Source organism: Chryseobacterium piscicola (assembly GCF_900156685.1).
Classification (GTDB): domain Bacteria; phylum Bacteroidota; class Bacteroidia; order Flavobacteriales; family Weeksellaceae; genus Chryseobacterium; species Chryseobacterium piscicola.
Genome location: NZ_FTOJ01000006.1, coordinates 57,672 through 173,014 on the forward strand (window position 1 = coordinate 57,672; position 115,343 = coordinate 173,014).

A 115,343-nucleotide genomic window follows, 5' to 3' on the forward strand; every position below is an offset into this window, starting at 1 on the left:
CTGCAACAGTTCCTCCGGTACCGACTGCTGTGCAAAGATAATCAAAATCTTTTGTATCATTATTGAGCATCATTTTAATGCCTTGAACAGCGTTTTCATTGGTACCACCTTCTGGAATTATAAGAGCTTCTGGAAATTCTTGTTGCAAAAATTCGGTCAGTTTTTCTTTATGCCGGTATTCTTCACGGGAAACGAATTTTAGATTCATTCCGTTTTCTTTGGCAAAAACTAAAGTAGGATTATCTCGCCATTTCTTTTCTATTTCTTCGCCTCTGATAATTCCTAATGTTTTAATATTAAATTGATTACCGATGGCTGAAACCGCCGAAATATGATTAGAAAAAGCTCCCCCAAATGTTATTATTAAAGGGTTTTCTAATTGTAAATTTAAATAATTATTGATGTTAAAAAAAAGTTTCCAATACTTATTTCCTGAAATTTCGGGATGAATAAGATCTTCTCTTTTCATAAATAGTTTTACATCTTTATCTATAGGAATTTCTACAATAGGAATTTTAATTTCTGGAACTTTCATTATTGCAAATTTCTAGAATTTATTTCAAATGATAATTTATTTAATTTAATTTGAAATGATATAAAAAATCGTGATCGAATAAAACCATCCCTAGGATATTCTTCAAAATTATGATAAACACTTCTCTCCAAAAAAAACAATAACACATTAAAAATGAGACATTACGAAATAAAATTTCACTTTATATACTTCCAAAAACCCCAGAATTTTCTTTTTTTAAGGTAATTCATATCTCTTTCCATTGCATAAGCTTCTCTTTCAAAAGATATTCTACGATAAGCTTTGTGACTATTTTTCAGTTTAAAAAACCAATAGTAAAATTCTATTAAATACGCGATGTAAAAAAAAACAATAAGCAACTCTAGCTGCTGACAAAGATGTATTTTTTCATGGTTAATCAATATTTTATTTTTCTTATCTTCGGGATTCCTAATAAAAATGAAAGGAAAAAGAGTTATGCCACTAATTTTCAACATTTTTAAAGGCTTTTGGCACACAATTATCATAATCACAAATATATAAGTTTTTTGAATTTTAGCATTTAACTTTATGACTCTATTTGACATCAAAGAAAACGAAGACTTTTATTACAACGAGCAAGGATATAAAGTTTTTACAGAAAAATTCCATCTGAAACGAGGCTACTGCTGCAAAAGTGGATGCCGACACTGTCCTTACGGATATGATAAAAAGACGGACACATTTATTAAAACAACAATTAAAAAAAAATAAAATAGTATGAAAAAATATATTCTTATTTTACTAGCAACGAGTTTAGGGCTTTCATCATGCAGTCCCTTTCAAGTGAGATCAGATTATGCACAGTCTGCTAGTTTTAGCACATACAAGACCTATAAACTGAGAATTGATGATTTAAAAATAAACGACATTGATAAGGACAGAGTTTTAAACGAGTTATCAAAACAACTCCAGTCTAAAGGTTTGCAATCTGGAGAAAATCCTGATGTAATCATCAATGTAAAAGCAAACCATAAAAAAGTGACCGACATCAACAACACCAATCCTTATGGAGGAATGTGGGGCTGGGGAGGCGGTTTCGGTTGGGGAATCGGGATGAACAGAACCTGGACGAGCAACTACAACGAAGGAGCAATCATTGTAGACATGGTAGATGCAAAAACGCAAAAATTGGTTTGGCAAGGTATAGGAAGTGGTATTTCTGTTGACAGACCAAAGGCAAAGCAAAAGCAAATCCCTCAGATTATGTCAGAAATAATGGCAAATTATCCTCCAGGAATGAAGAAATAATAAAAAAGGCGGTTTTTAGAAAAACCGCCTTTTTTATTGATTAGAAATAATTATTACTTAGCATGACTGGTTAAATCATCTAGATTTTGAGTTGCTGCCATAGAAATTACAAGATCATTCAACATGGAGCTCGCTGCTGTAGGCGAATTGGGTAACAACACCAAATTACTTCTATTATTAGCACCTATTGACTGGAGCGTGTCATAATGCTGTGTCACAACAATTAAAGCTGATGCTTCTTGAGGTTTAATATTTACAGAATTCAGCATGTGAACTGATTCCTGAAGACCCTTGGCAATTTCTCTTCGTTGATCTGCAATACCTTGACCTTGAAGTTTTTTAGATTCTGCTTCAGCTTTTGCTACTGCTACAATTCTTATTCTTTGTGCTTCAGATTCGTATTCAGCAGCCGTTTTTTCACGTTCTGCTGCATTGATTCTGTTCATGGCATGTTTCACTTGTTCATCAGGATCAATATCGGTAACTAAAGCTTTTATAATATCATATCCATAACTTTGCATTGCTTCTTGCAGCTCACTTTTAACAGCAACTGCAATATCATCTTTTCTTACAAAAACATCGTCTAGTTTCGTTTTGGGAACTTCCGCACGAACGACATCAAACACGTAAGATGTAATTTGATTTTCAGGATTTTCTAACCGATAATAAGCATCTTTCACATTTTCTCTTATTACCTGATACTGCACAGAAACTTTCATTTTAATAAAAACATTATCCAAAGTTTTGGTATCAATGATAACATCCAATTGCTGAATTCTAAGATTCAGACGTTTCGAAATTTGATCCAGAAAGGGAATTTTAAGATGCAAACCTGCGTGGCTTACTTTCAAAAACTTACCTAATCTTTCTACTACAGCAGCAGACTCCTGCTTTACAGTAAAAAAAGAGGCAAACAAAGTTATCAGCCCAAAAAAGACCAAAATACCTAAATAAATCATAAAATATTTTTTAATAGTTAGTTCATAAATTTACGAAAAATTTATATTTTTTACTAATTTTCTGTAGCTTTCTTTATATTTTCAGCCATTTTCATAAACAGAAACCCAAAAACTAGACATTCAGAAACTTTACAATTTCATTTTCTTATGAAAATTGAATCTTTGGCTTCCAAAAGCAAAAAAGATTATAAAACTCCGATTTATTTAACAAAAACTAAGAGCCTATTTAAATTTTATTTTTAAATATTTTTAAACAGATTCTAAATACTTCGGTATATTAAATTTGGAGCTTCATTTTCCTCAATTTTCTGTAAAAAATTCACCTACACAGTCTGATGAATTGGAAACCAATGTTCACAAATCACTTTTGATTGCCAAAAAAATTTATGTAGACCAAAACGAAAGAAAAGCCATTCTTACCGACAAAACTCAAAAAGAAATCAACAAAATCATCACCGGAATTATGAGACAAAATAGAATCGATTTTTCAGAAAGATGGAAGATTAATTTTCAATAAATTATTGTTTAAAATTTAAAAACCAAAGTAATTTATTTAATTTTCTACATGGTCATTCCTATATCTATTCCTTTAATTTTGCGGTAAAGATCAGTTGCATAATTATCTGTCATCCCAGAAACAAAATCAATCACGCCTAAAACTTTTTGATAATCTGAACCCTCATCGTAAACGAACTGATTCGGCAGAAGTTTGAGAGCCATTTTATCATACGATTTAAATTCACTTTTAGACTTTAAAACAGAAGGAATAAAGTGATCTAAAAGTTCGTACATCACATTATATCCTGCATTTTCTATTTCTACAACTGCTTTGTGATTGTAAATTTTGTTGATAGAAAAGGCTTCAATATCATTCAAGGTATTTTTCTCAGATTTATAAATATCAAGAAGAGCTTTATCTAAACTTCCATCAATAATTTTGCTAAAATTGGCTTTATATATTTCAATTGATTGGTTGATTAATGCGTTGATTACCTTTGCTCTCAAATAAGAAATCCTTTCGTTATCATTTGAAATTAAACTCAATTTATCTTTTACTCTTTTGATGTCATTGGTTTCAGATTTTACCAACTCGAAGAAGAGATTTTCACAATCTGCGGTTGAGACGATTCCTAAACGGTGAGCGTCTTCCATATCGATAATATTATAGCAAATATCATCTGCCGCCTCTACTAACCAAACAAAAGGATGTCTTTTAAAAATATAGGGCTCATCATTTTCTTGTATCAAGTGAGTTGCCTCTGCAATTTTCAAAAAAGTTTCTTTCTCATTTTGAAAAAAACCAAATTTTTTACGATGAAGAATTCCTTTTTCTCTGGCAATCGCTTCACACGGATATTTTGCTATAGCCGATAAAGTAGAATACGTTAGTTGTGTTCCGCCTAAATCTTTTCCTTGTTGCTGATGAGTAAGAACACGAACTGCATTGGCATTTCCTTCGAAATTTACCAAATCTGCCCATTCTTTTTCATTAAACTTATTTTTTATCTGATTTTCATTTTTATCGAAATAGCTGGCAATTGCATCTTCCCCAGAATGCCCAAATGCAGGGTTCCCAACATCATGACATAGACATGCCGCAGCAATAACGTTACTGAGATTGTGAGTATAAAAACTCTTTGAATCCTCCGTTAATACCGTTTTAAAATTTTTAACAATAAAATCCCCAATGATACTTCCCAAACTTCTCCCAACAGAGGAAACCTCGAGTGAATGCGTGAGGCGGTTGTGTACAAAAACACTCCCAGGAAGCGGAAAAACCTGAGTTTTATTTTGTAATCTTCTGAATGCAGAAGAAAAAATAATCCTGTCATAATCTCTCTGAAAATCTGTGCGGGAGGCCGCTGTATTTGGATTGTTACCGGTACGCTGGCTGGTAAAAATCTCATTCAAATTCATCATTTTCCAAAATTAAAGTAAATTTTATTTTTATAGTAATAATTAATGAATTTAATTTAATTAAAATTTAGTTTGTAAAAACTTCTCGTAGCGCTAATGAACAGAAAATTATTCATTATTTAATTCCTCTGTGTTTTCAAAGGCTTATGGGAAAGTAAATGATGAACAAGATTGGCTTTTCTAGTAGTTTTTTCCAAACGGAGGATTTTATCTGGTTTTAATAAACAATCAATCGCTGTGAGCATATAAATTTATAAGGTGCAGTAAGATTAAATACTTATGAATACTAATAACCTGACTTTGAGCACAATTAAACACATAAAAATTTGATTACACGTCTTTTAAACCACTATCAATTGAGTCGGAATTTTGCACGATCTAGATTTTGTACCATCAAAGACTTTAGCCGAAACTTATAGTAGGTTTTGACTAAAGCCAACTCTATATTACCATTTCTTAAAACAAACTAATGCCCGCTACTATTGATATTGGTAAAAAAATCAATAATCGAGCTCAGGTTAATAAAAAACAATATTTTTAATTCAATCAAGGTGCTTTTTTACAACTCAATTTGAAAAAACAGGTTTTATGCGGTAAAAATATTATGTTAAAAAATGTCATTTTTGAATATTTCAGACATTTAATATGCTTTACATTTCATTCTCTTGATATTGTCAACCTGAAAACAACCAATATAGAAACATTAACAAATTCATATTTTTTTACGAATAAAATAATTAAAACAAAAACAAAACTATCATCAAACCAACAAACCAACAATAGAAAAACAGCCTTAAAACCACCCCAAACCCACATACAACACTGATATACATCATAATATTTTTATTTGACATTCGTTTTGAAAGCTGTAATATTGCATTATAGAATTCGCAACAAATATCAAAATAAATAAAAATTCAAAAATTATGATCGCAATTATCGGAGTAGCAACATGTGCAGTTTTAGTTTCATCTTACATCGCAACAGCAAAGAAAGAAAACAACTAATTATTAAATAAAAAATAATAATCTATAAAGCATTTTTATCAGTTACTATTTTTTATGTTTACAGTCTATAATGACTGTCCGCTCTTTTACTCAACCGGAGTAAAAGAGCGCAAAAAAAACATAACAAAATGATTACACAACTCGAGCAAATTCAAAATTCAGTTTTTTCTAAGCTCAACGTAATCATTTGCCAAATCCAGCCAGACTCTGAATGTGAAGAATACTTTGGTCATAATTTCCAATTAAATCAATTCAGTATTAAATTCAGAAAGGCTAAAATCACTCCTAAAAAAATCGGGCAATTTGTGACTTTATGGACAAGAAATCCCGAATCTAAACAAACCGAACCATTCTCTTCCAAAGATCCTTTTGATTTTTACATGATCTTTTGTGATACAGACCACAAATCTGGATTCTTCTTTTTCTCTCAACAAATTCTAGTTCAGAAAAACATTCTCACTACCCTTTCTAAAGATGGAAAGCGAGGTTTCAGAGTTTATCCAACATGGGATTCTCCGGAAAACAAACAAGCAAAAAAAACCCAAAATTGGCAGAAAGATTTTTTCATTGATTTTTCAGATGAAAATTATTTTAAAAAATTTGAAACCATTTTCAACTTTCATTTGTAATAAAATTCTGAAGAGATTCTAAAAAATTATCTTTGCTATCACAAACTTTTTTAAATTAAAGCAAAAAAAAATGAATCTGTACAATCTCATCATTCAGGATAAAGAAGAAATAACGCTAGATAATGTTTTCCTGGAATCTAAAAATAAAGAGCAGTTTGTACAGCTCATCAAAGAACAGGCCTATGCCAAAGAATTGATGGAATATGGGCTTCCCGTGAACAACAAAATTCTTCTCGAAGGAAGTTCAGGCTGCGGAAAAACCATGACGGCAAAAGCGATTGCGAATGCTTTGGGTAAAAACATCATCATTTTGAACCTCAGCAATATAGTTTCGTCAAGAATCGGTGAAACATCACAGAATATAAAGATGATTTTTGATAAGGCGGCTCGTGAAAAATCTGTTCTTTTCCTTGATGAGCTAGACCAAATTGGGAAAGCGAGAGGAAGCGATGATAAAGATGTGGGCGAAATGAGAAGACTCGTCAACACATTAATTCAGCTCATTGATTATTATCCCGAAAATGCGCTTTTGCTTTGCGCAACCAATCATGCTGAAATAATTGATACAGCCCTCATCAGGCGTTTTCAGCTCAAAATAAAATACGAAATGCCGTCACAAGAATTTCTTGACTCATTCTATGACAGTATTCTCGCAAAATTTCCGGAAAATTTAAGAAACATCGACAGAAAATATGAGATTTCCTTTGCCGAAGCCAAAGATTATGCTTTCACGGTGGTGAAAGGGAATTTGATTGAACAATTAGAAAACAGAAGCAGTCTTAAATCTTTTTAAATACCAATTTAAATATTGTTATTTTTTATTTTACCTTGAAAGAAAATTGTTTTTGGGTGTTTATTTATTAACCTCAATTAGTTTGGATTAACGAATTGCATAAAGATAATAGATGCATAAAGAAATCTACTGACTGCAAAAGACATAATATCAGCAAGTAAAGCCAGTATTATTAATCTGTATTCTTTTCAAAGGAAGAACACGGGTTGTTTACCAAGCAAAAAAAATCCTTTCAAAAAAAATTGAAAGGATTCTTCTAATAAAATATGAAATTAACTAAGTGTGTTTTTGTTTTTTACTGAACAATAATTTTAAAATTACTATTCAATTGATCGCCTGAAACATTCAGAATATAATTTCCAGCAGATTTTTTACCTCCAAAATTTAAATTAAATACACCGTTTCCATTGGCATTTAATTTTTCTTTAATGATTACTTTTCCAGACATATCAATAATTGTCGCCGTTAAACTAGACTTCTTATACTCGGAAAGCTTTATGAATAATTGGTCTTTTATAGGATTAGGATAAACGGTTCCCACATTTTTGCTGATGCTAAATTCTGCATTACTCAAAACCGCCTGATTGTACAATGCTGAAATATCTGTTGCAGACAATGCGTAATTATACATTTTCAGTTCATCAAACGCACCTTTGTACGAAGCAGAGGCATTTGTTGTAGCTTGAAATTCAAGTTCACCAATATTTCCTATCACAAAATCACTCGCTTCGCCAATACCGGTAACCGCAGTTTCATCAGCTTCCACCATGAGTACGCCGTTTCTGTAAATTCTTATTTTGTGAGCCGTGATGTCTCTCTGGATGACAACATGCACCCAAGTATCATTAAAGTAATTGGCAATAGGAGATGTAATTTCCTTTTTAGTAATATCATCATCTATGGCAAATCTCAGCTGCCCACCTTTTACTTCGATATTAAAACGTTTTCCTGTTGCACCCGTATTTAAATTTTTGGTAATAGAACCTTTACACAAAACATAAAGACTGGTTGCTGAAGAAGACGGAATCATGCTTGCAGGCGCCTTCATCCAATAAGAAATTGTAAACGAATTGGTATTAAATAAAATTTGCTCTTGATGAGGAATACTTGCGATGTAAGGTGTACTCGGTGAAGTTGCCAGATCTAAAGCAAAATTTTCTTTTCCGGAAACTCTTACACTTGCATTATCGTAGGCAACATTTAAAATTCCATTGTTGGCATAGGTTGTAACATCCGCAATTTGCTCACCAGATGTAGGAGATTCTGAAAAAGGCCAATTCCCGACAAGGCTTGGCGTCAATGCACGAAAACTCCAAACATCACCTGTTACAGAACCAAGATTATTAGAAGAATCTATTCTCCAATAATAATTGGTAGATGTAATTAAATTATTCAATTGATGAGATGGTGCAGCAGAATAAGGTATTGTTGCTACATTATTTAAATTCAAAGGATCTGTACCGAAATTAACTGTAAATGCTGTTGTGTTGGTACTTCCGGTCCATTTTAAAAGTAAATTACCATTTGCAAAATCGATAGAATTATTGCCATTTGCAGGCGTAGGCAAAACAGCTTTGGTTGGAGCAGAAGGAACCGGCGGAGTAGTAACAGTTGCATTCTGTGTATAAACGGAAGAATCTGTAGCGTTCAGTGCTTTTACTCGATAGTAATATTGAGTGTTTGGCGTTAAACCGGTCTCGTTGTATTTTCAGGCAAAGTTGCCAACACTGTAAACGCTGTACCGTTTGTTGAGCGTTCCAAAACATAGTTGGTTTCGTTTGTAGCATTATCGCTCCAATTCACTGTTAAAGAGCTTGCGGCAGGAGTTCCTGTAGTAATAGAATTTGTAAAATTCACCCCTGTTGGTGGAATCACGAAATCCGGAGCTATCGTGTTTGGTAATCCATTAATATAAACTTCAATATTGAGATAAGGAGCATTCGTAGTGCTTACGTTCAAAGCATCCGCAACATTTGGATTGAGTCCGTTTGCAGTTTCCCATGCATCGGGCATTCCGTCGTTATCCGTATCTAAAGGAGCCGGAGCACCGTAAACATGGCCTGCCCCACCGTTGGTAAAACCAAATTGAGTCGTTAAATCTGTTTGTACATACACATAAGTAGCAGTGGTACCTTTCGACGCCAAATCGGAGATCATCAACTGTTCTACCTGATCTCGTCTTGGGTATGATGCTCCCACGCCTGCAATAATATTATCAAACGCAGCCTGCGCAGTTAATGTAGGGTTTTTCATAGGATAATCATACGAAGTTGCCTGTATTGCTGTTGCATCTCCGATGGGATACCCTGTTAAATCTTGAGGAACTAATACTCCATCCAAAACTCCATTTTTATTATTATCAAAATAATTCCCAGAACCATACAGGTTGAAATTGGCATTCCCAACACTGAAAGGTGTATTCACTGTAGGACTTGTATTGGGACCTCCAATGAAATAATTATTGATGATATTGGCATAGGACGCTCCTGCAGAATCTCCACCCATGATATATGCTTCACCGGATTGTGTGTGGCTGTAAGTGTTTCCATAATTCCCCCAATTGTAGACCACATTGTTTACAAACTCGTTGATTCCTTTAATTTTATTATTACGGGTTTTGTTACAGATATATAAATTGCCTATAAGACTGATCTTGCCTCCCGGTGGCGGCTGCATTAACCCTCCTGCAGAATGATTATGGCGGTGCATTCCCTGTCCGAAAATAGAATTCTGAATGGTAATATTATCCGGAGCAACACCATTATTATCCCAGTTTACAGAAAAAACTTCGTCAGTTCCCCACGTAAAAGTCATGTGATCTAAAATGATATTCGCTCCGTTTGCAATTCCTGAAGCATCTTGATTTTGAGAAGTCCCGCCATAGCGGTGACGGATGTATCTAGAGATGGTATTGTTTGCACCAGAATACGAAACTCTTGGTCCTAAAAACACGATTCCTTCTCCGGGAGCGGTTTGTCCGGCAATCGTTGTATTACTGGGTACAGCAACAACAGACTGCAAATTGATAATTCCTCCTACTTTAAAGATTACAAATCTCCCCGGCTGGCTAACTGCATCACGGAATGAACCTGGGCCGCTGTCATTCAAATTGGTAACCAAATAAATCTGAGGATTGGCAGCACCTCTCGCTCCGGTAGTAAATCTTCCGAAACCTGTAGCTTCAGGAAAAGCCAAAGTTTGCGCTTCCAAGCCCGCTGTGGATAATGTGATACCACAAAGCACTAAAGATTGAAATACCTGCTTAAAAAGTAAAGATTTATTTTTCATGAATATTAATTTTTTTGCGTTTACCAATCTAAACACAAACCCAAATATGAGCATCCTGCACAGTCCTGCTACCCTTTAAAAATCAAACATTTACAAAACAAACTATTAATTATATACTTTCCAAATAAGTTTTAACATACTGAAAATCATTAGAGAGAAGAGTAAAAAATATTTCATTTTTTTTATCCTTAAATTCTGATTTTGTTTTTGATATTTATTTGAATGAAGACTTGTTTCAATGGTGATATTTAATTAATTTTAGAAATTATATTGGATATTTAAGGTTACGAACAATTGTAATTCAATAGAAAAAAAACAAATAAAAAGTAGAATCTTTTAGTTAAATTTCTATTACAAAAAATAGTTAGTCATAAACCGTACATTTTAATCATAAACAAAGTGAAGAAATTATTATTCCTCATATTAACATTAATTGTTTTTTCTTGTAAAAAGAAAATCGATGAAAAAGAGCAAAAAATATTTGATAGGATTACCTTTATTTATAATTTAAAACAAGATGTAGACGAAAACACCTGGAAAACTTTTAATAATAAGGAATATGACGTACCTCTTATTTATTTTACAAACTCATCTTCATATATTGCCAATCCAACAGAAAAATTTTTAAAAACTTTTAAGTCAGAGATTATATTTCAAGACCAAAAGATTAAAATTTACTCGTCCAAAAATAGGGTTGATAATCTACCATTCCACATGGAAACGGGAATGACTTTGGGCGATCCAACAGATAAGTATAATTATCATTCGCCATTTATGATGTGCAGTAGCTACGAAGAAACATTTAAGAAAATCCCGAGTATTGGTTCTACAGATGAATGGATCACAATGGTTATGCACGAATATTTTCATGGATATCAATACAAACATAAATCTTACATAGAATATTATGAGAAGGAAATAGTACAAATTCAGCCAGACAGCTTGGTTGCAATTTATAAAAACAATGATTGGTTTAAAAAATCAATAGACGAAGAAAATCAACTCCTACTAAAAGCACTCGGTGAAAAAGATAATATTAGTACAAAAAAAATTATTAAAGATTTCTTTTCATTACGAAACAAAAGGAGAAGTGAAGTATTTGCAAAATTAAATGTAGACATTTCAAAATACGAGAAATGCTACGAAACGATGGAAGGAACAGCAAGATACATTGAATTCTCACTTTATGATCTTTTTTCCAAAAAACGTCCTAATCCTCAACTTCTAAAATCTGACACTTCCTATAAATCACTTCAAAAATTTCGCAACTACAATATAAACAAAGATAAGTGGCTGTATGAAAGCGAAATGACAACCTATTTTTATGCGACAGGATTTAATATGGCTAGAGTATTAGACAAATTAAAAATTGATTACAAATCTAGGCTTTTCAAAGAAGGAAAAATTACAATGGAAGATATTTTACTTGAAAAGCTATGAATTGTGTCACGCTTTTTTTATTGAATTCATCCTATTTCTTATCTCTAGAATTTATTTAAAATATAGTAGTTACACAAAATATTGAACCTAAAACAAAAAAATCCCTTTCAAAACTGAAAGGGATTAATTATATAAAAAACTTTTAATTACATATAAGCTTCAATTGGCTCACAAGTACAAACTAAGTTTCTATCTCCGTAAGCTTCATCTACTCTTGCAACAGTAGCAAAGAATTTGTGATCTCTTACCCAATGTAACGGATAAGCTGCTTTTTCTCTGCTGTACGGTTTATCCCAAGAATCAGAAATCACCAATTGCTCAGTGTGAGGAGCATTTTTCAATACGTTGTTTGCCTGATCAGCTTCACCGTTAGCAATCTCATCGATCTCTTGTTTAATTGCGATAAGAGCTTCTGCAAAACGGTCGATTTCAGATTTGCTTTCAGATTCTGTAGGTTCAATCATCAAAGTTCCTGCAACCGGGAAAGAAACCGTCGGTGCGTGGAAGCCATAATCCATCAATCTTTTTGCTACATCAGCCACTTCAATTCCTAAAGATTTGAACTGACGGAAATCTACGATACACTCATGCGCTACTCTACCTTCAGTATTTGAATATAAAATAGGGAAATGTTCTGCTAAGATTTCTTTTAAATAGTTAGCATTTAAAATTGCGTGCTCAGTAGCTTTTTTCAAACCTGAAGTTCCCAACATTTTGATGTAAGCGTAAGAAATATTTAAAATCAATCCAGAACCGTAAGGCGCTGCAGAAATTCCTTCGATCGCTTCTTTTGAACCAACTTTAATGTTGGCATTTGTCGGCAAGAAAGGAACCAAATGTTTCGCAACACAAATTGGTCCAACACCAGGACCTCCACCTCCGTGAGGAATAGCGAAAGTTTTGTGAAGATTAAGGTGACAAACGTCTGCTCCGATGTTTCCTGGACTTGTATATCCTACCTGAGCGTTCATGTTGGCACCATCCATATAAACCTGTCCGCCGTGATCGTGAACCAACTGAGTAATTTCTTTAATGTTGGCATCAAAGAAACCGTAAGTTGACGGATACGTGATCATTACCGCTGATAGATTTTCAGAATTAGCCTCTGCCTTAGCTTTGAAATCTTCGAAATCAATTTCTCCGCTTTCAAGGTTTTTAACGACAACAATTTTCATTCCTGCCATTGCTGCAGAAGCCGGGTTGGTTCCGTGTGCAGACTGAGGAATTAACACCACATTTCTGTGACCTTCGCCTCTTGAGATGTGATATTCTCTGATCACCATCAAACCTGCATATTCTCCCTGTGCTCCAGAGTTTGGCTGAAGTGAAGTTCCTGCAAAACCAGTGATTTCAGAAAGATCTTTCTCTAATTCTTTGATCATTTCCTGATAACCTGTTGCCTGATTTACGGGTACAAATGGGTGAACAGCTCCCCAATTATCCCAAGATAGTGGCAACATTTGAGTAGCAGCGTTCAGTTTCATGGTACAAGAACCAAGAGAAATCATTGAATGAGTTAATGATAAATCTTTTCTTTCAAGACGTTTGATGTAACGCATCAATTCTGTCTCTGTATGGTATTTGTTGAATACTTCTTCCGTTAAGATTTCATCTTTTCTAAGATTTTCTTCAGGAATGCTGTATCCTTCTTTTATTTCTAATTTGAAAGTCTGTTTGTCTTTAAACTGAGCAAAAGAAGCCATTAAAACATTCAGCTTTTCTAATGTTGTACTCTCATTGATTGCAATACTTACAACACCTTCTGTGAAATAGTTTAGATTCAATTTGTGATCAAGCATCATTCTCATCAATCTTGCTTTCTCCTCTTCACTCATTACAATTTTCACCGTGTCAAAGATAGGCTCTTCAACGGTCTGATAGCCTAAAGCTTTCAATCCGCCTTTCAAAGCATTGGCTTTAAAGTGAATTTGGTCAGCAATATAGTTTAATCCTTTCGGACCGTGATACACTGCGTACATTCCTGCCATTACAGCCAAAAGAACTTGAGCAGTACAGATGTTTGAAGTTGCTCTTTCTCTTTTGATATGCTGCTCTCTAGTTTGTAAAGCCATTCTCAATGCACGTTTTCCGTACATATCCTGAGAAACCCCAATGATTCTTCCCGGAATATCTCTTTTGTAATCTTCCTTACAAGAGAAAAATGCTGCGTGAGGACCACCATAACCTAATGGAATACCGAATCTCTGTGAGGTACCAACGGCACAGTCTGCACCCATTGATGCAGGAGATTTCAATTTAACCAAAGCCATAGGATCACAAGCTACAACAACTTGTAAGTCTAATTTTTTGTATTCAACGATATCTTCAGTATAGTCTAAAACAATACCGTTTTTACCTGGATATTGTAGTAAAACTCCGTAATAAGATTCATTGAATTGGTGTGTTTTGTGGTCACCTACTACGATTTCAATTTCTAAACCTTCGGCTTTTGTTTTTAAAACAGAAACGGTTTGAGGTAAAACCAAGTCAGAAATAAAGAACTTGTTTGCTCCTGCTTTTTTCTGATCTTTCGTTCTGTTGTTGAAGAACATGTGCATTGCTTCTGCAGCTGCAGTAGATTCGTCCAACAAAGATGCGTTTGCCAAAGCAAAACCTGTTAAATCGCACACAACAGTCTGATAGTTTAGCAAAGCTTCTAATCTTCCCTGAGCGATTTCCGCCTGATAAGGCGTGTACGCCGTGTACCAGCTTGGGTTTTCAAAGATATTTCTCTGAATCGCCGATGGCAACAAGGTATTATGATATCCAAAACCGATATAGCTTGTGTAATCAGTGTTCTTAGCTGCCAATTCTTTAGAATGATTTAGCATCTCGTACTCTGAAAGCGGTTCTGAAATGTTCAGATCATTTTCTAAACGGATTGATGATGGAATGGTTTGAGAAATCAATTCTTCGATACTTGAAACGCCCACTTTTTCCAACATTGCCTGCTTATCGGCTTCGTTTAGGGAAATGTGACGGCTCACAAACTGCTCTGTATTCATTTTTATATATTAGATTTTGTTTGAAAAAAAAGATTCGTAAAATTACGATTTTTAAAATGATTTTGCAACCTAAGTTGCTGTTGGCGATTGGCTTTTTGCGATTATACTTGAAATGCATGTTTTTAATCTTGTAAATGCGTCATTATAAGTGATAATTACTAATTTATTTAATTCTTCTATGGACGTGATTACGATTGTTATTTATAATGTAAAACCTTGTTCATAGAACAATAATTTAAATTTAAAATTTGAAAATGTCAATGACTTTTGATACAGTTAAAACAGTTTCTAATAAAAATTACAGTCCATTTAAATTTCCTCAAAATTATTTCCCCAACCCTAAAGGAAGTAATTTTGAGGAAATTTTCAATACATTTTTCCTCCCTTTAGGGTTGGGGAAAAGAAAAATGGATTAAAAATTTCATTTTGATCCCTTTTCAAATGGTCAGTAAAATCCAGGAAGAGTTGAGAAGAACATTTGGGAGGAAATAATTTCCAATTTCTTTTAGAAGTTAATATCAAATTCCCTAAAACCATCTATTAATCAGCATTTAAAGAAAATTGAAATTTTATTAATTATATTTATTCTAAATTAATATATTTGCACTATGAATATCATCACTCCATTTAAAGTTCCGCCATTGGCTCCGGCATTCTCTTTCAAGAATGAAGAAATGTTCTGCGAAAAAAAATCGTGCTGTAAAAAGTTTAAAAAAGGTAAGCGTTGCAAAAAATGCCCGGGAAATAAGAAACTGGCTTAGCAAAATGTTTGCGATTTTGAGTGTAATCAAGTCTTACATAAAATTGCTAATCAAAAAATAAATCGCAATCGCAAGAATGACGATTCCCCAAATCAGCAGCATAATCTTAGGATAACCTCTACGATTGATGACTGTTCTAGGTTGTGGCTTAAATAATTCTTCCGCTCTGTCTCTGAATTTTTCACCATCAGATTCGAAAACCTCTGTTATCGTAATTCCTTGGACTACAGTTTTTTGCAAAAGAGAATTTGTGGCATGCAGCAGCAACTGAAATTTTCCGTTTTTAAATTCTGAAATCTTAAAAACTCTTTCTCCGTAAGCTTTTTCTAAACCAAAAGGTAAAACTTTCACTACATCTGCATTTTGCGATTGCCAGGTGATGATGATTTCCTCTCCTTTTTTCGCATGAATTTTATTCGCCGAAAAAGTTTTAATCGAAGGCGGAACCGTATATCTGAAACTTTTCTGCAAACTTTCTAAATTCTGGTCGTAGGTAATTCTTCGTCCTTTATCACTTAAAGTTTCATAAGCCTCCTGAATTTCTTTAAAACGTTCTGCAAAAAAATCGTCGTTTGGGTTTTTGTCGGGATGGTATTTTAATGAAAGTTTTCGGTAAGATTTTTTGATGTCTTCATCTGAAGCATCACGAGAAATCCCGAGAAAATAGTAGTAGTCTTTCATTTAGGCTAACAAAAATAAGAATTTTGTAGTTGCGGGCAAAAATAAAAATGCCACGAATGCCCGAATTCTATTCTTATTATTTTGCTCAACAAAATTTGAATGGGTTTTAATAATGAAAAATTCTAGCATTTTTGGCAAAAAAATCCGGTGCGTGAACACCGGAATTAAACAATTTCAATTTAGTTAATAACACTTATGCTGTGCAAGTATTATCTTTTTTGCAGCATCTAGATTTGAATTCTTTCTTCAACTTTCCTTTCAGTTCCTGATACTGCTCTTCATCCATTTCTCTGATTTTATCTGCCAACCCAAAAGGTGATTTTTCTTTGATTCCGTATTCATTGAAAATACCTCTTACAAATCTTTTTCTTTCTATTACTTTTCTGGCAACCATTGCAACTCCGGCAACGGCAAGTGCACCTAGAACACCTTTTAATATTGAATTTTTCATTTTCTTAAATTTTAAATTTTACTGCTTTTTGTTTTTATAGAGACGAATTCGTTTTAGTTTTTACTTTACTACTTCTTAAAAAATTCATCAAAATTAATTTCCCCAAACCTTAAAGGGTGTAATTTTGATGAAGAAATTTTCCTCCCTTTAGGGTCGGGGAAAGAAAATTTCTAAAACTATTCGTTGTTTTTTTTGAAAAATCCGCTAGAGCATTTTTCTCTCCAGACTTCTTTGAATTTTTCTTTTTCCTCGTCAGACATTCCTTCCATTTTATGATGCAAATGTTTTACTTTCATATCTCTCATTCCTTTTCCGAATGTGCCATGAAAACCTCCGAAAAGAATTTTACTCAACAACAAAATTCCCATCGCCTGACAGTAATTGATGGTTTTAACACCGATAACTTCGGGCAGAATACAGTTCCAAAGCCACATCACAATCAACGCAACGGCAAGAAAAATCAATGGCGGACATAAAAATAAAAGTGCCCAGCTTTTTTTATATTTATTATTCATTTTATTTTTTTCTAATTATTTAAATCTTCGTACAACTGTCTCAATCTGTTTCTTAAATGCTTCACAGCATAGTTTTTTCTACTGATGATGGTTTTAATGTTTTCTCCTTGTTCATCGGCAATTTCTTGAAGAGTTTTATTGTTCAGTTCGTTTTCTGTGTAAACCAGTTTCTGTTTTTCTGGAAGTTCTTCTAAAGCTTCAAAAAGTTTTTTCCAAATTTCGTCCTGAAACATTTTCACATCTGGTCCGGCGCTGTCATCGAGCAACAGAATATCTTTTATCGAAAACGATCCGTCTTCTTCTTCATAGACAAAATCTTCCAAGTTTTCGGTTTTCTTTTTCCGGTATTTATCAATGATTTTATTTGAAGTTACTCTGTATAACCATCCGCCTACATTTACTATTTCCGAAAGATTGGTTAAACTGCTGAACTGATACCACACTTCCTGCAGAATATCTTCCGCATCTTCGGTATTTTTCACTTTCGGACGAATGAAAGACATCAGTTTTCCGCCGTAGTTTGATACGGTTTGCGAAATCATGTTTTCCTTTTCCTTCTGTGGCATTGTTATTTTCTCGGCAATCTCCATATTGCTATGACGATTGTGGTTTTTATTTTACTTTAATGATTTTAAAAAAAATTGAGTAACAGCACAAATTTATATTTAAATAAAAAAATAAATTGATAAAATATTGAGATTAGTACTAAAAATAATAATTTCACAAAAAATACCAGATGAACTATTGGAAACACAGTCTTTTATCAAGGAAAAAATTTGGCGGCAATCCTGAAGATTATTTGCCTGTTCATAAGTTTTTAGATTCCAGCAAGCTTTTTTATTATCATTTGAAGCACCGTATTCTCCTTCACAATACTTATGGAATGGAGATATGTATTTCTAAATTTGGAGAATTAGTAACCAACAGTGACGGAAAAAAAATTCTTGTAAGAGACATTGTTGCTGAGCATTGCAAAGAAGATCTTTTCGGTATAGTTCCTACCCTTATTAACTGGTTTAAATATGCTGATGAAAAAATTTTTGAAGATTTTGAATTGATAACAACGGATGATCAGGTTTTGAATGACTTTTTAATGAAACCATTGATGATGTCGGGATTACAATCTTCACTTATCATCACGCACAGCAATTTCGGAATCTATCTAGCCAAGGAGGTTCTTGGTTCTGATTACGCTTTAAAATTATCAAAACTTGTGGAAAATAAAAACATAAACGAACTTTTACAGTATATTAAACTTAAAGAAAAATGGGAATTCACGCCGAATATGGAAGAATTAAAACAAATGAATGATGAGCATATTTAATTTTTTTTCAAATCTCTTTTCAAAGAAAAACAATTTCCCCAACGCAACGGATCTGGAAACTTTTCAACCTTTAACGGATGACAATCTTGATGGCTGGGAAAAAGAGCAGTTATTAAGAACAAATGAACTCGAAATCAAGGTGAAAGACAGGTTTGTGAATTTGATCAGGTCTAAAAATAACCGTTTAAAATTTTCATGGGATAGTGGTAATGACGAGGCTTTTTTAAATTTTGAAGGATACGAAAATACATTTGACAATGAAGAATTTTGGGAACTGGAAGAATATCTTATTTTAAAGTTGGAAATCCCCGACGCTGGTGAATTTGAGATGCATGGTGAAGGTTTTCTGATGATTGAAAATAATAAAGTTGTCGCAAATTTTTGGTCAACTCTACGATTTATGGAAGATTATGACGAAGAAAAAGAAGAAGAAATATGGTCTGAAGCCGAGACAGAAAAGAAGATTGAAAAACTATTTCAGATTTGAGCCCCTAATTTTTTTTTTACTTTGAACTTTTACAAATTATAAAATCTATTACTACAAATAACCCTGCCAGCGTTTGAAATGCTGGCAGGGTTGAATAATTGTATTATAATTATAAGATTTTTTACTTCGATTCCGAAAGATTTTTCACCACTTCCAACCCTTTTGTAAAACCGTTTTCCATGTGTTCTTGCCAATCTTTCTCGGTCTGTACTTCCACATGAAGTTTTGTTTTGCCATCATAGTCGATGAGGATGTATTTTTCAAAACAGCCGCTCCATTGCTTTATTTCCATACTTTCGGTGTCTTCTACTCCATTTTCATCAACCATTCCGAGGTGCTTAAAGATCATCTGATTTGGCTCTTCAATACTGTCTATTGTAGAAATCATTCCTGCACCTTTAGGGTTTACAAAATAGGTTTTTCCGCCAACTTTCCAATCGGTTTTCATCTGTGAACCCGGACCGAAAAATTGAGTCCATTCGCTGTAGGTTTCGGTTCCGAAAAGCGTGTTCCAGATTTTTTGTTTAGGAGCATCTATTATGATTTCGTAAGATAAAGTTTCCATATTTTAAGTTTTATTATTTTTAATCACGTATTTTCATATACAAATTACTGAGCGCAAAAATCGAAACAATTTGTCTGGTTCTTATCATTTACAACTGATTTTCAGACAAATTTTTCACATTCTGAATTGCCAAAGGAACTTTCTCTTCAAAGAAACTTTTAAATTCTTTTGAAGTATTGATTTCTAGTGTTAGTTTTGTAGAATATTCGGTTTCCTCAAGTAAATAAGATTCTGTTGCATCGCCCCAATCCATCGGGGTTTCAATTCCGCTGTAAATTTCTCCTAAATGCAGAAAAACCATTTCCTTAGCAGGAATATTTTTCACAACTTTACTAAACATTCCGTTGTTATCTGGATCTAAAAACTGTACTTTACTATCTTCTTCCAAGGTACCTACATAGAAAGAGCCTTCGCAGAATGCTGATGTCCACTGACGGTATGAAAACTCGTCCCAAAGCACGTTCCAAACTTTTTCGGGTGCAGCATCTATTGTTATTTCAAATTTTATAAATTCCATATTTTTTTGATTTTAAGGTTTAGGGAAAATTATTTACCCTGTCATGATTACCTATCGTTGATGTGAAGGATTTTGATATAATTAAAAAAAATATTCTTAAATATCTAGATTACAGTAAAATAAAAGTTAAAGATTAATGTTTGATTTTTTTTAACATCCCAAAACCATATTTAATACTCAGCTTCCATTTACCGTTAAAAAGTTAAGAATTATAAGCTTCTTCCAAGTCTTTAATTACAATTTTCTGCATTTCCATCATTTTCTGAACAACTTTCTGAGCTTTCATTTGATTGGGATCGCTCATCAATTCTATTAATTTTTTGGGTATAATTTGCCAGCTCATTCCGAATTTATCTTTCAGCCAGCCACAGCTACGTTCTACGCCCCCATTTTCTGTTAAAGAATTCCAAAGATGATCTGTTTCTTCTTGATTATGAGTCATTACAACCATTGAAATTCCTTCATTAAAATCGAATTGATGGTCATAAGAATTATCCATACAGAAAAAGCTGTAATTATCTATTTCAAAATGGGCATTTTGTATATTTTCTGGAACTTCGTGATTTTCATTTCCTACTCCATCTCCATATTTCAAAACATCACCAATTTTAGAATTTGGGAAAGTTCTTGTGTACAATTGCATCGCTTCCAAAGCTTTTCCGTTATTGTGATGAATGAACATTAATGTAGGAATAATTCTTTGTGTACCTTGCTTTTCTGCCAAGCACAATTGCCAAGTTACACCAAACTGATCCCGAACCCACCCGTATTTTTTACTCCAAGGATATTCTCCAAGTTCCATTAAAACAATTCCTCCGTCAGCTAATTGATTCCAATAATTTTGTACCTCATCTTGCGTTTCACACATGACCATAAAAGAAACTGAGGCGTTTTTTTTAAATTGCGGCCCCCCGTTTAAAAGCATAATTTTCTGCCCGAAAAGCTCAATATTCAAAACTACAGGAGTATCCGCAGTGATTTTTCCGTTAAAGATTCTGCAATATCGTTCTGCGGTTTGTTTTGCATCCTCATTGTGCCATAAACATGGGAAAATATCGTTATTCATTATTGAGTTTTATTATTTATAAAAAATTAAATCAAATATTTCTTCAGTCCTTCCATAATCCCCTGCCAAAGAGTATTGAAGAAACTTTTGTTGGGATCACGATCTTTATCTACTTCCACATGATCCGGCTCTCCTTTAGAGTTATTTTTAACAAAAATATTAGCAATTGCTGAAAGTACTTTTCTTTCTTTTCCTGTATTTTTATTCAAAAAATTCACGTTCATATCGGTATAGTTAAAACCGAATTTTCCGCCTATTTTATTAGTGTTTCCGGTGTAATCAAATTTTAAATAATTGATTTTACCGTCTAGGCTTACGTTAAGATAAGGTCTCACAAAAAGATTTGCGTTTTCTATAGATAAATCTTTAATCGTTCCGTTGATTGCAAAATCGTCATTTTTGTTGGCGACATCAAAGTTCCAATGAATATCTGTAGGTGCGTCGCCAAAAAAATCAAAATTAGAATCTACTTTTATCATTGTAGGTTTCCCTGTTATCTTTGCATTGTTAACATCTTTGATCTTCGCATTGAAATTATCAAAAGTAATTTTACCTGGAATCTGGGCCTTTTCAGCAATTTCTTCATAAGTAAGTTTAGAGTTTATAATATCAATCTGTTTCACATAAAAAGGAAATTTCACATCTCGAAGTTTTTTGCTAAACATGTATCGAATCGCAATGTCATCCGGAGGAGCCAAATCGTGATAAATATTGCAGTTTATTCCATCCACTACAATCTGTTCTAGATCGATGATTGTTTTCCCTCCAATTATAGAATTTTTATCTTTAATATTTAAGGATTTAATTTTTATAGTGTACAAATCTTCTTCTACAGCAATCATTTTATTAAATTGATTTCTAGAGTATTTTGGAAGAAATGCAAAATTACGAATTTGGGTTATTTTATCCGTGTTTTTAATTTCATCTAATTTGAGTAGATAATATTTTCCCGCGTCAATATCTATTTTTTCAGCGGTAACAATTCTGTTTTTCACATGAAAAGGAATTGATTCTTTAAGGATTTCTTTATTGGTTGTAATTGAATTTAATTGAACATTAAATTTTCTAATCTTCATTTTTTGGGCGCCTTGTTTCGTTTGGCTGAAACTTCCATTGATTAAGTTTAGTGAGCTTACATTTGCCATCAAATCGGGGCTTTCACCTTTAGATTTCTGCGAAACTGCTTTTTTCCCGGTTGCGGCAATAATTTCAATATCAGGACGATAGATGTTGATTTTATTAAGATTCAATTGTAACTGTTGCCCTACAAATTTAGATTTGTTATTTAATATCTCTATTTTATCGGTTTTAATATTATAAACATCTTTAGAATTGCTTTTTCCAAGTGCCCTGAACTCGGCATTAGTAATAAAAATATCCGAATTGTTGGAACTTATTTTTTTTACACTTACCTCTTGTAATGGATTTGCTTTAAAATAAATGTTTTTAAATTCCACATTGTGAGTAGAAAACTTGAAAGGCAATTTTTCTTTAACTGTATTTTTATCAAATACTATATCTTTCAAATTTACATGAAAATTATCTATAGAAGCTGTTTTCGTTTTATCTTGCTGCTGAATGAGCACCGAACCTTCCTGCAAATCTAGATTTTTGATCCCTATTTTTAGATTAATTTCCTTTTGGTTTTCTTTTACCGTTTTTTTGTTGGTTGACGTTACAATTAATTGTGGTTTGCCAAATTTCGCATTTTCGATGATAAGAGAATCTTCTTCGATTGCGAAATTATGGGCAGAAAGTTGATTTACTTTAAAATCAAAAACATTTTTTGCATTGTACAAATAAGGATTTTCAATTGGCTTTAGATGAAATTCTGAAATAGTGAACTGTTTGTTTTTGGCATCAATTTTTTTTGCAAAAATCTGGTAAAATTCATTTACTGTGATTACAATATCTTGGGCGTCTATTTTAAAATTTTTATAGGCTACGGGAAGCATAGAAACGTCATTTTTTTGACTGATTTCTGTTAAATTAATGTTGACGTTTTTACCATTAAAAAGGTCTTTCTTATTACTTCCTTTTACTGAGAAATTTCCATTGGTTACCAAAATATTTTTAACTCCAAAGTCTACATTCTTTTTAGGAGACTTACTTTTTTCTTTTGATTTCCCGATAAGTACAGTAATCTGGGGATCTATTAATGATATATCATCAGCATGATAAGATGTATTAAAAATAGCTTTCCAAATCCCAAAATTTTCAACATTTAAACTTTTTATAGTGCCATTGATTTGAGTAACAGTGGTATCTTTTGTAGGTTTTGTTTTTATTACAAGTTCGTTTGCGGAAATATTTCCTTTAAACAAATTGATATCAAAATCTTTAAGACTCAGTTGGTAATTTGTTTTTTCATTTACCAAATCAGGAAGTTTATGTTTTAGGTAAATAGTAAGCAAAAATGGAAATGAGAGTATCAAAACAGCAAATATTCCCACTGCAATCAGTATATTTTTTTTTGGTTTTCTGGTTTTTTTTACTGTTTTATTTTCCATTTTTTGTGATGATTAATTTGTAAAGTAAATTCATTGAATTTCTATTAATGTATTAGCAATTCTTTTACATTTCCAAATCTCATTCCACACTATATAATAAATGAAATTATTATGTTAAATTCAGTTGTTTTCAGTATATTTATGAAAGTTATTCAGTATTGCATACCAACCATCACGCTGCATTTCTGAAGAATTTTGTTTTTCGGGATCAAAATTTATTTTAACTTTCGTTGTCTTATCATCCAGTTTTTCGAAAATAACTTCTACCTTCCTTTGGTCTTCCAGGTGGTACTTAATCAATTGTTTTTCAACAATTTCATCGTATACTCCAATAAGATCAAAACCAAAACTGCCGTCTTTTGCTTCCATTCTATTGTTAAATTTCCCGCCTATTCTCAAATCATTTTCTGAACTTGGGCAATGCCAACTTTCGTGAGCAAAATTCCACTTTACAATATGTTTAGGCTCATTATAATAATCCCAAACTTTTTCTACGTTTTCTAAAATCGTAATGTCTATTCTTATTTTATCCATTTGTTTTGTTTGTTTAAAAAAAGGCCAATTTACGTTACCCTTTTATTCATTAAATATAGCGTTAATTTTTCAGCCTTCGTATCCTATGTCAGTAGAAAAATTCACCATCCAGTACACTCCGAATTTATCCTGAAAACTACCGAAATAATCTCCCCAAAACTGATCTTCTAGTGGCATTTCTATATTCCCATTTTCTGATAATGCTTTGAAAATTCTTTCGGCTTCTTCTCTTGAATCTGGGAAAACAGAGACGTAATTGCTATTTCCCATCTTAAGATTCTGTCCGAATGATGGCACAATATCCGATGCCATCAAAAGATCGCCACCCACTGGTAGTGCAATGTGCATCACTCTGTTTTTCTCTTCATCTGATAAATTTTCGGTTCCAGGAGCATTGCCCATTTTGCGAATTCCTCCAACGAATTCACCTCCGAAAACAGATTTATAAAATATGAAAGCTTCTTCTGCTGTACCGTCAAAATTGAGGTAAGGATTTAATTTAGGCATAATTTTATTTTTTTAGTTATTTTTTTAATACAAATAGCAAAAACCTCTTCACTAATAAAATAATAATTGAAATTAATGCTAATATTTATACGATTACGATTTTTAATGCGAGTAACTGAAAAGATTTTCTATAATCTTTTTTTGACGGCTTTTCGTTCACAAATATGTATAGCAAATGCTGAACGATTAATTTATCATTTGAGACATATCGGCAAAAGTGACGTTCCAGCCATGTCCGTTGATGTCCCAGAAAGAATTTTGATACATCCATCCATAATCCTGTGGTTCCTCGTGCTGGGTTGCACCGTTGGCAATAGCTTTGTTTACAATATCATCAACTTCTTCACGACTATTTAAGCTAATAGCAACCAAAACCTGCGTTGTATCGCCCTTAGGAACTGGTCTTTCAGAAAAAGTCTGAAAATATTCTTCGGTAATAAACATCACGAAAATAGTATCACTCATCACAATACAAACTGCTCTCTCATCGGAAATCTGCTCATTGATTGAGAAACCGAGATTACTCCAAAACTCCTTTGTTTTAAGAATATTTTTTACGGGAAGATTGACGTAAATTTGATTGATTTTCATTTTCCAAATTTTTTAATGGTTAAAGATTTAACCAAAATTACTTACTTATTATTAAAAATCAACTTGCCCTAAGACAAGATTTAAGTTTTTCGGGGATGAGAAACCAATTCTTTACGAATTCTGCTCAGTGAAGTGTCTGTAATACCAAGATAAGATGCAATTTGCTTCAAAGGAGCAAACTTTATTACCTGTGGTTTCTGCTCTAAAAGATTAAGATACCTTTTGGTTGCAGAAAGAGTAAAGATAGCTAATGAACGATTTTTATATGCGAATAGTTCTTGGGACATCCATGATCTACCCCATTCTCTTAAGTTGGGTATTCTGTGAAACAATTCCTGGAAAGTTTCAAAATCAAGCTTCCAACATTCGCAATCTGTTATGCAGACAATATTTTCTTGTGTAGGAATTCTTTGAAATAGTGATGATACATCAATGATGATTTCATTTTCAACAAAAAATTGTGTTGTAACCTCACAACCATTAAAATCATTAACAAAAGAACGTACCAAACCTTTTTCTAAAATATAATATTCATTTGCCATTTTACCTTCTTCAAGGAGATAATCTCCCTTTTGGAAAACTACTTTTTCATGTGCTTTAGTTATATCATCAAGCTCTTCTGGGAAGAAAAAAGGAAAATCATAGTAAACGATAAAAGCTTTTGTATTCATTCAAATTATGTTTTATTAAACTTTAAAATTAGAATTTTTATTGGAATATGAAATTTTTTGATTTGGGATCTTACTTTTTAAAGACTTTAACATTCCATAATAATGTAAACACTCTACTTAAATCTGGCCTTTACTCATGAAAAATATAGTTTGAAGCATTATTATGAGCTTATGGAAGTTTATTTTAAAACAAATTATTTAGAATTGCATCCCGTTTTTGAGCATTCTTATGGGGAGATTTTAAAACAAAGAAAGCTGAATAGGTTTCGGTTTTGAAGGTTGTACAGCATCGCCAAAAACGGTTTTTCCGCCGAAACGCCAAGAGTTTTGACGTTCTTCTTCAATCACCTCATTGATGTCAAAATCGGGAGTGAAATTTTTCTCAGCTTCCGAAATAATCGTATGAAGTTTATTGATAGACTGCAATTTATCTGAATTTCCCAGTTTTGATTTTTCAATTCCTTTTTGCAGAATATTTATAGTCTCATCATACACTGTGATGGGAACAGGAAACGGATGACCGTCTTTCCCACCATTAGCAAAAGAGAATCTCGCAGGATCTCTGAATCTTGAAGGTGAACCATGAATAACCTCGCTTACCAAAGCTAGACTCTGCAAAGTACGCGGTCCAACTCCTTTCAGCAAAAGCAATTCTTCAAAATTCTCTGGCTGATTTTCTCTGGTCATGTACAAAAGTGTTCCCAGTTTTTTTAAGTCCACATCAGAAGCACGAACGTCATGATGAGCAGGCAATATCAAATTAGCAAAATCCTGCATGATTTTTTCTGAATTGGTATGAGAAATTTCTAAAATTCCTTCTCTGCTTTTCTGAGCTTCATTTGCAGTTAAGTTAAGAATCTGTCCCCGATTGACACCCTGAATTCCTTTGTGAGGTTCATCAACAAAAGATTCCATATTTTCAGAATGCCAATGATAGCGTCTTGCTGTTCCGTCTGCATCGTTCATGCCTTGTTGTACAACTGCCCATTTTCCTTCATCTGATACAATAAAATTATGAAGATACAATTGATAACCATCCTGAATTGCCGTATTATCTACTTTTGCAGACAGTTTACTTGCCCGAACCAGATCGTTCCCATTCAATCCTGTTTTATCGGCGATAACAAGAAGTTCGTTGGGAGTTTCTTTGGAAAATCTGCCTTTTCCACCACAGATATAAATTCCCAGTTCTTTCGAATTTGGATTGATGCTGCGTTTTAAAGCGCCCATTACAGAAGTTGTTATCCCAGAAGAATGCCAATCCATCCCCATTACTGCACCAAAACTTTGAAACCAAAAAGGATCTGCCAATCTGCGGAGGACTTCGTTTTTACCGTAATCCGCCAACATGACTTCTACAATAGAACGCCCCAGTAAAGCCATTCTTTCGTAGAGCCAAGGCGGGACTTTTCCGTAATGTAATGGTAAAGTTGCAGTTCCGGAACGTTTCATTGTGGGTTAAGGTTAAGGTTAAGGTTAAGACAAAAATAAAGCCTTACGAACAAATTTCATAAGGCTTAACGCATAAATATTAAAAACTTTAATGCTTTATAATTTCTTTTACAATTCCACCTTGAGGTTCTCGTACGGTTTGTGTAAAAATAAATGCTTTAGGATCGATTGCACGAACGATATTCTGTAATTTTCTGACTTCTAAACGAGTTACAATGGTGAAAATAATATCTGCGTCACTACTTTGCTCGAAAGATTCTTTCATAAAACCTCTTTCTCCTCTATAAACAGTGATTCCTTTATTCATCGTTAAGACCAAAGCTTTTTTGATTTCTTCGCTATTTCCAGAAACTATGGTCACTCCTGTGTAAGCTTCAATTCCCTCAATCACATATTTAGTAATCTGACTTGCTACCAGATAGGTCATAATTGCATACAAAGCTGTTTCTACTTTCAAGAATTTTGCGGCAATAATGAAGATAATGACATTCATTCCTAAAATAATCTCAGTAATACTGAAACTGCTTTTTTTGAACGTTAATAATGCTAAAACCTCCATTCCGTCGAACGTTCCGCCACCTCTCATGGATAGACCGATTCCGATTCCCATGAAAAATCCGCCGAACATGGCGACTAAAAGTTTATCGTGTGTCAATTCAGGAAAAGGAACAGCATAGATGGTTATAATGATTAATAAGATGGTCAAAAAACTTCGGATAGCAAAATGTTTCCCGATCTGGAAATATGCCAAAACGATGAAAGGAATATTTAAAACCAGTAAAATTACGCCAAGATTCCAATGATAAACTTCGTGTAATAAAAGTGAAATTCCGGTAACGCCGCCATCTAAAAAGTGGTTGGGAACTAGGAAAGATTTTAAAGCAAAACTCGCTGAGATTACTCCTAAAACCAGATAAATAATATCTGAAACAGTAAATAGCGGGCCATGTTTGGTTGCTGAGCTCATAGGATGATCAGTAGTTTTTTAGTTTTGTTTTGATGATATTCAGGTTATCCTGTTTTTTTTGATTTCTGCTTCTGATGGTAGTTTCGGTAAAATAATGATGACTTTCCAGAAACTTCTCCTGCAACAGATTCCAATCGCGCTCAGAATTTACGATTCCAAACATGGATAGTTCTTCGAATAGTTTATCCCCGATCACAAAGAAATCGTCTCTACCCAAATAATCTAAATCTGCATCTGCTAGAATCTGTTCCAAATGATTATAAGGCGTTTGGGGGATTTTTGTCGCCATGATCATCCCTTTGATTTTCTCTATCTGCGATTCGGAATATCCGTAATCTGAAAGATATTCTTCAGCGATTTCACATGATTTTGCCTCATGATCTTTTGAACCATATAAAAATCCTGTATCGTGAAATAAAGCTGCCGTTTTCAGCAAAAGTAAATCTTCTTCATTCACTTTTTCAGACTTTGCAATTTTTTCTACCGATTCAATAACGTCTTTCACATGCATTACACTGTGATAAGACAGATGCTCCGGAAGATTTTCCTTGAGTCTTTTTAATATTATTGTATTTAATTTTTCGTATTCCATATTTTAAAATAGAAAATGTGTTTAAAAATTTTAATCTTTCTAATGGTGCGGAATTTAAACGCAAAGTTCGCAAAGATTTTTTGACTACTAACTGTTTTTAAGTTCGCAAAGCGTTCTACTTAGCAAAGAAAGACCACAGAGATTTTAAATTAATTTTAATCTAAGAAATTTCGCCATCTTTTTTAGTTTCGAGGGCAAAATACATATCCATATCGCCTTTTCCTTTGGTGTGAATTTTACCTCTGTATTCACAAACTATTTTGTCTTTTACCAACTGATAAGTAGATTCAGAAATATTTATTTTTCCTTTTTCGCTGTTCTGCTCCATTCTGGCTGCCGTATTTACAGTGTCTCCCCAAATATCATAAGCGAATTTTTTAACACCTACAATTCCTGCGATCAAAGAACCTGAATTGACTCCAATTCTGATATCAAGAGCTTCGGGATGTGTTTTTTTTCTTTCTTCGATAAATTTAATAATATCCAAAGCTACCAAAACCGTTTGGTAAGCGTGACAATCATTTTTCATAGGCAATCCGCAAACGGCGAGATAAGCATCACCAATGGTTTTTATCTTTTCTAAACCATGTTTTTCCATAATCATATCGAAAGCCGTGAAACACTCGTTGAGCTCTACCAACATTTTTTCTGCACCCATTTTTTCTGAACTCTGGGTAAAATTAACAAAATCAGTAAATAAAACCGAAACCTCATCGTAATATTTTGCCTCAGAACTTCCGTTTTCCTTCAGTTCTTCAGCCACTTCATGTGGAAGAATATTGAGAAGTAAGTTTTCTGTTTTTTGCTTTTCTTTTTGCAATTCAAAAGTACGTTCATCAACCTGTTTTTCGAGCAAATCATTTTGATTCTGAAGAATTTGTTGTTTTTCTTGTTCTTGTTTTAAATTAACATCAGAAAGTCGGTTAACCTCATCAAGCTGTTTTACTAAACTTAAATTGGTTGAGGCAAATTGCCACGCCAAGTAAGCAGAGATAGAAATAGGAAAGCTGATAAAAATAAAAATCAGCACATATCCTATGAAATCATCCCCCATAATTTCGCTTATATCAATCGTATTCAATTTATTTAAAAACATGAAGATGATGACCATTACAATAAAGAGGAAGAATACCAAAACCCCACCTCCAACAATAAAAGCAGACTTTTCTCTTCTGATCATCGCTCTCACTATTAAATAAAAAGATTCGAAAGCGACGAAAGCCAAGTAAAGAAATGCTAAGCTAGCCGCAGCTGTAGCACTGAAATAGTAAAGAATAAAAATTGCAACGGAGATAATCAACATTACTTTCAGTCTTTTTTTAGTTCTTCCAAATAATGTATTGACAAAACCTGTAAGTGAAGTTCCAAAAACCATCATTGCAAGAAATGAAAGAAAGGTATAGGTATCAAGAATTGAAGGATCACTCATTTCAGAAAAGAGCAAGACCAAGTAACTCATTAAAGAAATTGAAAAATTATAAGTAGAAAAATAAAGATTGTAAATGGCTTTTCTGTAAAAAACAAACAGCAGCAGATGAATAAAACCAAGTGCGCCAAATATTCCGCAGATCAGCATAGTGTAGAAATTGAATTCTTTCCACATTTCTACCTTATCTTTAATAAATGTATTCGCAGAAATAAGCTCTGCACTTATCGCGAAAGGACTTAAGTTGACGGTCTTTTTTTTAGTTGAAACAAAGGGTAAAAATCGTATGGCTAATACATTTACCTCTGTATTACTGAAAGAAAATATGGTTGGAATTTTCTCTTTCATTTTATATTCTCTCGATTTCGCATTCCCAATTTTCCCTATGCTTTCTATTTTTTTACCGTTCAGATAAATTTCAGAAGCACCAAGCTGAGTGATATCAAAACATAAAGATTCATTAAGTGATGCAGAATCTATTTTAAAGTAGTATCGAACCCAATAAATCTGATCTTCTTTAGAACCTTTTCTTGAATCTAATTTTTTCCAGGAATACACTTTTTTAGAATTAAAATTGACATGCTTCCATGAAGAGTCATTGAATGTCGGTGAAGCAAAAGCAGGGTTGTCTCCTGCATAAAATTTACTTTCTTCATTAATTTTGGCACCAGATTTAATTTCTTTTTTTGTATAAACTCTGGGTTTTTCAAAAGAATTTTGGGCAAAAGAGAAAGTTTGCAATACAACCAATGTAAAAAATAGAAATTTAAACAGTAGATTTTTTCTCACATTAATTAATTTTTAAAATTGATTTACAAAATACATATCCATTGCTCCTTTACCTTTAGTCTCTATTCTTCCTCGATGCTCAAAAGTAAAATCGTCTTTTATTAATTGATAAGTTGCCTCGGAAATATTTACTCTACCCGAAGAACTATTTTGTTCCATTCTTGCAGCCGTATTTACCGTGTCTCCCCAAATATCGTATGCAAATTTTTTAACGCCAACAATTCCCGCAATCACAGCTCCGGAGTGAATTCCTATTCTGATATCTAAAGCATTCGGATTGTCTTTTTTTCTTTGTTGAATATAAGAAAGAATTTCTAAACTTGCATTCACTGCATTTTTTGCGTGCAGATCATTCGAAACTGGTAAACCACTTACTGCCAAATACGCATCTCCAATGGTCTTTATCTTTTCTAAATTATATTTCTCCATTATTCTGTCAAACTCTGTGAAACAGATATTCAACTCATTAAGAACTTCCTGAACGCCAATTCTCTCAGAATTTGCTGTAAAATTGACAAAATCTGTAAACAGAACCGAAACTTCGTCGAAATGTTTTGCGCTTGTTTTTCCTTTTTCTTTCAGTTCTTCAGCAACTTCAAAAGGAAGAATATTGAGTAACAAATCGTCTGATTTTTGTTTCTCTTCAGCTATTTTTTTATTGTCTTTGCGTTTTTGATTATAAGAATATCCTGCAAAGCCTAGTAATAAAAGTGATAAACCAGCGCCAATTGCCCACATATTTTTCTGTGTTTTTGAATTCTCTAATTCTGCTTTAGCAATTGCATTTCTTTTCTCTTGAACGGTGTTTGCAAATTTTCTTTCCTGAATATATTTTTGTTCTGCTGCCTTTTTTTGATAAGTGTAAGAAAGTTCTATTTCTTTGCGCTTTGCATCTTCTTCCAGCAAAAGTCTTTCACGTTCTTCAGCGGTTTTGGCAGCGGCTTGTTTCTTTTCGAATTCAAAACGGAGTGCTTTCAGTTCTATTTCTTTTTGAAGTTGTATCCGTTTAGTTTCTTCTTGAAGTTTTATTCTTGCTCTTTCGTTTACAAGTTCTGTTTGAGACTGCGTTTCAGCTAAGTTTCTCATCTTATCCAAACCGTAAGTTAGCTCATTCTTATCATTTGCCTTCTTAAGATAGAAAAGAGACTTTTCATAATCTCCCAGTTTCTCGTAGGCTTCGTGAAGAATTTCGTAATTTTGAATAAAAATTTCTGAAGGAACCACTGTTTTTAAACTTAAAAAATAATCTAAGTTTTTAGACTGTTCACTTGTAAGTCTTTGAAGTTCTTGTGTTTTTTTTGTATTACCCTTAAAATCAACAGCATCGTGCATTGTTGTTTTCAAATCAATCAATCCTTTTTGGTGTGTAAAATATCGATACATTGGGTCTTTCTCATTACTCAATTTTAAAGTTTTGTTAATGTAAAACTGAGCATTATTGTAATCTTTTTGTTTGTAATTTACATCTGAGAAATAATAATAAACAAGTTTTAAATTATCATTTAATTGATGTTCTTCAAAGTAATTTTTAGCATCATTTAGAAAGAATTTTGCTTGTTCATACTGCTTTGTTTCAGTATAGAGATCTCCTATCAACATTTTAGAACTTGCAATTTGAAGTTCATTTTTACTTTTTTTTGCAACGTTAAGTGCTTCTTGAAAGTAACTCAATGATTTTTTAAAATCTTTATTTAAAAGATAAAATGTTCCTGCGAAAAAATACGAATCATATAAATATTCCGGAAAATTGTTTTTTGTAAATTCAATGTATGTATTCAAAGATTTATAGCCTTCTACTACATTTTCTTGAAGAAAGTTATTTTGAAACAACCTTTGGTACGCTGCTAAAACAACTTTCTTATCTTTAACTTTCTTATGATTATAAAGACTTAAGATTTGGTTACAATAATCGTTAGCTACTTTATTTTTTTTATTAATGGAATTTACAGTAGCTAACAAATAGTAAGTCCAAGCCCTTTTGTTGTAATTGTCGGTCTTATTTAGATATTGCTCTCCTTCTATGAGATATCTTTCACTGTTTACTACATCCATTTTTTGTAGTAACAAACCGCCAATAAAAAGATTAGTTCTTCCAATCTGTTCTGTATCATTTAACCTTTCGTAGATGGGCAAACTTAATTTAGAATATGCTATTGCACTATCATCAATCTTCTTGTCTGCATAAAGGCTACCAATATCATTATAAATTTTAGCTTTCTCTTTATGTGTTTTCACTAAAGCTAACTTACTCTTCAGTTCCAAAATCTCTTTAGAATCTTGGGCTTTAAAAATTGTATTTCCTAAAAAGAAAATACTGATAAATGCTAACGTAGTAAATTTATTTTTCAATGGCTGGTTATTACCTTTACCCACAAAAATAGAAAAATCATTCTATTAAACTAACAGAATGATTTAAATTGATAGAGAAATAGCTCTATTTATTTCAAAGATGCTGTTGCAGCTTCATAATTAGGCTCTTGTCCTATTTCTGGCACTTGCTCTGTATAGATTACTTTACTCTTTTCATCTAAAACAACAACAGCTCTGCTTAGCAAGCCTTTAAAAGCAGAATCTGTAATCGTCACCCCATAATCTTCACCAAAATTCCCTCTAAAATCTGATAAAGTTTCTACGTTTTTCAAACCTTCAGCTGCACAAAATCTTGATAATGCAAAGGGTAAATCTCTTGAAACATTAATGACAACAGTATTATCGAGGGCTGAAGCTTCTTCGTTAAATTTTCTTGCTGAAGCTGCACAAATACCTGTATCAATACTTGGGAAAATATTTAAAACTACTCTTTTTCCGGTATAATCTGCGAGATTTTTTTCAGAAAGATCTCCTGCAACCATTGTAAATTCTTGTGCATTTTTTCCAACTTCAGGAAGATTACCTATTGTGTTTATTGGGGTTCCTTTAAATGTAATTGTAGACATAAATTTTATTTTTTAATATTCCTTCAAATTTAATCAAATCAAAAAATATTCTCTTTCGGATAAAGGTTAAATAATTCTTAAAAATTTAGATTTAAAAATAGAACAAATCAAGTAAAAACGATCTTTAAAATTCAAAAATTTCCGCTTAACTTTAATGTTTCAAAATACAAAATATTAAAATACCAAATTTATGAATTCAGAGAACGCCTCAACATTCGGACAAATTTTTAAAAGTGAAAACGAAATACCGGAAGAATATAAAATCAAAGAAATTCATCAGAAAGAATATCTTCTCAACGGGGAACTTATCCAATGGAACGGCGAGACCACAGCCATTTATTCTCCGGTTTACATCCGTACAGAAAATGGTTTAGAAAGGAAACTTTTGGGCAGCATTCCTAATATTGGTGTAAAAGAAGCAATAGAAATACTCGATGCATCTGTAAAAGCTTATGACAGCGGATTTGGAGAATGGCCAACGATGTCTGTTGAAAATAGAATAAAATGCATGCAGAAATTTGTATATCTCATGATTAAGCAGAGAGATTTAGTTATAAAACTGCTCATGTGGGAAATTGGAAAAACTTTACCTGACTCTACTAAAGAATTTGACAGAACTGTAGACTACATTAATCAAACCATAGATGCTCTTAAAGATCTCGACCGAGAATCTTCGCGTTTTGAGCAAGCTGAAGGTACAATTGCCCAAATCAGAAGAGCGCCACTTGGGGTAGTTTTAAGCATGGGACCCTTCAATTATCCTTTAAATGAAATTTTTACTACGCTTATTCCTGCATTGATTATGGGGAACACCCTATTGTTTAAACTTCCAAAACATGGTGTTTTAGCACATTATCCGCTGTTGAATGCTTTTAAAGAAGCTTTTCCGAAAGGTACAGTTAATACTTTATATGGCAAAGGCTCAGAGATTATTACTCCAATTATGGAAAGCGGAAAAGTAAACGTTCTGGCATTCATAGGATCTAGTAAAGTAGCCAACGGACTGAAAAAATTACACCCAAAAGTGAACCGCTTGAGAGCAATTTTAAGTTTAGATGCAAAAAACGCAGCTATTGTAACGAAAAATGCGGATCTTGATGTTGCAGTGAGTGAGTGTATTTTGGGTGCATTATCTTTTAACGGACAAAGATGTACAGCTTTGAAATTAATTTTTGTGCAGAAAGAAATTGCGGAAGAGTTTACTCAAAAATTAAGCAATGCTGTACGCGAATTGAAACCGGGACTTCCTTGGGAAAAAGACGTAAAAATAACCCCGCTTCCCGAAGTAAATAAACCACAATATCTTAAAGAATGTATAGATGATGCTCTACAAAAAGGTGCCAAAGTTTTGAATGAAAATGGTGGTTTTACCGATGAATCTTTTGTTTTCCCTGCAGTTGTTTTTCCTGTAAATTCTGAGATGAAATTATACCACGAAGAACAATTCGGGCCGATTATTCCTATTGTACCATTTGAAAACATCAATGAACCAATTGATTATCAAATAAATGCATCTCACGGAATGCAGGTAAGTATTTTCAGTGAAGATGCTAAAGAAGTTTCACAGTTGATAGATTCTTTCGTTAATTTAGTGAGTCGTGTAAACATCAATTGCCAAGCTCAGCGAGGACCAGATGTATTTCCTTTCACTGGGCGAAAAGACAGTGCAGAAGGCACTCTTTCTGTTTTTGATGCTTTGCGATCGTTCTCAATACGTTCTTTGGTAGCTGCTAAAGCAACAGAATCCAACAAAAATCTTTTGAATACTATTGTAAGAGATCATGATTCAAACTTTTTGAGTACAGATTATCTTTTTTAAATTTATGATTCAGATTTAAAAGAAGTAAAATCTTAAAAAGCATTGATTTTATTTTAATTTAGTATGAAATCAAACAACTATAAAGTGTAGCTCAATCCAAATACAGGCAGATTTGGCCCAAGAAATTTACATATTAAAAAAATCGGGCAAACTTGTTTAGTTTGCCCGATTTCCTGATGTATGGATGTATAATTTTATGCTAAAAACCTTGTTAAGATTTCGTTTAATTTTTCTGCATGAGTTACATTAAGTCCGTGCGGGGCTCCTTCAATTACAACCAATTCACTGTTTGCAATTCCTGCTGCTGCTTGTCTTGCTGATGTATCTATCGGAACGATCTGATCATTGTCTCCATGAACGATTAGCGTTTTTTTGTTGACATTACCCAATTCTGAACGAAAATCTGTATCTGCCCAAGCTTCAGCTGTTTTTAAGGTTGCCAAAGGCGAAGCTTGTGATGCTATTTGCCAGTCATAATCCAACTGCTTTTGACTTACCGTTTGAGAAAGCAGTCCGTAATTGTAAAAATTCTTATGAAACGTTTCTAAGAAGGTCACTCTTTCTTTTTTCAAACTTTCTAAAATCCCATTTAAATCTTCTACTGGAACTCCGTCTGGATTATCACTTTTTTGTTTTACTAAAGGAATAATTGATGCTATTAATGCAACTTTATCTATGTTTTCTGACCCAAAATTGGTGAAATATCTTACCACTTCACCTCCACCCATAGAGAATCCCATTAGAATTACATTTTTTAATTCTAGCTGTACAATGAGTTCATGTAAATCTGATGTGAGTGCATTATAATCATAAAGTTCCCCTGAAGGCAGAGAATTTCCGAAACCTCTTCTATCGTAAGAGATCACACGATAGCCCAAATTCGTAAGCGCGGGTATCTGGAGTTCCCAGCTTTTACCACTCAAAGGCCACCCATGAATTAGCACAATAGGTTGTCCGGAACCAAAGTCTTCGTAATACAATTTAAAATCTTTGTCTTGTTCTTTTGTAATGTAAGGCATAATTTGAAATTTTTAATTTGATGTTATTTAGCTTTCAACAAATACTAAGCCATCAAAATTGATGTGGAATTAAAAAACCTCTTAAAAAAGACAAAAAATATTAGAATACGAAAGAAAAGTTTCAAAATCATTCGAAAAAAAAATAAGAGCTGAATTTTTTAAAGTATTTTCAATTTCTAAACTTTGCAAAAACTTAAAAGCAACAAAAATTACTTTAAGCATTTCGTTTTCAATAATATTGATACTAATTTTTAAAATTTAATTAGAAATCATGTAACATTTTTTTTGAAAGCACACTAACTTATCAGAGTAAAACAAACCATGAGCTTCGAAAAAGAATTTTTAGAACGTATCGAAAAACATAAAGGGATCATTTTTAAGATTTCCAAAATGTATATGGCCGATTCTGAAGACTGTGCCGATCTTTTTCAGGAGATTATCTTTCAGGTTTGGAAGGCCTACCCGAAGTTTAGAGGTGATGCTGAGTTTTCAACATGGCTTTATAGAATTGCTTTGAATACGGCAATTGTATTTTTAAAATCTGAAAAGAAAAGAAGATTTATAGGAAATGAAGATTTTTCTAATTATAAAATTGTGCAGGATGAATATGATCTTGAAAAGGAAGAAAAACTTAGCAAAATGTATAACGCTATCAATCAACTCAATGCTATAGACAAAGCTTTCATATTTTATTATCTTGAAGATTTTTCGGGAAAACAAATTGCTGAACAGATGGGAATTTCTGAAGGAAATGTACGTGTAAAAATCAACAGAGCAAAGAATAAATTAAAAGACGCTTTAAGCCAATCTTCTCTACTTTAACCTTAAAATAATTATCATGAATATTGATGACTTAAAAGAAACCTGGAATAAGGAAAACCTTGAAACCACGCCTGAAATAAGCACAAACCAAAGAAAATCACTGAATCTTCCACTCGGAAAAATGCGGAAAAATATGCGGATAGAATTTTGGTCCACCATTGGTATCTTTGTTTTTGCTTTTGGATTAATGGCGGTAAGCCCAGCTCCTTTCAAATTTAATTTTTACATTAATTTGCTGGTTATATCGATGATGTTTGTAACTGCTTTTTTCTTTAGTAAATTTTTTAAATTGTACAAAGAAATGGGAAATCCATCTCTCAATACCTACGATGGCCTGAAAGACCTTCTTCATCAGCTTGAGCTCAATAAACAATATTATCTCTCATTTTATATTGCTTTTGTACCTTTTTTAGTTTGTGAAATGATAATTGTTTTAGAATTTATCCCGAGACCAATTCCGCTTACCAATATTCAAATTGCTTGCATATCGATTGGCTCTTTGGTGGTAGGCATTTTCACTCTTTACTATTTTGGAAAATGGTGGTTTAAAATCTTCTACGGTAAATACATAGATAAAATAAAAGGATTGGTTGATGATTTAAAAAAATAGTTTTTTTTAAGAGCATAAAGGCGGATTTTTTTTAATCCGTCTTTATATTAACCTTATTTCCCAGATTTTTCTTTTTCAATTTCTAGCTTTATCCATTCCAACTGTGAATCTTTTTTTTCTAGTGTATCTTCAAAAGAATTTAAAATTTCTACATTCGGGGTAACTCCTTTTTTAGTTTCAGTAAAATCAATATTGGGCTGAATTAAAAGTAAACCAATGGGAAGTTGGAGTTTAGAATGCGGGAGGCTTTGGTAAGAGTAAAAACCGGCAACTGTACCATCATTTGCACCACCCGTTTCTTCGCCTACCAATAAGGCTCTTTGGTCATTTTTAAGTTTAGAAGTAATGATAGATGATGCCGAAAAACTTCCTCCGTTTATCAAAACATACAATTTTCCTTTAAAAGCATTTTCTTTAGGCTTAGTCACCTTGCTTTCTTTCATTCTATAATTTACTTTTCCGTTTTCTCCTTTTTTCACGACCAAAATTTGGCGGAAAAACACAAAAGGATACATGATCGCTTTTACAACATAGGTTACTGGATGAGATTTCCTGAAATAATTCGTTTTCAACGGACTTGATTTCGAAGTGAGTTCAGGCTTCTTAACCAAAACAAAAGGTTCTTTAGCTAAATAAGAATACAGATTATTAATCTCTGAAAGTGAGCCTCCGTAATTTTCTCGTACATCAATTACAAGATGTGTAGATTTTTTATCATTAATTTTTTGAAATGTTTCTTTATAAAATCTCTCGGAAAATGATTTTGAAAAACTTTTCACTTTTATGTATGCAATTGTGCTGTCTTGATCAAGAAATTTAAAACTTCTATTGTAAGAATCTGTTGCTAAAACATAATCATTTGTGCGTTTATCTGATTTTTTTTTCTTTTGAGTTTTTTCTTTTTCTTTATCAACTTCAGATTTTGATTCTCTTTTTAGCTGTACTGTTTTTGTAACATCTTCGTACCTGGTTTCAAGTTTCACACTGTCTAAATACCCATTTTCTGCAGAATAATAATTAAAAAAACTATCTTTCAAATAATAAGGGTAAAAAGTAGAATTAAATCCGTCACTGGTCATCAGCTTTCTGTATTTTTTCATGTATTTTGCAACAGGAATGCTGTTAATAGAGAGAATTTCACTTCCCGGAAGAATATTTTCTATAGAATCTTTGTTTGCAGAAACAAAAAGCTTTTGGTTTTCAACATAATACTCAAGTCTTCCAAATAAACTTTTTTTATTCTTCATCGTACGGATTTCTGTGCTAGAATATCTTTTCCCAGGAATTCTTACTGCCAAATGACCTTCTCTGATATCGGCAATAACAGGCTGGATTTTAAAATAAAAATCAACCGGAGAAAGTGAATCTGTAATGCTCAGTTTCAGGCTGTCAAATTTTTTGTTTACATCTTTTTCAGATATATACCAATATAAATTAGGATGAAGTTCTTTGAGTTTTTTGTAGGCATAATCCACATCGTTTTTCAACTCATTTGGTGCTAATTTTGATTCCCTTTGACGGTTGTATTTTTGAACAGAATTACAGGAAAACAAGAGAATAAATAATGCGATGAAAGAGAGTTTTTTCAAGAGTTATAGTTTTGATGCTTAAAAATATAAAAGTTTTCACAAAAACTGAAATAAATAAAAAGTAATTTCACACCTGAGTCGTTCTTAAAGGTAGATTTGATTTTTTTTAATCGTTTAATTCTCGTTTATGCTTTATATATTGATTTTGATTCTTGCTATAGCTGGATTTTCTTATTATGTTTTATCCCAAGAAGTTTTTGGTGCAAAACCCACAGGAAAGCGCTTGGAAAAAATGCTGTTGTCACAAAATTACAAGAACGGACAATTCCAAAACATTAACGTTACACCACAATTTGCAGAAGGTGAAAGTATGCCGAAAGTGATGTTTAATTTTCTTTTCGGTAAAAAAAATCCAGATTTAAAACCCAAAACAAATATTCCATTTATAGAAACAGACCTTAAAAATTTAAGTAAAGACGAAAATATTTTCATCTGGTTCGGGCACTCATCATATTATATACAACTCAATGGTGTACGTTTTCTTGTGGATCCTGTATTTAGTAAATTTGGATCTCCTTTTAAATTTTTCAACAAAGTATTTTCTGGTTCAGATTTTTACACTCCTCAATTAATGCCGGAAATAGATTATCTCGTCATCACTCATGATCATTATGACCATTTAGATTATCCAACTGTAAAGAAGTTGAAAAATAAAGTAAGACAAGTCATTCTTCCATTAGGTGTAGGTGCGCATTTTGAAAAATGGGGTTATGCGGAAGAGCAGATTCTTGAGGAAGACTGGGGTGGCAGTTTTGTTTTGAAAAACCATCTTCAAATTACATTTACACCTGCGAGACATTTCTCCGGACGAAAATTTAATAAAAATAATACTTTATGGTCATCATTTGTATTGCAAAGTGCAGATATGAAAATATTTTTAGGTGGAGACAGCGGTTATGATAGCCACTTTAAAATGATTGGCGAAAAACACGGCCCTTTCGATTTTGCTATATTAGAAAACGGACAATATAACAGAGCTTGGAAGTATATTCACACGTTGCCAGAAGAAGTTATTCAGGCTTCTGAAGATTTAAAAGCACAGAGTGTTATCCCAGTACACTCAGGAAAGTTTGCATTAGCGCTTCATCCATGGAATGAGCCTTTACAAAAAGTTGCAGCTTACGCACAAGAGAAAAAACTTTCAGTCCTCACGCCAAAAATTGGGCAGGTTGTGGATTTAAATAATAAAAATTTACCTTTCGATAAATGGTGGGAATAGGCTAATCATGCCAAATCCCTTTATATCTTTTAGGGTGATTTTCTAGTTGTTGTCTTACGAAGTCACACTCGGGATCAATCATATAATCTTTTTCTTCGGCAATACGTACAAGCTCATCCAAAAGTAATTTTGCATAGCCTTGGCCTTCAAGCTCGGGGTTTATTTTTGTATAATAAACATTGATGAGTCTTCCGTCTATTGCAATAGACATATAACCCGTTTTTTCGTCAGCTTTAAACATTTGAAGCTCATCCTGATATTCTGAAATTTTGAATGTTACATTATCCATAATTTTTAAAATTTTAATTATATTTCATTTTAAATTTGATGAAAAACTTTATAGTTTCATTAAAATTACAAATTTATTTGCAACAAAAAAGCTACCAATTGGTAGCTCTTTATATTTCAAGTTGAATATTCTTATTCTTCCTCTTCTTCGTCGTACTTAGCCAACTCTTCATCGCACCATTTAAATGCAGCTTCTACAACCTTAGTAGCTTCATCCGCCATAGATTCTTCATCATCGCCTTCCAAATCATCAAGCCACTCAACTTCTTCTTCTTCAACGTTTAAGATAAATCTTGGATATTCTGTATGAACCACGAATAAATCTTCTGGAAATTCCGAATTATCTGCTAATAAAAACTTTGGTAATTTCATTTTTTATACTGTTTTAACTTGCTCAAAGATAATAAAATTATTGACAATTATTCTTTGTGAGTTTATTTTTTTCTAAAACTTTCGGTTAAGTTAGAGCCTATTTAAATTTCATTAAAATTATTTTTCAAAACGTAAAAGGCTAAATTTTTATAAAATTTCAAGGTATTTATCAATCATTTACGGATGAAGTAAACAAAAACGATTTGAAAATTATTTTTTGGTTTATTTAATTGTCTTTCATCAATCATAATACCCATTTTTAACGTTCAAAGTTCACCATTTTTTTTAAAATACTTCCCGTTTTAATAAGCTTACCTATCTGCTCTTTAAAAAACCCAGTTACTGTTTCATATTTTTTATTACTTTAAAAACATTTTAGCTACTTTCTCTGCTTTTTTGCTTTCAGAATAATCGTAGAAACCTTCACCAGATTTCACACCCAACTTCCCTGCCATTACCATGTTTACTAATAACGGGTTTGGTGCATATTTCGGATTTTTGAAGCCATCATACATCACATTTAAGATGGCAAGACAAACATCAAGACCAATAAAATCTGCCAACTGGAGCGGTCCCATAGGATGAGCCATTCCCAATTTCATAACGGTATCAATCTCCTCTACTCCTGCAACGCCATTGTATAATGTTTCTATCGATTCATTAATCATCGGCATTAAAATTCTGTTTGCCACAAAACCAGGATAATCATTCACCTCTACAGGAACTTTACCTAAAGCTTTGCTCATTTCATAAATAGAATCAAAAGTTTCTTTTGAAGTAGAATATCCTTTGATTATTTCTACCAATTTCATAATTGGAACCGGATTCATAAAATGCATACCGATAACTTTATCTGCCCTTTTTGTAGCTGCAGCAATTTTTGTAATAGAAATTGAAGAAGTATTGGTTGATAAAATACAGTTTTCAGGAGCAAATTCATCCATCTGAGCAAAAATTCTCAGCTTCAGATCCTGATTTTCTGTTGCAGCTTCTACCACAAGATCAGCTTCTGTAACGGCATTTTTAAGCTCAGTAAAGGTCGTAATATTGCCTAATGTTTCAGCTTTTTGCTCTTCTGTAAGGTTTCCCTTTGCTATAATCCTGTCAAGATTGGTGGTTATCGTTTTTAAACCTTTATCTAAAGCATCCTGAGATACATCTACAAGATTTACTTTGAAACCGCTTTGTGCAAAAGTGTGTGCAATCCCATTCCCCATGGTTCCTGCACCGATAACAACAATGTTTTTGATCATTTTATTTTATTTTCTTTTTTATAATATCTTTTTTAATATTAGCCGTAAGGTTTGGCAATTTCATTAAAGTTGTTTTTGTAACGGTAGAATTACTAATAAAATCAACATTTCCCTGACTTCCGTTATCTTTTGAATTATTTTGTTGATTGATTGTAGTTTCCAAACCTGAAATAAATTTCTTTTTCTTTGAATGCGACAAAGCATCAATTCCTAGAAAAAGTTTGAACTCGCCTTCTCTTCCCAAACCAGACTGCCGAAAAATTTCAATATTTTTTCCTTTATTTTTCGCTTGAAAAGTTTCTACATAGCCCAAAACCGGTGCTGTAGAAGGTGGCCCACAACAAATACTGTTGTAGCTTATCTGATAATAGTTTTCGCTTTTCTGCGAGAAAAATAATGCAGAAGTGAAAATCCCGAAAATTAATAATACTTTTTTCATTTTTGAAGTTTTTAAAATTAAGCTTAAATTTTTATTTATTAAAATAATCCCAAACAACTTTAGAAATATCTGAAATCATTTTACAATTCACCTCATCGCTTTCCATTGAGTTGCTTATGAATACTGCAATTGCATAATGTTTGCCATTGGGTAAAGTAACGATGGCAATTTCATTTTCGGCACCCGTTAAACCATTCTCATTTTTGCCGGAAGCTCCCGTTTTTCTTGCTATAGAAGTGTTTTTTGGTAGTTGCTCTATCAATTTATTTTTTCCTGTAGAAGTGGAGAGCATTACTTTCATCAGATAATCTGTTGATTTTTCAGAAAGCAATTTTCCGTCATAAAATTTTTTCAAAACATCTACTGCAGCGTTCATTGTAGTATAATTTTTATACTGAGCATTCCAGTCTTTGTGCATTTCTGCTTCGTTGTATTTAATTTGAAAATTTTTCACAGCTTTTGAATCAAAGAAATCCTGCACCGTTTTTGGCCCACCCAAAAGCTCTAGCATAATATCGCAACCATTGTTATCACTTTTTGCTACCGTTAGCTCCAGTATTTCATTCAAAGATACTTCTACTCCACCGTTTGGATATTTATCTCGCAAAGGCGACCATGTATTTTCTAGTACATTATCTTTCGTTAACACTATTTTCTGATTGAGAGACAATTTTCCTTTATCTACTAAATCTAAGACCGCTGCCGCAATATGGAATTTAAAAACACTCTGCATCGGTAATTTTTTCTCTCCATTTTTACTGTATTTGAAACCATTTTCAAAACCTAAAACAGAAATTCCGACGGTTGCTTTTTTATCTTTAACAATTGTAGTTATTTTTTTGTCTAAAAACGATTGTTGAGCAAAAGTAATTGCGGAAATAAGCAAAAAAAGAATAGTTACTTTTTTCATAATTCATTTACAATAATTTAAAAATAAGATACTTATATCTATTTTTATTTCAATTAAAACCAAACGATTCTCTTTTGTAAATATCACAAAAAAAATCCTTCTGAAAAAGAAGGATTATATTTTTAATTAAAATTTGTTATTTACATTAAAGCTGAGCTTACACCTGTAACCATAAGAATCAAAAACATCAAAATATAAAGTCCTATTACTACAAGTGTAATAATACCGATAAATTTATAGTGTGATTTTAAATACTCAAATGCGGAAGTAAGACTTGCTTGATTGTTTGTAGAAATTGCATGCTTCATGTTTGAAGAAAACTTGTACAGATAATTGATTGGCAAGAAATACAACAAGGCAAATACCAAGTAGATAACACCAATAAACATACCTCCTCCCAAAGGGGCTAAAGAAGAAGATGCCGAACTCATTGATGCGCCCATTGTCATCATAAATAATGCAGCAACTACCATTAATGCAATCCCAATATATCCTAAAATTGCTAAAAATGAAGTCCATTTTGCTGCTTCTACCAAGAAAGATTTTGCAGCGCTGTCTACTCTTAATTCATCAAATTGATCAAAAGGAGATTTTGTTTCCATAGATATTATATTTTTTTCCAATGATACTGAAATTTACGAAATCTCACAATGTGTTGTAATATTTTTTAAAAATAAAATTCGAGATAAGATTTTTTTTAGTTTTCAGCAAAACCTTCCATTATACTTTAATCAAATCCATAATCTTGAGTGCCACTTTCAATGCTTCGGTTCCGTCTTCTAAAGAAACTTCAACGTTTTTTTCTTCAAGGATGGCGTCTGCGAAAGAATTTAATTCATCTAAGATTGCATTATTAGGCTGTATATTCGGATATTCAAATAAAATCTGATTTTTTTCGCCTTCTGCATTTTCTATAATCATATCAAAAGGTGTAGGATTTTCCGGAGCGTCTTTCATTCTGATAACTTCCGCTTTTTTTTCTAGAAAATCTACAGAAATATAAGCATCTTTCTGAAAAAATCGGCTTTTTCTCATTGCTTTCATAGAAATTCTTGACGTCGTTAAATTGGCAACACATCCATTTTCAAACTCAATTCTGGCGTTGGTAATATCTGGTGTTTTACTTACCACACAAACTCCGCTTGCGTGGATATTTTTTACTTTAGATTTTACTACACTCAGCAAAATATCAAGATCGTGAATCATTAAATCTAAAACAACAGAAACATCAGTCCCACGTGGATTAAACTCTGCCAATCGATGTATTTCTATAAACATAGGATTCTGTATATAATCTTTTGCTCCTATGAATGCCGGGTTATATCTTTCTACATGACCAACCTGAGCTTTAATACTATTTTCACGGCATTTTATCAAAATATCCTCTGCTTGTTCCAATGTTTGAGTTACCGGTTTCTCAATAAAAAAGTGAAGGCCTTTTTCAATGGCTTTTAGGGCATAATCGTAATGATAAATAGTTGGCGTTACAATATCCAACATTTCAATCTGATTTAGCAATTCATCAAAATTTTCAAAATATTTATATCCAAATTCGGCTTCCAATTTTCTTCCGTTTTCTGCATCTTTATCATGAAAACCCACAAAATTATATCTATCTGATTGATTCAGAAGTCTCAAATGTATTTTACCTAAATGCCCGGCACCTACCAAACCTGCTTTCAACATAGTTGTATTAATTTTTGTAAATATAAATGTTTAATTTGAAAAATAATGATTTGAAATTTGAGGTTTGAAAATTTATAAAGCTACACAGTTCATTTGAAAATATAATTAAAAACATTCAATCTGATTTTAAGTTTTTTCATCAGAATTTCAAACCGGAAGCTTCAAATTTTAAATCATTTTCATTACTTTTGCTCAATGCAAGATTCGTTTGTACATAAGGGAAAAAGAAAGAATTTGGTAGATTATCTCCGAAACAAAATAGGAGTTTCGGATGAAAATGTACTCATGGCAATCAACAATGTCCCGAGACATCTTTTCATAGAAAGCATTTTTGAAGATTTTGCTTATGAAGATCGTGCATTCCCGATTATGGCACATCAAACGATTTCTCACCCTTCTACAGTTGCCGAACAAACTGAACTTCTACAACTAAAAGAAGGCGAAAAAGTGCTTGAAATAGGAACAGGTTGTGGCTATCAAACCGCAGTTTTGATTGCAATGAAAGCTTTGGTTTACACCATAGAAAGACAAAAAAACCTGTTTGATTTTTCTAAAAAAAAGCTTAGAGAAATGAATTTATATCCAAAATTTCAAAGTTTTGGAGACGGTTTTCTAGGTCTTCCTACCTTTGCTCCTTTTGATAAAATCATCGTAACTTGCGGAGCTTCTGTTTTGCCCACAGAATTATTAAAACAACTGAAAATAGGTGGGAAAATGGTTATTCCTTTAGGTCATATTGATCAGCAAGTTTTATATAGATTCACAAAAATTTCACCTACGGAAATTGAAAAAGAGGAATTCGGAGCTTACAAATTTGTTCCGATGCTGAATAATACCAACCAATAAGCAATGGTGAATCCGCAAATTCTTGATTACAATGAAAGACAGACAGATACAGACAAAGAAATTTGTAGTTTTCTTTCTAAAATGATTGATGCTGAATTAAAAGATGCCAAAAATAAGCTATGGCACGCTCATCCTGTTTGGTTTCTCGAAGAAAACCCTATTGTGGGCTACAACAAACAGAAAAAAGGAATATGTCTTATGTTTTGGAGCGGGAAATCTTTTAATGAAAAACAATTGAATGTGGAAGGTAAAAAATTTCAAGATGCCTCAATATTTTACACTCATTTAGAAGAAATAATTGTTGGAGATCTTCTGCGTTGGTTGAAAAAATCTGAAGAAATACAGTGGGATTATAAAAATTTAGTAAAGAGAAAAGGAGAATTAATCAGATTAAAATGATTTAATAAAATTGTTTAGCAAACTACTTTTTGGAATAAAAATTGACACTTTAATGTGAATAGATTTTAAATACAATTCAATAATACATCTGGAAACCTCACTTATAAAAGCAGTGAGGTTTTCTATTAAAATACATCTGCATAATGAAAGTATTTCTAAACAAAAGAATTCCGGAAATAGGAATCACAATAATGAAAGAAAACGGTCTTGAAGTTTTTATCCCAGAAAATGATAAATTATCTACAGAAGAATGGCTGCAATATTGCCAGGATTTTGATCTCATATTAAATGTGGGTTTTCATCAATTCGACAAAAATTTTTTCGATCTATGCCCGAATATTAAAGCTATCGCTCTTTTTTCGGTAGGTTTTGATCATGTTGACACTAAAGAAGCGACTGCGAGAAAAATCCCTATTGGTAATACTCCTGATGTTTTGAGTGTTGCAACTGCAGAGACTGCTTTCCTTCTGATGCAATCTGTAGCACGCAGATCTAGTTTTTATTTTGAGCGAGTGAAAAACGGGGAATGGGAAGATTTTGACCCTTTATTTGCTTTGGGGCAAGAACTTAACGGCAAAACTTTAGGCGTTTTTGGATTAGGTAGAATTGGTTTTGAAATGGCTGAAAAATGCAAGAATGCTTTTGGAATGAAAATTATTTACCATAACAGAAATCTTAACGAAGAAGCCCAAAGAAAATTAGAAGCAGAATATGTTTCGTTTGATGAATTGGTGCAACAATCTGATGTTTTGTCTATTCATGCTAATTTTAAGGCTGAACAAAGTGAACTTTTCAATGCTAAAATTTTTGATAAGATGAAACCAAATTCTATCTTTATTAATACTGCGAGAGGCGGTTTTCAAAACGAAAAAGACTTGTATGAAGCTTTAATCAACAATAAAATTTGGGGTGCAGGCTTAGACGTGACCAATCCGGAACCGATGATTAAAGAAAATCCTTTATTACAATTATCAAATGTTTGCGTACTTCCACACATTGGCTCGGCAACCGAAGAGGCCCGAAACGGGATGGCAAAACTTGCAGCAGAAAACTTAGTAGCTTTTTCAAAAGGAAAAAAAATGCCCGCCTGCGCAAATGAAGAAGTTTACATTTGAGATTTGTCGGAAAAAACTTTGCAATAAATTATTTGTTTGAAACAAAACTTTAAACACTATTAACCTTGGCACTTTTTACTTTATAATTTTTGCTTGGCTATTTAATTATTGGAATCATTTTTGTCTTTACTCTAAACATCACAAAAAAAATAAAATTATGAGAACAGAAGACAATGCTGCAGAGCAAAAAAGAAAATTAGACGAAATGAATTATAATCCAGGTGAAGATATTTTCAACAAAGAAGAACATATTCCTTTGGATGGTGATGGCAACCCAATTATTAACCCAAGCCATGTAAATGATGGCATGCCATACGGATTAGATATACCGGGTGCTGAAGACGACGATAATTTTGATCAAATTACAAATCAACAATCTTATACAGAAGATAACATTTACAATAAAATTGAGGATAAAGATGAATTATTTGAAACCGAAGACGATTTAATTGATGACATTGATGAAGATATAGAAGAAGAGGAAGATGATCTAAAAAGATAAATTTTTTTTAACAAAATACAAATGAAAGCTATCTCAAATGAGGTAGCTTTTTTTGTTTTGAGCAATTTTTAAATAAATACAAATAATAGTTTATGGATAAATAATCTATATAAAAAATGTTGTAAATTTGAAAAATCAACATCATAATAACATTTTAGTTAATTTATAATCAATTATTCAATGAAAATAATTTTACAAATTCTCATTTTTTGTATTAGTTTTTCAGTTTATTCTCAAAATAATTTAGAAGTAAACATCAAAGACGCCATAGGTAATGAAAATTTTCAAGTAAGCTGCACTAATGATTTAAACAGCAATGGCTGCATTACGCTTCATACAGAATATCCTGTCATCAAACAAACCAACACCTACCAAACGACTCAAAAAACATTTTTGCCTCCAATTCCCATGAATCAGGGGACTTCATTGAATGCAAATTTTGATGACGTTTTCACGCCTATCATTAATCTTCCTTTTAGTTTCTGCTTTTTTAATCAGAATTTTAATGCGCTGGTAATTGGCTCCAACGGAATGGTCACTTTTGATGTTACACAAGCCGGAAAAATAAATTTCCCAAACATAAACTGGCAAAATCCGAATGCGGGTCTTCCAAAAAATTCTATTTTCGGAGTTTATCATGATATGGTTTTTTCAACAGCAGATCAGTCGGAAATTTACTACTCTACTATCGGAACAGCACCAAATAGAAAATTTGTTGTGAATTTCTACGAAGGAAGAATGGCAGGGTGTACAGAAAGAACATCTTCGCAAATCGTTTTGCATGAAACCACCAATAGTATTGAAGTTTTTGTAGACAAAAAACTAACGCCATGTGCTACTAGAAAATTTGAAAATGCATTGATTGGAATCGTCAACGAAAACGGAGCAATTGGCTATTCACCTGCTTCTAGAAATACAGGAAATTGGCAAGCTTTACAAGAAGCTTATGAATTTTCACCTTCAGGAAACAACATCACTCCTGAGATTATATGGAAAAACTCAGCCGGACAAACCATTGCCACGGGATTGGAAGCAACTATATGCCCTACGCAAAATGATATATACACCGCCAACGTAAATTTCAATACTTGCGGAAACAGCATTCTTACACTTACAGACAGTTTCAATCTCAATTTTGATCCTACTTACCCAACGGCAACCAATTACAGTGAGACTTTTTGTGGAAATAGTCCGATTAATCTTAATCTGGATAATTTTAAATCTAATTTAACTTCACAAAATCCTTCGAGTTTTAATTTTACTTATCACAATACACTACAAGATGCCCAGAATAATACGAATGGATTATCAAACACTTACCCATTAAATTCAAATAAAATTATCTACGTAAGAATTCAAAATCCCAATACCACAACATGTTTCAGAGTAGCAATATTAACTTTAAATTTTCTCACAAAAGAACTTCTCAGTAATACAGTTGTTCTCTGCGACACTAATAATGACGGGATTGAGAATAATTATGAATTGAGTCTTTTAAACAATTCACTTTTAACCAATGGAAACACATCTATAGTCTATTTTACAAGTCAAAATAATGCGCAAAATAACGTAAACCCTATCACTACAGCCAATATTTCTACAGGAACACAAATTTGGCTTCGGGTGCAAGATCCCAACTGCTTTTATATTTTAGGTCCCGTCACATTTCAGCTAAAACCTGGCGTAAACGCTCACGGCATAAATTACCCATTAACAATTTGTGATATTAATGATGACAATAACGAACCCTACGACTTTATACTTCACATGGGACCGCTAATCAGCACACAACCTGGCGCCGGTTTTACCCCTTATTCTACTTATGCAGCCGCTTTTTCAGCACAAGGACCGGTTTTACAAACCATAAAAGAAGGTATTTATCCTATATTTATAAGAGTACAAATTCCCGGAGGTTGCTTTACAGTTGTTCAGGTCAATATGAATGTGACTTTCACAAAAATAGAGGCAAATCATAAATATGAATACATCTGCTTTAACGGGACAGAAAACATTACGGTAAACCTTGCAAACTTATCAACTAATATGCTACTGGATCCTCTTACAGTGCCTATTACAGAATTTTACGCCAATTCAGATGATGGTTTTTATGCAAACAATCCTATCTCGCCAACACAAACTATTACAGATAACGGAAATTTCGTTTCACAAACATTTTATGTAAGATTTGAGCAGAGTGAAGAATGCTTTACAGTGAGGCCCATCACTATAAATCTAGTTCATCCTATAATTGTTAAATCAAACTTTACTGTTTGCGATTTTAATAATGATAATTCAGAAAATATAAATTTAAGCCAATTCTCATCAGAAATCATCGGAAATCAAAACGCAACAACCACTTTTTATAGTTCTCAAGCCAATGCACAGGCCGGAACAAACCCTTTATCAACAGTTAATTTAAACGGATCTCAACAATATTTCGTGAAAATAAATTCTTACAATTGTGAGCAGATTTACCCTTTTACAGTCGGTTTAGTTTCTACACCTTCCGTAAACACGAACGTGAATATTACACTCAGTAATATTTGCGACAATAATAACGACGGAGTAGAAAATTACAATCTTACTTTGGCACAAGCACAGATTTATTCTGGCCAATCAGCTGTAAACTTTTCGTATTTTTTAAATTATGATGCGAATACGCATACTTTCTCTAATCAAATTTCAAATCCAGATTCTTATCCAATTACTGGCACTACTACAGTTTATGTTAAAATTCAATTCAATTCTAACGAATGTTTTTCAGCTTCCAAATTAACTATTCTGATGAACTTTCTGCCCGTTGTAGTTGTTACCAACAATGCTGTTTTAAATAAATGCGATGAAGATTTTAATTTAAATGAAAATTTCACGCTTACAGATGCCATTCCGCAAATGTACAATCCCGCGCAAAATACTTATGCTTTATCAAATATAGATGTAAAATTCTATCATACCCAAGCTGAAGCCAATGCAGGAATTGTCACAAATCAAATAGGAAATACGTTGGTTACCACTATTTCCAGCGTCCAAGTTTGGGCTAGATTTACAGCTAAAACTACAGGTTGCTTTTCAGTTGCTCCATTACAGCTCAATACTTATTTCCCACCAAAATCTATTAATTCAACAATCAGAATTTGTGATGAAAATCTCGACGGAAATTATGAAGTCAACCTCATGAATTTTACAAATCAGTATGTAGACCTTCCTAATTCTATGAATACTTTTAGCTTTTATCTTAATCAACAAGACGCACAAAATATGGTGAATGAAATACAAAATCCCACTTTATTTACTGCAAATCCTTTCCCTTCACAAATTTGGGTAAGGGTACTGAATATTCCCGGTTGTGATGATATTGCGAGTATTAATTTTGTATTTGGTGATAAATTAATTACACAGCCCGGTCCTCATTTACTAAACAATATTTGCGACCAGCTGAATAACGGAATTGAAATTGTAAATCTAACCCAGCTTCAAAATCAAATTTATTCTGGTAACAATCCTACTTTTACCTATTATACTTCTTTGGCAAATCTGCAGGCAAACACTAATGTAATATCAAATCCTGCAACCTATTCTTTTAACCAAAACACAAGTTCAGACACGTTTTTCGTGAAAGTAGAAGCTCCCGGATTTTGCCCAGAATACACGACCATTAAAATCAGTTTGAAACTTGTACCCATTTTTGAAATTCCAACACAATATTTTTGTCCGGATGGTAAATTCAACTATACTTTAAAGGTAGAGGGGCAGAATATCACAACTTATGTCTGGACAAATCCTTCAGGCCAGGTGGTCTCCAACTCAGATACAATTACAGATATGAATACAGTAGGAACTTATTCTCTTACTGTAACAGCAGAAAACGGATGTTCTTACACAGCAACTTTTGAAGCAAAACACTATGACATTCCGGTAATCCAGCAAATGGTAGCGAGTGGAAACACCTACACGATTACCGCAACTGGCTCTCAACCGATTGTTTATTCAATTGACGGGGTTACTTGGCAGTCGACTCATATTTTCTACAATTTGCCAACTGGTATTACCACATTCTATGTAAAATATGTTGATGGAAAATGTATCGTAAAACAAGACGGAGTAATCTTGGATATTAAAAATGCAATCACACCAAACGGTGACGGAAACAATGATCACTGGATCATCAAAAATCTTCACGTTTTCGGAAAGAAAATGACCAATGTGAAAATATTTGATCGCTATCAATACAAGATTTTCGAGCAGAATACCAACACCCAAATCATTTGGGATGGAACTATCGCCGGAAGACCAACTGCTACGTCAAGTTACTGGTACATCATCTCACTTCCTGATGGCAGAAACTTTACAGGGTGGATTTTGGTGAAAAACAATAATTAAAACCTAAAATAATTGAACGATAAAACCTCATTGATTTTCAGTGAGGTTTTGTTGTATTTAAATCTAAATCATTTTGTTTTCAAAGAATAAATTTCCCTTCTAAGGAGGGGAATTTCCATTGCTCTGCATATTTTCTATAATATTTGCACGAGTTTTCTAATTTGAATATCTTTAAAACCACAAAAAACTCAACAACAACCAACCAACAACAATCAATTATATAATGACTTTCAAAGAACAAATACAGCAAGGTATCCCCACCAAATTACCTCAGCCAAAAACATATGACACGCAAATCAACCACGCTCCGAAACGTAAAGAAATCTTAACAGATGAAGAGAAAAAGCTCGCATTAAAGAACGCCTTACGGTATTTCGACCCAAAATTCCACGCAGAATTGTTGCCTGAATTTAGAGAAGAGCTGGAAAAATACGGCAGAATTTATATGTACCGCTTCCGTCCCGATTATGAGATGAAAGCGAGAGATATTGCAGAATATCCCGGAAAATCTGAACAGGCAAAAGCAATTATGCTAATGATTCAGAACAATCTGGATTATGCTGTGGCACAACATCCGCACGAATTGATTACTTACGGTGGAAACGGAGCAGTTTTCAGCAACTGGGCACAGTATCTTCTGACGATGAAATACCTTTCTGAAATGACGGAAGAACAGACGTTGACGATGTATTCCGGTCATCCGATGGGATTATTTCCTTCGCACAAAGATGCGCCGAGAGTAGTTGTGACCAACGGAATGATGATTCCAAATTATTCCAAGCCGGATGATTGGGAAAAATTCAATGCGCTGGGTGTTTCGCAGTACGGACAAATGACCGCCGGATCTTATATGTACATTGGTCCGCAGGGAATTGTGCACGGAACGACGATTACCGTTTTGAATGCTTTCAGAAAAATAAATAAAGAACCAAAAGGAGGATTATTCGTCACTTCAGGTTTGGGCGGAATGTCTGGAGCTCAGCCAAAAGCCGGAAATATTGCAGGTTGTATTACAGTAATTGCAGAAGTAAATCCTAAGATTACCAAAATCCGTCACGAACAGAAATGGGTGAATGAAATCCACGAAAACTTGGATGAATTGGTGGCAAGAGTAAGAAAAGCTCAGGGAAATCAGGAAACGGTTTCTTTGGCTTACCTTGGAAACATCGTAGACATCTGGGAGAAATTTGATGAAGAAAATCTAAGAATCGATATCGGTTCAGACCAAAGTTCACTTCACAATCCTTGGGCGGGAGGTTATTATCCGGTTGGAATTTCGTTTGAAGATTCCAATACAATGATGGCTGAAAACCCTGAGTTGTTCAAAGAAAAAGTTCAGGAAACTTTGAGAAGACACGCTGCAGCTATCAATAAACATACAGCAAAAGGAACTTATTTCTTCGATTACGGAAATGCCTTTTTACTCGAAGCTTCAAGAGCCGGAGCCGATGTAATGTCTGAAAATCCTACGTTGGGAAGAGAGTTCAAATACCCATCTTACGTTCAGGATATTATGGGACCGATGTGTTTTGATTATGGTTTCGGGCCATTCCGTTGGGTTTGTGCAAGCGGAAAACCGGAAGATTTGCAGAAAACAGATGATATTGCGTGTGCCGTTTTAGAGGAAATGATTAAAACGTCTCCCGAAGAAATTCAACAGCAGATGAAAGACAATATCACGTGGATTAAAGGCGCTCAGGAAAACAATTTGGTCGTTGGTTCGCAGGCGAGAATTCTATACGCGGATGCCGAAGGTAGAATGAAAATCGCTGAAGCCTTCAACAAAGCCATTGCCAACGGAGAAATTGGAGCGGTGGTTTTGGGAAGAGACCACCACGATGTTTCGGGGACAGATTCGCCGTACAGAGAGACTTCCAATATTTACGACGGCTCGAGATTTACTGCAGATATGGCGATTCACAATGTGATTGGCGACAGTTTCCGTGGGGCGACTTGGGTGAGTATTCACAACGGTGGTGGCGTTGGCTGGGGCGAAGTGATCAATGGTGGATTCGGGATGTTGCTCGATGGTAGCGATGATGCCGATAGAAGATTAAAATCTATGCTTTTCTGGGACGTGAACAACGGAATTTCCCGACGAAGCTGGGCAAGAAATGAAGGCGCTGTTTTCGCCATTAAAAGAGCAATGGAAGCTGAACCGAATTTGAAGGTGACGTTGCCGAATTTTGTGGATGAGAATCTTTTTTAATTTGAAAATTTGGAAATGAGTTAATTTGAAAATGGATATTCACAATCAATTTACAAGTATGTACTTTCTGCTTTTATTTATAATTTTTGTTGTAATAAATCTTATTATTTTAAGATTTAAAAAGCAAAATTGGAGAGTTTTGTTAGATTGGAAAGTAATTGCATTAGCTTTTATTATTACATTATTGGGATTGTTGTATTGTGAATCTTCAAAATCAAATGATTGGCTTATTGAAACTTCAGGTTTTCCAAAATATTTTTATTTGAAAAAATCTTCTTTAGGAAAAGATGCTTTGATGGACTGGGGGATTGTTCAGTTTGATTATATAAATTTCTTGCAAAATTTAATTCTCATTTTTCTTGTGTTAGATATTTTTAAGCTAATCTTTAAAAGAAGTTTCAAAATACAAAACCACTAAAAGGAAATAATGAAGTAAAAAAAACATCATTAGAAGATTAGCAAGAAAGATATTGTTTCCCCCATTAAAAGAGCGATGGAAGCCGAACCGAATTTAAAAGTGACGTTGCCGGATTTTGTGGATGAGAGTTTGTTTTAAAATGTTTAGATATGGAAAAACCTGCTGTGAGGCAGGTTTTTACTATTATTAGGGTTTAATTTTTACGATATTATTATCACGTAAAACCACCAATTCACTTTTCTTGGTTTTCTTAAATTCTAAAAGTTTTTCGTAAGTTTTTTCGAGACCTTTAAGGATTTTATTTTTTTCTTCTATCTGAATTTCAATTGTTGTCATAGTAGTTTTTTAAAAGATTAAATTTTTCATGATTTGCTATATTGAGTAAACCATCAATTTGTTTGTCAGCTAAAAGTTGATATTGTCCTTCAGAATTATCAAAAATTAAAGCTCCGTCAACTATGGGCAGATAAATATCAAACAGATTTTTAATTCCTATGATGTATCGTCTTTCAATAACTTCCGGCTCAATATTATGTCCGCCTTCCGAAACTCTTGTTATAACACGTTCTTTAGCTAACTCAATGTTTTGGAGCCAAAAAAATAATAAGGTTACCCTATAGCCTTTTGCTTTTGCTTCGATGATTTTACTTTTATAACTTTTGGTTGATAACGTCGTTTCAAAAAGCAAAGTTTTCGTTTTCGTAAAGAAGCTCATTTATTCTTTTGAGCATTATTCTTCCAGCTTCAAAAGACACCTTTTCTGGTTGAAAGGGTGATAATCCTTTCGCAATTTCATCGGCATTTACAAATTCTTTACAATCTAAAATTTCAGGCAAAATAGTAAAAGAAGCTGTTGTTTTACCGCTCCGTTACAACCTGCAATGATGTAAAGTTTCTTGTCATCCATCTTCGCAAATTTACAGTTTTTGTTTAGATTTTAAGTTCTGTTTCTACATACTTTCTTACTATCAATTTAGTACTGAAAGTACTGCCGAATCTGAAAGTAACGCTTCCGAATTTTGTGGATGAGGGTCTTTTTTAATTTGAAAATTTGGAAATGAGTTAATTTGAAAATGATTAATTCCATATTCACTGTGAACTTTTTCAAAAATATTTCCAAGATTTTCTAAATTTTGAGGATAGATTGTTTTATTACGAAATTGAATTAAAACTATTATTATACATACAGCAAAAGTAATAAATGATATCATAAAAATTATAGAAACAAAATGAAATGAATAATAGAGTGTGCCTTTTTGATTTCTAAATTCTTTAATATACTTTACTTTTGATTCGCGACTCCTAAAGAAGAAAAAAAGAAAAATTTCATTAGTGAGACTGAGCACTAAAAATCTTTCGACTTTGGCTCAAAGAATGATATCAATTTTGCTATTTCAAAAAATATTTATTCTTAAATTGGCAAAGTATTTTTTTTAATTTAAAATCAATGATGGCCATATTTGAAAATGTCTTGAAAGAACAAACCGACGTACAAGTGATTGATGCTACAATCGATTACAAAAATTATGTACCCTTCGATCTTTCTGCAAAACATACGGATGAACTGGATCTGGATCTTACAGACGCAGAAAAATTCGAGGAATTTGTAGAAAATCATCTTTCGGTAAATAAGGCAAAAGTCGCTTTTGGAGGTTATCTGGAACACCGAAATCTGTATAAAAGAAGTGAAACTTTTAATGATGAAAATACCGAGGAGCGCAATATTCATATCGGTTTGGATCTTTGGATCAAAGCCGGAACGCCGGTTTTAAGCGCACTAGACGGAAAAATTCACAGTTTTCAACACAATCTGGGTTTGGGAGATTATGGTCCTACCATTATTTTGGAACATAAAATCGACGGTTGCACTTTTTATACATTGTACGGACATCTAAGCCTTGAAAGTTTAGAGGGAAAAACGGAAGGTCAAGTCGTGAAAAAAGGCGAGAAAATTGCAGAACTAGGAAAACCGCCCATCAATGGAGATTATGCACCGCATCTGCATTTTCAGATCATTAAAAATATCGAAAATAAAAAAGGCGATTATCCCGGGGTTTGCAGTTTTAAAGAAATTGATTTCTATAAAGAAAACTGTCCGGATCCGAATTTGTTGTTGAAAATCCGATAAAATATTTTCAGATTGTTCAATACTCAGACGACAATTAAAAAGCGCTGAAAACTAAAATCAAAAAATGAAAAAACTAGGCATCATCGGCTTCGGCTGGTTGGGAAATCATATCGCAGAAAGACTATCAGGTCAATACGAAATTTTCGCCACCACCACTACGCCATCAAAAGCAGAAAACCTCAACGCCAAAGGCTATCACACCACGCTGGTAAGTTTTCCCAACGAATTAGATTTAGAAATGAAACCTTGGAAATCTGCAGCAGACTTAGACGCCATCATCATCAGCGTACCTTTTTCGGGCATTCGAGGTGCTCAAATTCCTATGAATGACAAAAGGCAAAACCTTCTGAACTTTTTAGGAGATTTTAAAGGTCAGTTATTTTTAGCAAGTTCCACAGGCGTTTATCCAGATACCAAAAAAGAATTTACCGAAGAAGATCTTGATTCGCAAGATGTGGAAAGTGAAAGTTTCATTTTAGAAAAATTCCCGAAAACGAATATCTTGAGATTGGCAGGATTAATGGGCGATCAGCGGCTTCTGAAGAATTACAACATAACCAATCTCGATCAGTTGGTGAATCATATTCATTACGCAGATATTTGTTCAGTGGTAGAAAAAATGCTGAATAGCCATTCTGAATTTAAATTATACAACGTTGTTGCACCCATTCATCCCAGCAAAGAAGAGGTGATAAATGCACAGAAAGGTTTAGCCTACAGTGGCGAAAGAACGGCTGTGGGAAGAACTGTATCTCCGGAGAAATTGATCCAAGATTTAGATTTTAAATTTCAATTTCCTGACCCGCGGTACTTTCATTTGTAAAATTGTTTTGAAACTAATTATTGTAGCGTAAAAAAATACTGAATCGTCATTTCAAAAATGAATACTAATTATTTTAATAAATCTTGTCGTGTATTCTAAATTTAAACTGCTAGGTTTTCTTTCACTTTTTATTCTGATGGCATTTTATAGTCTTCAGGATTTATCGTTGATCTACCCTTCTTATTTTCCGAAACCTGTTTATGATTTTAAGAAAAATCCTTTGAAAACAACAACGATTGAATTGGGACGAAAATTGTTTTATGACCCTATTTTATCAAGAGATAATACCATTTCTTGTTCATCTTGTCATAATTCTACCCAAGCATTTTCACATGCAGGAAATCATTTGAGCAAAGGCATTGAAGGAAGAATGGGCGACAGAAATTCTCCGGCAATTTTTAATCTCGCTTGGCAAAAAAAATTTATGTGGGACGGGGTTATTTCAAATATCGACACGCAAGCTTTAGCACCCATCAATCATCCTGCGGAAATGGGTGAAGACATCAATGTAGCGGTAAGAAAACTGAACAAATCTAAAGAATACAGAACACTTTTTTATAAAAGTTTTGGTGACAGTTTGGCAACATCTGAACGTCTGTTAAAAGCACTTTCTCAGTTTCAGCTGACTATTGTTTCTTCTAATTCTAAATACGACCATGTAAGAGAAGGAAAAGAAAAATTCACCCTTTCAGAAAACAAAGGATACCAATTATTTAAACAAAATTGCAGTTCATGCCATAGTGAACCCCTTTTCTCAACCTATGATTTTGCGAATAACGGACTTCCCATGAATCCGGAATTAGATGACCACGGAAAATGGAATAAATCTTTTGAACCCGCAGATCAATTGATGTTTAAAATTCCTAGTTTGAGAAATCTTGGTTACACCTATCCTTATATGCACGATGGCAGATTTAAAACTTTATATGAAGTTCTTAATCATTATGAAAAAGGTATTTTGAAAACCCCCACTTTAGCCAAAGAACTTCAAAATCCCATTGTTTTTACGGCTGAGGAAAAAGAAAATTTATTATCGTTTTTAGCCACTTTGAACGATTCTCTTTTGGTTTCAAACATAGATTATAAGAAAAAGTAAAAAAGAAATTTAAACCAAAAAAAAAACCTGCAAATTGGCAGGTTTACTCTTATTTATTGACTAATATATTTTCTATTGATTCTAATATTTCTCTTTCAATATCATCCTCAGAAAGATGATCGAGAGTGTAATATTTTTCTTTCAAAGCCGCGTTTCCTACACCGTTTTGGAAAATTGTATCTTGATGAATTACGATTCTTTTTAAATTTTTATCAGCCACAAACATAATGTGAGGGAATTTGTCATTCGCATAAAAATTAGAATCTACATTTCTTGAAATCTGAAGTTTGATATTAGTTTGTGAATTAATGCTTAAACCATTTTTAGTTTCTTCGTTGAATGAAATTTTGCATCCAAACCCGTTTTGCCTCAGCATTCTTCTGAACTCTTGCATTTTCGGATCTATAAAGTTTTTAGATAAAGTTCTGAATGCTTCAATAAATAAGTCGTCTTCGCTTTTTTTCTTTTCAAGGCTTTCTTTTAGCTTCTCGTCTTCAGATTTTAGATTAGAGAATAGGGAATTCAGCTTATTGATGTTTTCTTCTTTCATTTGCTTGTATTTAAAGGTTGAGCTTGAGGTTTAAAATATAAAAAAAAATGAAATTTAAATCTTAGTATTTTCTTTCTCTTCTCAATTCAGAAACCACCAAAGTTCCCGCAAGATTATCGTGTAGACACTGATTTCTAGGGTTGAAAAAAAACATGAGATAACCAATAAAAAGAGTGAGTCCGTTGAGAATATTGGCAAAAAACCGACCTGTTGCTTGCCCAAAATCTATTTTTGTACCGTCTGTGCTAATCAGTTTTATACCAGCTGCTTTTTGACCAACTGTTTGTTGTTCATTGCTAGATTGTAGCAACGCAAAATACAACCATCCGGACACCAAAGGGAAAATACAAGAAGGTAAAATGATAATTAAAATATCAAGCAATCTTGCCCCCAATCTTTCTCCAAAATTGGCGTATCTATATTGTATAATTTCGTTTTGATAATGAACTTTTATAGTATTGTCATTCAAATATTCTATTCTCCCGATGTTGTAATGACTGTTGGAGCTTGGGTATTGATAAACCGGAGGTGGAACTTCTTTTCTAAGGCTGATGGGCGGTGGCGTCATAGCAAAAAGGTGTTTAAACTCAGGAAGTTTATCGGCTTCCATCCAGTTGTTTAGGCCACTGTGCCATATAAGCGTGTATCTTTTGAGATCCAATTTCAAAAGTTCATCAAGCGTGTAAGGTCCTTTTTTATCGAACCCATCATGAATAAAATATTTTTGTTCCATCGTTTGCCTTTAGCTTTATTTATGAGCTTGTAAATATAATGATTAGAAATAAATTTTTCCTCTTTGTATTTTTTTTGTCGAACCATCTGAAATTTAATTTCTTTTTACCTGATCTTGTAAGATGAAAGTCTTTTGTTGAGAGAATGGTATTTTAAACTTCCTCATTTTTTTTAAAAATTGTTTTTTTTTCTTAAAATCTTAAAAATTAATTTCCATCTTGATAAATTAATTTCAAATCTAAACAATTCCGATTAATATAAATTACGGTATCCCGTATTTTAGAAAAAAGAAAAAATTTCCTCTAAAACAGCCTGTAAACGATGAACTCACAATACGATTAGTTTAAATTAATTCGTATTTGATAAAATATTCATGGTATTTAAAGATGGGATAAAGAAATTTGATTTGAAAATTGATTTATTGAATCTTTTTTTTCAGAAGACCCTAAAATCTGCTCAATTCATAATAATTTAAATTTCATATCGCAACCCATAGACGCGTAAGTATTATTGCACAAATGTAGTATGGTTTGCATTTAAATTTAATTGTAAAAAATGAAAAAAAAGAGCAATAAATACTGTTTTTAGCCAAGAAAATTCAAAATCTGAAAAGCTTTAAGAATAAAAATACTTAAATTTGTATGTATTAAAAATCAAACAATAAACTAACATAATAATGTCAGAAAAATCAAAAATCTATTACACGCTTACAGACGAAGCTCCAATGTTGGCAACACACTCTTTTTTACCTATTGTAAAAGCTTTTACAAAATCGGCAAACATTGAGATTGCTGTTCCAGATATTTCTTTGGCAGGAAGAATCTTGGCCAACTTTCCTGAGTTTTTGAAAGACGATCAAAAAACCAATGACGCTTTAGCAGAATTAGGTCAATTGGCTACACAACCGGATGCAAACATTATCAAATTACCCAACATTTCTGCTTCTGCACCTCAATTAGATTCTGCAATTGCTGAATTACAATCTAAAGGTTTCGCAGTTCCAAATTATCCTGCAGAACCGAAAAATGACGAAGAAAAAGCAATTAAAGCTAAATATGCTAAAGTATTGGGAAGTGCTGTAAACCCGGTATTAAGAGAAGGGAATTCTGACAGACGTGCTCCGAAAGCCGTTAAAAACTATGCAAAAGCAAATCCTCACAGAATGGGTGATTGGGCATCAGACAGCAAAACTGATGTAGCGCACATGAACACCGGAGATTTCTACGGAACTGAAACTTCTACCACTCTTGAGAATGCTACAAAATATAAAATCGTTTTCAAAGAAAATGCTGGCGCAGAAACTTTGCTGAAAGATTTCGCAGGCCTTCAGGCGGGTGAAGTGATTGATTCTTCTGTGATGAATTTAAATTCTTTGAAATCTTTTGTACAAGAAGCGATCGAAGAAGCGAAAAGCAAAAACGTACTTCTTTCTGCTCACCTGAAAGCGACGATGATGAAAATCTCTGATCCTATTGTATTCGGCGCAATTGTGGAGACTTTCTTTAAAGATGTTTTCACTAAATATGCTGAAACTTTTGATTCTTTAGACGTAAACCCAAACAACGGTCTTGCTGACCTTTTTGATAAAATAAAAGGTAATGCTCAGGAAACTGAGATCAAAGCTGATATTGAAGCTGCTTTGGCAAACGGACCAAGAGTAGCAATGGTAAATTCAGACAAAGGGATTACCAACTTCCACGTACCTTCTGATATTATCGTTGATGCTTCTATGGCAGCTTTGGTAAGAGGAGGCGGAAAAATGTGGAATAAAGAAGGGAAAGAAGAAGATACAGTTTGTATTATTCCGGACCGTGCGTATGCAGGTTTTTATCAGTCTGTAATTGATGATATGAAAGCTCACGGAAAACTAGACCCTACAACAATGGGTTCTGTTCCCAATGTTGGTTTAATGGCTCAAAAAGCTGAAGAATACGGTTCTCACGACAAAACTTTTCAGGCTACAGCTGAAGGAACAATTGAAGTTCAGGACGAAAATGGAAATGTTCTTCTTTCTCAAAAAGTAGAAAACGGCGATATTTTCAGAATGTGTCAGACGAAAGATGCTCCAATTCAAGACTGGGTAAAATTAGCAGTAAACAGAGCTAGACTTTCTGATACTCCTGCTATTTTCTGGTTGGATAAAGGAAGAGCTCACGACAGGGAAATGATTAAAAAAGTTGAAAAATATTTAGCTGATCATGACACAACCGGTCTTGACATTAAGATCCTTGATGTAAAAGATGCAATGACCGAAACTCTACAGAGAGCAAGAGAAGGAAAAGACACGATTTCTGTTTCAGGAAACGTATTGAGAGATTATTTAACTGATCTTTTCCCAATCTTAGAACTTGGAACTTCTGCAAAAATGCTTTCTATCGTTCCATTGATGAACGGCGGTGGCTTGTTTGAAACGGGAGCTGGAGGTTCTGCCCCAAAACATGTTGAGCAATTCTTAGAAGAAGGCTATTTAAGATGGGATTCGTTAGGTGAATTCTTAGCTTTACAGGCCTCTTTAGAGCATTTAGCACAAACTCAAGGAAATACAAAAGCTCAGGTTCTAGCGGATGCTTTAGATGAAGCTAATGCTAAATTCTTAGCAACCGATAAATCTCCGGCAAGAAAAGTAGGACAAATAGATAACAGAGGTTCTCACTTCTACTTGGCAATGTACTGGGCTGAAGCTTTGGCAAACCAAACTGCTGATGCTGAATTGGCTCAGCAATTTGCACCTGTTGCTGAAGCAATGCAGGAAAGCGAAGAAGTAATTAATTCTGAATTGATTGGCGCTCAAGGTAAACCTCAAAATATTGATGGTTACTTCAAAACCGACACTTACAAAACGTATGAAGCAATGAGACCTAGTACTGTTTTGAATGAAATTATTGATGGTATTTAATTTTTAAATCACCCGAATTTCATCAAATTAAAACACTTGTTTAGTTTACAAAATAAATAACACGCAGAAATCTGCGTGTTATTTATTTTTTTAAGAATTAAGCTATTTTAATTCTGTACAATTATCTTTTCTTCTGGTATCAATTAAATACTGAATTTTCCACTTTTCATTTTGTTTTACAAGCTGGAAACTATTGGCTCCACAGTGAGAGAATTTACCATTATAATAAAACGAATAAGGTGTAAAAACACTTGCCAAATTTCCATCACTATGAATTGCTTCTATTGTTATCCTTTCATCCAATTCACCTTTTTTCATTTTTGAGATGGATTTTGTAAACTCTTCTATACTTTCATTTTTCACACCATCTTTTGTAATGGTTTGAAGGATTGCGGTTTCTGAGAATACTGTTTTCAGTAATTGTGCATCTCCATTTTTCATGGCTAAAAACAAATTTATTATCGGTTTTTGTATTTCTTGATTTACATTTTGCTGTCCGAAACAGAAACTCCCGAAAAGAACCAATAGTGCAAGTATTTTTTTCATTATTATCTTAATTAAAACAAGATTTAAAAATAGAGATTTTTTGGGGGTTGTTAATAAAAAAAAATGCAATCAGCTAAGTTTTTGCTAAAGCTAATTATTGCAAAAAAATAAAAGCGGCATAAAAACCGCTTTTATTTTGATAATGTTATACTATTTTCAATAATGTGAAAATATGATTGAGATTTTTTTTTACCATTTCATAGTGTCCTTCACAACTCCATTTTTTTGCGTGTACGTTATCAATTCAGATTCAACAAATGATTTAATTCTATCTTCTGAACCATCGTTGGGAAACAGTAAATGAACATTAGCACCAGCATCTAAGGTAAAGAACAAAGGCAATTTGGTGTTTTTTCTGAAATCCCAAATTTTATTGATGACTTCTAAAGTTCCGGTTTTCATCAAAATAAATGCAGGATCGCTCATCATCATCATGGCATGAAGCGTCAATGCCTCGTGTTCTACTAGATTTATAAATTCTTTTATATTACCAGATTGAAGAATCTCTTTCATTGGAACAAAATTTTCTTTCGCCTCCTGAAATCTTCTTTCTGCATAAGGATTGGTGTTCATCAAACCATGACCCACGGTAGAAGAAACGCTTTTTACACCTTCATGAATCAACAAAACCCAATCATTAAAATCTTTAAAAACTGAATGAATTTCTTCATCAGAATATTTTACTGCATATAGATTTGAACTTCCTTCCACCTCATCAGATTCACCCCAAACAACTAGGCCATTATACAAACTTCTGCAAGCGCTTCCGCTTCCTAATCTTGCTAAAAATGAAGCTTTTCTTAAAGATGTTTCTTCAGAAATTTTTCCGGAAAAAGATTCTTCAAGATTCATAAGACATTTGGCAATAGCACCAAAACCAGAAGCTGAACTCGCAATTCCCGAGCTGTGAGGAAATGTATTTTCAGTTCTTATGATATATTTACCTTTCAAAATCCAAGGAAGATATTGCTCTATATTTCTGAAATATTTTTCAATTTTTTCGGCAAATTTCAATTCTTCATTTCCTGAGAGAAATATCTGAACAGAGAATTTTTCATTTGCGAAAAACTCCATTTCTGTATTAGTTTTACAGTGATTTAAAGTAAAACTGATACTGGGATTTGCCGGAATTTGATTTTCGTATTTCCCCCAATATTTAATTAAAGCTATATTTGACGGACAGCTTTCTGAAACTGTTTTGTTGTGTATTATAAAATCGTTTGTTCCGGAAAAATCGTTTGTTGTCATAATTTAAAATTAAATTTTAACCATTTTTAAAATAATAAATAACCCAGTAGTTACAGATTAAAAAAGTGCAATAAGAAATTACTTTCGCCTTTTCAGCGCTTCAAAAACAATCTTCTTTTATAATTCTATTGTACTTATTACCCAATGCTAATGATTGCTATTTCAGGGTTCACCCTCAATCTAGTACATTTCTTCAATCAGCTTTTCATATTTTTTCATCACCACATTCCTTTTTACTTTTAAAGTGGGCGTTATTTCACCGCTGCTGATTTCAAATTCTGAAGGCATTAAAGTAAACTTTTTCACTTTTTCAAAATCTGATAAATTAGATTGTAATTCTACTAATTTTTCTTTAAAAAATTGATTTACTTTCTCATTCTTTACAGCATCATCCCAGTTTTTGAAAGCAATATTATTTTTCTTTAAAAAATAAGTAAGAAATTCAAAATTAGGAACTATCAAAGCAGAAACAAATTGTCTTCCTTCGGCAATCAAAGTAATTTGATTAATGAAATTATTATTGGTAAGCAGATTTTCAATCCTTTGTGGTGCAATATATTTCCCGTTAGAAGTTTTCATCAAATCTTTAATTCTATCAGTAATGAAAAGATTTCCGTTTTCATCAATTCTTCCTGCATCTCCTGTTTTAAACCAGCCATCTTCAGTAAAAACCTCAGACGTATCTTCTGATCTTTTATAATAACCATTCATCAATCCGTTTCCTTTGGCGAGAATTTCTTCATTTTCACCAATTTTTATCTCAACTCCCGGCAATGTTTTACCACAACTTCCATGAATGAAGTTTTTTAATGGCAAGGCAGTTAAAGTTGCAGTAGTTTCCGTTAATCCGTAACCTACAGTAATGTGAATATTAACAGATTCAAAAAACTGAGTAACTTCTGTAGAAATCGCAGCTCCGCCACAAGGTATAAACCACAGTCTGCCGCCAAGTTTTTCTTTTATTTTACTAAAAACGAGTAGATCAGCAAAAAACTCTTTAGATTTTAAGTTGAAAGGTGGTTCCAAACCAACTCTTTTAAATTCTGCAGTTTGTTTTCCTATTTTTATAGCCCAGTTGAAGATTTTCTTTTTTAGAGACGAACTTTCTTCACTTTTTTCTAAAACTCCGGCATATACTTTCTGCAAAAACCTTGGAACTACGCACATCATGGTAGGCTTTACTTCTACCAGTGCTTTTGCTATTGCTTTAGAATCTTCTAGAAAGTATACTCTTGCACCACCATAAAGACAAAGTAGTGACCAACTTCGTTCGAAAACATGAGTTAATGGTAAAAATGCAAGGGAAACTTCATCTTCAAAATTTTTGAATTGATAATATTCAAAATGGGCATTAATGTTTTTCAGAAAATTTCCATGGGTAATTAATACGCCTTTTGGGTTTCCGGTAGTTCCTGAGGTGTAAATGATGGTGGCCAAATCATCATCATTTTTCGTTTTATATTCTATTTTAGGCGAAGATTTAAAGATAAAGTCTTCTAGATAGAAACTGCTGAATTCTTTTTTAATCCAAACTGCTTTTTTACAAACGATAATCGTTTTCAGTTCGGTATTTTCTTGTTTTAAAATCTCAAGACAAACGTCGTATTGCTCTTGATTTCCTGCGAGAATAATTTTTGATCCAGAATCTTTAATGATGTATTCTGTCTGTTCGCCGTTGTTTGTAGAATAAATAGGAACAGAAACTGCACCAATAGAAATTGCTGCTAGATCAAAAATAATCCATTCGGATGAATTCTCGGCATAAATGGCCACTTTATCACCTTCCTGAATACCTATTTCTATAAGTGCGTTTGCTGTTTTAAAAATAAGTTCGCTGAGTTTTTTCCAGCTCAACTCCTTCCAGCCGGCGTCTTTTTTTTTAAATCCGATGGCTGATTTTAACGGATGTTTTTCTACATTTCTTGTAATAATTGCTTCTGCAAGATTCATTTATTTTTTCAGCTTTTTGTCGTTGATATAATTATTTAAATGAAAATCAATACTTTCCGAAACCGGAATAAACTGAAAATCAATAGCTTTTTTAATTTTTTGATTGGAAATGGTGCTGAAATTTGTAATCGCGGCGATATTTGATCTTGAAATTATTTTGAGAGCCGGAACAAACCAGCCAAAAAGGATATTTGCAATTCTTCCTAAGTTCAAAAGAGATTTAGATAAAATTTTAGCTTCCTTTAAATTTAACTTTGACCGGATTTGCTTGCCAATTTCGGCATATCTTTTATTTTCAGAGAGTAAAATAAATCTTTGTCCGAAAGCATCTTTAGCCATTAATTCAACTGCAATTTTAGCTACATCTCTCACATCAACATAGCTAGTTCCGCCAGAAAAAGTAAAATTATTATTCTCAAAAGTAGGAAAAATATCACCACTGCTATTTCCCCAGTTTCCACTGCCGATAATCATTCCTGGGTTGATAATAATGGTATTTAACCCTTCGGCTGAAGCTCTCCACACTTCCATTTCAGATAAATGTTTTGATATGGCATAGGCAGAATGTTCTATTTTTGGATTAAAATCAGACTCTTCATCAAGCTCACCTTTTTCATTAAAACCATCCAGAACGGCAATAGAGCTTACATGAAGAAATTTCTGAACACTTGAGTTTTCACATGCATACAAAAGCTGCTTTGTACCTTCAATATTGGTGTGATATAATTCTTTTTCATCTTGAGGTTTGAAACTCACCATTGCTGCACAGTGATAAACCTCATCTGCGCCATCCACTGCAGATTGGAGTGAATGAATATCGTTAAAATCTATATCAATCCATTCAATTTTATCAAATAAATATTGGTGGGCTTCTGTAAGATAAGAATAAGAATGTTTTACCTCATCCAAATTGCTAGTAGGTCTTTTTGCAGCACGCACATTTTCACCTTTCTTCAAAAGCTCGAGAACGATGATTCTTCCTAAAATTCCGGTAGCGCCTGTAACGAAAACCATAGTATAAAATAGATTTTAAAACGTTTTGCAAATTTGCGTAATTATATATGATTTACCACAAAATTGACAAAAGATTTTCAAGTTTAAAAACCTGTTTGATTAATCTGCAAAAAGAGTTTTATTTGTCTCTTATATATTTTGAATTTCTAAAAACTCTTTCACAACGGCAGCAAAATCTGTAGGATTATCTGCCTGAACCCAATGAGCTGCGTTTTTTATTACGACAACTTTCGCTTTCGGAAATTGCTGTTTTATGGCAAACTCATCTTGCGGAAGAATATAATTAGATTTTTCTCCAGCTATAAACAAGGTTTCGCCTTCAAAAACTCCAAATTTAATTGCGTTGGAAACAAATTGATTGTATTTTTCTGAAAGTGTCTTTAGATTAAACCTCCAATTAAGCTTTTTTGATTCTCCTGATTCTTCCCAATATAAATTTTTTGCCAAAAACTGAATAGTAGACTTTTCTGGAATATATTGATTTAAAACAGATTCTACTTCGTTTCTAGATTTCATCTTTTCAAAATCTACTGTTTCCAAAGCTTTGATGATACCTTGGTGATGTGGAGGATACGCTTTTGGTGCAATATCTACAACGATTAGTTTTTCAATCTTTTCAGGATAATTTAATGCAAATTGCATCACGGCTTTTCCACCTAAGGAATGCCCCAAAACGTGAGCTTTTTCTATTCTGTGCTGGTTCATATAGTTGGCAATATCGTCTGCCAAGTCATCATGAGACATATTTTCAGAATGAAAACTTCTACCATGATTTCTAAGATCAATCAAATGAACTGGTAAAAATTCTCCCAGCTCTTTCCCGAAACTTCCCCAGTTGTCTAGCATTCCAAATAAACCGTGGAATACTAAAAGCGGTGTAGACGAAAGATTTTCGCCAAATATTTTTGAATGTAAGATTTCCATTTTTTAGTTATTAGATTGAAGAAATGAGGTTTCAGATTATTTATTTACCACTTTGCCAATCTTTTCAAATAAGCCTGAACTGTATTTTCCATTCCCATATACAATGCTTCAGAAACCAAAGCATGACCAATTGAAACTTCTAGTAAATTCGGGATATTGTCTGCGAAATATTTTAGATTTTCTAAACTTAAATCGTGCCCTGCATTGATTCCCAAATCAAATTCATTGGCAACTACTGCTGTATCGTAATAAGGTTTGATTGCCAACTCTTTGTTTTGCAAATAATCTTTAGCATAGGCTTCTGTGTACAGTTCGATTCTGTCTGCGCCTGTTTTTGCTGCATATTCTACCAATTCTGGCGTTGGGTCAAGGAAAACAGACGTTCTGATTCCTGCATTTTTAAATTCAGCAATAATTTCTGTAAGAAAATCTAGGTGCTTTTTTGTATCCCAACCAGCATTGGAAGTTATAGCATCATCTGCATCTGGAACCAAAGTAACCTGTTCTGGTTTTACATATAAAACCATATCGATAAAATCTCTGTGAGGGTTTCCTTCAATGTTAAATTCTGTGTGAACCAAAGGTTTCAAATCATACACATCTTTTCTAGTGATATGTCTTTCGTCTGGTCTTGGATGTATGGTAATTCCGTGGGCACCAAATTCCTGAATTTTCACTGCAGCTTCGGTTACGCTGGGAGTTTCTCCTCCTCTAGCATTACGTAAAGTTGCAATTTTATTAATGTTTACACTTAACTTTGTCATGATTTTGTTGGATGATGGATGTAGAAGCTGTACCGTAATTGATGCCTCTGAAATTCATCATTTTTTTAAAATTTATATTTAAACTTATTATTTATAATTATTTTGGCAACCCAATTTGCATAATCTGCAAATCAAATTCTTTGGAAGCTACTAAAAGATGATCAAAAATATCAGCTTGAATCTGTTCAAATCTTTCCCATCTAGAATCATTGGCAAAACAATACACTTCCATAGGAAGACCTTGAGTAGTGATTTCTAACTGACGAACTATTATAGGGCTTTCTTTATCAATTTCAGAATCATTTTCTAGATATTTCTGAGCATAGTACCTGAATACGCCTATATTTGTCAACTGTCTACCATTGATAATCTTATCTTTATGCTCTATATTTTCTTTTTCCAGGTTGATTTCTGAAGTTTTTTCGTTTAAGTAGTCTGAAATAAGATTGATATCTTTCAATCTTTCAATGTCCTCATTATTCAAAAATTTGAATGAATTGATATTAAAGGAAATTGATTTTTTGATTCTTCGTGTATTCGATTCAGACATGACTTGAATATTTTTGATTTCTGTAGTCAACAAGTCATACGTAGGAATAGAAGAGATTGTTTTATCAAAATTAGAAATCTTTGTTGTCAGCAAACTGATATCTAAAATATTGCCTTCAATATTATATTTAGGAACCCCAATCCAGTCGCCAACTTTCAAACTTTTTGAAGTAGCAACGTGAATTCCAGTTACAAAACCTAAAATTGTATCCCTAAAAACCAAAACCAAAACCGCAGTTATTGCCCCTAAACTTCCTACAATCGTAGTTCCTTTAATCCCGAAAACTACACAGATACTTACGATGGTAAAAACAAAGATACCTAAAATTTTTACCGTTTCTGAAATAGCATTGATTGCCATTATTTTGTAGTAATCTTGTTTGATGGTAAAATAACTCCTAAAACCTGTTAAAGAACGGTATAACATCCCCGCAAGAATTAAAACCAATCCTAAATTTACAGCTCTGTGAATGAAAATACTTGTCTTAGAAAGTGCACCCACAAAAATTGATTCATGCAAAGAACCGATAGTTGCCAATGCTATGAAGTGAGCAACAGAATTGGTAATTTTAGACTGATAAACAGATTTTAAGATAGGGAATTTATTCTCATTACGAAAAAATTTGAAAGTATAATTGATAATGATTTTAAAAATAAAATCAAGCAACAGAAAAACACCAATAAGCAATGCCATTTTCACAATAATATGAAAAACCCAATCGAGCCCGGCTGGAGAAACTTTGCTTATATAAATATAGAGTTGCTCACTTAATTCCTGAAAAAAACTTTTGGTGTCTTTTATTTCATCTTTCATTATCTACAAAACTACGAAATTAAAAAAAATCTTTCAAACCCTTACTACAGCGGGTAAATTAACACTATTTAAATAAATTATTTGAATTTAATTTAAAATTATATTATATTTAATAAATAATTCATAATAAATTTTTAATTTAGCAATACTAATCCATAAAACTATACAAAATGAGAAAATTCAACTTATTATTGATTTTAATTCTTATTTTATCACTTGGCTCCTGCCGATCAGATTCGGAAACCTCAGAAAATCCAACAGCAATCTCTGTGCAAAACGGTAAAGTAAGCGGAAAAATCACTTCACAAAATGGTTCAAAATCTATTGGTGGAGCTACAGTTTTTACTTTTGATGACAAGTATAAAATCTTCCACACAACATCAGACGCAGATGGAAATTTTGTTTTGGAAGCTCCCGAAGGAAACCATACCATCTACATTCAGACCGGAAACGGAAGTAATTTCCGTACAGAGGCTGTGGCAAATATTAAAGCCAATCAAACTATAAATCTTGATCTTACGCAAACCAAATTGACGCAGGTTGCAAAGATTGCTTATGTGAAAGGTACTTTTGATAAAATTGAAGATATTATTCAGACGTTGGGATATACTGCTACAGAAATTACCAATACAGATTTGGCGAATCTTACTACTTTAGCTCAATACGACATTGTATTTTTAAACTGTGGATCAAGAAAATTCTCTCAATTTGCTAATCTTTACCCCGTGATTGAAAATAATCTTGCGGTTTTCGTGGCCAATGGTGGAAGTATTTATGCTTCAGATTGGGACGTAGCTTATCTTCTTGGCGGTAATGACAATACCAATAATTGTAATCTCCCAGGAGGATTTATTCCGGATTCCAAATTATGTTCTAAAAATATTGGAACTTCAGGGCTAGTTCCGGGTACGGTAAGCAATGCTTCTCTTGCAACAGCTTTAGGCTTCAATACATTGAATCTTGATTTTGATTTGGGATCTTGGCAAAAAATCACCAATTACGACGCAAATTACTGGGAGGTTTTAGTAAAAGAAACAGCCACCAACGACCCATTGATGATTAGAACCAATCATTTCACAGACAACAGTTTACCAAATATTCCTATCGGAAATGCTCCGAATTTAAATTTTGTAACGGTTTGCATTACGCTTTCAAACAATGTCCAAATCAGTGTGTCTGTTCCGCAGATTGCTGTTCCTGCGTTATTGGCTTTGGGAGCAACATTAGGATCTTGTTCGGGTTCTGGAAATAGTGGATATATCTATTACACAGCTTTTCACAATCATGCTTCAGGAAATATTGGAAGTGCTGCCGGAATTCTTCAGTATGTAATTTTAAATCTTTAAAAAAATCGGCTTAGAAATTGATACACAAAAGTGGCTTTAGAAAGCTGCTTTTTTTATTAAATTAAAATTATGGATTACACTTTCATTGTTTTATTAAGCATTGTTTTGCTTATTTTAGGAATTGTAGGAACAATTCTACCAATTTTACCAGGACTTGTTTTAAGCCTCGCAGGACTTTTAATTTACAAATATGGAGCAGAGGCAGATTTGTCGATGATTTACATTTGGGCATTCGTTATTTTAACGGTTGCATCGGTCATTTTAAGCTACGCAATTCCCGCAAAAACGACTCAAAAATACGGAGGAACACGTTGGGGAAGTATTGGTTCAGTTATAGGTACAATTATTGGGATGTTTATACCTATTCCGCTTGGTTTTCTTGTAGGAATGTTTGCCGGAGTCTTCATCGGCGAACTTTTACACGACAGCAGAGACATGAAAAAAGCTTTAAAATCAACAAAAGGAGCATTTATCGGTTTCATTTACGGCACCGGATTTAGTTTTGTAGTTGGTGTGGCAATGTTTTTAGTTGTAATTTTGGATCTCACTAATGTTATATAAAAAAATGTTTTACAAATCAATCATCCTTAGTCTGGGATTTTTAAGTTTAATCAACTGCAAATCTCAAAAAGCAAAATCCGACACCGTTAAAGTTGAAACAAACGAAATAGGTGCGGTAAATACCACAACGAAAGAAAGTGAAATAGTCTATTTAAAAGAAGGTGAAAATAAATTCCTGAAAGAATACCAGATGAATGTAACCTTCAAAGAAATCTCAGAAGACAGCCGTTGCCCGAAAGATGTGCAATGTATTTGGAGCGGCGTTGCGGTAGCAAAAGTTGAGGTAATGGGAACTACTACCCGACCAATGACTTTAAACATTGCAAGCATAGAAAACAAAAGCAAAAATTACCACAAATCAGCTGATTTCAATGGTTACACAATTTCTTTGGCCAATGTTACTCCATATCCAGATTCATCGTCCAACTCAAAGTTGATGAAAGGAAATTACAAAATTGGAATTATCATTAAAAAAGCAGGAGAAAATTCTACCACAAAATAGGTTTTTTCCCTTTTGAAACTAAAAATTCATTGATCTTAGAGAAAGGTCTGCTTCCGTAAAAACCTCTGTAAACAGAAAATGGCGACGGATGTGCAGATTTCAGAATAAAATGTTTAGCCGGATTAATTAATTCGGCTTTTTTTTGTGCAAAAGCGCCCCACAAAACAAAAACTACATTTTCCTTTTTATCTGAAATTTCTTTGATGATATAATTGGTGAATGTTTCCCAACCCAAATCTTTATGCGAATTCGGGGAATGTGCACGAACCGTTAAAGTTGCATTCAGCATTAAAACACCTTGTTTCCCCCAGTCATCGAGTTCTTTTGCGGTTCTTTCGATTCCCAGATCGTCTTTTAATTCCTTGAAAATATTTTTAAGTGAAGGTGGAGCAACAACTTGCTCTGAAACCGAAAAACACAAACCATTAGCCTGAAAATCATTATGATAAGGATCTTGACCGATAATTACCACTTCAACCTCATCAAAAGGCGTTATTTCCAACGCTCTGAAAATTTGCTCTTTAGGTGGAAAAACTTTTGTGGTTGCGTATTCTTGTTTTACTTTTTCCCAAAGACAACTATAGTAAGATGTTTCTTTTATCGGGGCTAAAATTTCGGTCCAAGTCATGGTGTTAATTTGAAAATTAGAGATATATTTCAAATCTCATTAATCTTTTTTTAAAGCTATAAACTAAATTATCCGGAAACCCTTCATCTTCTCTCCCGTCTTCCAAAACGAATCCAGTTTTTAAGAGCAAACCTTTAGAATTTTCATTAAATTTATTGGTCATAGCTACAATTTCCTGCAAATGTAAATCATTAAAGCCAAAATTTAAAACTGCTTTTAAAGCTTCAGACATAATTCCCTGATGATGAAACTCGGGTAATAATTCGTAACCAACCTCTGCCGTTTTTCTGTCTTCTGTAAAATTATAAAGACAAATAGTACCAATTAAATTCTGTTGATTTTTAAGCGAAATTCCAAAGTAAAAAGATTCATTATTCATCGTTCGTTCTTTGATCATCAGAATAAACTGTAATGCATCGTAATTGTTTTTGGGTGCATTTCTAATTACATATTTGTTGGTAATTTCATTGCTGCGGATCTTCAGAATATCTTCAACATGATTTTCGCTGAGAGGTTTCAGATGGAGTCTTTCGGTTTCAAGTTTCATAATTCAAATGTAATTAAATGATTTCAGATTTGAGATTTGAGATTATAGCACATTTTCAAATTTTAAAATTAAACACATATTCAAATTAAATTCTCATTTTCAAATTAATTATCTTTGCACTGTGTATATAAATAAAGAAGATTTAGACGAACTGGAGTTTCCGCAGCTGCTTGCCGAGATTGCTCCTTTTGCATATTCTCACAAAACGCGAGAAAAAATTCTTGAACTTCGTCCGATGAAGATTGACGAAGCCGAAATTTCATTAAAAAAGACTTCGGAATATCTTTCAAGTTTTGAAAGTTCTAATGCGATTCCTTTTGATGAATATGAAGACATTGAGAACGAATTAAAACTCATGCTAATTGAAAACTATCGGCTAGAAAATGTTGCTTTCATTAAAATAAAAACGCTTACCGAACAAATCGGTAAACTGCAAAAATTTTTCCCCACAATGCCCGAAACGTTTCCTAATTTAATTGAGGATGTTTCTGCTTTGGAATTCAAGAAAGAAATTATTGATAAAGTTGATAAAGTTTTCAACCGCTTTGGCGAAGTAAAAAATGAAGCTTCTCCTATTTTAAAAGTACTGAGAACAGAAATTCAGCACGCCAAAAAAGCTATTACAGAAAATTTCAACAGAGCGTTATTCAACTATAATCAAAGTGAATTTCTGGATGATATTAAAGAGACCATCATTGATGACCAAAGGGTTTTGGCAGTAAAATCTGCATACAAGAAAAGAGTTGTAGGAAGAGTTTTAGGACTTTCAAAAACGGGTTCTATCACGTATATGCAACCAGATTCTGTGGTGAAGCATTATTTTAAACTTAAAGAAAGCGAAGAGGAAGAAAAAAAGGAAATCGACAAAATTCTGAGAAAACTGACTGCAGAATTAGCAGAATATCAGCCTCAGCTTTGGAAGTACCAGATGTATATTTTTGATCTTGATCTTACGAGAGCCAAATCAAAATTTGCTGAACAGATAAAAGGTGTTTTACCGAAAATAAACCGTCATAAAACATTAAGATTAAAAGATGCTTTCCATCCTCTATTGTTTTTGAGAAATAAGATTGAAAATAAAACCATTTACCCTCAAACATTAGCTTTAACCGAACACAACAGAATCATCTGTATTTCCGGGCCAAATGCGGGTGGAAAATCAATTACTTTAAAAACTGTAGGATTGCTTCAATTGATGATTCAGAGTGGTATTTTGGTACCTACGCATCCGAAATCTGAGATGTTTTTCTTTGATAAAATCATGACGGATATTGGCGACAATCAATCCATAGAAAATCATCTTTCTACCTATTCTTCAAGACTAAAGAAAATGGGTGGTATAATACGTGAAGCTGATGGAGAAACACTTTTACTGATTGATGAATTTGGTACAGGTTCAGATCCTGAGCTGGGTGGGGCTTTGGCAGAGAGTTTCTTAGAATTTTTCTATGACAAGAAAAGTTTTGCGATCATCACAACACATTACACCAATATAAAACTGGTTGTAGAACAGCTTCCGAACGCAGAAAATGCGGCTATGCTCTTCAACGAAGAAACTTTGGAGCCCATGTACAAACTGGAAGTAGGTTCGGCCGGAAGTTCTTTTACCTTTGAAGTTGCAGAGAAAAACAAAATCCCACGATTTATAATTCATTCTGCGAAGAAAAAAGTGGAGCATGATATTGTAAATTTAGATAAAACCATTGTAAAACTTCAGCAGGAAAAATATGAAGTTGAAAAACTGAAAACAGACCTTGCCGAAAGAAAAGAATCGGTGGAAGATAAACGGGATAATCTGCAAAAATTGAATGAACAGCTGCAGCAAAAACTGTTTAATTTTCAGAAATTATATGAGGATGAACATCGTAAACTTCAGTTTGGAAGCAAGATTGAAGGCTTTATCGACGGTTATGTAAAAGGCAGATCTAGGAAAGATGTGGTAAAAGATTTTGTGAAGATTCTGGAACAGGAAAAATTCAGAAAAATAGGAGCTGATAAGGATGAAAGCAAACGACTTCAGGTGGTGAAAAGAAAAATTACACAGCAACTGAAGAAAGAAGATGTCATCGAAAAAATCACTGAAACCAACGAAAAAATTGAGGAAAAACGTAAAACAGACCGTGATCTTTGGATGAAAATAGGACAACGTGTGAGAATTACCGGTAGTACGAGTGTGGGAACCATTGAAAAAATTTCTAGAAATAAAGTGACGGTGAATTACGGAACGTTCAAAACGCTGATTGATGCAGATGAATTAGAAAGAATTTAAGAAAAATTAATGGAAGCAACTCATCAAATAAATTCTAAAGATTATGTAAAACTGATGTTTTCTCTTGCCTATAGAAAACCTGTTTTCATATTTTTATTTCTTTCTGGTTTTTTTCTAGTCTTCAAGCTGATAGATTCAATTGCGACAGGGAAATTCATGTATTTGGAGTTATCAACACGGTATTTTATCGTCATGATGATCATCTATATTTTCATCATTAGTCCCTTGATGTTATTTATTAGATTCAGAAATGCATTTAAAACCAATAAAGGTATTGGAGAAAAGGTAACAACAACGATCACAAGTGAGTCTATTAAACATAGTGCAGAATCTTATATCTCAGAAATTGAGTGGAATGTTATTCATAAAATCAGGGAATTAAAAAGTTGGTTTTTATTCTACCACAACAATATTTCATTTGGTTTTCTTCCTAAAAAAGATCTTTCTGAAGAACAGATTTTAGAGTTGAGAACTTTGATCGGAAATAGCGGCGTGAAAGCAAAGCTTTTGAAAAGTTAAAAATAAATTGAGAGCATCTGAATAGGTGCTCTTTTGTTTAAAAGTTTATTACATGATTATTAATTAAAAAATTCTGTGGATTTTTTACAAAAAACACTGATTCCGGCGATTATTTTTTCACTTTTAACTTCATTATCTCAAGGATTAAATTATAAAAAATTTAAGTTTAGGCTTTCTATTTATTTTTCCGTTGATGCATTATTTTATATATGAATTAAGGTTGAAAAGCAAATATCTATTTGTACTAATTTCGGATTTTACAACTTTCCATCTGGATTATCACAGTTAGTTTCTCTGTGGTTTTGAAATTAATTGCCATTGTTGCTTGTTTTTAAAAGGAAAAACTCAATGTATAAAATTAAGTGATACAATTTAAAACATTTATCCAAGCGCAAACTAAAAAAGGATTTCTGATCTGTAATCATCAATATCATGATGTTTTGGAGATTTCTCATGATAATTTCTTACTTTCTTACGGATATTTGAGAATAATTAAAGATTTAAGAGAATTGCAAAGATTTAATTACCTCCCGAAAAATATTTAATTTATATCTTTGAAAATAAATATTCTTCCCAATGACTTTTATCAACAAAGCAGTTTTATCTTTATTCAGTATATTTTCTTTCAGTTTAATTGATGCTCAAAATAAACTTCCTTTCGGGGTAGTAAAAGCGCAGGAAGGCTATGCGATGGTGCGTGTACATAAGGAAGATTATCGCAAGATTGTTGATAAAATAAGAATGAAAAAAGGCGATGTTTTCGTTTACGTAAAACCTGCTCCCGGAGAAACAGAATGGATTTGGATAAAATATCCAGAAAAAACAGACGATGAGAAGCCATTTGTAAGGTACGACAGTCTTACCAAAGAAGGAATGGTAAACAAAGACCGTATAGCCTTTATCGATCAGCTTCCGAAATTCACGCCTTCAAAATCTAAAAACGGAAGATCATTAATTTTTATTGATAATTCTAACGAAAAAATTCCTACTGCGCAGCGTACAAAAGTGGTAATCGACATCTACCCTTCCAACGCAAGTTTTAAAAAGCAGGAAAAAGATGACGATGGAAATATCATTAAAATTGATAAATCTAAACCATGGGGCATCGGTAAAACCTTACCTGAAGGTCTAACAGAAGTAAAATCTATCCGTGTGCAGCAACCAGGAAGAGGTACCGTATTTGTACGTGAGGCCATTAAAAATTTATTTGATCCAACCACCGATTTCGAAAACGTGGGCGTAACAGCAATGGATGCAGATCATATTTATGTATACATGATCAACGGCTCGGGCGAGAACCGATACACCACTTTCTGGACAATAAAAGAAGGAAAAGTGATGAGTCAGATTATTTACAAAAATCCTGAGTAAACTGAGGAACTTTTCCATCATTCAGATAATTAATTGGTTAAGCACTTTTAAGAGCCTATTAAAATTTTCACCAAAATTAAAGGATATAGTTTTGATGAAATTTTCAAGCATTTTTCAGCTTTTAAGGATGGCAAAACAAAACAAAAAAATTAAAATTTGATTTCTGATTAAATTTTTAAACATTCTCTAAGAATCAGTAAAATTAATTGAATCATATAACAAATTATTTTATCTCATTATAAAATAAAAATACTATAACCCGTTTGTTATCAGCAACTTAATTTACTAAATGATTGAAATTTTTATAAATTATTTTGAAAATATTTAATCATCATTGAATCAAACTTTATTACAAGTTTATTTGTACTTTTGCGACCGGAAAATCTCATCAAATGATTTTCTAGAACTAGGTTTTGCTTAGCCGCAAATGAAAAGGGAATCGTGTGAAAATCACGAACTGTCGCGCAACTGTATAGTAACCGAAGTCTTTATAAAAACCACTGTACATAAGGTATGGGAAGGTATAAAGATGTTACAAGTCAGGAGACCTGCCTATTTCTTTAGACAAAAACTTTCGCGATTTGAAGTTTATTGATCAGTAGTAATTTCAGAAATCCCAATTTCTGAATAATTCTGTTTGTTTCAATAGAGTTCATTTTTCGTATAATTTATAATGAAATATGACAACAGAAGAAAGAATTCAATCCTCAGAAACCCGAATTTTCAAAGCCGTTTTCCCCAACACAACCAATCATTACGATACACTTTTTGGTGGAACTGCAATGCAGCTGATGGATGAAGTTGCCTTTATTACAGCAACAAGGTTCGCAAGAAAACGTGTAGTAACCGTAAGCAGCGATAAAATTGATTTTAAGAAACCAATTCCTGCAGGCACAATCGTGGAGCTTATTGGGAAAGTTTCCTACGTTGGAAAAACCAGCATGAAAGTAAATGTAGAAATCTATACCGAACAGATGTATTCTTACGAAAGAGAAAAAGCAATTGTAGGCGATTTTACTTTTGTAGCCATTGATGAGTTGAAAAAACCAATTCAAATTTTATAATAAGTGTAGCGGCAGACTTTAGATGCCGCTCACTACTTTTATTTTTTACTATTTCGGCAAGCGGAAATCTTTATTTTATTCTGATCGTCAGCAATTCGTGTATAATTGAAAAGTCTTTGTGTTTTTTGCTCAGCTTGCACTCTTGCGAGTCTTAAAAACGGGCGGTAGTTTAAAAAAACCTTATGAACTTTGATTTAAAAATTGGCATTGTGATTACTTTACGAACAATCAATTTTTATCTCAAAACTTTCTCAGAATCTAAATTTAAATTCATCAAATAATGAAAAGCTTCGCTCATCTCATCTGAAGCTCTACAGATGGCGTTTTCTAATATTTTTCTTACCTGAGCCTCTGTTACTTTAGCTTCTGTCCAGCTTTTGCCAGAGGTGTGAGAATTAAGAATGAATGGCATAATTCTGTCTATGGCGCAAGCAAAAATAGCATCCGGAGTTTGCTCTTCCTCAAATTCCAACCAAAGATTAAAAAAATCTGAACGGATGGGTTCATCTAAAATTCCGAAAATCTTCTGAGCAGACAATTTTTCTCTTTCAAATTTCCCTAGCATTGCAACTTCATCAAAAATAAAAGTATCACCCGCTTCAATCTCTACCAAATCGTGGATTGAAAGCATTCTCAGTACTCTCAAAAGATCAATATCTGTGTTGTTTTTTGCATAAGGAAATAGAATTTGGGCTAAAATAATAATCTGCCAAGAATGTTCTGCAGTATTTTCTCTTCTAGAGTCATCTGCGTTATAATTTCTTCTTTGAACGTTTTTCAAAGCATCAACTGCGATAATAAAATCTATTTCTTTTTGAATTTTCATACTTCAAATTTAAGAATTCAAATTTAAGAGTGAGTTTTATTTTACCACAAAAGCTACAAAGGAAATGATTGAGGAAAGAAATTAAAAGTTTTCAAAAGTAAATCCTCAATTTATTAGTTACTATTTAATAAAAACACAATCTTTTTATGATCTGAATTGGCTATACAAACAAATTCAAGATCAAAAAACGGCAATATTTTTATAGATTATTCAAAATTCCATTAAATACAATTGAAATTATTAAATTGATTATCAGTCATTTAAATCAAAAATAAAAATAATTTCACTACTTTGTATTGCATATTACCATTTTTATTACATATCTTTGTAATGTAAAATCGGAAGAGGTTCAACTAGCTAGGAGCTGAAACCGAAAATTATAACCAATTAATTAAAACCTTATTAAGAATGAATACCGAAAATACCAAAGCGCAAATGCGAAAAGGGATTCTGGAATTCTGTATTTTGAGCCTCATTAATAACCGCGAAATGTATGTTTCTGATTTGATAGATGAGCTGAAAAAAGGAAAACTAGATGTAGTAGAAGGAACCCTCTATCCTCTTTTAACAAGATTAAAAAACGGAGAATTTCTCTCATACAGATGGGAAGAATCTACAGGAGGACCACCCAGAAAGTATTATCAAATCACAGAAAAAGGCAAAATGTTTTTATCTGATCTACAAATAACCTGGAAAGAATTAACAGACTCTGTAAACCAAATTACTCAAAAACTTTAAAAACAAAAGCTATGAACAAAACACTCTCTATAGGACTCGCCGGTTTTTCTTTTACAATAGAAGAGCACGCATATATAAAACTAAGTGATTACTTAAATGCTCTCAGAAGTTCACTAGACACAGATGAAGCAGATGAAGTAATGCATGACATAGAAATCAGAATGGTAGAAATCTTCAGAGATACCTTAGGAAAACGTGAAGTAATTAACGATACTGATGTAGAAAAAGTAATTGCTCAAATTGGTTCGCCTGAGAAAATCGAAGAACAAGAAGAAGCATATTATTCTGAAAAAAATACAAAAAACCAATCTACAGGAACGAGTTATTCAGACAAAAAACAATTGTTTCGTGATCCTGAAAGACAGAAAATTGCAGGAGTTTGCGCTGGTTTGGCTCATTATGTTGGGATGGATATCACGGCAATGAGAGCCATCTGGATCGGGGTTTTCATCATCGGAGTTTTCACAGCTGTTTCCGCACCATTGATTATCGTTTTATACATCATTCTTTGGATTGTTTTACCACAGGCAGAAACTGCAGCAGATTTCCTGAAAATGAAGGGAAAGCCTATGAACTTCGACAATCTTAAGAATGAGTCTAATAAATTGGTGCAGTTTGCCAATGAATCTACTCAGAGAGTCGGAGAAATCTACATAGAAAACAAACCTCATATTCAAAATGCAGGAAGCGGAATCTGGAATGTTTTCAGATATATTTTAGGAGCATTCTTCGCACTGCTTGCCTTCACAATGTTTGTAGGATCATTCGTGGTTTTTGCTTTCATCGGGAATGATTCTTTCCCGCCTATGAACCACATGAATTATTTGTTTGATGACGGAAATATGCAATACATTCTTGCAGCAATGATCGTGATTGGATGTATTATCCCGGCAATACTGTTCGCTCTTTTAAGCATAAAACTGATTTCTCCTAAAACAAAACTCAGAAATATTGGGTGGGTTCTTGGCGGTCTGTTTTTCATTCTTATCGGTCTGAGCGCTTATTTTGGAATCAATATGGCTAAAAAAGATATGTTCTGGAAAGGTCATAAAGAAGATACTGAAGAAATTTCCATCAATACTAATTCTGATACTTTATATGTTGACATTAAGCAGATTACAATTCCTCAGAACTTTAAAGGATATGAAGATGACATTTATTCTGATAAAAAATCTGTATTTGAAAAAGACTGGATTCATGTAGACGTTACAAGAAAAGCCAACATTACAACCCCTTACCTTATCATTAAGAAAGAAGCAAGAGGATATAATTTACCACTGAACATCAGCGTTCCTGTAGAAGTTATCAACAACAAAATTTCACTTCCAAATTATATCAAATTTCCTTATGATCACCGTTTCAGAAATAATGAAGTTGATTATGAATTGGTAATTCCTCAAAATATGATTGTTATCGGATTAAAAGACAACGGATTGAATTTCAATGGCGATTTAAACAACAACGGAATTAATGACGACGAAGAAGATAATGATGACAGCGACGGTAATGATAATCTCAACGAAAATTCATTAAAAATTGAAAAAAATAAAATTACCATCAATGGTTCTACAATAGAATACGCAGACGGAGATAAAGACAGTGTCATCATCAACGGAAAGAAATATCCGAAAGAAAAAGCAAAACAGATCATGGATTCTGTGAAAGTAGATATCGAAAAAATAAAAGATTTAGACATCAAACTTAACGCCAACAAAAAAGAAATCTCTATACAAACCAAATAACCTACCAATGAGAGTGGCAGAAGATGTGGATGAATAGCCAAGTGTTTGAAGTCCACACTCTTCTTCTCTCAATAAAATCACAAAAAAATCAATATTTTGTGTGTTATATGTAGAATTTTACTTAAATTCGTAGAAAATAAACTAATCCCAACACCAAAAAATATTTACAAATGATACAAGTAGTTTTAGAAATTGCAGTAATGATAGCTGATTTCATCAGCAGTCTGTTTTAAGAGCCATAATATTTCAATATATTTGTAAAGTATAACCATTGTATGTTGGTTATACTTTTTTGTTTTAAATCTGAATCTTTATGAAAAAGTTATTAGGCAAGTTGATTTTAAAAATCGTAGGGTGGAAAGTTGTCTTGCAAGGCGATGTAAATAGTCTAGACAGATGCATTCTCGTTGTAGCTCCGCACACGCACAATTCTGAATATCTTTTAGGAAATCTCGCATACTGGTCTTTGGGGAAACCTCTAAAAATCATTATCAAAGATGCTCATACAAAAGCCTGGTATGGCTCTGTAGTGAAAAGCTTAGGAGGCGTAGGCATAGACAGAAGCCAGAAGAATGACTTGGTTAATTTTGTCGCAAAACAGTTTGAAAAAGATGATTTCAGCTTGGTAATTACACCAGAAGGTACCAGAAGCTGGGTTCCGAAATGGAGAAAAGGATTTTATCACATGGCAATGGCAGCAAAAGTTCCTATCGTTTTGGCGGCGGGAGATTTCAAGAGAAAAACAATGTTTTTGGGCTACACTATTTCTTATGAAAAACTATCTACTTTACCTTATGAAGAAATCATGCAAGAAATTGAAGATTATTATGTAAAATATGATATTACTCCAAAAATCCCTGCCAACTGGAATCCTGATATTACCGGAAGCCAGCAGGCGGGAAGCTAAAATATGAAAGAATGAAAGCGTACCAATATAAGATTAGCGATAAGCTTTAAGGAAAATACTCATATCAAGATGTATACAAAAGATAAAACTAAAGAAGAAATACTTGAATTCATCAATAATTGGGGTGAAGAAACGTTTGCAAAAACTCTAGACATCCATTTTACTGATATTGATCTGGAAAACGAAACGTTAACAGCAACAATGCCTGTTTCGCCAAAAATCCATCAGCCTTTCGGCATTATGCACGGCGGTGCTACCTGTGTTTTGGCAGAAACAATGGGCTCTAGCCTTTCTAATATTTTCATTGATGGAAGTAAATATTTTGGAGTAGGAACCAACATCAATTCTAATCATTTGAGAAGCAAGAAAGATGGTGTTGTAACAGGATTTGCAAAATTCATACGGAAAGGAAAAACAATGCACGTTTCAGAAATTGAAATCAAAGATGAAAAAGGAAATCTCATCAGCCACACCACGATGACGAACAATATCATCAACAGATAAAATCGGGTGGACAATAGCAAAAAACAACAACCTTCTTTAGAAAGACATATTATTGCAAATCAAAGGCTTTTGCTACATTAAAACCAATAAAATTAACCATAGATTTTCCTTGGGACTGTAATATCGTATTTTGAATAGATTTTTGTTGGAATGAGAATATGACCAGTTTACAATCATCAATATTTCATTAAAAAACAGTTCATTTGATTTTGACATTTTTAAGACTAACAATACCTTTGTTGAAAGAAAACTTGGTTTAGGAATAGTGTATTTTATTTCCAGATGAAAGTTTTCAAAATGCTTCAATATTATGATTTATTTCAAATTTCCCTTTCTCGAAACACTTTACTCTACAGACGAAAATTCAGATAAAAAAGCAGTGAATTTCAACTCTTTTGATCAAGCTGAGAGTATCTATTTCTATGGAAAAAGCATTGAAGTAAATGGTATCCCAGACACGTTTTCCAACAAATTATTAATGGAAGACCAAACCAATTTTTTTGAGGAAACTCATGAAGAATATTTAGAAAAAATTAAGCAAATTATTGAGATCATCAAAGAAAATCAACTTCCCAAATTGGTACTTTCTAGAAGAAAAATTTTTAAAGATTTTAATGAAATAGATTTAAAAGAAAGCTTTAATAATTTGTGTAAATCTTATCCCAACGCATTTCGGTACATTTTCATTAAAGGAAATAATGCCTGGATGGGTGCATTTTCTGAGGTTCTAGGTAAATACAATAAAGATACTCACACTTTTGAAACGATGAGCTTAGCGGGAACCATTCCTGTTTCTGAAAGCTGGACAGATAAAGAAATTGAAGAACAGAAACCCGTTTCAAAATACATCAGAAATATTTTAGAAAAATACAAAACAGAATCAGAAATTCAGGAGTCTGAAACTTACGACCATATTTCAGGAAACATCAAACATCTAAAGACAGATTTTAAGCTTAAAATAAAACCTGAATATCTTGATTCAATCATTAAAGAACTTCATCCAACACCAGCCGTCTGTGGAATTCCTAAAGATTTTTGTAAAGAAAAAATTAAAGAATTTGAAAAATTTCCGCGAGAATTGTATGCAGGATATATAAAAATTGAAACCGATAATTTCGTTTACTTTTTCGTGAATCTTCGTTGCGCAAAGCTTTACAAAAATGCTATCCATGCATTTGTTGGCGGCGGAATAACAACAGAAAGCGATCCAAAAAAAGAATGGCGGGAAACCGAACTTAAATCTGAAGCAATACTGAAAAATCTTGTTTATAAATCTTAATTTTAAAATCAACCCGTTAAGTTGCTAAGCAAAAAGCTGAAGATTTTTTTAAGCATATTTCTATGTTGAAAATAAAGTATAAAAAAAGCCTTTTTCGAAAAAAAGGCTTTGAGATTTGAATAAAAATTCAAATTATTTTTTGACCCCGATTTTACTCCAGGTATTCATCACAAAAAGCAAAGCTATGCCCAAAAGAGCGGCAATAATAGAGAATACTTGTTTAGAATTATCTTCTTCCATAAGATCTAAATTCCAATTAATTGCATATACATTAATCGCTACAAATACGATAAAAACCACTAAAAATACTTTATAAAACTTTCGCATAATCTAAAAATGAATATAGTTTTGTACCAACTGGGTAAAGTTGGCAGTGAACAGTTTAATTGAAATCGCAAGCAATATAATTCCGAAAACCTTCTGTAAAATCGAGAGTGTTGCCTCTCCCATTTTTCTTTCTAGCCACGGTGCAGATTTCAGCACCAAATATACGAAAATTGTATTGAGAACTATTCCTAAAATAATGTTAATATCATGAAATTCTGCTCGTAAAGACAAGGTAGTGGTTAACGTTCCGGCTCCTGCTACCAAAGGAAAAGCGATAGGCACAATAGACGCAGCTCTTGCCTCAGTAGTTTTATTTATTTCTATACCTAAAATCATTTCAAGGGCGATAATAAAGATAACAAAAGCACCGGCAACAGCAAATGAATTGATATCTACTCCCATGAATTTCAACATCTTATTTCCTACAAAAAGAAATAGAATCATGATAATCCCCGCAGTAAGTGAAGCTTTTTTAGAGTCTATATGACCAAATTTCTGCTTTAAACTTACAATAATGGGGATTGATCCCAAAATATCAATTACCGCAAAAAGAACCATAAAACAAGTGATTGTTTCCTTTAACGAAAAACCTTCAAAAATTTCATTCATAATCGTTTTTTAATAATTTCGCAAAATTATGAATAAAAAATGATTATTTGCTAATTCTGGGGTACAATTTAACTATATCGTTATATAAGTCATTAAGAGATTGAGCAGAACGTACGGGAGAATATTTTTCAATTTGAATTCTTTGTTGCAATGCTTCGTATTCTTCGGCAACAGCTCTACCTTTGTAATTCTCAATAAAACTGCTGAAACTACCAGTTGCACCGTTAAAGTATTCGCTGCGTACTTCCGCATCCATCTCAGAAATTGTTGCAAAAAATGAATCAAAATTTTCTTCTTGTCTCAAATTATTCAAATAGGAGAAATAATCTGATATATCTGTTTTCAAGGTTTCTCTTATTTGCGCTTCAGTTTCTGCTACCGAACCCAATGATTTTGAGCGTGTAGCTTCTATTAGCAGACGTTTGTTTTTTTGCCATTTTCTGAATAATAAGAAGATAATAATTAAACTAATAAGAATAGCAATATTGATCATTAATGTATTCCAATGGAATTTTCTTTTTTCTTTTACTTTAAATGCTGTTGTTTTCAAAACAGGACTATCAACAGTTTCTAGGAAATCATTGGTGTAATCATTCATCTTTTCTACGGTGGTCATGCTTGCGTTAAGCTGCTCTTCTGTAAGAGAATTTAAAGATAATGATTGAGGACCAAGATTTACATATTTACCATTTTCAGGATCAAAGAAGGAGAAATCTTCCGTTTTCACATTCAAAATTCCTGCTTTATTTGGAATAATAACGTAATTTGCAAAGATGTCACCTTTTAAACCAGTATTTCCAGGCAAAATAGTATTAACAATTTTAGGCGCAAAAATTTCGTAATCTTCAGATTTTTCGATTTCGGGAAGGTGCATGGTTGTCATATTTCCTTCACCTGAGATTTTCACAGTAATGTTTACTGGTTTTTTGGCCTCAATTTTTTCGTTAGTGGTTGTATATACATCTATTTTAAATTTCCCAACTGCATTTTTGAATCCTTCTGGTGCATCTTCAGGAAGCTTTTTCACGTTTAGTTTTACCTTGTTTGAAACAATTTTACTGTTGTTAGAATAGGTACTTACTGATGCGGAAACAGATGGTACTTCTACATAACCTGCCTCATTCGGAAAAACCATAAAAACGGCTAGAACCTGAGTTGGCATATTTGAAATGCCCGATGGATCTATCTCAGATTTATTGAAGTTTACTGTATGTACATCCAATCTATCTTGTTCTGGAAGATTGATATTTTTTACTTTTCGAAGATTATCAATATTTCTAGAATAGCCTCTCAAAATTGCTATAGTGGGTTGGTATTCATAGACATCCCGATTTTCAATATCCATATTCAGATAGACTTCGTTGGAAGCAGTAGATTTTGTAGGAACTTTTTTCTCTACGTCCTTTATAAAAATATCGAAAGGTTCAGTTTTATAAATCTTGTTATTTACAGTTACCAACACAGAACCTATTTTTATTTTCCCTTTTTGCTTTGGTTCAAGGGCAATTCTTGTAATAGATTGTGAAAGTGAAGTATTGCTTTCGGGGAGCAACACGCCATCTTTAAAAGATGCGCTTCCCACCATATTAAATTTTGAAAGATCGGGTAACTGAAGACGGCTTTGCTGAACCAATTCATCTCCGTTTAGCTCGAGAATAATGGTCAAGTTAATCACCTCCCCGCTTTCATAATCTATTTTATCGGGTTTCAAAGACAGATTTACCTGGCCATAGGTGGCTATGGAGGCAAATAATATCAATATGTAATTTATTTTTTCTTTCATCACCAATCTTTCTCGTTGCTTTCTGGCATCGAAGAAGCATTGTCATTTAAAATTCTTCTGGCAGTTTGTTTTTCACTATTGCCAATATGTTCTAATAATCGTTTTTCGTCTTGCTTAGAAAGTTTTCCTTCTTCATTTCCTTCTTTTGCATCTTCCGGATTTTTACCCACGCCATTATTTTGCTGCCCTTTCCCCTGACTTTGATTTTTGTCTTTGGTTTCTCCGTCTTTTCCTTTATTTTTATCGTCTCCTCCTCCCGATTTCCCAGAGCTGGAATCTTGTTCGCTGTCCCTTTTGTCTTTTTTCAGTTTAAGCTTTGCAATTTCAAAGTTTTTGCGTGTATGCTCACTGTAGGGATTTTGTTTTAATGCACTTTTGTAGGTTTCTGAAGCTTTCTCTGCATCTTCCAATTTCATATAAGTATTTCCAAGATTATGAAGTGCAGCTGCTTTATCTTCTACTGATTGTGCCAATTTTTCAGCCTTTTTAAATTCTGATTTTGCGTCCTCATATTTTTCTTTCTTATAGAGTGCATTTCCTAAATTGTAATGAGCTGCAAAATCATCATCCTTTTCCTTTACGCTTTCTGCAAACTTTGATGTAGCTCCGTCGTAGTCTTTAGCCTTAAACTTTTTATTGCCCTCGTAAACTAACATACGATAACTATCTTGTCCCAAAACAAAGTTTTGGCCCAAGACAACAAACAAAAACGACAAAAAGAATATTTTAGTATTCATCTTATGCAAAATTATTCGTTTATATGTTAATAAACAGTGTCTTATTTGTTAAAATTCGGTTAAAGTATGGATAGAAAATTAAATAAATCAAAATTTTATATCGTAAAATCTCTCTTAGGGTTGAATAAAAAAATGATTATAAACAAAAAGATAGAAATTCCTAAGAAATATTGATAATAGTGGTTGGCATTTTGAGATTTCACAAGTGTATTCGAAGTCCCTTCTTTTTTATTTAAATCGGCAACAATAAGATTGGGTGCATCTTTTATAGAATTCCCATCGATATAGCTTCCATTAGTAGCCTGTGCCATACTAACCAATGCTTGGGTTTGTCTTTTGCTGATAACCATTTGCCCATTCCCATCAATTTTATACCCCATCAGCTGACCGTTTTCATAGATGGGCACTGGCGCTCCTTCTTCTGTACCCACACCTACTGTTGTAATTGTAATTCCTTCTTTGTTTGCTAATCTCACAGCTGCATTATCGTGTCCTTCATTATCTTCACCATCACTTATTAAAACAACTTTTCTGGAACCTTTTGCTACATTCTGAAACTTTTCCACAGCCCTTTCTATAGCAATTAAAAAATCTGTTCCTTGCCAACGCATATCTGTGGTCTCCAAAGCAGCAAGATACGTTTCAGCAGCACTATAATCTGTGGTGAGAGGCATTACAGAAACTGCATTTCCTGAAAATATAACAATCCCTACTTTGTCGTTTTTCATTTTAGACAAAGTATTGATGATGAGATTTTTTTCTTGAGTTAAACGACTTGGTTGCACATCTTCCGCATTCATAGAATTTGAAATATCCAATAAAAAAATCACATTATTCATCTTTTGTTTAGACTTTACCATTTCTGAGCCGCTCAAAAGATCAATAATTGAAAAAATTAAAAACAAAACTGCAAACAAATATAAAAATGGAAAAAATCTAACGAAAGACGATGGTTTTTCGAACAAAATTTCTTGAAATTTCGACTCTGCAAAAATGGCTTTTCTGGCTTTTTTCCATCTTAAAAAACGAAGCATAATGAAAGCAAGCAACGGCAAGAGCAGCAGCAAAAATAAGTACCAATAATTCCCTAGATCCCAATTCATCAATTCAAAAATTTATATAAAACCCATCTCAAAAAGGCATCAAACAGTAAAATCCCAAGTGCAATCCACAAAAAAAGCCTGAAATGTTCTTCATAGTGGTACGTTCGAGAAGAATTGATATTTGATTTTTCAAGTTGATTAATTTCATTATAAACCTCTTCCAACTTGTCGCCAGAAGTTGCGCGATAATATTTTCCGCCTGTAATTTTCGCTATTTCTTTTAGCGTTTCTTCATCAATGTTTACTGGCATTTCTCTATAAATAAGCCCAAATTCATCTCTATTTACGGGCATTAAAGCATATCCTTCGGTTCCTATTCCAACACAATAAACTTTAATATTATTAGATTTAGCCAGTTGAGCAGCCAATAATTCTGGTATAGCATTAATCATATTGCTTTCGCCATCTGTCATTAAAATAACAACTTTGCTTTTTGCTTTACTTGTACGAAGATGGTTTACAGCCACTGCCAGACCTTCTCCCACCGCTGTTCCGTCCTCCATTTCACTCTGGTTGATGTTTTGAATTTCGTGAATTACAGCATCGTGATCAAACGTTAACGGTATTTTTGGGAATGCTTGGCTTTTATAGGTTACCAAACCAATTCTATCATTAGGTCTTTTGCTAACAAAATCAACTGCAATTCTTTGTAAAACCGAAAGTCTGTCAGGCTCAAAATCTTGTGCCAGCATACTATAAGATACATCTACTGCAAGCATAATATCAATACCTTTCGTTTCATCTTGATCTTGGCTAATGGTAAAACTTCTCGGTCTTGAAATAGCAATAAATAGACAGCTTAGAATAAAATATTTTGATATTTTAAAAAGAAAAAGTACCGCTTTTATTCCTTTGCTTTCTCCCATATTTTTGATGGAAGGAACTGGGATACCTTTTCTTTTTTTCTTCTTCTTGATATCTAAAATTAAAAGTGGCAAAAACACAAGAAATAAGAGTAAAAACCACGGACTGTAAAATTCCAGATTATGCATCTTTTCTCAGGTTTTCAAATTCAATATCCTTTGTAGACCTTTCCACTACTTTTTTTATAACTGAAAAATCGTTTTCCATCGTTTGCTGATCTGGAAATGTTTTGGCAAACTTCACCAAATCCCCTCTCAGGAAGACTTCTTCTACAATTTTTTCGCTTTCAGAGGAGATGGTATTGTTTTTTTTCATTGCATCAATCAAATCATCGGTCAACAAAACTTCTGCCGGCAAATGATATTGAGTGGTGATAAATCTTCTTGAAATATCTATTAACTCAACATAAAACGATCTAAAATCTCCGTTTTCGATGTATTTTTTCTTTTTCAAACCTTCCAATTCTTTCAAAGTAAGATTGGTTGTAATTTTTGGGGAAGATTTGGGTCTTCTTCCGTATTTTAAAATGATAATAATTGCGATGAATAGAGCGATTATTGCCAAAACAGCGAGAATATAAAACTTGTAAAGCTCCCAATAATCTGAAGCTCCCAACTTCAGTTCTTTATTGTTCATAATGTCGTTGATGACATCTTCTTTTTTAGCCGTATTTACAACTTCTATTTCATAAGCCTGAGTTTTCAATAGCTGATCACCAGCTTTAAATTCAAGCTCAGGAATAGTAAATTTTCCTTCTTCAAAAACTGCAAATTCTATTTTTCTTTCATAAAAATCTTCTCCTGTGCCAATGCTGTCTTTAATTTCTTCAAAATGAAAGGGCAAAAGCTCGTTTTCCGGAGCGGCATTAACTTTTTGTTGGTTCAGGTATTTTATCCTAATGGTTAACTTATTGGTTTCTCCCAACGCCAGCATGTTTTTTTGCAAGTTGGAGGTAATCATCTGCGAAAAATACAGTGATGAAATGAGTATTGATATTATGAAAAGTGTTTTTTTCAATTGAATTTTAAATTTTTAAATTTCATTAAATTATTTCTTCTGAAAGTACTGATAAAGCATTTTCGAATATTCGGTTCCGCTTCCTATATTCATAAATCCGGCTGAAGAATCGGCGAAATCTTCTTCTAATTTTTTCAGTTTCTGTTTTTGAGCTTCTGCAAAAGTATAACGCCATCTTGCGTTGGAAGTGTTGGCGTAAATTTCATTTCCGGTTTCGGCATCGTAAAATAAAGTGTAACCCACATCGGGTATTTCATCATCTTTTTCGTCATAAATACGAATTCCTAAAACCTGATGTTTTTTTGAGGCTACTGCCAATATCTTTGCATCGTAATCGTCATTAAAATCAGAAAGAAGAAAAACCAGCGACTTCCTTTTAAAAATTCCCATCATGTAGTGCAGAGCATAATCAATTTTAGATTGTGCCTGAACATAATTTGCTGTAAGAATACTGCTGATTATCGACAAAACATGCTTTCTTCCTTTTTGTGGTGGAATTACTTTATAAACTTTATCTGCAAAAAGAATCAATCCCACTTTATCGTTATTTCCTGCAGCTGAAAAACCTAGGCTAGCGGCAATTTCCGCAACATACTCTCTTTTTAACTGATTTTGGGTTCCGTAGTTCATTGATGCTGATATATCTACCAAAATCATCATTGTAAGCTCACGCTCCTCTTCCATAACCTTTACAAATGGCTCACGAAAACGGGCTGTTTTATTCCAATCTATTCTCCGAATTTCATCCCCAAACTGGTATGGTCGAACCTCAGAGAAAGTCATCCCCTGACCTTTGAACGCTGAATGATACTGTCCCATAAGAGAAGATTCCGTTTTCCTTCTGGTACGGATTTCTATTTGTTTTACTTTTTTAACGATATCTTTTATTTGCATAAAATCTATGTGATAGTGAAATAATAAACTTACAATAAGTACACCTTTAAACTGATAAACTATTGAATTATTAAATTGTTAACTCATTTACGGTGCTTGAATTTTAGCTAAAATTCTGCTCACAATTTCTTCGGAAGTAATTTCTTCTGCTTCAGCCTCAAATGTTAATCCAATTCTATGTCTCAAAACATCTTGCGCTAAAGATTTCACATCTTCAGGAATTACAAATGCTCTTCCTTTTAGAAATGCATAAGCACGTGAAGCTATTGCAAGATTAATTGAAGCCCTTGGCGAAGCTCCAAAGCTTATATAATTTTTAAGTTCTGCAAGTCCGTATTTTTCTGGAAAACGAGTAGCAAAAACCATATCAAGAATATATTTTTCAATCTTTTCGTCGAGATAAATTTTATTAACAATTTCTTTTGCGTCTACAATGTTTTGTAGTGAAATCACTTGCTTCACCTCTTGTGTTTGTGACGTGGATACCATTCTCATTACAGCTCTTTCGTCTTCAAATTCAGGATAGCTAATAGTGCATTTAAGCATAAAACGGTCGCTTTGTGCTTCCGGTAAAAGATAAGTACCTTCCTGATCGATTGGGTTTTGTGTTGCTAAAACCAAGAAAGGCTTGGGAAGCTTCATCGTCTCATCACCTATCGTTACTTGTTTTTCTTGCATCACCTCGAGCAATGCAGATTGTACTTTTGCCGGCGCACGGTTAATCTCATCAGCCAAAACGAAATTAGCAAAAACAGGCCCTCTTTTTATAGAAAAATCATTTTCTTTGATATTATAAATCATTGTTCCTACCACATCAGCAGGCAAAAGATCCGGTGTAAACTGAATTCTTGAAAACTGTCCATCAACTGCATCTGCCAAAGTTTTTATCGCCAAAGTTTTTGCCAAACCTGGCACACCTTCAAGCAGAACATGCCCGTTACCCAAAAGCCCCACCAAAAGGCGATCTACCATATATTGCTGGCCAATAATTACTTTATTAATCTCTTGTCTGAGAAGTGTGAAAAAATAATTTTGCTCTTTCACTTTTTCGGTAAGCTGACGGATGTCTTCTGCTTGAAATGTATCTGGCATAATAATATTAAATAATTGGTAAATTTCTGATAAATACTTCCATTTGCCAACATAACAAATGCCATTATTGAGTTAAAGTTTGTTAAATCTAAAATATAATTAGTATTAAAAAAACTTAAAACCAGGCTTTAAATTGTCTCTTCCACTTTATTAAACTATTTTTGAAGATTAAAAAATTCTGTACGATGAATTATCATTTTCAGGCACACAGACAAGTGAGAAAAAACCTTCTCCAAATATTGCAAGAAACTTCGCACGAAGATCTTCTTCATATCCCGGATGGTTTCAACAATAATTTGTATTGGAATATTGCTCACACCGTCGCAACTCAGCAGCTTTTACACTATTATCTGAGCGGAAGCCCGTTCAGAATAGACAAATATTGGGTAGAGACTTACAAAAAAGGTACACTTCCTAATTTGAACGTGCAAAAATCTGAGGTTGAAGATCTTGAATTTTTATTAACAGAAACCTCAAAGATCCTGATGAAAGATTTTGATGCCGATTTGTTTGCAGATTATACGCCGTACACTACAAGTTTCGGCATAGATTTAAAAAACATTCAAGATGCCATTATTTTCAATAATATGCATGAATCTCTGCATTATGGATATGCCATGGCTCAGAAGAGGGCAATTTTGGGAGAAAAATACTGATTGGTTTTGAGTTGCATTTTTTAGATTTAGAAATAAGCCAAAAAAACAGATTTGTGGATTTATATATTTGAAAAGTATTCCAGATTTTGTGTAATTCTATTTTTAAAATTACCGAAATAACTAATCTTAAAAATAATTTTAGATTAATCAAACAGATAGATAATTCTTCCATTTCCATTCTGTAGGCTTTGAAGATAACAGAACCAAAAAGTAAATTAATTTTTTATTGATTGCCTAAGAATTTTACAATGAAACAAGATCACAATTTTACATCATTTTGATTTTTATTTTATTGATGAAGAAAAATTTGAAAATTTAAAAGAAAAAACAGCAATATTGAGCCAAAAAATAAGCTCACTTATTAATTATAAAAAAAATACTGAAGTGAAAGGAGCTAAATTTAAATAAGTTAGAAAACACTGACTTCTAATATTAAACCTTAAACTTTAAACAACAGAAATATGAACGACGATTTTATTTTCGGGCTGCGACCCGTATTGGAAGCTTTAGAAGCCGGAAAAACAATAGACAAAATATTTGTGCAAAATGCTTTGCAAGGAGAAATTTATGCGGAACTGAAAGTTGCTTTAGCAAAAAATAAAATCCGTCCCAACTATGTTCCGGTAGAAAAACTAAACCGTTTTACAAGAAAAAACCATCAAGGTGTGGTGGCTTTTATTTCGGATGTTCCTTTTCACAGAATTGAAAATATTGTACCCGAATTATTTGAACAAGGAAAAACACCTTTTATCTTAATTCTAGACAGATTAACAGACGTAAGAAACTTCGGAGCGATTTGCAGAACTGCAGAATGTGTTGGAATTGACGCGATTGTGATTCCCGAAAAAGGCGGAGCACCAGTGAACTCTGATGCTATAAAAACTTCAGCAGGAGCACTTTATAATATTAAAATCTGTAAAGAACCCAATCTGGGACATGTTGTAGATTTTCTTCAACAAAGTGGAATTTCTGTTTTTGCAGCTACTGAGAAAGCCCAGAAACTCATCTATGATGTAGATTTTACAGAGCCATGCGCCGTTGTTATGGGAAATGAAGAAACCGGAATTTCTAAAGAAGTAATGCATCATTCAGACGAAAAAATAAAATTACCTATTGAAGGAAAAACTCAGTCACTCAACGTTTCTGTAGCCTGTGGTGCAATTTTGTATGAAGCCGTAAGACAGAAATTGATTAAAACAAACATTTAAATATAATTCATGAAAAATATAGCAGCATTTGCATTACTATCAATCGCATTGGTATCTTGCAAAAAGGAAACCGCAACCATCACAAAAGTAGATCCGAAAACAGGGAAAACGATAACGGTGGAAGTGCCTGCAGATTCTATAAAAAAAGTAGAAGCCAACCCCGCAATTAAAGATTCTTTAGGAGTATACAAGCAAACTTTTAAGCTTAAAAAAGGAGAAACATATCCGCTCACAACATATCAGAGAGACATCAGAACGATGACTGATCCTAGTGGGAAAACAATTTCAGGAACGAGTGAATCTACTGATGAAATGACTTTCAAGGTAGATGATATTAAAGGAAATGTTTATGACATTACCATCAATTTAATTTCAAAAAGAAGCTCACAAAATTCTCAGGGAAAAACCGTTACTATAGACACCAATTCTCCAGCTCCAAAAGACGATCAAATGACAATGGTTTGGAGTATCAACAAAGCCTTGGTAGGAAACAAGCTTCAAATGAAAATGGACGACCACGGAAAAGTGATTTCTATTACCGGATTTGATGTTGTTTACAAAAAAATTTCTGACGTTGTTGCAAAAATCGTAAAAGAAAAAGCACAAGCAAATGGTGTTCTTGGAAGTTTAAAACAAACTTTTAATGAAAAAGTTCTGAAAGATCAATTCGAGAAAAACCTAAGCGTATTACCTAAAAATGGAGCGAAAATTGGTGGAAAATGGACTTTAAGCGAAAGTGCAGATGATGCTGGAAAGGTAAAAGTAACCTCCAACTATCAGCTGAAAAGCGTAGGAAATGGTATTGCTGAAATATCTGTAACCGGTGGAATTCCTAAGAAAACCGATAAGCAGAAACAAGGTGATATGACTCATAGCTTAAGCAGTGAACTTTCTCAAGATGGAACAATAAAATTTGACCAAAATACAGGCTGGATTACCCATCAAAACATCAGCGTAAAAACCACACAGGTAGAAACAATTGCCAATGCAAAAGAATCACAATCAATGAAGAGTGTGTCTAATTCTACTGTGATGGTGAATCCTTCTGCTAAGTAATTTTAAGATTTAAAAATTTGCAATAAGCGTTGGTAGTTTAAACTCTAGCAACGCTTTAAAATCAAAAATAATTATGTTTAAGCACATTTTTGAGTTTATTCTCATCACTATTGTATTATTTTTCGTCTGGAATATTCTGAAGAGAATTTTCTTCAATAAATTTTATAAATATACCGGATTCAGGCCACAGCAAAATACACCAAAAGAGGAAACAAAAAAAGCAAATATTGAGAAAAAAGTGAAGTGGGATGCAGAAACGGTAGACTACGAAGAAGTGAAAGAAGATAAAAGATAATCGTTTCATCCAAAATTTAAGATAATAACCCTCTATATGGCAAAAAATAAAAACTTAGTCTACATTGCAATTTCAATAGTTGCATTCTTAGTTTTAGCATTTTTATATTCTACACCGGTACTTACCGGAAAACAGCTTTTCCAACATGATATTGTTCAGTATCGTGGGGGTGCAAAAGAACTCATCGATTACAGAGATAGCAACAATAAAGAAACCTATTGGAGTGATTCTATGTTTGGCGGAATGCCTACTTATCAAATGGGAAGCCGTTTTGAAGGCGATATAATTAAAAAAGTAGACAGTTATCTGAATATTCTGCCAAGACCTGTGAACTATATTTTCCTTTTGTTTTCAGGATTTTTCCTTTTGGGGATGGTGGCCGTAAGAAACTGGAAATATGCGCTTCTCGGAGCCACATTTTTTGGGCTTTCCACTTATTTCTACATTATTATTGCAGCAGGACACAACGGAAAAGTGAATACCATTGAATATTTCGCACCACTTTTAGCCGGAATTTTATTGGTCTATATCCGAAAAAAATACATCCTCGGATTTATCATCACTACCCTTTTCTTCGGGTTGCAGGTAGCGGCAAACCATCCACAGATGACCTATTACCTGTTTTTAGGCCTTGGGTTTTTATTTATTTCGGAACTCGTAAGAGCGATTTTGAAGAAAATACCGATGAAACATTTCTTCATTTCATCAGGAATTATCGCTTTTTCTTTGGCTATTGGTGTAGGGATGAATTCTCAACGAATAATGGCAAATTCTGAGTACATCAAAGAAACCGTAAGAGGAAAACAAATTTTAAATAACGAAAATCACACCGCCGGAAATACCGGAATGGATAAGCCAAGCATCCTCAATTGGAGCTACGGAAAGCTTGAAACACTGAATCTTTTCATTCCTAAATTGATGGGAGGCGGTAGCCAAGAAGAGTTTTCAGATTCTTATGAAAATAAATTGAGGGAATCTTTGGCTACACAAACCAATGACGAAAACCAAATCGAGCAGGGTGTGCAAAGTATTGCAAGCCAAACATCACCGTATTGGGGAGATCAGCCGGGAACTTCGGGACCTGCGTATCAAGGTGCAGTTGTTTGTTTTCTTGCTGTTTTAGGATTCTTTTTTGCGCCAAAAAAATACCGCTACTGGATTTTGGGAGCTACTATTTTAACTATTTTACTAGCTTGGGGAAGCAACTTTATGCCATTGTCTGATTTTTTCATAGATTATGTACCATTTTATAGCAAATTCAGAGCGCCATCGTCGATTTTGGTCGTCGTAGAATTACTTTTCCCACTTATTGCGATTATCGGCTTGTACCAATTTTTCACAGATTCAAAATTATCAGAAGAATATAAAAAGAAAATACTGATTTATGTAAGTGGAGGAACTTTGGGTTTAACTTTAATTCTGCTTCTTTTTGGCAAATCTCTTCTTGGCTTCACAAATGATTTTGAAAAACAAATTCCCAATTATATTTTAGATGTAATCATCGAAGACAGACTAAAATTATTCAGAATTGATGCCTTCAAAGCGTTAATTTATGTAGGAATCACAGCAACAGTTTTATTTTTAGGTTTAAAGCAGAAAATCAATCAGAATATAGCACTTGTAATCATCGGAGCAGTAAGCTTATTTGATTTATGGAGCGTCAACAGAAATTATTTGAATGATAAAAACTATGTAGACGAAATCTTTGCTGAAAACCCTTTCCAAACAGAAGGTACAGATTATTTGCAGGAAAAAGTAGGAGACAATCCTAATTTGCAGTCTATTTTAGTAAGCATTCCGGTCAACAAAACATTGGAAACTATTGCTCAAAAAGACAAAAATCATTACAGAGTTTATAATCAGGTTTTAGGAACTACTGGGGAAACCAACACTTCCTATTTCAGGCCATCTATTGGTGGATATCACGCTGTAAAACTAAGAAGATATGATGATTTACTGAATGAATACATCGTAAAAGCGGACAGTATAAAAACTCCAAAAATATTGAATTTGCTGAACACAAAATACATGATTTTCGGGAGTGCAGCTCAGCCGCAAGTTGTTCCTAATCCTAATGCTAACGGAAACGCATGGTTTGTAAGTGACCTAAAATTCGTCAATAATCCAAACGAAGAAATTGCTTCACTAGGAACAATCGACAGTAAGAAAACAGCAGTAATCAATGTAGAAGATAAGAAGTATTTTGAAGGAAAAAATCTTCAGGCAGATTCTTCCGCAACAATTAATTTAACGAAATATGAACCGAATGAGTTAGAATTTAAATCAAATTCAAAGACTCCTCAGTTAGCTGTTTTCTCTGAAATCTACTATCCCCATGGATGGAAAATTTCGGTTGACGGAAAAGAAGTAGATTATGTAAAAGCTGATTATTTGCTTCGTGCAGTTCATGTTCCGGCAGGAACTCACAATATTAAAATGGTTTTTGAACCCCAAGTAATAGAAACCGGAAAATGGATTTCATTGGTTTGTTTCGCCTTATTTATTTTGCTGAGTGGCGCAGGAATTTATTTTGTTTCGCGTAGAAAAGATCACAAAACTATAAGTATAGATTAACGTAATTGCTAGGAAATACAACGAAGCCATCTGTTTAATTCATAAAAAGTGTTCATAAGATGGCTTCATTTTTCGCAAAGACAGTATGCAAAATTTAGTATGGAATTAAAAAAAATCCTTATCATCACTTACTATTGGCCGCCCGCAGGAGGTCCTGGCGTTCAGCGATGGTTGAAATTTGCAAAATATCTACCAGAGTTTGGCTGGAAACCAATTATTTACACTCCAGAAAACCCAAGCTATCCTTTGCTGGATGAGAGTTTGATAAAAGATATTCCTAAAGATTTAGAAATTGTAAAAACAAAGATTTGGGAACCTTATCAACTCGCTGAGAAGCTCAACAAGAGCAACAAAAAATTCAAAGCTGGGCAGTTTGATGTTGGTAATAACCAAAGCTGGAAATCTAAACTTTCAATTTGGGTACGAGGGAATTTTTTCATTCCTGATGCAAGAGTTTTTTGGGTAAAACCTTCGACTCATTTTCTTGAAAAGTACTTGAAAATCAATCAGATTGATACTATTGTCACTTCAGGACCGCCCCACTCTATGCATTTAATTGGTTTAAATTTAAAAAAGAAATTTCCTGATCTGAAATGGATTGCAGATTTCCGCGATCCGTGGACGGAAATATCCTACTATAAACATTTAAAACTCACAAAAAAATCAGATAAAAAACACCGTCAGCTTGAAACTGAAGTTTTCAAAAATGCCGATATTACTTTGGCCACAAGCTATACTGATGCGGAAAATTTTTGTAAAAACGGAGCTAATGCGTTTTGCATCACAAACGGTTTTGACGAAACCGATTCTCCTCAAACTCATAAAAAATCAACCCATCAAACGAAATTCACGTTAAGCTACATTGGTGTTTTAGAACAACTAAGAAATCCTGAAAACCTTTGGGAAGCCTTAGATTATTTAGTAAAAGCCAATCCAGATTTTGCAGAGAATTTCTGTTTAAAATTTGTGGGAAGAATTGATGATAAGATTATAGATAAGATTGAAAAATCTGGTTTAAAAAATCACATCTTTAATCTTGGCTATGTATCTCACGATAAAGCTGTAGAAGAAATGGCAAACTCATCACTTTTATTGATTACCAATTTCCCTAATGACTCTTCAAAAGGAATTATTCCGGGTAAAATATTTGAGTATTTGGCAACCGGAAAACAGATTATTTCTTTTGGACCAAACGAAGCCGATGTTGCCAAAATTTTAGATGAAACAAAAGCTGGAAAGCATTTTAGCTACAATGATTCAAAAAAAATTGAAGATTTTATTCTAGATAAATTTGAGCTTTGGAAAAACGGAAATATTGCTGAAAACAAGCAAAGTATTGAGCAGTTTTCAAGAAGGAATTTAGCAAAACAACTTTCGGAGATTTTATAAATTTATTTTTCAAAAAAATTCCAATTTCAGATTACCCCACAATTGTTTACAAAACCCAGTCGCCTTAGGAATAGATGGCAACTTATTAATAGTACAAAAAAAAATTCACAAATTATTGTTTTGTTTTTATGTAATCAAACAAAATTACCTTAAAATAGTGCAAACAAAAATCCGAAAACAGGCAAATTCCGTGACATATAATTTACATACCTCTCTGAAAATCTTTAATTTCGTGACATGGAAATTTTAGATATTCTGATTATCGGAGCCGGGCCAATAGGTTTGAATTGCGCTCTTGAAGCAAAAAAAAACAAACTAGACTATTTAATTATAGAAAAGGGAACTATTGTGAATTCTCTTTACAACTACCCTTTATACATGACGTTTTTTTCAACTGCAGGTAAGCTTGAAATCTCAGAAATTCCTTTTATTACAACAGCTCCAAAACCGGGAAGACAAGAAGCACTAGAATATTATCAGGGCATTGCAAGACAGAAAAAGCTGAATATCAATCTTTATGAAAAAGCTTTAAAAGTCTCTAAAAATGAAGATTTTTTTGAGATTACAACTTCAAAATCTAAATATTGCGCAAAAAACATCATTATCTCCACCGGATTTTATGACATTCCGAATCGGTTAAATATCACGGGAGAAGATTTGCCTAAAGTAAAACATTATTACACAGAACCTTATCCTTTTGCACAACAGAAAATTGTAGTTGTAGGCTCTAGTAATTCTTCAGTTGATGCGGCACTTGAGACTTATAGAAAAGGTGCAGAAGTCACGATGATTATTCGCAGTAGTGAAATATCGTCTAATGTAAAATACTGGGTAAAACCGGATATTGAAAACAGAATTTCTGAAGGAAGTATACAAGCTCATTTTAATTCTGAATTAATTGAAATAAAGGAAAACTCAGTCATTTTTAAAGATAAAAATGGAAATATCACCGAAATTGAAAATGATTTTGTTCTTGCCATGACAGGGTATCTTCCTGATTTTGATTTCCTGAAAAACTCTGGAATTACACTGCAGGGCGACTGTTTAAATCCTTTTTACAATCCTGAAACAATGGAAACCAATGTTCCTAATTTGTATCTCGCAGGGGTTGTTTGTGGCGGCAAAGACACGCATCTGTGGTTTATAGAAAACTCCAGAATTCATGCGGAAAGAATTGTGAAAAATATTGTTTCAAAATAAGTTTCACAAAGAGAAAACAGAACAATCTGCCAGGATAAAATTAAAAATCAACCTTCATTCCCAAGATAAAGTTTCTTTTCGCAGCGGGATTGTAGTATCGGCTTCCAAAAGCATTGGTATCAAATCCTAAAACGTAATTTTCATTATACAAATTCTGAATTTGGAGGTATAAATTCAGTCGCGTTTTCTCAAAATTTACAGGAAATTTGAATTTGATATTTCCTATTAAATTAATGTCTGACCACACAGAATTGGCATCATTTAAAGGAATTTTTGAAGTATAAATGTGAGAATAATCAAGTTCTAATTTTTTGAAAAAAGTAAAATTAAGTAAAGAATTAATTGTAGTTTGAGGAACTCCCGTCAAATCATTTCCTGAGAAATCATTTCCATTTTGTTGATAATTTTTAAATTTAAAATTGTAAAAACTTCCTGAAAATCTAAATTTGAAATTACTGAAAAAATCATTTTCAAAATCAAAATTTTTAGATTCTAAAAGAAGCTCTAATCCTTTCTGAACTGTTTCTCCAGAGTTTACAAAAAACTCTTCTCCATTGTCATTTTGCCTTCTTACAATTGCCTCTTTCATTCTGAAATCAAAATATCCTACTTCTATAAAAAAAGAATTTCTAAATTGTTTTCTTAATCCTAATTCCTTATTCCAGCCATATTCTGGTCTTAAATTCTGATTAAATTCTTGCGTTGAAGAGCGAATTTCTTCATTCGTAGGTGCAGAGTTTCCTTTGCCTATTTTTCCTCTTGCCGAAAAACCTTTTCCTAAAAGATAAGTAAAGCCAAAATTCGGTAGCCATTGATTTTTAAATTGAATTTTCCCCGTCTCTTTTCTTGGAAAAACCCTTTCCCAATCGTAAGAATTTGAATTTAAACTGATTGAAATATCGGAGAATAATTTTTCATTAAAATTTAGTTTTTGCGAAAGAAAATAAAATCCTGAAGTATTTTTCAGTTGATCAAAATTTTGTGGTTTTCCTTCAAAACCTTTATTATTATCGTAATTTTTAATTAAAATATCATTAATTCCGCCTTCAAAACCCAATCGGTAAGCCAAAGAAATTTCACCCCAATTTTTGTCATAATTGAGGTGTGTTCTTACAGCAAAATTCTTTTCAAATCTGTTTTCAAAATTGGTGATAAAAGGATTTTCAAAATCTACGTAAGAACCCTGAACTAAGATAAAATGCGAGAAATTAGTATTGAATTGATATTCTTGAGAAAGTCCTGCAAAAATCATCTTATTTCTGATTCCTGCATCTTGTTCTGAGGCACTTGGAAGCGCTGCGGTTTTCGGTCTTGCCTGCTTTCTGTTGAGATTCATCTGCTGTAAAGTTAAACCACCTGGAGTTTGGTAATCAAGATCAGAATACATCAACATCGCTTTTAAAATTCCCTTGCTTGAATATTGAAAATGATCTTTTACGAAAACCTGTTTTCTCTGAACTTTAGATTGTTCACGGTAAGAATCTGATTGATAGTAATTTTGAAAAACTTCCAGAAAATGTTTTCCCATCTGTGCTGAAAAATCAAAACTCTGATTGAAAGTTCCATAGCTTCCGGTGGATATATTGGTTGATAAATTATCTGAATTTTTTGTTTTTAGAAGTATGGTTCCGCCTGTAACTGCTCCGTAATCTCCACTTTCAGGCCCCTTGTAAATTTCCATTCTATTAATCAATTCGGGAGAAATCACATTGAAATAAGTGTTTCCGGAAGCATCAGACAAAATAAAATCATCTAGATACACTTTCACATTCCGAACCCCAAAAGGTGACCTCAAAGTGCTTCCCCGCAATGAAATCCTATAACTTCCAGGCGACCTTTCCTCCATTCTTGCCCCAGCAATTTGATTGATGGACTCTAGCATTCTTTCCGGTGTATTTTGATTCAGCAAATTTTCTGAAATCACCGAAACTGATTTTGTAGAATTAATGAAAGCAGTTGGTTTTTTATACGCATCAATTTTCACTTCTGAAATCAAGTTGGCGGAATCCCGTTTTTGAGAAAATAAAAATGAGCCGGAAAAAAAAAGGAAAAAAAGATAAAATTTTGTCATTGAACAAGTAAAAGCAAAAACTGTACACTTTAGGTCTGAAAACAAATTTTATAAAAAAAAACCTCCACAAAAATTTTGATCTTTGTGAAGGTTAATTTTCTATTGGCAGATTAAAATTACACTAACTTTCTTTATTGTCTTTAACCATCCACGGAACAGTAAAGTAAAATGCAATAGCAATAAGGGTTGCTACTATTCCGGTTCCAATCCACAAAACGGTGAAGCCCCATTTTTCGGCAATTAAAGTTCCTAAATAAGGTGTTACGATGAACGCAACTGAAAATGAAATCCCGTTCAGTCCCATGTAAGCACCTTTGTTGTTTTTCCCTGATCGTAAAGCTGTAATTGTAGACATAAAAGGTAATGCCCAGATTTCTCCTACAGATAATAAAGTCATAGAAATGATTAAGGTTAAAATACTATAATCAAAACCTAGCATTGCATAAGAAAGTCCGCAAATAAAGGTTCCTAAAAACATAGTTCGTGCTGAAGTTAAATGTTTTTCTGCGATTTGCACCAAACCCATTTCGAGCAAAACAACAATAAATCCGCTGTAACCTAAAAGATAACCGATATATTGCTGACTTAGATTCGCTGTATCTTTATAGAAAATAGTTAATGTACTGAATAGCTGAAAAAAACAAATGGCAAATAGCATACATAAAAAACAGTAAATTAAAAATTTACCATCACGGTACGGGGAGTTTTCTTTTTTAATCTCTACAATTTCTTGTACTTTTCTAGCTTTAAGTTTTGCCAATTTGTTGCGTTTTCGAAAGAAAACAATGTATAAAATACCGGCCGATAAAGCAGCTAATGCGTTGGAATAAAACAAAAATTCATAAGAGATAGCCGACAAGATACCGCCTAGAGCTGGGCCTATAGAAAATCCTAAATTTACTGCCATTCTGTTTAATGAAAATGCTCTGGTAATATTTTCTGGTTTAGCGTATTTCGTAATTGCTACTGAATTTGCAGGACGAAAAGCATCGCTTACGATACTTTGTAACAAAATAATCGCAGCTACGCCCATTTCTGTTTTGAAAAGCGGAATTAAACAAAATAAAGGAACACTTAATAACAGACTGAAGTACTGTACTTTATACTCTCCAATTCTATCAGTTATAAATCCACCTAACCATGAGCCAATTACCGAACCGATTCCGAAAAAACTAAGTACAATTCCTGTATTTTCTATACTGAAATTGAGATGTGCAGTCATATAAACTCCTAAAAACGGGAGTACCATAGAACCTGCACGGTTGATGAGCATAACCAAAGCAAGCATCCAACTTTCTCGTGATAGCCCTTTAAATGAATTGGTGTAGAGATTAATTAGTTTCACTTTTTAAATTTTAAATTGATGCATTTTCTAAAAACAAATGGTTGTATCTTTTTTCACAAATATTAGAATAAAATCTAAGAAAACATGCCAAAAGATCTTGTAAAATAAATATTCAAAATAAAAAAAACAGGACTTAAAAAAATAAGCCCTGTTTCATTTATAAGATATAAATAAATTTTTACTCTGGCTTATAAGAGTCTTTTAAGGTCACAGTTCTGTTGAATACAAAATTTGTATCTGTAGAATCTTGATCTTTTGTAAAATAGCCAATTCTTTGGAACTGAAGCGGTTCACCTACCGCAACATCCTTCAAGCTCGGCTCAGCAAATCCTTGAATAATAGCAACAGATTCTGGATTAATGAAATTTAAAAAATCCACATCTTTCTCAGCATCAGGCTGTTCTACTGTAAATAGCTTTTCGTAATTTCTGATTTCTACAGGAATCGCATGTTTAGCAGAAACCCAATGAATCGTTCCTTTTACTTTTCTTAAACTTTGCTCCGTTCCGCTGCCAGACTTTGATTTTTCGTCATAAGTAGCATAAATGGTAGTAATCTCACCATTTTCGTCTTTTTCTACTCTTTCACCTTTAATGATATAAGCAGATTTTAAACGGACTTCTCCACCTAATCTCAATCTAAAGAACTTATTACCAGCCTCCTCTTTAAAATCCTCGCGCTCAATATACAATTCTTTTGAGAACGGGATTTCTCTTGTTCCGGCATTTTCCTGTTCATTATTGTTTTCGGTTTCTAGCCATTCCTCTTGATCTTCAGGATAATTCTCTATCACTAATTTGATAGGATCAACAACTGCCATTACACGTTTTGCAACTTTATTCAAATCTTCGCGAACGCAAAAATCTAATAATTGAATTTCAATTAAGTTTTCTCTTTTTGCAACACCTACTCTATCAATAAAATTCTTAATAGCATTTGCCGTAAAGCCCTTTCTACGCATTCCTGAAATGGTAGGCATCCTCGGATCATCCCAACCGTTAACAGCATTTTCAGCAATAAGTCTTTGCAGCTTTCTCTTAGAAGTAATCATATAAGAGACATTCATCCTTGCAAATTCTCTTTGCTTATTTTTAATTTTTCCTTCCTCGTATACTTGGTCTAAATACCAGTTATACAATGGTCTATGATTTTCAAATTCTAATGAGCATAATGAGTGAGAAATTTGTTCTAAATAATCAGACTCACCGTGTGCCCAATCATACATTGGATAGATCTTCCAAGTCGTTCCTGTTCTATGATGTGGTCTTTTCAAAATTCTGTACATTACAGGATCGCGCATATTCATATTCGGCGAAACCATATCGATTTTCGCACGAAGTGACATTGACCCTTCCTCAAATTCACCATTTTTCATCTTTTCGAATAAATCTAAAGACTCTTGAGTAGGACGGTTTCTATATGGAGATTCTACACCTGGTTCTGTGGGATTTTTTCTTTGCTCGGTAATCAGTTCAGAAGGTTGCTCATCAACGTAAGCTTTTCCTTCTTTAATCAACTGCACTGCCCAATCGTAAAGCTGCTGAAAATAATCGGATGCGTACAATTCTTTATCCCATGTAAAACCCAGCCATTCAACGTCTTTTTTGATAGAATCTACATACTCTTGCTCTTCTTTTTCAGGATTTGTATCATCAAAACGTAGGTTTACAGGAGCATTGTATTTTTCACCCAAACCAAAGTTGATGCAGATTGCTTTCGTATGACCTATATGGAGATAACCATTGGGTTCAGGTGGAAAACGAAAACGAAGTTGATCATTCTTCAGGCCGTTTAACAAGTCATCTTCGATAATTTGCTCAATAAAATTGAGTGATTTTTTTTCTTCTTCCATTAAAATTCGCTTTAAAATATCGTATTTACCGACAATTTGCAAATTTAGGAAAATTTAAGTGTTAAAAAAAAAGATATTTTAGTCTGTAATTGTATAAAGTATAGAAATGATTAATAAACTTTATCTTGGAAAAATTATCTGAAAAATTTATACCTATTTTACCCTTCAATAAGATTGAGAGTTGAATATTTCTATAGATATTAATTTTTAAACGTAATAATTAAACTTTTACAAAAAAAATATAAGTAGAATTCCTAATCAATATCTTCAATACAAATATCAATAAAATCGGTCATTAGTTGTGATATAGATAAAATAACCTTCTCGATAAATTGGCATGAATTTTGCTGATTTAACATGCTTAAACACAACTCAAAATGAAAACGATGAAAAGAAAAATTACCCTCTTTTTAGATTACTTAAAACGCACTATTTTTATTGAAGACGTAATCTAAAAACCACATTTATTTTTTGTTAAAATAAAGTTGATCTCCTATAAGACTAAGTGGGGTATCAAAATTATTAGTAAACAGCCCTCCAGTGCCTAATCCTTGTGGCATTGTATTGTTTTTTGTGTAAGTATATTGTGATATGGCATTCAATCCTACATTACTTTCTAAAGCAGAAGTTATCCACCATTGAATATTTTGTTGTTCTGCAAGAAAAATCCATTCATCACAACCTGAAAAACCTCCTACTAAAGCAGGTTTTAAAATGATATATTGAGGTTTTATCTTTTCTAAAAGCTTCTTTTTTTCAGAAAATTCAATAATTCCTATCAATTCTTCATCCAAAGCAATTGGTGTAGAAGTCTCGGAACAAAGTTCAGCCATATCTTCCCAGTATCCCGCTTTAATCGGCTGTTCTATTGAATGAATATTTAAATCTGAAAGTTGTTGTAAGATAATTTTGGCTTCATCTTTCTTAAAGCCTCCATTGGCATCTACGCGAAGCTCAAGCTGATTTTTAGAGAATTTATATCTTAATTTTTGAAGAATTTCGTATTCGGATTTCCAGTCAACACCAATTTTAAGTTTAATACATTGAAAACCTTTATACAGTTTATCCTGAATTTGCTCTTCCATAAAACCAATATCGCCCATCCAAATCAAACCATTAATAAGAATTGGAAATTTACCTTCTGTAAATTGACTTGGAAAGTATAAATTTTCACCATTTTTTAAATTCAAAATAGCCTGTTCATAACCAAACCAAATTGACGGAAATTGTTTTAATTCTTCTTTTAAAAGAAAAGTATCAGCATTTATGTTTTCACAAAGCCATTTCAGTTTTTCTTCATATTCTGGTTTATCGTCATAACTCAAGCCTCTGAAAATTGCACACTCACCTATTCCTTTTTTTTCGTTTTCTGAAATTTCAAGAATAAACGTCTCTTTATCAAGCAAAACGCCTCGAGAAGTACCTCCCGGGCGTTTGAATTTTAGTAAATATTTAAAATATTGTGCTTTCATTTATTTCACGCTGTCAATTCGCATGAATTCTTCAGCTTTCTCTACCATATCTATGCTTCCAGCAAAAAATGGGATTCTTTGGTGTAGTTCTGTAGGCTCCACTTCCATGATTCTTCTGAAACCATCTGTAGCTTTACCACCGGCTTGCTCAGCCAAAAATGCCATTGGATTACATTCGTATAGCAATCTCAGTTTTCCGTTTGGAGACTGGCCATAAGATGGATAGATATAAATACCTCCTTTTAACATATTTCTATGAAAATCTGCAACTAATGAACCAATATATCTTGATGTATAAGGACGGTCTCCTTCTTCCATCTGGCAATATTTCAGGTAATTTTTAACTCCTTGAGGAAATTTAATGTAATTACCTTCGTTTATGGAATAAATTTTTCCTGTTTTTGGGAACGTCATATTGGGATGAGAAAGGTAATAAGTACCTAATGACGGATCTAAAGTGAATCCATTTACTCCGTTTCCTGTAGTGTAAACAATCATCGTTGAAGAACCGTAAATAACATATCCTGCAGCAATTTGATTAATACCTTTCTGCAAGAAATCTTCTAGCTGAACTGGAGTTCCTGGCTCTGTAACTCTTCTGTAAATTGAAAAAATTGTTCCTACAGAAACGTTAACATCAATATTTGAAGAACCATCTAGAGGATCGATTAATACAACATATTTACTTAAATGGCCGTTTTCACCGCATTTAATATCAATAAAATCGTCGTTTTCTTCAGAAGCAATTCCACAAACGACTTCTCTTTGAGAGAGTGCAGTGATAAAAATATCATTGGCAATGACGTCTAGCTTTTGCTGCTCTTCCCCCTGAATATTTTGATTTCCTGCCGCGCCCGTTATATCTACAATCCCGGCTTTGTTTACTTCTCTGTTTACTACTTTCGAAGCAAGCCTTATTGCACTTAATAATCTAGAAAATTCTCCGGTAGAATACTGAAAATCCTCTTGTTTATCTATAAGAAACTCACCTAATGTCTGTAATGACTGCTCTGACATAATTTTTTTTAATAAATCGGTTTTGCCAAATATCGTAAAATTTAAAGACTATATAAAGTAAATATCAATATTTTAGTTATCACTTGAATATCAATACCTTAACAAGGTAAATCTAATGAAATCTAATTTATTTTATTAAATTTAAATTAAAAAAATCACTAAAAACAGATCTTAGGAAGTGATTATGTGAATTTTAAATAAAAAAATGAAAATTACTATCCAAAGACAAGCCTTTCATATATCGTTGTAAATTTATAATTTTGACCTCCGTAAAAAAACCCGAATGATTTTTATATAACAATTTTATTCTTAACAATTTAATGAAAATTTTCAAGTTTGGTGGTGCATCTGTAAAAGATGCAGAAGGTGTAAAAAATGTATCTGCAGTATTGGAAAGCCAAGGCTTTTCTAAATGCCTGCTTGTGATCTCTGCAATGGGGAAAACAACAAATGAGTTGGAGAAAGTTGTAGAATTTTACTTCAAAAAAGACAACTACCAAAATGAAATTGAAAAGATAAAACGAAAACACACTGAGATTGCCGAAGGTTTATTTCCTGAAAACCATCCTGTTTTTGCAGAAATCAATCTTTTTTTTGATGATATAGATTCTTTTCTGAGAAGAAACAAATCACCAAATTACAACTTCGTCTACGATCAGGTTGTAAGTTGCGGCGAAATGATTTCTACAAAAATAGTAAGTGAATATCTGAACGAAATTCAGTTTACCAACCAATGGCTAGACGCCAGAGATTATATACAGACTGACAATTCTTACAGAGAAGGTATGGTGGATTGGGGGAAAACTGAAGAACTGATTTCTCATCTAAACAAAGAAATTTGCTATGTAACACAAGGCTTCATTGGTTCAGACGATAATAATTTTACGGTAACGTTGGGAAGAGAAGGATCAGATTATTCTGGGGCAATTTTCGCCTATTGTTTAGACGCTGATGCCATGACTATTTGGAAAGACGTTCCAGGTGTAATGACTGGAGATCCAAGGAAATTTAACGAAGTAACGTTGCTCTCCAATATCTCTTATGAAGAAGCAATAGAAATGGCCTATTACGGAGCGAGTGTAATTCATCCAAAAACATTACAGCCACTTCAGCAGAAAAACATTCCTTTTTATGTGAAATCTTTTTTAGAACCTACAGAAGCTGGAACTAAAGTTGGTTTTTCCGATAAAAATCAAAACGAAGAATCTTACATTTTAAAAGAAAATCAAACCTTGCTCAAAATCTCCACAAGAGACTTCTCTTTCATTGCAGAAGATCACATGAGCCAGGTTTTCGGATTTTTATCTAAATACAAAATTAAGGTTTCATTGATGCAAAATTCAGCAATTTCATTAGCTTTATGTCTTGAAGACAAATTCGGGAGAGCAGATGATTTGAATGCTGAATTGCAGAAAGAATTTAAAACTGAAATGATCAAAAATGTATCTTTATTTACCGTAAGACACGCAAAGAAAGAGAACATCGATCAATTTTACCAACAAAAAAACGTGCTTTTGGAGCAAATCTCTAAAAACACTTTGCAGATGGTAACACAATAAAACTAATTGCGACTAAAAAACATGAGTTTAATATCGAAAAATGATCTTATAAAAGCTTCCGGATTAGGACGTTTTGGTTTTTTCAAAAACCCTATAGCGTCTGCTGTAATGAGCCTCACAAAAATAAATGAGGTGAACAAGCTTTATGACAAACTTAAAGACAAAACAGATAAAGATTTTTTCGATTCTTTTGTAAAAGAAAGAAATTTAAGCTACATCGTTTTTGAAGAAGATCTTGCCAAAATACCCAAAACAGGACCTTTTATATTGGTTTCTAATCATCCCCTTGGTGCAATAGACGGGATTTTGATGTGCAAAATACTGTCTGAAATACGACCAGACTTTAAAGTAATGGGAAACTTTCTTTTAGAAAAAATCAAACCGATGGAACCTTATGTAATTCCGGTTAATCCGTTTGAAAAAAGAAAAGATGCTTACAATAGCTCTTCTGGTATGCGTGGCACTTTAAAACATCTTGAAAATGGAGGTTGCGTGGGAATCTTCCCTGCAGGTGAGGTTTCTAATAAAAACAATCCTTATGGAGAAATTCTGGATAAAGAATGGGAAACACCGGCACTTAAGCTCATCAAAATGGCTAAAGTACCTGTAGTACCGATGTATTTTCACGCTAAGAACAGCAGAGTTTTCTATCAAGTTGCCAAGCTTCATCCAAATCTTCAAACCATTATGCTTCCATCTGAAATGATGAAAGACAGAGAAGATCCTATCAGAATAAGAATTGGCAAACCTATTACTGTAAAAGTACTTGATGATAGTGAAAACATTGAAGAACTCGGCGAATTCTTACGCAGAAAAGTCTATATGATGAAGTCTTATTATGAGAAAAGAAAATCGCTTGCTCAAGTCATTAATCTTAAAAATTTATCGCTGAAATTCCCTCTTTTAAAGGAAGAAAACATTGTACAAAACATTATCGATGAAACTCCCAAAGAAGACTTGATAAAAGATATATCTAAACTGAGAGGAACAGATAAAATGCTTTTCAGTAATGGGAATTATGAAATTTATTTTACCGCATACGAAGAAATTCCGTCTGTGATGAGAGAAATAGGCAGACAGAGAGAACTTACGTTTCGTGCAGTGGGCGAAGGCAGCAATATGCCTTTTGATCTTGATGAATACGACAAACACTACCACCACTTATTCTTATGGGATAATGCTGCAGAGAAACTAGCTGGAGCATACAGAATGGCATTAGGTAAAGATGTTATGAAAAAATTCGGGATTAAAGGGTTTTACACAAGTTCTTTGTTTGAATTTGAGCAAGACATCCATCCTTTTTTCAAAAAAGTAATTGAAATGGGAAGAGCTTATATTTGTGAAGAATATCAGCAAAAACCTCTTCCATTATTTCTTTTATGGAGAGGAATTGTGCATGTGTGTTTAAGAAACCCCGATCACAAGTTTTTGATGGGAGGAGTAAGTATTTCTAATAAATTTTCTGAATTTTCAAAATCTTTGATGATTGAATTCATGCGTTCCAACTATTACGATTCAGCTGTAGCTCAATACATTACACCAAAAAACGAATTCAAAGTAAAACTTAGAGATCGAGACAAGCATTTGTTTTTGGATGAGATGGAGTCTGACCTAAATAAATTAGATAAAATCATTGATGACCTTGAGCCTGAATTGAGAATGCCTGTTTTAATAAAAAAATACATCAAACAAAATGCAAAGGTAATCGCCTTTAATGTTGACCCCAATTTTAATGATGCAATTGACGGGTTGATGTATATAAGAATCAGCGATCTCCCAGAAAGTACTATAAAACCTGTTTTAGAGGAAATGAGCGAGCAAATAAGAAAAGAGCAAGAAAATAATCAAGCTGAAAATCAGTAAGTTTTTATTTAAACTCAAAAAAGTTTCATTAATATTTGTTTCATATCTCAAAACTTCCTACTTTTGCATCACTTTAAAACAACGAAGTAAAAAGAATGGTTTCTTAGCTCAGTTGGTAGAGCAATGGATTGAAAATCCATGTGTCCCTGGTTCGATTCCTGGAGAAACCACAAAAAACCGCCTTACAACCATAGGCGGTTTTTTATTCCAAACTTGAAACTTTGCTTAAAGTACAAAACCCAATGGTTTCTTAGCTCAGTTGGTAGAGCAATGGATTGAAAATCCATGTGTCCCTGGTTCGATTCCTGGAGAAACCACTTAAAACCACACTTTGCGGAGCGTGGTTTTTTTGTTTTTAAACATTTGAGTATTTTTAATGAATCAATATCAAAACTTGGGGACTAGGCAAAAAGCTTAGACAACCTAAACAAGAAAAATGCTTTA

105 protein-coding genes, 2 tRNA genes, 1 pseudogene and 1 riboswitch (1 of these 109 only partly in view) are annotated in these 115,343 nt (G+C 33.2%); of the genes and pseudogenes, 46 read left to right on the forward strand and 62 right to left on the reverse strand.

Going from position 1 to position 115,343, the window contains the following annotated elements:
• Both BW939_RS10275 and BW939_RS16060 read right to left on the reverse strand, forming a co-directional pair.
• A protein-coding gene (locus tag BW939_RS10275; RefSeq protein WP_076451950.1) for a 1-aminocyclopropane-1-carboxylate deaminase/D-cysteine desulfhydrase crosses the window boundary here: on the reverse strand, positions 1–535 show its 5' portion. It extends 368 nt beyond the left edge of the window; the window shows 535 of its 903 coding nt (coding positions 1–535); its start codon is at positions 533–535; its stop codon lies beyond the left edge, outside the window.
• A gap of 176 nt (positions 536–711) precedes the next feature.
• The gene (locus BW939_RS16060; RefSeq protein ID WP_076452065.1) at positions 712–1,041 is read right to left on the reverse strand and encodes a hypothetical protein; all 330 of its coding nucleotides are present in this window, start codon (positions 1,039–1,041) and stop codon (positions 712–714) included.
• 43 nt (positions 1,042–1,084) lie between these two features.
• Between BW939_RS16060 and BW939_RS10285 the strand changes: the two genes are divergently transcribed.
• Complete coding sequence (locus BW939_RS10285) at positions 1,085–1,267, forward strand: DUF5522 domain-containing protein (RefSeq protein WP_076451951.1); 183 nt, start codon at positions 1,085–1,087, stop codon at positions 1,265–1,267.
• Positions 1,268–1,273: 6 nt separating this feature from the next.
• Positions 1,274–1,804 carry a DUF4136 domain-containing protein gene (locus tag BW939_RS10290; protein ID WP_076451952.1) on the forward strand — a complete coding sequence of 177 codons (531 nt, stop codon included), beginning with the start codon at positions 1,274–1,276 and terminating at the stop codon, positions 1,802–1,804.
• A 53-nt stretch (positions 1,805–1,857) separates the two neighbouring features.
• Here the strand turns inward: BW939_RS10290 and BW939_RS10295 are convergent, their stop codons facing one another.
• The gene (locus tag BW939_RS10295) at positions 1,858–2,763 is read right to left on the reverse strand and encodes an SPFH domain-containing protein (protein WP_076451953.1); all 906 of its coding nucleotides are present in this window, start codon (positions 2,761–2,763) and stop codon (positions 1,858–1,860) included.
• Positions 2,764–3,046: 283 nt separating this feature from the next.
• Between BW939_RS10295 and BW939_RS10300 the strand changes: the two genes are divergently transcribed.
• Positions 3,047–3,280 carry a hypothetical protein gene (locus tag BW939_RS10300; RefSeq protein ID WP_076451954.1) on the forward strand — a complete coding sequence of 78 codons (234 nt, stop codon included), beginning with the start codon at positions 3,047–3,049 and terminating at the stop codon, positions 3,278–3,280.
• A 44-nt stretch (positions 3,281–3,324) separates the two neighbouring features.
• Here BW939_RS10300 and BW939_RS10305 read toward each other — a convergent pair whose 3' ends face one another.
• Positions 3,325–4,680, reverse strand: a complete 1,356-nt coding sequence (locus tag BW939_RS10305; protein ID WP_076452066.1) for a deoxyguanosinetriphosphate triphosphohydrolase — start codon at positions 4,678–4,680, stop codon at positions 3,325–3,327.
• Positions 4,681–5,815: 1,135 nt separating this feature from the next.
• Between BW939_RS10305 and BW939_RS10310 the strand changes: the two genes are divergently transcribed.
• Positions 5,816–6,316 (forward strand): MepB family protein, encoded by a 501-nt coding sequence (locus BW939_RS10310; protein ID WP_076451955.1) that lies wholly within the window; start codon positions 5,816–5,818, stop codon positions 6,314–6,316.
• A gap of 70 nt (positions 6,317–6,386) precedes the next feature.
• Positions 6,387–7,109 carry an AAA family ATPase gene (locus tag BW939_RS10315; protein WP_076451956.1) on the forward strand — a complete coding sequence of 241 codons (723 nt, stop codon included), beginning with the start codon at positions 6,387–6,389 and terminating at the stop codon, positions 7,107–7,109.
• A gap of 295 nt (positions 7,110–7,404) precedes the next feature.
• On the opposite strand, the gene BW939_RS16065 is transcribed toward BW939_RS10315, so the two are convergent.
• Together BW939_RS16065 and BW939_RS16070 are read right to left on the reverse strand one after the other, a co-directional pair.
• On the reverse strand, positions 7,405–8,676 hold the full coding sequence (locus tag BW939_RS16065) for a LamG domain-containing protein (RefSeq protein WP_228417189.1): 1,272 nt from the start codon (positions 8,674–8,676) through the stop codon (positions 7,405–7,407).
• Positions 8,677–8,795: 119 nt separating this feature from the next.
• The gene (locus tag BW939_RS16070; RefSeq protein ID WP_228417191.1) at positions 8,796–10,397 is read right to left on the reverse strand and encodes a hypothetical protein; all 1,602 of its coding nucleotides are present in this window, start codon (positions 10,395–10,397) and stop codon (positions 8,796–8,798) included.
• A gap of 399 nt (positions 10,398–10,796) precedes the next feature.
• Between BW939_RS16070 and BW939_RS10325 the strand changes: the two genes are divergently transcribed.
• Positions 10,797–11,837: a hypothetical protein gene (locus BW939_RS10325; protein WP_076451957.1), complete on the forward strand. Its 1,041-nt coding sequence runs from the start codon at positions 10,797–10,799 to the stop codon at positions 11,835–11,837.
• 146 nt (positions 11,838–11,983) lie between these two features.
• Here the strand turns inward: BW939_RS10325 and gcvP are convergent, their stop codons facing one another.
• Positions 11,984–14,842 carry an aminomethyl-transferring glycine dehydrogenase gene (gcvP, locus tag BW939_RS10330; RefSeq protein ID WP_076451958.1) on the reverse strand — a complete coding sequence of 953 codons (2,859 nt, stop codon included), beginning with the start codon at positions 14,840–14,842 and terminating at the stop codon, positions 11,984–11,986.
• A 260-nt stretch (positions 14,843–15,102) separates the two neighbouring features.
• Here gcvP and BW939_RS15845 point away from each other — a divergent pair, with 260 nt between their 5' ends.
• Positions 15,103–15,258 carry a hypothetical protein gene (locus tag BW939_RS15845; protein WP_159439264.1) on the forward strand — a complete coding sequence of 52 codons (156 nt, stop codon included), beginning with the start codon at positions 15,103–15,105 and terminating at the stop codon, positions 15,256–15,258.
• A 378-nt stretch (positions 15,259–15,636) separates the two neighbouring features.
• Here BW939_RS15845 and BW939_RS10335 read toward each other — a convergent pair whose 3' ends face one another.
• The 4 genes from BW939_RS10335 to BW939_RS10350 all read right to left on the reverse strand — a co-directional run bounded on the left by BW939_RS10335 (position 15,637) and on the right by BW939_RS10350 (position 17,816).
• Entirely contained in the window at positions 15,637–16,284 is a 648-nt protein-coding gene (locus BW939_RS10335; protein ID WP_076451959.1) for a DnaJ domain-containing protein, read from the reverse strand.
• Positions 16,285–16,477: 193 nt separating this feature from the next.
• On the reverse strand, positions 16,478–16,735 hold the full coding sequence (locus tag BW939_RS10340; RefSeq protein WP_076451960.1) for a hypothetical protein: 258 nt from the start codon (positions 16,733–16,735) through the stop codon (positions 16,478–16,480).
• A gap of 176 nt (positions 16,736–16,911) precedes the next feature.
• Positions 16,912–17,250, reverse strand: coding sequence for a hypothetical protein (locus tag BW939_RS10345; protein ID WP_076451961.1), 339 nt, complete (start codon positions 17,248–17,250; stop codon positions 16,912–16,914).
• A gap of 11 nt (positions 17,251–17,261) precedes the next feature.
• Complete coding sequence (locus BW939_RS10350; RefSeq protein ID WP_105170193.1) at positions 17,262–17,816, reverse strand: RNA polymerase sigma factor; 555 nt, start codon at positions 17,814–17,816, stop codon at positions 17,262–17,264.
• A gap of 170 nt (positions 17,817–17,986) precedes the next feature.
• Here BW939_RS10350 and BW939_RS10355 point away from each other — a divergent pair, with 170 nt between their 5' ends.
• A complete protein-coding gene (locus tag BW939_RS10355) occupies positions 17,987–18,574 on the forward strand; it encodes a DUF6915 family protein (protein ID WP_076451963.1) in 588 nt (195 codons plus the stop codon).
• The gene (locus BW939_RS10360) at positions 18,561–19,061 is read left to right on the forward strand and encodes a hypothetical protein (protein WP_076451964.1); all 501 of its coding nucleotides are present in this window, start codon (positions 18,561–18,563) and stop codon (positions 19,059–19,061) included. The genes BW939_RS10355 and BW939_RS10360 overlap by 14 nt, the downstream gene beginning before the upstream one ends.
• 121 nt (positions 19,062–19,182) lie before the next feature.
• Here BW939_RS10360 and BW939_RS10365 read toward each other — a convergent pair whose 3' ends face one another.
• The 14 genes from BW939_RS10365 to tpx all read right to left on the reverse strand — a co-directional run bounded on the left by BW939_RS10365 (position 19,183) and on the right by tpx (position 34,184).
• Entirely contained in the window at positions 19,183–19,626 is a 444-nt protein-coding gene (locus BW939_RS10365) for an SRPBCC family protein (RefSeq protein WP_076451965.1), read from the reverse strand.
• Positions 19,627–19,714: 88 nt separating this feature from the next.
• Positions 19,715–20,143: an SRPBCC family protein gene (locus BW939_RS10370; RefSeq protein ID WP_076451966.1), complete on the reverse strand. Its 429-nt coding sequence runs from the start codon at positions 20,141–20,143 to the stop codon at positions 19,715–19,717.
• Between the two features lie 202 nt (positions 20,144–20,345).
• Positions 20,346–21,209: a VOC family protein gene (locus BW939_RS10375; RefSeq protein ID WP_076451967.1), complete on the reverse strand. Its 864-nt coding sequence runs from the start codon at positions 21,207–21,209 to the stop codon at positions 20,346–20,348.
• A 26-nt stretch (positions 21,210–21,235) separates the two neighbouring features.
• Positions 21,236–23,719, reverse strand: a complete 2,484-nt coding sequence (locus tag BW939_RS10380) for a DUF748 domain-containing protein (protein WP_076451968.1) — start codon at positions 23,717–23,719, stop codon at positions 21,236–21,238.
• Positions 23,720–23,839: 120 nt separating this feature from the next.
• The gene (locus tag BW939_RS10385) at positions 23,840–24,253 is read right to left on the reverse strand and encodes an SRPBCC family protein (protein WP_076451969.1); all 414 of its coding nucleotides are present in this window, start codon (positions 24,251–24,253) and stop codon (positions 23,840–23,842) included.
• A 69-nt stretch (positions 24,254–24,322) separates the two neighbouring features.
• Positions 24,323–24,760: a VOC family protein gene (locus tag BW939_RS10390; protein ID WP_076451970.1), complete on the reverse strand. Its 438-nt coding sequence runs from the start codon at positions 24,758–24,760 to the stop codon at positions 24,323–24,325.
• A 186-nt stretch (positions 24,761–24,946) separates the two neighbouring features.
• Positions 24,947–25,351, reverse strand: coding sequence for a VOC family protein (locus tag BW939_RS10395; protein WP_076451971.1), 405 nt, complete (start codon positions 25,349–25,351; stop codon positions 24,947–24,949).
• An 80-nt stretch (positions 25,352–25,431) separates the two neighbouring features.
• Positions 25,432–26,022: a Crp/Fnr family transcriptional regulator gene (locus tag BW939_RS10400; protein ID WP_076451972.1), complete on the reverse strand. Its 591-nt coding sequence runs from the start codon at positions 26,020–26,022 to the stop codon at positions 25,432–25,434.
• A 240-nt stretch (positions 26,023–26,262) separates the two neighbouring features.
• The gene (locus BW939_RS10405) at positions 26,263–27,474 is read right to left on the reverse strand and encodes a DUF763 domain-containing protein (protein WP_076451973.1); all 1,212 of its coding nucleotides are present in this window, start codon (positions 27,472–27,474) and stop codon (positions 26,263–26,265) included.
• An 88-nt stretch (positions 27,475–27,562) separates the two neighbouring features.
• On the reverse strand, positions 27,563–28,441 hold the full coding sequence (locus BW939_RS10410) for a YitT family protein (RefSeq protein ID WP_059136649.1): 879 nt from the start codon (positions 28,439–28,441) through the stop codon (positions 27,563–27,565).
• Between the two features lie 7 nt (positions 28,442–28,448).
• Positions 28,449–29,033 carry an HD domain-containing protein gene (locus BW939_RS10415; RefSeq protein WP_076451974.1) on the reverse strand — a complete coding sequence of 195 codons (585 nt, stop codon included), beginning with the start codon at positions 29,031–29,033 and terminating at the stop codon, positions 28,449–28,451.
• Between the two features lie 160 nt (positions 29,034–29,193).
• A complete protein-coding gene (locus BW939_RS10420) occupies positions 29,194–31,248 on the reverse strand; it encodes an adenylate/guanylate cyclase domain-containing protein (RefSeq protein ID WP_076451975.1) in 2,055 nt (684 codons plus the stop codon).
• 12 nt (positions 31,249–31,260) lie between these two features.
• Positions 31,261–33,597: an adenylate/guanylate cyclase domain-containing protein gene (locus tag BW939_RS10425; RefSeq protein ID WP_076451976.1), complete on the reverse strand. Its 2,337-nt coding sequence runs from the start codon at positions 33,595–33,597 to the stop codon at positions 31,261–31,263.
• An 89-nt stretch (positions 33,598–33,686) separates the two neighbouring features.
• Entirely contained in the window at positions 33,687–34,184 is a 498-nt protein-coding gene (tpx, locus tag BW939_RS10430; protein ID WP_076451977.1) for a thiol peroxidase, read from the reverse strand.
• A gap of 190 nt (positions 34,185–34,374) precedes the next feature.
• Here tpx and BW939_RS10435 point away from each other — a divergent pair, with 190 nt between their 5' ends.
• Positions 34,375–36,003, forward strand: a complete 1,629-nt coding sequence (locus tag BW939_RS10435) for an NADP-dependent glyceraldehyde-3-phosphate dehydrogenase (protein ID WP_076451978.1) — start codon at positions 34,375–34,377, stop codon at positions 36,001–36,003.
• Positions 36,004–36,197: 194 nt separating this feature from the next.
• Here the strand turns inward: BW939_RS10435 and BW939_RS10440 are convergent, their stop codons facing one another.
• Positions 36,198–37,022, reverse strand: a complete 825-nt coding sequence (locus tag BW939_RS10440) for an alpha/beta fold hydrolase (protein ID WP_076451979.1) — start codon at positions 37,020–37,022, stop codon at positions 36,198–36,200.
• Between the two features lie 321 nt (positions 37,023–37,343).
• On the opposite strand from BW939_RS10440, the gene BW939_RS10445 reads away from it, so the two are divergent.
• Together BW939_RS10445 and BW939_RS10450 are read left to right on the forward strand one after the other, a co-directional pair.
• Complete coding sequence (locus BW939_RS10445; RefSeq protein ID WP_076451980.1) at positions 37,344–37,844, forward strand: RNA polymerase sigma factor; 501 nt, start codon at positions 37,344–37,346, stop codon at positions 37,842–37,844.
• 16 nt (positions 37,845–37,860) lie between these two features.
• Positions 37,861–38,454, forward strand: coding sequence for a hypothetical protein (locus BW939_RS10450; protein ID WP_076451981.1), 594 nt, complete (start codon positions 37,861–37,863; stop codon positions 38,452–38,454).
• 53 nt (positions 38,455–38,507) lie between these two features.
• Here BW939_RS10450 and BW939_RS10455 read toward each other — a convergent pair whose 3' ends face one another.
• Entirely contained in the window at positions 38,508–40,043 is a 1,536-nt protein-coding gene (locus BW939_RS10455) for a S41 family peptidase (RefSeq protein WP_076451982.1), read from the reverse strand.
• Between the two features lie 127 nt (positions 40,044–40,170).
• Between BW939_RS10455 and BW939_RS10460 the strand changes: the two genes are divergently transcribed.
• A complete protein-coding gene (locus BW939_RS10460) occupies positions 40,171–41,262 on the forward strand; it encodes an MBL fold metallo-hydrolase (RefSeq protein WP_076451983.1) in 1,092 nt (363 codons plus the stop codon).
• A 1-nt stretch (position 41,263) separates the two neighbouring features.
• Here BW939_RS10460 and BW939_RS10465 read toward each other — a convergent pair whose 3' ends face one another.
• From BW939_RS10465 to BW939_RS10495, 7 genes are all read right to left on the reverse strand, one after another.
• The gene (locus tag BW939_RS10465; protein ID WP_076451984.1) at positions 41,264–41,551 is read right to left on the reverse strand and encodes a GNAT family N-acetyltransferase; all 288 of its coding nucleotides are present in this window, start codon (positions 41,549–41,551) and stop codon (positions 41,264–41,266) included.
• Between the two features lie 131 nt (positions 41,552–41,682).
• Positions 41,683–41,922: a hypothetical protein gene (locus BW939_RS10470; RefSeq protein WP_056081084.1), complete on the reverse strand. Its 240-nt coding sequence runs from the start codon at positions 41,920–41,922 to the stop codon at positions 41,683–41,685.
• Between the two features lie 359 nt (positions 41,923–42,281).
• Entirely contained in the window at positions 42,282–43,172 is an 891-nt protein-coding gene (locus tag BW939_RS10475) for a 3-hydroxybutyryl-CoA dehydrogenase (RefSeq protein WP_185115890.1), read from the reverse strand.
• Between the two features lie 4 nt (positions 43,173–43,176).
• On the reverse strand, positions 43,177–43,614 hold the full coding sequence (locus tag BW939_RS10480; protein ID WP_076452067.1) for a hypothetical protein: 438 nt from the start codon (positions 43,612–43,614) through the stop codon (positions 43,177–43,179).
• 31 nt (positions 43,615–43,645) lie between these two features.
• Positions 43,646–44,524, reverse strand: coding sequence for a CGA/CIA family class A beta-lactamase (bla-A, locus tag BW939_RS10485; protein ID WP_076451986.1), 879 nt, complete (start codon positions 44,522–44,524; stop codon positions 43,646–43,648).
• Between the two features lie 140 nt (positions 44,525–44,664).
• Positions 44,665–45,126 carry a DUF5362 family protein gene (locus BW939_RS10490; protein WP_076451987.1) on the reverse strand — a complete coding sequence of 154 codons (462 nt, stop codon included), beginning with the start codon at positions 45,124–45,126 and terminating at the stop codon, positions 44,665–44,667.
• 118 nt (positions 45,127–45,244) lie between these two features.
• Complete coding sequence (locus BW939_RS10495) at positions 45,245–46,210, reverse strand: Gfo/Idh/MocA family protein (protein ID WP_076451988.1); 966 nt, start codon at positions 46,208–46,210, stop codon at positions 45,245–45,247.
• A gap of 195 nt (positions 46,211–46,405) precedes the next feature.
• On the opposite strand from BW939_RS10495, the gene BW939_RS10500 reads away from it, so the two are divergent.
• From BW939_RS10500 to BW939_RS10525, 6 genes are all read left to right on the forward strand, one after another.
• The gene (locus tag BW939_RS10500; RefSeq protein WP_076451989.1) at positions 46,406–47,056 is read left to right on the forward strand and encodes a protein-L-isoaspartate(D-aspartate) O-methyltransferase; all 651 of its coding nucleotides are present in this window, start codon (positions 46,406–46,408) and stop codon (positions 47,054–47,056) included.
• Positions 47,057–47,059: 3 nt separating this feature from the next.
• Complete coding sequence (locus tag BW939_RS10505; protein WP_105170189.1) at positions 47,060–47,455, forward strand: DUF1801 domain-containing protein; 396 nt, start codon at positions 47,060–47,062, stop codon at positions 47,453–47,455.
• 143 nt (positions 47,456–47,598) lie between these two features.
• Positions 47,599–48,570 (forward strand): 2-hydroxyacid dehydrogenase, encoded by a 972-nt coding sequence (locus BW939_RS10510; protein WP_076451990.1) that lies wholly within the window; start codon positions 47,599–47,601, stop codon positions 48,568–48,570.
• A 157-nt stretch (positions 48,571–48,727) separates the two neighbouring features.
• Entirely contained in the window at positions 48,728–49,072 is a 345-nt protein-coding gene (locus tag BW939_RS10515; RefSeq protein WP_076451991.1) for a hypothetical protein, read from the forward strand.
• A 180-nt stretch (positions 49,073–49,252) separates the two neighbouring features.
• The gene (locus BW939_RS10520) at positions 49,253–53,452 is read left to right on the forward strand and encodes a T9SS type B sorting domain-containing protein (protein ID WP_076451992.1); all 4,200 of its coding nucleotides are present in this window, start codon (positions 49,253–49,255) and stop codon (positions 53,450–53,452) included.
• A 223-nt stretch (positions 53,453–53,675) separates the two neighbouring features.
• Complete coding sequence (locus BW939_RS10525) at positions 53,676–55,661, forward strand: urocanate hydratase (protein WP_028122906.1); 1,986 nt, start codon at positions 53,676–53,678, stop codon at positions 55,659–55,661.
• Positions 55,662–56,265: 604 nt separating this feature from the next.
• Here the strand turns inward: BW939_RS10525 and BW939_RS15945 are convergent.
• Both BW939_RS15945 and BW939_RS10535 read right to left on the reverse strand, forming a co-directional pair.
• Entirely contained in the window at positions 56,266–56,415 is a 150-nt protein-coding gene (locus BW939_RS15945; RefSeq protein WP_165787327.1) for a hypothetical protein, read from the reverse strand.
• Positions 56,402–56,986: pseudogene (locus tag BW939_RS10535) on the reverse strand (zeta toxin family protein). The gene BW939_RS15945 and the pseudogene BW939_RS10535 overlap by 14 nt, the downstream one beginning before the upstream one ends.
• 543 nt (positions 56,987–57,529) lie before the next feature.
• On the opposite strand from BW939_RS10535, the gene BW939_RS10545 reads away from it, so the two are divergent.
• The 3 genes from BW939_RS10545 to BW939_RS10555 all read left to right on the forward strand — a co-directional run bounded on the left by BW939_RS10545 (position 57,530) and on the right by BW939_RS10555 (position 60,126).
• The gene (locus BW939_RS10545) at positions 57,530–58,207 is read left to right on the forward strand and encodes a peptidoglycan DD-metalloendopeptidase family protein (protein WP_028122908.1); all 678 of its coding nucleotides are present in this window, start codon (positions 57,530–57,532) and stop codon (positions 58,205–58,207) included.
• Positions 58,208–58,271: 64 nt separating this feature from the next.
• Positions 58,272–59,030 carry a Rossmann-fold NAD(P)-binding domain-containing protein gene (locus tag BW939_RS10550; RefSeq protein ID WP_076451995.1) on the forward strand — a complete coding sequence of 253 codons (759 nt, stop codon included), beginning with the start codon at positions 58,272–58,274 and terminating at the stop codon, positions 59,028–59,030.
• Between the two features lie 136 nt (positions 59,031–59,166).
• A complete protein-coding gene (locus BW939_RS10555) occupies positions 59,167–60,126 on the forward strand; it encodes a cytochrome-c peroxidase (RefSeq protein WP_084566642.1) in 960 nt (319 codons plus the stop codon).
• 49 nt (positions 60,127–60,175) lie between these two features.
• Here BW939_RS10555 and BW939_RS10560 read toward each other — a convergent pair whose 3' ends face one another.
• Positions 60,176–60,676, reverse strand: a complete 501-nt coding sequence (locus tag BW939_RS10560; RefSeq protein ID WP_076451997.1) for a hypothetical protein — start codon at positions 60,674–60,676, stop codon at positions 60,176–60,178.
• A gap of 61 nt (positions 60,677–60,737) precedes the next feature.
• On the reverse strand, positions 60,738–61,409 hold the full coding sequence (locus BW939_RS10565; RefSeq protein ID WP_076451998.1) for an RDD family protein: 672 nt from the start codon (positions 61,407–61,409) through the stop codon (positions 60,738–60,740).
• Between the two features lie 675 nt (positions 61,410–62,084).
• On the opposite strand from BW939_RS10565, the gene BW939_RS10570 reads away from it, so the two are divergent.
• A complete protein-coding gene (locus tag BW939_RS10570) occupies positions 62,085–64,304 on the forward strand; it encodes an NADP-dependent isocitrate dehydrogenase (RefSeq protein WP_076451999.1) in 2,220 nt (739 codons plus the stop codon).
• A 102-nt stretch (positions 64,305–64,406) separates the two neighbouring features.
• Here BW939_RS10570 and BW939_RS10575 read toward each other — a convergent pair whose 3' ends face one another.
• From BW939_RS10575 to BW939_RS10605, 7 genes are all read right to left on the reverse strand, one after another.
• Positions 64,407–64,850 carry a nuclear transport factor 2 family protein gene (locus BW939_RS10575; RefSeq protein ID WP_076452000.1) on the reverse strand — a complete coding sequence of 148 codons (444 nt, stop codon included), beginning with the start codon at positions 64,848–64,850 and terminating at the stop codon, positions 64,407–64,409.
• 189 nt (positions 64,851–65,039) lie between these two features.
• The gene (locus BW939_RS10580) at positions 65,040–66,098 is read right to left on the reverse strand and encodes a diphosphomevalonate decarboxylase (RefSeq protein ID WP_076452001.1); all 1,059 of its coding nucleotides are present in this window, start codon (positions 66,096–66,098) and stop codon (positions 65,040–65,042) included.
• Positions 66,099–66,278: 180 nt separating this feature from the next.
• Positions 66,279–68,048 (reverse strand): AMP-dependent synthetase/ligase, encoded by a 1,770-nt coding sequence (locus tag BW939_RS10585; RefSeq protein WP_076452002.1) that lies wholly within the window; start codon positions 68,046–68,048, stop codon positions 66,279–66,281.
• Positions 68,049–69,062 carry an NAD-dependent epimerase/dehydratase family protein gene (locus BW939_RS10590; protein WP_076452003.1) on the reverse strand — a complete coding sequence of 338 codons (1,014 nt, stop codon included), beginning with the start codon at positions 69,060–69,062 and terminating at the stop codon, positions 68,049–68,051.
• Positions 69,063–69,191: 129 nt separating this feature from the next.
• A complete protein-coding gene (locus BW939_RS10595; RefSeq protein ID WP_076452004.1) occupies positions 69,192–69,986 on the reverse strand; it encodes an alpha/beta fold hydrolase in 795 nt (264 codons plus the stop codon).
• 44 nt (positions 69,987–70,030) lie between these two features.
• Positions 70,031–70,750: a pyridoxine 5'-phosphate synthase gene (locus tag BW939_RS10600; RefSeq protein ID WP_076452005.1), complete on the reverse strand. Its 720-nt coding sequence runs from the start codon at positions 70,748–70,750 to the stop codon at positions 70,031–70,033.
• A gap of 97 nt (positions 70,751–70,847) precedes the next feature.
• Positions 70,848–72,113, reverse strand: coding sequence for a mechanosensitive ion channel family protein (locus BW939_RS10605; protein ID WP_076452006.1), 1,266 nt, complete (start codon positions 72,111–72,113; stop codon positions 70,848–70,850).
• Positions 72,114–72,283: 170 nt separating this feature from the next.
• Here BW939_RS10605 and BW939_RS10610 point away from each other — a divergent pair, with 170 nt between their 5' ends.
• The 3 genes from BW939_RS10610 (at position 72,284) to BW939_RS10620 (ending at position 74,522) form a co-directional block, all read left to right on the forward strand.
• Positions 72,284–73,459: a peptidase associated/transthyretin-like domain-containing protein gene (locus BW939_RS10610; RefSeq protein WP_076452007.1), complete on the forward strand. Its 1,176-nt coding sequence runs from the start codon at positions 72,284–72,286 to the stop codon at positions 73,457–73,459.
• 69 nt (positions 73,460–73,528) lie between these two features.
• On the forward strand, positions 73,529–74,020 hold the full coding sequence (locus BW939_RS10615; RefSeq protein ID WP_076452008.1) for a DUF456 domain-containing protein: 492 nt from the start codon (positions 73,529–73,531) through the stop codon (positions 74,018–74,020).
• A 4-nt stretch (positions 74,021–74,024) separates the two neighbouring features.
• Positions 74,025–74,522: a hypothetical protein gene (locus BW939_RS10620; protein ID WP_076452069.1), complete on the forward strand. Its 498-nt coding sequence runs from the start codon at positions 74,025–74,027 to the stop codon at positions 74,520–74,522.
• Here the strand turns inward: BW939_RS10620 and BW939_RS10625 are convergent.
• Both BW939_RS10625 and BW939_RS10630 read right to left on the reverse strand, forming a co-directional pair.
• Positions 74,509–75,150, reverse strand: a complete 642-nt coding sequence (locus BW939_RS10625; RefSeq protein WP_076452009.1) for a uracil-DNA glycosylase — start codon at positions 75,148–75,150, stop codon at positions 74,509–74,511. The genes BW939_RS10620 and BW939_RS10625 overlap by 14 nt on opposite strands.
• 16 nt (positions 75,151–75,166) lie before the next feature.
• Positions 75,167–75,697, reverse strand: a complete 531-nt coding sequence (locus BW939_RS10630; RefSeq protein WP_076452010.1) for a GNAT family N-acetyltransferase — start codon at positions 75,695–75,697, stop codon at positions 75,167–75,169.
• Positions 75,698–75,818: 121 nt separating this feature from the next.
• Here BW939_RS10630 and BW939_RS10635 point away from each other — a divergent pair, with 121 nt between their 5' ends.
• The 4 genes from BW939_RS10635 to BW939_RS10650 all read left to right on the forward strand — a co-directional run bounded on the left by BW939_RS10635 (position 75,819) and on the right by BW939_RS10650 (position 80,920).
• Complete coding sequence (locus tag BW939_RS10635; protein ID WP_076452011.1) at positions 75,819–77,966, forward strand: endonuclease MutS2; 2,148 nt, start codon at positions 75,819–75,821, stop codon at positions 77,964–77,966.
• A 9-nt stretch (positions 77,967–77,975) separates the two neighbouring features.
• Positions 77,976–78,485 carry a YcxB family protein gene (locus BW939_RS10640; RefSeq protein ID WP_076452012.1) on the forward strand — a complete coding sequence of 170 codons (510 nt, stop codon included), beginning with the start codon at positions 77,976–77,978 and terminating at the stop codon, positions 78,483–78,485.
• Between the two features lie 576 nt (positions 78,486–79,061).
• Entirely contained in the window at positions 79,062–79,856 is a 795-nt protein-coding gene (locus BW939_RS10645; protein WP_076452013.1) for a hypothetical protein, read from the forward strand.
• Between the two features lie 391 nt (positions 79,857–80,247).
• Positions 80,248–80,426: riboswitch (cobalamin riboswitch) on the forward strand.
• A 110-nt stretch (positions 80,427–80,536) separates the two neighbouring features.
• Positions 80,537–80,920, forward strand: coding sequence for an acyl-CoA thioesterase (locus BW939_RS10650; protein ID WP_076452014.1), 384 nt, complete (start codon positions 80,537–80,539; stop codon positions 80,918–80,920).
• 235 nt (positions 80,921–81,155) lie between these two features.
• Here the strand turns inward: BW939_RS10650 and BW939_RS10655 are convergent, their stop codons facing one another.
• Positions 81,156–81,746, reverse strand: coding sequence for an HD domain-containing protein (locus BW939_RS10655; RefSeq protein ID WP_076452015.1), 591 nt, complete (start codon positions 81,744–81,746; stop codon positions 81,156–81,158).
• Positions 81,747–82,154: 408 nt separating this feature from the next.
• On the opposite strand from BW939_RS10655, the gene BW939_RS10660 reads away from it, so the two are divergent.
• From BW939_RS10660 to BW939_RS10680, 5 genes are all read left to right on the forward strand, one after another.
• A complete protein-coding gene (locus tag BW939_RS10660; protein ID WP_076452016.1) occupies positions 82,155–82,484 on the forward strand; it encodes a PadR family transcriptional regulator in 330 nt (109 codons plus the stop codon).
• Between the two features lie 11 nt (positions 82,485–82,495).
• On the forward strand, positions 82,496–84,226 hold the full coding sequence (locus tag BW939_RS10665; protein ID WP_076452017.1) for a PspC domain-containing protein: 1,731 nt from the start codon (positions 82,496–82,498) through the stop codon (positions 84,224–84,226).
• A gap of 313 nt (positions 84,227–84,539) precedes the next feature.
• Positions 84,540–85,133: a 1-acyl-sn-glycerol-3-phosphate acyltransferase gene (locus BW939_RS10670; protein ID WP_076452018.1), complete on the forward strand. Its 594-nt coding sequence runs from the start codon at positions 84,540–84,542 to the stop codon at positions 85,131–85,133.
• A gap of 69 nt (positions 85,134–85,202) precedes the next feature.
• The gene (locus BW939_RS10675; protein WP_076452019.1) at positions 85,203–85,637 is read left to right on the forward strand and encodes a PaaI family thioesterase; all 435 of its coding nucleotides are present in this window, start codon (positions 85,203–85,205) and stop codon (positions 85,635–85,637) included.
• A 310-nt stretch (positions 85,638–85,947) separates the two neighbouring features.
• Complete coding sequence (locus tag BW939_RS10680; protein WP_076452020.1) at positions 85,948–86,916, forward strand: chorismate-binding protein; 969 nt, start codon at positions 85,948–85,950, stop codon at positions 86,914–86,916.
• Positions 86,917–87,048: 132 nt separating this feature from the next.
• Here the strand turns inward: BW939_RS10680 and BW939_RS10685 are convergent, their stop codons facing one another.
• The 9 genes from BW939_RS10685 to BW939_RS10725 all read right to left on the reverse strand — a co-directional run bounded on the left by BW939_RS10685 (position 87,049) and on the right by BW939_RS10725 (position 95,342).
• Positions 87,049–87,243: a hypothetical protein gene (locus tag BW939_RS10685; protein WP_076452021.1), complete on the reverse strand. Its 195-nt coding sequence runs from the start codon at positions 87,241–87,243 to the stop codon at positions 87,049–87,051.
• 3 nt (positions 87,244–87,246) lie between these two features.
• Positions 87,247–87,852, reverse strand: coding sequence for a MarC family protein (locus tag BW939_RS10690; protein WP_076452022.1), 606 nt, complete (start codon positions 87,850–87,852; stop codon positions 87,247–87,249).
• 43 nt (positions 87,853–87,895) lie between these two features.
• Positions 87,896–89,635 (reverse strand): BatD family protein, encoded by a 1,740-nt coding sequence (locus tag BW939_RS10695; protein WP_076452023.1) that lies wholly within the window; start codon positions 89,633–89,635, stop codon positions 87,896–87,898.
• The gene (locus BW939_RS10700; protein WP_076452024.1) at positions 89,635–90,372 is read right to left on the reverse strand and encodes a tetratricopeptide repeat protein; all 738 of its coding nucleotides are present in this window, start codon (positions 90,370–90,372) and stop codon (positions 89,635–89,637) included. The genes BW939_RS10695 and BW939_RS10700 overlap by 1 nt, the downstream gene beginning before the upstream one ends.
• Positions 90,373–90,467: 95 nt before the next feature.
• Positions 90,468–91,475, reverse strand: a complete 1,008-nt coding sequence (locus BW939_RS10705) for a vWA domain-containing protein (protein WP_076452025.1) — start codon at positions 91,473–91,475, stop codon at positions 90,468–90,470.
• Positions 91,475–92,467, reverse strand: coding sequence for a VWA domain-containing protein (locus BW939_RS10710; RefSeq protein ID WP_076452026.1), 993 nt, complete (start codon positions 92,465–92,467; stop codon positions 91,475–91,477). Before BW939_RS10710 ends, BW939_RS10705 begins: the two co-directional genes overlap by 1 nt.
• Entirely contained in the window at positions 92,460–93,356 is an 897-nt protein-coding gene (locus BW939_RS10715) for a BatD family protein (RefSeq protein WP_105170188.1), read from the reverse strand. Before BW939_RS10715 ends, BW939_RS10710 begins: the two co-directional genes overlap by 8 nt.
• Positions 93,357–93,386: 30 nt before the next feature.
• Complete coding sequence (locus BW939_RS10720) at positions 93,387–94,250, reverse strand: DUF58 domain-containing protein (RefSeq protein WP_076452028.1); 864 nt, start codon at positions 94,248–94,250, stop codon at positions 93,387–93,389.
• A gap of 87 nt (positions 94,251–94,337) precedes the next feature.
• Complete coding sequence (locus BW939_RS10725; RefSeq protein WP_076452029.1) at positions 94,338–95,342, reverse strand: AAA family ATPase; 1,005 nt, start codon at positions 95,340–95,342, stop codon at positions 94,338–94,340.
• Between the two features lie 185 nt (positions 95,343–95,527).
• Here BW939_RS10725 and BW939_RS10730 point away from each other — a divergent pair, with 185 nt between their 5' ends.
• From BW939_RS10730 to BW939_RS10760, 7 genes are all read left to right on the forward strand, one after another.
• The gene (locus tag BW939_RS10730; RefSeq protein WP_076452030.1) at positions 95,528–95,998 is read left to right on the forward strand and encodes a DinB family protein; all 471 of its coding nucleotides are present in this window, start codon (positions 95,528–95,530) and stop codon (positions 95,996–95,998) included.
• A gap of 461 nt (positions 95,999–96,459) precedes the next feature.
• Positions 96,460–97,206 carry a 23S rRNA (guanosine(2251)-2'-O)-methyltransferase RlmB gene (rlmB, locus tag BW939_RS10735; protein ID WP_076452031.1) on the forward strand — a complete coding sequence of 249 codons (747 nt, stop codon included), beginning with the start codon at positions 96,460–96,462 and terminating at the stop codon, positions 97,204–97,206.
• 9 nt (positions 97,207–97,215) lie between these two features.
• The gene (locus BW939_RS10740) at positions 97,216–98,262 is read left to right on the forward strand and encodes a DUF6263 family protein (RefSeq protein ID WP_076452032.1); all 1,047 of its coding nucleotides are present in this window, start codon (positions 97,216–97,218) and stop codon (positions 98,260–98,262) included.
• A 73-nt stretch (positions 98,263–98,335) separates the two neighbouring features.
• Complete coding sequence (locus BW939_RS10745; RefSeq protein ID WP_076452033.1) at positions 98,336–98,557, forward strand: hypothetical protein; 222 nt, start codon at positions 98,336–98,338, stop codon at positions 98,555–98,557.
• 36 nt (positions 98,558–98,593) lie between these two features.
• Positions 98,594–101,131: a YfhO family protein gene (locus BW939_RS10750; RefSeq protein ID WP_076452034.1), complete on the forward strand. Its 2,538-nt coding sequence runs from the start codon at positions 98,594–98,596 to the stop codon at positions 101,129–101,131.
• Positions 101,132–101,230: 99 nt separating this feature from the next.
• Entirely contained in the window at positions 101,231–102,520 is a 1,290-nt protein-coding gene (locus tag BW939_RS10755; protein ID WP_076452035.1) for a glycosyltransferase, read from the forward strand.
• A gap of 237 nt (positions 102,521–102,757) precedes the next feature.
• A complete protein-coding gene (locus BW939_RS10760) occupies positions 102,758–103,720 on the forward strand; it encodes a YpdA family putative bacillithiol disulfide reductase (RefSeq protein ID WP_076452036.1) in 963 nt (320 codons plus the stop codon).
• A gap of 40 nt (positions 103,721–103,760) precedes the next feature.
• Here the strand turns inward: BW939_RS10760 and BW939_RS10765 are convergent, their stop codons facing one another.
• The 5 genes from BW939_RS10765 to fbp all read right to left on the reverse strand — a co-directional run bounded on the left by BW939_RS10765 (position 103,761) and on the right by fbp (position 111,477).
• Positions 103,761–105,704 carry a TonB-dependent receptor gene (locus BW939_RS10765; protein WP_228417194.1) on the reverse strand — a complete coding sequence of 648 codons (1,944 nt, stop codon included), beginning with the start codon at positions 105,702–105,704 and terminating at the stop codon, positions 103,761–103,763.
• Between the two features lie 208 nt (positions 105,705–105,912).
• Positions 105,913–107,079: an MFS transporter gene (locus tag BW939_RS10770; RefSeq protein ID WP_076452038.1), complete on the reverse strand. Its 1,167-nt coding sequence runs from the start codon at positions 107,077–107,079 to the stop codon at positions 105,913–105,915.
• A gap of 235 nt (positions 107,080–107,314) precedes the next feature.
• Positions 107,315–108,988, reverse strand: coding sequence for a glutamine--tRNA ligase/YqeY domain fusion protein (locus BW939_RS10775; RefSeq protein ID WP_076452039.1), 1,674 nt, complete (start codon positions 108,986–108,988; stop codon positions 107,315–107,317).
• A 464-nt stretch (positions 108,989–109,452) separates the two neighbouring features.
• Positions 109,453–110,460 carry an o-succinylbenzoate synthase gene (locus BW939_RS10780; RefSeq protein ID WP_076452040.1) on the reverse strand — a complete coding sequence of 336 codons (1,008 nt, stop codon included), beginning with the start codon at positions 110,458–110,460 and terminating at the stop codon, positions 109,453–109,455.
• Entirely contained in the window at positions 110,461–111,477 is a 1,017-nt protein-coding gene (gene fbp / locus BW939_RS10785; protein WP_076452041.1) for a class 1 fructose-bisphosphatase, read from the reverse strand.
• 320 nt (positions 111,478–111,797) lie between these two features.
• Between fbp and BW939_RS10790 the strand changes: the two genes are divergently transcribed.
• The 4 genes from BW939_RS10790 (at position 111,798) to BW939_RS10805 (ending at position 115,216) form a co-directional block, all read left to right on the forward strand.
• Positions 111,798–113,036 (forward strand): aspartate kinase, encoded by a 1,239-nt coding sequence (locus BW939_RS10790; protein WP_076452042.1) that lies wholly within the window; start codon positions 111,798–111,800, stop codon positions 113,034–113,036.
• A 21-nt stretch (positions 113,037–113,057) separates the two neighbouring features.
• A complete protein-coding gene (locus BW939_RS10795; protein ID WP_076452043.1) occupies positions 113,058–114,899 on the forward strand; it encodes a lysophospholipid acyltransferase family protein in 1,842 nt (613 codons plus the stop codon).
• A gap of 97 nt (positions 114,900–114,996) precedes the next feature.
• Positions 114,997–115,069, forward strand: a tRNA-Phe gene (locus tag BW939_RS10800).
• 74 nt (positions 115,070–115,143) lie between these two features.
• Positions 115,144–115,216: transfer RNA gene (locus tag BW939_RS10805), tRNA-Phe, on the forward strand.
• Positions 115,217–115,343 lie beyond the last annotated feature (127 nt).

Bases quoted from the DNA above. Each gene is read 5' to 3' on its own strand.
- BW939_RS10695 (WP_076452023.1), bottom strand. From the start codon at position 89,635: ATGAAAGAAAAAATAAATTACATATTGATATTATTTGCCTCCATAGCC.
- BW939_RS10690 (WP_076452022.1), bottom strand. From the start codon at position 87,852: ATGAATGAAATTTTTGAAGGTTTTTCGTTAAAGGAAACAATCACTTGT.
- BW939_RS10795 (WP_076452043.1), top strand. From the start codon at position 113,058: ATGAGTTTAATATCGAAAAATGATCTTATAAAAGCTTCCGGATTAGGA.
- BW939_RS10285 (WP_076451951.1), top strand. From the start codon at position 1,085: ATGACTCTATTTGACATCAAAGAAAACGAAGACTTTTATTACAACGAG.
- BW939_RS10670 (WP_076452018.1), top strand. From the start codon at position 84,540: ATGAAAAAGTTATTAGGCAAGTTGATTTTAAAAATCGTAGGGTGGAAA.
- BW939_RS15945 (WP_165787327.1), bottom strand. From the start codon at position 56,415: ATGACAACAATTGAAATTCAGATAGAAGAAAAAAATAAAATCCTTAAA.
- BW939_RS10615 (WP_076452008.1), top strand. From the start codon at position 73,529: ATGGATTACACTTTCATTGTTTTATTAAGCATTGTTTTGCTTATTTTA.
- BW939_RS10780 (WP_076452040.1), bottom strand. From the start codon at position 110,460: ATGAAAGCACAATATTTTAAATATTTACTAAAATTCAAACGCCCGGGA.
- BW939_RS10680 (WP_076452020.1), top strand. From the start codon at position 85,948: ATGATTTATTTCAAATTTCCCTTTCTCGAAACACTTTACTCTACAGAC.
- BW939_RS10385 (WP_076451969.1), bottom strand. From the start codon at position 24,253: ATGGATAAAATAAGAATAGACATTACGATTTTAGAAAACGTAGAAAAA.
- BW939_RS10755 (WP_076452035.1), top strand. From the start codon at position 101,231: ATGGAATTAAAAAAAATCCTTATCATCACTTACTATTGGCCGCCCGCA.
- BW939_RS10585 (WP_076452002.1), bottom strand. From the start codon at position 68,048: ATGAATCTTGCAGAAGCAATTATTACAAGAAATGTAGAAAAACATCCG.
- BW939_RS10645 (WP_076452013.1), top strand. From the start codon at position 79,062: ATGACTTTTATCAACAAAGCAGTTTTATCTTTATTCAGTATATTTTCT.
- BW939_RS10510 (WP_076451990.1), top strand. From the start codon at position 47,599: ATGAAAGTATTTCTAAACAAAAGAATTCCGGAAATAGGAATCACAATA.
- BW939_RS10310 (WP_076451955.1), top strand. From the start codon at position 5,816: ATGATTACACAACTCGAGCAAATTCAAAATTCAGTTTTTTCTAAGCTC.
- BW939_RS10595 (WP_076452004.1), bottom strand. From the start codon at position 69,986: ATGGAAATCTTACATTCAAAAATATTTGGCGAAAATCTTTCGTCTACA.
- BW939_RS10665 (WP_076452017.1), top strand. From the start codon at position 82,496: ATGAACAAAACACTCTCTATAGGACTCGCCGGTTTTTCTTTTACAATA.
- BW939_RS10590 (WP_076452003.1), bottom strand. From the start codon at position 69,062: ATGGTTTTCGTTACAGGCGCTACCGGAATTTTAGGAAGAATCATCGTT.
- BW939_RS10525 (WP_028122906.1), top strand. From the start codon at position 53,676: ATGACTTTCAAAGAACAAATACAGCAAGGTATCCCCACCAAATTACCT.
- BW939_RS10355 (WP_076451963.1), top strand. From the start codon at position 17,987: ATGAACTATTGGAAACACAGTCTTTTATCAAGGAAAAAATTTGGCGGC.
- BW939_RS10730 (WP_076452030.1), top strand. From the start codon at position 95,528: ATGAATTATCATTTTCAGGCACACAGACAAGTGAGAAAAAACCTTCTC.
- BW939_RS10350 (WP_105170193.1), bottom strand. From the start codon at position 17,816: ATGCCACAGAAGGAAAAGGAAAACATGATTTCGCAAACCGTATCAAAC.
- BW939_RS10650 (WP_076452014.1), top strand. From the start codon at position 80,537: ATGACAACAGAAGAAAGAATTCAATCCTCAGAAACCCGAATTTTCAAA.
- BW939_RS10415 (WP_076451974.1), bottom strand. From the start codon at position 29,033: ATGGAATACGAAAAATTAAATACAATAATATTAAAAAGACTCAAGGAA.
- BW939_RS10550 (WP_076451995.1), top strand. From the start codon at position 58,272: ATGAAAAAACTAGGCATCATCGGCTTCGGCTGGTTGGGAAATCATATC.
- BW939_RS16060 (WP_076452065.1), bottom strand. From the start codon at position 1,041: ATGATAATTGTGTGCCAAAAGCCTTTAAAAATGTTGAAAATTAGTGGC.
- BW939_RS10445 (WP_076451980.1), top strand. From the start codon at position 37,344: ATGAGCTTCGAAAAAGAATTTTTAGAACGTATCGAAAAACATAAAGGG.
- BW939_RS10335 (WP_076451959.1), bottom strand. From the start codon at position 16,284: ATGAAAGACTACTACTATTTTCTCGGGATTTCTCGTGATGCTTCAGAT.
- BW939_RS10630 (WP_076452010.1), bottom strand. From the start codon at position 75,697: ATGAAACTTGAAACCGAAAGACTCCATCTGAAACCTCTCAGCGAAAAT.
- BW939_RS10380 (WP_076451968.1), bottom strand. From the start codon at position 23,719: ATGGAAAATAAAACAGTAAAAAAAACCAGAAAACCAAAAAAAAATATA.
- BW939_RS10545 (WP_028122908.1), top strand. From the start codon at position 57,530: ATGGCCATATTTGAAAATGTCTTGAAAGAACAAACCGACGTACAAGTG.
- BW939_RS10370 (WP_076451966.1), bottom strand. From the start codon at position 20,143: ATGGAATTTATAAAATTTGAAATAACAATAGATGCTGCACCCGAAAAA.
- BW939_RS10295 (WP_076451953.1), bottom strand. From the start codon at position 2,763: ATGATTTATTTAGGTATTTTGGTCTTTTTTGGGCTGATAACTTTGTTT.
- BW939_RS10770 (WP_076452038.1), bottom strand. From the start codon at position 107,079: ATGCTTGCTTTGGTTATGCTCATCAACCGTGCAGGTTCTATGGTACTC.
- gcvP (WP_076451958.1), bottom strand. From the start codon at position 14,842: ATGAATACAGAGCAGTTTGTGAGCCGTCACATTTCCCTAAACGAAGCC.
- BW939_RS10495 (WP_076451988.1), bottom strand. From the start codon at position 46,210: ATGTTGAAAGCAGGTTTGGTAGGTGCCGGGCATTTAGGTAAAATACAT.
- BW939_RS10560 (WP_076451997.1), bottom strand. From the start codon at position 60,676: ATGAAAGAAGAAAACATCAATAAGCTGAATTCCCTATTCTCTAATCTA.
- BW939_RS10315 (WP_076451956.1), top strand. From the start codon at position 6,387: ATGAATCTGTACAATCTCATCATTCAGGATAAAGAAGAAATAACGCTA.
- BW939_RS15845 (WP_159439264.1), top strand. From the start codon at position 15,103: ATGACTTTTGATACAGTTAAAACAGTTTCTAATAAAAATTACAGTCCA.
- BW939_RS10400 (WP_076451972.1), bottom strand. From the start codon at position 26,022: ATGAATACAAAAGCTTTTATCGTTTACTATGATTTTCCTTTTTTCTTC.
- BW939_RS10465 (WP_076451984.1), bottom strand. From the start codon at position 41,551: ATGGATAATGTAACATTCAAAATTTCAGAATATCAGGATGAGCTTCAA.
- BW939_RS10460 (WP_076451983.1), top strand. From the start codon at position 40,171: ATGCTTTATATATTGATTTTGATTCTTGCTATAGCTGGATTTTCTTAT.
- BW939_RS10520 (WP_076451992.1), top strand. From the start codon at position 49,253: ATGAAAATAATTTTACAAATTCTCATTTTTTGTATTAGTTTTTCAGTT.
- BW939_RS10405 (WP_076451973.1), bottom strand. From the start codon at position 27,474: ATGAAACGTTCCGGAACTGCAACTTTACCATTACATTACGGAAAAGTC.
- BW939_RS10440 (WP_076451979.1), bottom strand. From the start codon at position 37,022: ATGCCTTACATTACAAAAGAACAAGACAAAGATTTTAAATTGTATTAC.
- BW939_RS10365 (WP_076451965.1), bottom strand. From the start codon at position 19,626: ATGGAAACTTTATCTTACGAAATCATAATAGATGCTCCTAAACAAAAA.
- BW939_RS10600 (WP_076452005.1), bottom strand. From the start codon at position 70,750: ATGACAAAGTTAAGTGTAAACATTAATAAAATTGCAACTTTACGTAAT.
- BW939_RS10515 (WP_076451991.1), top strand. From the start codon at position 48,728: ATGAGAACAGAAGACAATGCTGCAGAGCAAAAAAGAAAATTAGACGAA.
- BW939_RS10720 (WP_076452028.1), bottom strand. From the start codon at position 94,250: ATGCAAATAAAAGATATCGTTAAAAAAGTAAAACAAATAGAAATCCGT.
- BW939_RS10435 (WP_076451978.1), top strand. From the start codon at position 34,375: ATGAATTCAGAGAACGCCTCAACATTCGGACAAATTTTTAAAAGTGAA.
- BW939_RS10660 (WP_076452016.1), top strand. From the start codon at position 82,155: ATGAATACCGAAAATACCAAAGCGCAAATGCGAAAAGGGATTCTGGAA.
- tpx (WP_076451977.1), bottom strand. From the start codon at position 34,184: ATGTCTACAATTACATTTAAAGGAACCCCAATAAACACAATAGGTAAT.
- BW939_RS10700 (WP_076452024.1), bottom strand. From the start codon at position 90,372: ATGAATACTAAAATATTCTTTTTGTCGTTTTTGTTTGTTGTCTTGGGC.
- BW939_RS10565 (WP_076451998.1), bottom strand. From the start codon at position 61,409: ATGGAACAAAAATATTTTATTCATGATGGGTTCGATAAAAAAGGACCT.
- BW939_RS10450 (WP_076451981.1), top strand. From the start codon at position 37,861: ATGAATATTGATGACTTAAAAGAAACCTGGAATAAGGAAAACCTTGAA.
- BW939_RS16070 (WP_228417191.1), bottom strand. From the start codon at position 10,397: ATGAAAAATAAATCTTTACTTTTTAAGCAGGTATTTCAATCTTTAGTG.
- BW939_RS10500 (WP_076451989.1), top strand. From the start codon at position 46,406: ATGCAAGATTCGTTTGTACATAAGGGAAAAAGAAAGAATTTGGTAGAT.
- BW939_RS10655 (WP_076452015.1), bottom strand. From the start codon at position 81,746: ATGAAAATTCAAAAAGAAATAGATTTTATTATCGCAGTTGATGCTTTG.
- BW939_RS10640 (WP_076452012.1), top strand. From the start codon at position 77,976: ATGGAAGCAACTCATCAAATAAATTCTAAAGATTATGTAAAACTGATG.
- BW939_RS10555 (WP_084566642.1), top strand. From the start codon at position 59,167: ATGGCATTTTATAGTCTTCAGGATTTATCGTTGATCTACCCTTCTTAT.
- BW939_RS10505 (WP_105170189.1), top strand. From the start codon at position 47,060: ATGGTGAATCCGCAAATTCTTGATTACAATGAAAGACAGACAGATACA.
- BW939_RS10705 (WP_076452025.1), bottom strand. From the start codon at position 91,475: ATGAATTGGGATCTAGGGAATTATTGGTACTTATTTTTGCTGCTGCTC.
- BW939_RS10290 (WP_076451952.1), top strand. From the start codon at position 1,274: ATGAAAAAATATATTCTTATTTTACTAGCAACGAGTTTAGGGCTTTCA.
- BW939_RS10470 (WP_056081084.1), bottom strand. From the start codon at position 41,922: ATGAAATTACCAAAGTTTTTATTAGCAGATAATTCGGAATTTCCAGAA.
- BW939_RS10775 (WP_076452039.1), bottom strand. From the start codon at position 108,988: ATGGAAGAAGAAAAAAAATCACTCAATTTTATTGAGCAAATTATCGAA.
- BW939_RS10490 (WP_076451987.1), bottom strand. From the start codon at position 45,126: ATGGAAACAAAATCTCCTTTTGATCAATTTGATGAATTAAGAGTAGAC.
- BW939_RS10345 (WP_076451961.1), bottom strand. From the start codon at position 17,250: ATGAATAATAAATATAAAAAAAGCTGGGCACTTTTATTTTTATGTCCG.
- BW939_RS10610 (WP_076452007.1), top strand. From the start codon at position 72,284: ATGAGAAAATTCAACTTATTATTGATTTTAATTCTTATTTTATCACTT.
- bla-A (WP_076451986.1), bottom strand. From the start codon at position 44,524: ATGAAAAAAGTAACTATTCTTTTTTTGCTTATTTCCGCAATTACTTTT.
- BW939_RS10725 (WP_076452029.1), bottom strand. From the start codon at position 95,342: ATGCCAGATACATTTCAAGCAGAAGACATCCGTCAGCTTACCGAAAAA.
- BW939_RS10760 (WP_076452036.1), top strand. From the start codon at position 102,758: ATGGAAATTTTAGATATTCTGATTATCGGAGCCGGGCCAATAGGTTTG.
- rlmB (WP_076452031.1), top strand. From the start codon at position 96,460: ATGAACGACGATTTTATTTTCGGGCTGCGACCCGTATTGGAAGCTTTA.
- BW939_RS10685 (WP_076452021.1), bottom strand. From the start codon at position 87,243: ATGCGAAAGTTTTATAAAGTATTTTTAGTGGTTTTTATCGTATTTGTA.
- BW939_RS10360 (WP_076451964.1), top strand. From the start codon at position 18,561: ATGAGCATATTTAATTTTTTTTCAAATCTCTTTTCAAAGAAAAACAAT.
- BW939_RS10410 (WP_059136649.1), bottom strand. From the start codon at position 28,441: ATGAGCTCAGCAACCAAACATGGCCCGCTATTTACTGTTTCAGATATT.
- BW939_RS10790 (WP_076452042.1), top strand. From the start codon at position 111,798: ATGAAAATTTTCAAGTTTGGTGGTGCATCTGTAAAAGATGCAGAAGGT.
- BW939_RS10480 (WP_076452067.1), bottom strand. From the start codon at position 43,614: ATGAAAAAAGTATTATTAATTTTCGGGATTTTCACTTCTGCATTATTT.
- BW939_RS10740 (WP_076452032.1), top strand. From the start codon at position 97,216: ATGAAAAATATAGCAGCATTTGCATTACTATCAATCGCATTGGTATCT.
- BW939_RS10570 (WP_076451999.1), top strand. From the start codon at position 62,085: ATGTCAGAAAAATCAAAAATCTATTACACGCTTACAGACGAAGCTCCA.
- BW939_RS10625 (WP_076452009.1), bottom strand. From the start codon at position 75,150: ATGACTTGGACCGAAATTTTAGCCCCGATAAAAGAAACATCTTACTAT.
- BW939_RS10675 (WP_076452019.1), top strand. From the start codon at position 85,203: ATGTATACAAAAGATAAAACTAAAGAAGAAATACTTGAATTCATCAAT.
- BW939_RS10750 (WP_076452034.1), top strand. From the start codon at position 98,594: ATGGCAAAAAATAAAAACTTAGTCTACATTGCAATTTCAATAGTTGCA.
- BW939_RS10375 (WP_076451967.1), bottom strand. From the start codon at position 21,209: ATGAATAACGATATTTTCCCATGTTTATGGCACAATGAGGATGCAAAA.
- BW939_RS10745 (WP_076452033.1), top strand. From the start codon at position 98,336: ATGTTTAAGCACATTTTTGAGTTTATTCTCATCACTATTGTATTATTT.
- BW939_RS10710 (WP_076452026.1), bottom strand. From the start codon at position 92,467: ATGCATAATCTGGAATTTTACAGTCCGTGGTTTTTACTCTTATTTCTT.
- BW939_RS10395 (WP_076451971.1), bottom strand. From the start codon at position 25,351: ATGAAAATCAATCAAATTTACGTCAATCTTCCCGTAAAAAATATTCTT.
- BW939_RS10580 (WP_076452001.1), bottom strand. From the start codon at position 66,098: ATGACAACAAACGATTTTTCCGGAACAAACGATTTTATAATACACAAC.
- BW939_RS10620 (WP_076452069.1), top strand. From the start codon at position 74,025: ATGTTTTACAAATCAATCATCCTTAGTCTGGGATTTTTAAGTTTAATC.
- BW939_RS10305 (WP_076452066.1), bottom strand. From the start codon at position 4,680: ATGAATTTGAATGAGATTTTTACCAGCCAGCGTACCGGTAACAATCCA.
- fbp (WP_076452041.1), bottom strand. From the start codon at position 111,477: ATGTCAGAGCAGTCATTACAGACATTAGGTGAGTTTCTTATAGATAAA.
- BW939_RS10340 (WP_076451960.1), bottom strand. From the start codon at position 16,735: ATGAAAAATTCAATATTAAAAGGTGTTCTAGGTGCACTTGCCGTTGCC.
- BW939_RS10390 (WP_076451970.1), bottom strand. From the start codon at position 24,760: ATGCCTAAATTAAATCCTTACCTCAATTTTGACGGTACAGCAGAAGAA.
- BW939_RS10605 (WP_076452006.1), bottom strand. From the start codon at position 72,113: ATGAAAGATGAAATAAAAGACACCAAAAGTTTTTTTCAGGAATTAAGT.
- BW939_RS10575 (WP_076452000.1), bottom strand. From the start codon at position 64,850: ATGAAAAAAATACTTGCACTATTGGTTCTTTTCGGGAGTTTCTGTTTC.